Source organism: Chryseobacterium sp. GVT01B, assembly GCF_019970045.1.
In the GTDB taxonomy this organism is placed as follows: domain Bacteria; phylum Bacteroidota; class Bacteroidia; order Flavobacteriales; family Weeksellaceae; genus Chryseobacterium.
Window position 1 is genome coordinate 576714 of the sequence record NZ_JAHXYI010000002.1, and the last position, 115343, is coordinate 692056.

A 115343-nucleotide genomic window follows, 5' to 3' on the forward strand; every position below is an offset into this window, starting at 1 on the left:
AAAAACAAAAACTGCTACCGAAAGCCTAGGCACTGTGGGTGGTAACAATATGCTTACCATTTTACAAAGCAATTTACCCAATATAACGCTTTCAAGCAATACGAGTGGGACAACAACTGCATCGGGAGCTCATGCACATAGTCCTGCTGTAGGAAGTGCTTTCTTGCTTTCAGGAACAAGCTTTGGAAACAATGGGAATGGCTATGGTAATGCCGGAAACGGTGCATGGGGAGGAGTAAACGCCAGAGGCAATACAGCTGCTGCAGGAGCCCATACCCATACATTCAGTGGAACGGTAAGTACTCCTTTAGGCGGAGGAGGTCAACCAATTGATAACAGATCACCTTACTTATCTGTAAATACTTTTATTTATTTAGGTGAATAACTGTTATTATTTTAAATACATTTTCAAACAAAAAATCATGAATACAAAATCATTATTATCAATTATATTGTTGATAATCTTTAATATAGTCTATAGTCAGATCGGAATCAATACAACCACACCTCAGTCGACCCTGGATATTAATGCCAAAAACCCTACCGGTACTGCAACCAATACAGATGGAATGCTCATCCCTAGAATAGATCGCCAGCGTGCACAAAATATGGGAATCGTAGAAATTTCCACAATTATATACATCAGTGATTATACTACAGGCAGCCAGACGGTAAAAGCCCAAAATATTGATGCCAACGGATTCTATTATTACAATGGAAGTGTCTGGGAAAAAATCAACAAATCTCTTTTATCATATCCTGTTGGAACTATTACGCAGTCATTTAAATCAGCAGACTACAATGGATGGTTTTTGTTAAATGGGAGAGCCATTTCAACGCTTCCTGTTAGGGCACAAGTAGCCGCGGCCAGTTTAGGTTTAACCACCACCCTGTATGATGCCACAGACAGAACTCTAAAAACTAAAAATGCAGCGGAAAATATAGGTGATACAGGTGGGAGTAACTCAGTTGTCATCTTACAAAGCAATTTACCTAATATCAATCTGACAACTAGTGTTAGCGGTACTGCTTTGTCTTCAGGATTACATGCACACGGCACAGATACGGGAGGCTCATTTTTATATGGTGGCACAAGTGTTGGTAACAATGGTACCGGGCATGGAGGAAGCGCAAGTCCCGGCTTATTCGGAGGTGTAGGAGTAGGTAACACAGGAGTCTCTGCAAATCATACCCATACATTTACAGGAACAACAGCTACAAATTTAGGTTCCGGTCAATCTTTAAATAACCGATCAGCCTATGTTGTGGTAAACACTTTTATTTATTTAGGACAATAAAGCATTTTAACTAAGGTGACAATATGCTTTAAAGTCCCATTTAATACTAGCATAGCTTTTATACAAAAACAGGTGAAGATTTAATCCAAAAAGGCTCCACTCTAATTTCATAAGAATCTAGTAATAGTACATTATATTATTGTGAAAATAAAATCAACAAAATCAAACAGTATGAATATTGATTTTAAAAATATAAATATCGGGAATCTTATTGAAAAAAGAGTGACTGAATGCCAGATAGAAATGGATCGGATATGTAATTTTTTTAAGTGTGACGAACAGGAAATTACAAGAATATATAAGGAAAAAGAGTTGCCAACGGATCATCTTTTAAAATGGAGTAAGTTATTGGAATATGATTTTTTCAGATTGTATTCGCAGCATTTAATTTTTTATTCTCCCACGAATAGAATTGGTAAAAAAAAATCCCAAAAGCTCCCGTCATTTAGGAAAAACATTTATACAAAAGAATTGATTGCATTTGTTCTGGAGCGAATTAACCAAAAAATAATGAAACCTCAAGAGGTCATTGAGATTTACAAAATTCCTAAAACAACTTTATACAAATGGCTGAGCAAATATAATATGTAATGGTATGATAATGAAAAAAGCAATACGGGATAAACTTATCCTTAACAAGAATTTTTTTGGTTTGTCAAAGGATCAGGTAAACTTTTCATTAAATGAATATTTGAAGGTAGAACTTGATAATGACTGGTATTACTTAATAGGTAAGAGGTTCTATAAAAAGAATATTATTCTTTATTGCAAATTTAATGAAGAGAAAGTAGAAGAAAAATATATTATAACAACAGATGAAAAATCAGCATTGTCCAGACTATTCAAAAATTTATAGTGATATTATTGAAAGTAAATATCCGGAAAAGAAACAACAATGCGTATTCTTTCTGAATAAAGAAAAACTTACTGCAATGGACGTATTAAAATTAAACACTCTTATTTTCGGGAATGAAGCGGATCCGGAAGCGACGGGAGTTAATCAGTTCAGGTCTTATGACCAGGAAACAATAAGGTTGATTCTTGAATACCAGATTAAGAATAATCTAAATAATTTGCAGACTGCAAAACATTTTAGAATAAGCAGAAACTCACTGGCAAAATGGAAAAAAATGAAGAATCAACAGAAAATAGATTAACCGTAAAATTAAAAGAAAGTCTTAAATAAACCCAAGACAAAGAAAATTTCAAAATCTTAGTGAGAAATCGAACTTTTGAAAAACCTCACGGGATAAAACAAAAAGCATTTTTTTAGAAAATTTTGTTCAGGCTTTTAAAGAATATAGCTTAAAAATCCAACTATAAACATTTCAAAATTAATGCATTGAAATACAACAACATGCAGGCACAAAAAAAGGAGACAAACTTTAACAGTTGTCTCCTTAAGTGACCCGGCTGGGATTCGAACCCAGGACCCATACATTAAAAGTGTATTGCTCTACCAGCTGAGCTACCGAGTCGGCCACTTACTTTTTCAAGTAAATCCCTTTGTTTAAGGGACTGCAAAGATAGAAACTTTTTCTTTATTTACAAGACTTTCCAGCGATTTTATGAACCAAATCCTGCTAACCTTTACAATATCAGATACAAAAATTTGATGCTCTATTACGGAGCATATCATTTAAACTTCAAATATTATAAAAAATGGATTGCTCAATTTGAGTAATCCATTTTTAGAAATCTCCTCTAATACAGATTTTAAATACATTTATTTTAATATAAATCTCCTTTTTTATATTCCTGTGGAGATTTTCGGGTATGTCGTTTAAAAAATTTACTGAAAGTAGCCTGATCCGGAAACTTAAGCTGTAAAGCAACCTCAGTAATATTAGAATTTGAATTTTTAAGCAAAAGTCTTGCCTCCAATATCAAAACCTGATCAATAATTTCTTTAGGCGATTTGCGTAGGGTTTTATTAATAATGCTTGTAAGATATTTACGGCTGATATACAGCTGATCTGCATAAAACTGTACATTATGCTGCTCTTTAAAGTGCTTGCGAACTAAAACAAAAAAATCAGTCGTAATTTCATCTTCTCTATCGCTAATACTTTTAATTTTTTCAGTTTTTTTTAAGTGGTTATCAATCTCATAGATAATCAGTGAAAAATAATGCCAGATCATTTCCTTGAAATAATAATTATTCTTTTCAGCATTATTCAGATTTTCAAGTTGTTCAAGATGAAATACAACCTTCCTGAATAAATCGGGTTCATTCTTAATAAATATTGCCGGATCTGAAGTGAATATTTTAAGAACATCAATTGAATTAAATCCTGATTCAGAAATAAAATCGAAAGAAAAGAATATATACTTGGCATTATAATCTGCAGAAAGATGATCCATCCAGAAAGTTTCCCCTTTCGGACAAAAGATCATATCTCCGGCAGCAATTTCATACTGCTGATCCTTCATCGTAAATCCAATACTTCCTTTTTTAACCAGAATCATACAGTAATAATCGGCCCGATAAGGCATATTGAGTTTAATAGTATGATCGTTTTTACTACTGTTCATAACAATAAATCCTTTAACCCTTAAATCAAACCCCACTTGCTGAAGCAGCTCTTCAAAAGTGAAATAAGAAATAAGATCAGACGATGCAGCCCTGGATTTTCTAGACATTGAACATTTAATTTATTAATAACAAATTTAACACTAAATCCCTAATATTCATCGGATTGAACAAAGTAAAAATTAAAGTCAATTCAAAGCTAGTACATCAACAATAATATTATTAAAATTATTGTTTCCTGATGATTTATTTACGTCAGACGTTGTCTGAAAATCTATCTGAAAATAGTAATATAGATAAAAAGCCTGGAAATTCCAGGCTTACACTGCGAATGAAAAGTACATTATCAATAAAAATAATCCTTATAAATGATTTTATATCTTCTAAACTATAAAACAACAGAATTGCATATTTTTAATTTCTTGAATATGTATATGAACTACCCAATATTAAACATCCAGGTATAAATATTCGCATTTGTACTGATATCCAGCTTCTTCCGGATTCTATATTTTTTACTGAATACTGAGCTTGTGGAAACATTCTTATATTTGGCGATTTCCTTGGTATCGAATTTCAATTTTATGAGTGCACAATATTCAAGGTCGGAATGGCTTAGTTGAGAATTTATGGTTAAAAGCTGTTGATTGAATAATGGGAAATGCTCATGAAATTTCAAATGAAAGGATTTGTCATTATTATGAACAAGTTCGATAAGTTCTTTTAAATCCTCAATTTCCAGTTCCTGCCTTTCTTTTTCTTGGGGAGAGATAGCTTCTTCAAAGGAAATATTATATTCTTCAACTGGCAATTCATTTTCAGCATTTCTTATATACTCATTTTCCTCTTCATCCCTACTTTTTCTAAAAAAAATATATGCTGTTCCTCCAACCCCTAATAAACAAGGTAGAATAAATAACCAATAACTATAATTTAAATTCTCTTTCTGACATTTCACCGTATCTCCGTTTGCAACAATAGTATTTAATATTTTTTTCTCAGAAGAAGATATGCTGTCCGTTATTTTCTTTGCCTTTGTTGAATACACAGCTTCATTCTTATAATCCTGCAGCATCCGATAAGCTTCCGCCTGTCCTGAATAAATATCTTCTAAAGCATTTGTATAAATCTTATATTCATTAACAATCTGTCTAGATTGATTAAAGTATTCAAGAGCTGTGTTATAGTTTTTCTTTTTATTTTCTATATTGCCTTTAAGTAAATAATAATAAATAAACTCTGACTTGTCTCTTTCATTTTTCATATAAATTTGAAAATCATTAAGGTATTTTTCAGATTCTGAAATTTTATCAGTCCGAAAATACTCTTTAGCCATGTCCATTGCAAATGAAGCTAAATAAAGGGGTTTGTAAGAGAAATTATAATTCATTTTTTTTGATTCCGAGTACCCTTTATTAAGATATATGAGTATAGAATCATAATGGTTCACATTTCCTTCCTGCCTGATATTTCTAGCCATACTCCTGTAAACAGCCGCCTTCTTTACATGTAAATCCTGACTCGGCAATTTATCAGCAAGTTCTAAACTCTGTTGAAGGGAATAACGGGATTTTTTTGTGTAACCCATTTCACTATAAATCATTCCTTCACCAAGTAGGAAGCTAGATAAAGCAACATTATCATTTTCTTTACCTGATAATACTTTACCTTCTGAAATTTTCTTTAAAGACAGCTCATAATTCCGTTCATTCATATATACTTCAGACATCTTCAAAATAGCCTGAAGCATGCCTTTATTATAATTGATTTCTTTAGACTGGTAATAAATTTCTGTACATAATCTCAGAATTTCCTTGCTTCCTTTATCTGCATATACATTCTTGTCTTTAATTATATTACCGAGACTATCTATACTTCTTCGTCTTGCTTTATCTTGTGAATAAAAGGCAGTACTGAACAGAATAAATAACAATAATAGAACAGTTCTGATATTTATAACAGAACATAATTTATGTGCATCCATAAAATTACAGACGACAAAAATTAATTACCATTTTTAATTGCCTATTTTTAATACAATTTTTTTTTGCTTCCCTCTCTGGAATTATTTCTTTTTTCATCATTTATGTAAATTCAAGGGTACAAAATTCGTTATAATAACAATTACGAAAAATATAAAAAAGACATTTTATCTTATCAAAAAATGTCAAAAAAACCTATTTCAAGCAATCACTCTAATGAAAAGCAAGAACAATTAGCAAACAAATGAACATTTTACATTATGAATTTCACAATGTAAAATGTTTTTTCCATTTAGCAACTGTATTTCTGCTTAGTCTGAAATGATTAGCTAACTGAGTATTTGTCAGATTATTCTTTCTCTGATAATCTAACATATATAAAACTGAATGTTCATCATAAGAACGGAGTTTCTGATTGTAAATCTCCATCTTTTCATCCTGAGTATTGAAGATGGAATTATTGATTCTCAAAACATCAAGCATATATAAGTCTTCTTTTTGCAATATTTCTGAATACCATTCTTTTTTCTCAGGAAATTTTTTATCAATGATATCCTGAAAAATCCGCCTGTAGTCAGGACCTTTTATGCTTATATCTTCTCCTTGTATTTCTCCAGCCATTTATATAATGTTGTTTTAGGAATTCTATAGTCTTCCATAATCTGATTTTTAGTCTTTTCTCCTAACCTCACCTGCTCAAGTATAAACAAAATAATTTCCTGGGTATACAGATTTTTTCTGAAGACAGGAAAATCAGAATTATTTCCTTTTTTTGTCTTACTAATATCTCTACCGCTATAGGTTGGTGGGGAGTAAAGCATCAAATGCTGTGAATAGAGCCTGAAAAAATCATATTCAAGCAGTTTGCTCCATTTCAATAAACATTCAGAATTCATAGTATTCTGCTTGAATACTTTTTGTATCTCAGGTTCGGTAGCTTTAAAAAAATTACAGGTTCTCTCTATGGAAATACCCGTTGATTTCCATTTTATTTCTATTAGCTCTCCTATATGTATATTCTTTAAGTAATCCATAGAATACCCCGTATTACTCTTATAATTTATTCATTAAAGTGGTTTTCTGAAAACCTGAGCAGACATAGTTCCTCGACCCCAATTAAAATTACCCCCAGTAGCAGAGAACATATTAAATATAAAAGTTTCTGCATTTGTACCTTGGCTCTTTTCTATATACCCATTCAGATTGTATGTTACAGTTCCAACAGTGCTTGTATTATTAGTAACAGTTTCGACAAATGTTGCACCAACACTAGTCATTATATAACTACCACTAGTTTGGTTAAAAATCTGGTTTATAGAATATTTTCTGGACCCGCCTTGAGCTTCAACTCCGTTTCTTAAAAAGCGTACTCCCATATAACCACCAAAAGTATCAGAAGCAGGCTTAGAAAACCCTATTGGAGTGGAGTAAGTTACAACTATCTGAACCGTGCTCATTGCAGGAATTGCCACGGTTAATCCTAATGCAAGATCTATATTATTAACGGTAGTACCGGAAGCAGGAAAAACGTATTGTATACTATTTGTTGCAGTTGTTGAATAAGCATTATCCAATACGTAATTGACACTATATGGAAGAAATGTATGCCAGCTAGGAGCCACGGCAGTACCAGAATTCGTATAGAGACCTGTCCCACTTGATAAATTACTATTAGTATTATAAACGAACAATCCATTTGCCGGTGATGGAACTGTAGTCCCATCAGTTAAACTTTGCAAAGATACTCTGGGAATTAATAATCCTTTATTCGCAGAATTAATATCTAAAACTGCAGAAGGATCAGGGTTGTTTGTATTAATTCCTACACTTCCGGTTTGTGCATTTAAGCTGAATCCATAGCACATTAAAATGCTGATAATAATTTTTTTCATATCTGTTATCTTTATGACAGCAAAATTATTATCAATTCATTTATCTGAAAAAAAAACCATTTGTTGATGTTTGCCAAGATTTGTCAAAATTTGTCAAACTGTATTTTCTCATTGCATACAGCCTCTTCATTGCTATATTTTAAACCTTTAAATCATATAAACCCAATTCTAAAGAAAAATCAACTCATAAAAAATTCCAAAAAAAATAAAAGTATGTATCTATTGAATATTAGTTATTTTATCAACACCCAACTCAAACGTCAACAAACAGAAAATTTCAACAAATATTGACATCAGACAAACTAAACATAAGTAAAAATATCCCAATATATTTGCACAGGGAGTTTAAAGTCACCCTCATTAATAAACACATGATTTAATAGTCCGGGAAAAAACACACAACATGGACTAAAATTTTTTAGAAAGAGCAAATATGTATTCTAAAAACTCAAAAATGAAAAAAAATTGGAGTCGTTTTTACAGCTTGTAAAAACGGCTTTTTTCTCACAGGAAAATAGAAAGATTTTAAGGTAAATAAAATCAATAGCACCTGTATCCTGTTAAAACACAATACCTGTATCTGCTTTGAATAATCAGACTTTAATAATTTTACCGGCAATACAAAAATTTTGAAAATGAAAATATATCAAGTAGACGCTTTTACAAGTGAAGTATTTAAAGGAAATCCGGCTGCGGTCTGCCCACTCACCAGTTGGTTAACTGATGAAATATTATTAAAAATTGCTGCAGAAAATAATCTCTCAGAAACTGCTTTCTATGTAATTAAAGAAAACAATGTAGAAATACGCTGGTTTACTCCCAATACAGAAGTAGACCTTTGCGGGCATGCAACTCTTGCAACAGCATTTGTTCTTTATTATTATGAAAATTATCAACGTGATCAGATTGAATTTCATTCTCCCCGAAGCGGACTCTTATCAGTGGGAATAGAAAATGGCCTTTTTACATTGAATTTCCCGGAAGATGAATTCTCCGAAGTTTTCTTAACTCATGAACTTTTATCTACCACAGACAAAACCCCTATTGCTGCATATAAAGGAAAAACTGATTATATGCTGATATTTGAAAATGAAGAAGATATCAGTACAATGAAACCCAATCTCCCAGGAATAGCTGCTCTACATGCAAGGGGAATTATCGTAACAGCAAAAAGCAAGAAATATGATTTTGTTTCACGTTTTTTTGCTCCCGCCGTAGGAGTAAACGAAGATCCTGTATGCGGATCTGCACACACTACATTAACACCTTATTGGGCAGCTCAGCTTAATAAAAATGAACTTTATGCTTTTCAACCGTCTCAACGTAGTGGTGAGCTTTATTGTAAGTTATTGAACAAGAGAATTGAAATTGCTGGAAAAGCAGCATTATATCTGAAAGGTGAAATTTTTATTTAAAACACTATTATCCGGATCGGATAACAAATACTTATAAAAATATGAAAATCTCCATTATTGGAACAGGGGCTGTAGGAAGTTATTACGGAATTATGCTGGCAAACGCAGGACACCATGTTGATTTTCTCCTTCGCAGTGATTACGAATATGTGAAATCCAATGGGTTGAAGCTTTATTCAAATGCACATAAAGATATTATTCTTCCCTCTGTAAACGCTTACAAAAGCACTAAGGAAATGCCAAAATCTGATATCGTAATCGTGGCATTAAAAACTACTCAGAACAATGAAGTACTCCCTAAGATACTCGCTGATATTGTGGATAATGACAGCATTGTAATTCTGGTGCAAAATGGTTTGGGAATGGAGGAAGACTTGTCTGCTCAATTACCTTCTTTACAGCTTGCAGGTGGTGCAGCCCTTATATCCAGTCATAAAACTCAAAAAGGGACGGTGATTCATCAAGATTACGGAAACCTTGACCTAGGAAGTTATAATCTTCAGGAACCTTCTCTATTGGATAATTTTTCTGGACAATTAATAAGTTCAGGTGTCCCATCATCTCATCAGTCTTTAAAAAAACTCCGTTGGAAAAAACTTGTATGGAATATGACTTTTAACGGTTTATCAGTGGTACTGGACAAAACAACAAATCAGATACTTGATGATCCTAAAGACCTGAAGCGGTGTAAAATAATAATGAAAGAAGTTATAGAAGCGGCAAAAGCCTGTGATGTTTTATTACCCGAAAATTTTGATCAGGAAATGATTGCTTTTACACAAAAAATGATCCCTTATGCGCCAAGTATGAAACTGGATTATGATTTTGGACGGCCAATGGAATTACAATACATCTATGAAAAACCTATTTTATTTGCCAGAGAGGCAGGATACAATATGGTTTATACAGAGGAATTATTTAATGAATTGGTACAACTTGAGAAGGTTTAATCCTGTTATTTCATTTAAAAACTGAACAAAAATGTTAAAATTCATTCCGTTATTCTTATTAATAGCAAGCAATTTAATAATCAAAGCACAAAACACTATGGCAAACAAAGTTCCTTATACACCCTCGTTAAAAGTAGGCGAAATGGTTTTTATATCCGGACAGGTTGGAATCAATCCTGCTACATCTCAACTTTCTGATTCAACTTTTGAATCGGAAGTGAAACAGGTGATGGAAAATCTTAAAATTCAGCTTGAAATTTACAATCTGACATTCGACGATCTTATAAGTACCATCATATATTTAAAAGACATGAAAAACTACAGCAGATTAAATGAAGTATATGGTAGTTATTTTAAAACCAGGTTTCCAACCAGAACATGTATTGCTGTTGCAGATCTACCCGCAAATGCTTCTGTAGAAATATCCGGGATTGCACATTTTAAAGAGAAAAAATAAAATTTCATATCATTAACAAATTCATCCTGTTTTTTATTTAGAAGGTGAGAATGGTATATCTTTAAGTATATCATTCTCTTATTTTTATAAAATAGCTGCAATAAAAAAATTTACTCTATTTCTTACTGTTCACATTTATAAAATAGAACAAAACTCTATTATTGATAGAAAATGACAAATTTCAACAAATAATGACAATGATTTTTAATACTAACAAAAGGCATGATTGTTAAGTTTGTACTCATTTTTATAATCCTTCATTTATATTCTTAGGATCACTTTATTTGGTATTCACTGGCATAATAATAAAACTTGTAACTTCTAAAAAAATAAGACTTAGTGATATCTGATTTCAAAAATTGATTCTCAATTAGATTTAATTGAGAAATAATATAATTCCAATTTAAAAATAACATTCAAATCAATAATATTACAGTTCAAACAAATTAGTTATAAAATTTATGAGAAAAAGTATCAATAAAATAATTCTAAGTGGAATAATTTTATCTTCAGTCCTATGCTTTGCGCAAAATACCCAAACAAAAATTGATTGTACTGATATTAAACAAGCACAAAAAAATAAAGAGATTGTATTGAGCTTTTATCAGCAGATGTTTGGAGATAAAGATATATCTGCAGTTGATCGGTATGTGGACAAAAATTATATTCAACACAATCCAAGGGTAGCTGATGGTGCAGATGCGTTTAAAAAAGCGGCAGAAATATGGTTCAAAGGTGCTGAAAAAGTAAAAGTTGACGTTCAACATGTTGCAGCAGAAGGAGATTTTGTTTTCGTTCATATTAAAAATAAAAACAAGGATGGTTCGTTGAAATCTACAATGGATATTTTTAGAATGCATGACGGAAAAATAATGGAGCATTGGGATGTCCATGAAAATGTACCACAAACTTCAGCAAATCCACACCCAATGTTTTAATAAAGCATTTTCCAAGACCAGGTTTCTATCACAGAAGCCTAGTCTTACATAGTTAAATATTACAAATGAATTCAGGTATTCACTAAATTTAACAGAGAAAGTAAGAAATGAATTATATGTCATGTAAGCATCTACTCATACTACTTTTAAAAATTATTGTATGAAAAAAATCATCAACATAAGCTCACGATTATTCCCTAATACAATGGCTTATTTTGCTTATAAAACATTAACAAATCCAAAACTAAAAAAAAGTAATATTCATGAAATAGATATTCTGGATAAAGCATATAAAGAGAAAATACTATTCAGAAAGTTCAATATCCAGTTTTATCAATGGGGAGAACCCAATAATGATCCTATTTTACTTATACACGGATGGGAAGGACATTCCGGTAATTTCGCCGATATTATTGAAAGTCTTGTTGAGCAGAATTATTATGTGTTAGCATTCGACGGACCTTCACATGGTTTTAGCACAAAAAAGCAAACCAACCTTTTAGAGTTCAGTGATCTTATTATTTTTATACTGCAACAATACCGCATTAAAAAAATTATCAGCCACTCGTTTGGATCTATGATCACAACCTATGCGCTCAGCAGGATTCCTCATTTTGAGATTGATAAATATATTCTGATGACTACTCCTGATACATTTCTGGAGCGCATAAATTCCATTTCTTCTCAAGTGGGAATCAATGAAAAAACAAAACAGATCCTTATCCGAAAATTAGAAGCAGAATTACATACAGAAGTCACTAAAATTTGTGTCAGTAAGTTTGTAAAAGAAATCCATGTAAAAGAAGCTTTGATACTGCATGATAAAGAAGATAAAATTATTCCTATACGGCAGGCAAGAATTGTAAATGAAAATTGGATCAACGGCAATCTTGAAGAACTTGAAAATACAGGTCACTTCAGGATATTGAAGGAACCGTTTGTAATGGAACGTATCATTAATTTTTTAAAGTCTAATTAAAATATGAAAACGGAAAGCTTTGAAACAATATGTGAAGACGGTGTAAAACTTAAAGGAATCCTTTTCACCCCGGATACCCCTAAAGCAGTCATTCAATTTAATTGCGGCACCGGAACAAAAAAAGAAATTTATTTATCTTTCCTCACCTATCTCGCAGAAAATGGCTTTCTGTGCTGTCTTTGGGATTACAGAGGAAGTGGAGATTCTTCTTCTGAAAATTTAAAAACATGTGAATTCACATTTTCAGACTATGGAGTAAAAGACATGCCTGCTATCAAAGATTTTCTGAACAAAAAATTCCCTGATCTTCCATTTATGATTGTGGGACACAGTGCCGGAGGACAACAAATCGGATTTATGAAAAATCTGGATAATGTAAAAGGAATGATTAATTTTGCAGTATCAGCCGGCTATTACCACAATATGCCATTTTCTTACAGAATGAAAGCTTACTTTTATTTTTACATTTTTGCTCCAGTCAGTGTTTTAATGACCGGATATGTAAAAGCTAAAGCCTTTGGATTAATGGAAAATCTCCCTAAAAATGTTGTATCTGAATGGCGTAACTGGCTAGAGAAGAAAGATTACTTTTTCGATCCGAAATTCTATGGCAAGACTGTCCCTGTAGGTCATTTCAAGAATTATACATTCCCTATTCATTTATACTGGACGATAGATGATACAATATCAAGCGAGAAAAATACTGAATCTTATTGGCAGCATATTAAAAGTAAGGAAGAAATATCTTTTACAAAACTGGTTCCTTCAGAATTAGGGTTGAAAAAGATTGACCACTTTGGTTTTTTTAAAAGAAATATGAAGGATAAGCTTTGGGAGAATGTTGTCAGTAAATTAAATAGTTTTCTTTAAAATTACTTCAGATAATACCTTTCTTACAACTAAATAGAACTCTGCTTCAGAATGTATAACTATTCCCAAAACAATCATGTATCTTAAAAACAGAAAGAGTAATGATAACCACTACTCTTCTCTTTTTATTCTTTACTTTAATTTGAAATTAGGAGCAATCTTAATCCCTAACCAGGTCCATGTCTGTAAATTTTTAGGATCAGGAACATTTTTAACAAACTTCATACTTTCACCTGTGAACATAAATGAATGTCCAAGATTTGCAGTAATCACTTTTCCGAATGTATGGGTAAAAACCATGTCTAATTCGCTTCCCAAATAGGATGAATATTTTTCTCCTGCGTTATTAAATCCTAATTTTCCGTTTGAAGTAAATACATGGAAATTGGTTTGCAACTGGGAATTGGAACTGATCTTAAAGTTTGATTTTAAATAATAATCATTCAATCCAAAGCTGTTGAAATGACTGTTTCCAAGGTAGAAATAATCCATATAACCATTATACAAATGGTTGGTGCCATACAAAGGACTAAAAGACCTGTTCTTACCGGCTTCAGTATCATAGTCCCCTCCTGAAAGCCATTCTGTTCCGGCAACTAGATTGAACTTCGGATGAATTATAAAATCGGAATTGACAGAAAACTGGTATGCAGATTTACTTTGGGCCTGAGTATTTTTCCCGGTTTGATAATATGCAGAACCAAAAACGCCAAACCTTTCGAAATACTTTTTGGCATTCACCCCAAAAGTTATCATGTCATAATGGGTACCTGAAGGATTCTGAAGCACATTATTCATCGCAATAGCGGAAAATTGAAAATGATCTTTTCCCATGTATTGGTAATGGATAATTTGAAGAGATTTTGTGATTTCACCACTTTCAGCAATGCTGTAGATTTCTTTTTCAGGGAGGTCATTGGTGTCATTATCGTCATTATTATACGTTACAACAGCTTCAATTCTGGCATTCGGATTGATTTTGTAAGCCGCTTTCAAAGCATCAAAGCTTCTTCCCTGCATAGCCCAATCAAGCGCACCTACTAAACGTTCGTTATCATAAGAAAGAATCTGTCTACCAAGTTTCATTGCGAACTTGTCTGAAAACTGATATTTTGCCCAGGCCTCATTCAAGGTAAAATTTTGATTTTTCCCAGCGGTAGTTGTTTTTTCTCCCCATGTTCTTACATCTTGTGCACTGATATAAACTTCCAGTCTTTTGTAATAATAATCGATTCCGAAACGGGCTCGTGAGAGAACTGTAGTTTCAGCAGATTTTCCTCTTGGAATTAAGGTTTTTACCCCATTATCCAGTTCTCCTCTACTTCTCAGATCAAAATTCAATTTTAAACTATCCATTTGTGCATTCGCATGGCTGAAAGCTAGAACTAAAACTCCAGCCGCTATTATTTTTTTTAACATCTTTAAACAATTTATATTGCGCTTTTTTAATTATCTACAGGTCTAGCAAGGTCTTTCACAGCCTTTTCTTGTATAGAAATACCAATTCACAAAAGTGGCCATCACGCAGCCTGCGATAAGAAACCAGAAAAATAAACGGGCATCACCGGAAATAGCTCGGGACTGACTGATCAGCACGTTGAAAACAAACGGACCAAAAGCAGCCACAGCAGCTGTCCATCCTATCACACCAGCTGCTTTTCTGGGAGAATTTGAAAAAATAACCGGATATTGTTTAAAGGTTGCGGCATTTCCAATTCCAGTAAAAAAGAATACACAAAGAATAATTGCTAAAAATCCATTAAAATCATTTTTGCTGGTAGGTGTTAGATATCCACCAAAAATCAAAGCCAGGAAAAGAAGAATTAAGCATAATCCTGTAAGCTGTGTAAGAAATGCACCTCCTATTTTATCAGCCACTTTACCAAAAATAATTCTGGTGGCAGAACCAATAAGGGGACCATAAAATGCATATTGCAAAGGATCCAGATCTTTATCTAAAGGAACATACAGGTTTTTAATCATTAATGGAAAAGAGGCAGATAGACCTGCAAAGATTCCAAAAGTCATAATGTAGGTCATTGTACAGTACAGGGTATGTTTATCCTTGAAAATATCCAATTGTTCTCTGAAAGTAGCCATCACCGGAATACTTTTTAAAGAACACCAAGCCCAGATACCTGTTATAAATAAGGGAACAACATAAATAAATGCAATATTCTCAAGATAAATTTTCTTACCAGTAGCGACAATTGTTTCACCTCCTCCAAGGAACGAGAATATTGTCAAACTCATGATGAGTGGAGAGAGCAACTGTACAAGGCTTACTCCGAAATTTCCAATCCCAGCCTGAATTCCCAATGCGGTTCCTGCTTCTTTTTTGGGAAAGAATAAAGAAGTTGAAGGCATATAAGATGAAAAATCTCCACCGCCAATTCCCATTAAAAAGCCGATAATCATGAAATACTGGAAAGAAGTATCCGGATTCATTACTGCAAACCCAAGCATGAGCAGAGGTATGATTTTAATAAAAGTGGTTATGGAAATTACTTTTTTGGTGCCATAAATAGGAATGAGAAAGGTATTTACAATCCTTAATATACCACCGGCAAGGCCAGGCATTGCTGCAAGCCAGAAAAGCTGATCATCTGAAAATTGATAACCAATCTGTGGAAGTTTAATGACAATAACACTGTATAAAAACCATGTAGCAAAAGAAAAAAGTAATGCTGTAGTAGTAATTGTAAGTGTCTTCCAGGCAATTTTTTTTCCTGTAGAGTTCCAGAACCCTTCGTCTGAAGGATCATAGTTGGATAACCATTCTGAGTTATTCATCTGTAGTGATATTAAATTAGAAATTTTTGTATTATGATCAATGCTCAATTCTATCTTTGATATGAGGAGCCTCCTTGTACGTCATATGTTTGATAACATGATTCATCCAGAAAAGAGAGATGGCTGAAATGATGAATACAAAGATCCACGAGCTGGTCCACAATCCCGAAAAATCAAGGAGATACCCAAAAAGAATAGGTCCGATAAAACCTCCCAGTCCTCCTATAAGTCCGACCATACCGCCAACGACGCCTATTTCATTTGGAAAATATTCAGGGATGTATTTATAAACCGCTGCTTTACCAATCCCCCACATAATTCCAAGGAGAATAACCAGAACAGAAAACACCCAGATGTGAGCTTCAAATTTGATAAGTGTGTGACCTTGTGCCAACAATTGTTTTTTGTTTACCTGCTGGTTTTGCTTCACTAAAACTTCCTGCCATGAAAAGGATTCGGGAAGTACTGATGTATGTTCAGGAATTTCGGGTTTGGATTGGATATTCAGAACTTCCTGTTCTAATACAATTTTATTGGTTGAAACCTCAGTAACTATTCCTGTTTTCTTTGCGGTGATTCCTTTACCCGGTGTCAATATTTCCATTTTAGGAAGCATAAGAAAACCGCTCAGAATAAGAGAAGAATAAAGCACCCAATTCATTACTTTTCTTGCTCCGAATTTATCTGACAAGTAACCTCCAAAAGCTCTTATAACTCCGCTTGGTAAACTAAAAGCTGAGCTTAAAAGCCCTCCAAGAATCAATGACGTTTTATAAACATTGACATAATAAGGAAGCAGCCATTGAGAAAATGCTACAAACAATCCGAAAACAAGAAAATAATACAGTCCGAATCTCCATACTCTAAGCTTGGAAAGCGGAGCCAGAAGATCTGACATTGTTTTATCCTGTACTTCAGCTTTTTTATTTTTAACAAAGAATATAAAGATCAGTCCAATCAGGATGAGTATAATTCCGTAGATGACAGGAAGCATTCTCCAGCCGTTTTCCGGATCAGTTGCAGACAGATAATTCAGTAAAACGGGTGCAAAAAATGTAGTTAAGGCAGCACCGGCATTTCCCATTCCGAAAATCCCCAACGCTCTTCCCTGCCATTCTTTCGGATACCATACAGAAGTAAAGGCGATTCCTATGGCAAATCCGGTTCCTATCATTCCGAATAAAGCACTTAATAAAAAATAAATCCAGTATGAATTCGCAAAATAAAGTAAGAATAAAGGGATGCTGCAAAGTAACAGTAATGTTGCGAATACAGGTTTTCCCCCATACTTATCCGTTAGAATTCCTAAGGGCAGCCTCATGATAGAACCGGTAAGAATGGGTATTCCCAGAAGCCAGCCTGTTTCTACTACCGACCAGTTAAAAATACCATTATCAACCAGATAAGTTACCAATACCCCATTCATTGTCCAGCATGCAAAGCAGATTATGAATGCCAGAGTATTCAGGAAAAGGACTTTGTGGGCAGAGGCTAAAGAATTTTCTATCATCAATCTATATTTTGAATTTCAAAATTACTTTTTAAATAAGACAAAAACATCCTATTTAAAATTATTTTTCTGATTTCTGTCAAAAATCATAATCATGATCTTTAATAAAAATATTTCACATTTGTTAGAAAAAAGGTATTGTGAAATGTGAATATGAGAGAATCACACAATAAAAAAGCTTACAATGAGTAGAATACCTTAAACCTCACTTTATTTTATAGTTACTTTATTTCAGGCAGGATTTTGTATTTTTGTACTTTAGATATTATTCTTAGCTTAAATAATTAGATAAAATAATGCTGATATTTTCATATACATGTCAATACGCCATCAAAGCCTGTATCGTGCTGGCGTCCGAGAGAAAAAAAATAGGAATAATTGATATCTCTGAACAGATTGGTACGCCTACTCATTTCACCTCGAAAATTCTTCAGCAGCTTACCAAGAAACAACTGATTTCTTCCGGAAGAGGAAAAGGGGGCGGATTTTATCTCAATGATGAGCAGTTTGAAAGACTAACCATTCAGGATATATACGAAAGTCTTGAAAGAAAAGGAGTTTTAACTTCATGTCTTTTAGGTCTTAAAATATGCAGCAGCGAAAATCCCTGCCCTATTCATGATATGGCTGTAGTAGTGAAAGAAAAAGTAAAAATAATTTTCGATTATAAAATTAAAGATTTGAAAGATCTCGGAAGTGTAATGAAAATGATGGAGTATCCCGGCTAAACTCATTAGTTTAAAAAATCATCTGATAACCATTTTTTTATGAGCATAATCTTCAAACTCATTTTCGTTATGACTGATGATAAAAAAGGTTGATCCCTGATTGATAGAAGTTTTCACAATCTCCTCTTTCATTATCTTCCTCATTGAAGGATCAACAGCTGAAAAAGGTTCGTCTAAGAGGACAACCCTGGCATTCTGAACCAATGTTCTTGCCAACGCAACTCTTTGCTGCTGACCACCGGAAAGCCTGGAAGGAACTGCGTTTTCCAGATTTTCCAGATTAAATATTTTCAAAAGATGATTAATAATCTCTTCATCCTTCTTTTTCTGCGCAAATTCAATATTTTTCTTTACAGTCATATTGGGAAACAAAGCATAATGCTGAAACATCAATGCAATATCGCGTTTTTGAGGTGGCAGAAAGGTTTTGCCTTTTGTATTAGTTAAAACCGTATTATTTACTGTAAGGAGTCCGGAATCCGGAGTTATTAATCCTGATATAATTTTAAAAAAAGTAGTTTTTCCAATTCCAGAATCTCCGGAAACATGGATGATATTTCCTTTTTCAAATTGCTCATTAATCTCAAGAAACTGATTTCCAGAGGAGGTAAAAATCTGATGTTTTATATTGATCTCAATCATCGGAATGTTGTCATATTAACTTTACGGTTGATACTATAAATCAGCACTAAAGTAAGAAATGAAAGAATAAAAAGTACAAATGCATATCGGTTTGCGGCTTCAAAATTGAGAGCCTGAACCTGGTCATATATTGCAACGGATGCAATTCTGGTTTCTTTAGGAATGTTTCCGCCCACCATAATGACAATACCAAATTCGCCGATACAATGTGCAAACGTAAGAGCAATTCCGGTAATAACGGAAGTTTTTATGTTGGGAAGAAGAACTTTAATCAGCGTAACGATTTTGGATTTACCCATCGTATAGGAAGCCTGCCTCAACTCGTCGGGCAATGACGAGAAACCGTTCTGAAGGGGCTGAATCATAAAAGGTAAGTTGGCGATAATACTTGCAATAACAATTCCGTTAAATGAAAAAGCAAGCCGGACATCAAAATACTGCTCTAAAAATTGTCCAAAAGCATTATCAGGACTGAAGGCTACCAAAAGGTAATACCCCATCACCGTTGGCGGCAAAACCATAGGCATACAAATGAGCGCTTCAACGATAAATTTCAGTTTAAACCGTGAATAGGTAATCCAGTAAGCCACTGGGATTCCAATTATGACCAGAATAGTAGTGGTCACGAGTGCCAATTTTCCGGTGAGAAGTAAGGTATAAACAAAATCCTGATCCAGCATTAGAATTTAATTACAGGTTTATAGCCATATTTTTTCCAGATTTTTATTGCTTTTTCACTCTTAATAAAATCGAAAAAAAGCTGTGCTTCCGTTGTCTTTTTCCCTTTCAGAATAATACCGCTTTGCGGAATTGGTGATGATTCCTGTTCTGAAAGCTCATAAAATTTTCCTTTTCCCGTCATTTCTTTGCCTACCGCATTAGAAAGTGCTACAAAAGCAATATCAGCATTACCGGAAGAGGCAAATTGTGCTGCCTGATTAATGTTTTCAGCCCACACAATTTTATGTTCAATCATCGTATATAAACCGGATTTTTTTAAAGCTTCAACAGCATTTTTTCCGTAAGGAGCCAATTTTGGGTTGGCAATGGCTATTTTTTTAATATTCGGATTTAATACTAATTTCAAACCTCCCGAAACGTCTAAATTTGAGCTCCACAAAGCAATTCTTCCATACGTGTAGACTGAAGAATTACCGAAAGTTTTATTGTTACTTTTAAGCTTTTCAGGAAATGAAGAATCTGCTGAAAGAAACAGATCGAAAGGTGCCCCATTTATTATTTGCTGAACGAGCAATCCTGAAGATGCATAGCTAATTTCAACTTTTCTGCCAGCGTTCTCTTTTATATAGGCGTCTTTAAATTCTTCTAAAATATCTCTGAGATTAGCAGCCGCAGCAACAGAAATTACAGAACTCCCAAGATTATTCTTACTGTCTGATTGTTTTTTTTTGCAACTGAGAATTACAAATGAAATTAAAAATATACTTAATACAAATTTTAACTGAGTCCATTTATTCATAACATTAACTGCATAAAAGAAAGATGTAAAATTATTATCTGATTAAAAAGATAAGGTTTTCTGATCAATCAAAGCATTACAAAACAAAATTACTTTAGTTTTTCCAATGTTTTACATTTTTCTTTATCACCGGTTTTTATCACAGAAATATCAATGTATTTAACAGTTCCGCCACTTGATGACTCAAATTGTTTTGCTTTTTTATCAGCATATTCAAAGGTGTAGCCAATTCCCATAACGACTTTATGTCCGTTACATTCTCCCATGGCTAAAAACAGATATTCTCCTAACGCAGATTGGATATTGATGCTCATTTTTTAAATATTTAGATTATTTTATTGTGTTGATTTTGCTCCGTTTTTAATGTTGGGCTCCGGCCACTATTTTATAGATATGAAGAATTCCGGGAAATATGGCGTCCATTGATTCCTCTGCTCCTTTTGTAGAGCCCGGAAGCGCAATGACAAGGGTATCACCAATCATACCCGCCAGACTTCTGGAAAGCATTGAATAAGGGGTTCGCAGCTGTCCGTAGCTTCTTATAGCTTCTGCAACACCGGGAATTTCCCGCTCCAGGAGAGGGCGAACAGCTTCAGGGGTTACATCCCGTTTTGACAATCCGGTTCCTCCCGTGATCATGATAAGTCTGGTTCCCTGTTCTACATCTGATTTAATTTTTTCCTGAATTTCCTTGATTTCATCAGGAATAACAACATAATCATTAATAGCTACATGATGTTTTTCCAGAGCGGCAACAATTGCTTTTCCTGCTTTATCTTCTTTTTTCCCGGCAAAAATGCTATCAGAACAAACAATTACGGATGCATCAATACCTTCGCCAGAATCTTTACGATCTGATTTTCCTCCTTTTTTCTCCAGCAGCTTAATATTTTTGATTTCAATATTCTTATCAATCGGCTTCAGCATATCATACATTGTGAGTGCAACTACAGAAGCAGAGTGCATGGCCTCCACTTCTACTCCGGTCTTGTAAATGGTATGAATTTCCGAGGTGACATGAATATCGAGATTCCTGATTTCAAACTGAATTGAGGTATATTCTATCGGAAGCGGGTGGCAGTCCGGAATAACATCACTTGTTTTTTTGGCTGCAAATAATCCTGCAGTCTTAGACATTTCAAATACATTTCCTTTCGGAACTTTATGATTTACAATTGCATCGATCGTATCCTGTGAACTTACGCTAACTACTGCTTCGGCAATAGCTTTTCTAAGTGTACTGTATTTGTGAGTGATATTGACCATATTCCTGTAATTAATTTTGTTGTTGAATCCTTATTTTATGCTTATCTGTTTTCTTTCCAGGTATGGGATTGATCTTCTAAAATCTCTTTTCCCCACAAAGGAATTTCTTTCTTAATTCGATCTACCATTTCGTCACAGGCATTGATGGCTTCTTTTCTATGCTCAGCAGAAGTAAAGACAAATAAACAGATCTCGCCAACCTCGATATTTCCTAATGAATGGTAAATATGCGCACATATCAGCTTATATTTTGAGATGATTTCTTCCCGGATATCATGGGCTTTTTCCAATGCCATTTTCTGATACGTAGTAAATTCCATGGATTGAATTTTTTTATCATTAATCACGTCTTCACGAATCTGCCCCAGAAAAATACTGTGTCCGCCAATATTGGTTTTAACGGTATGTTTGGCGATACTTTCTGCGACAAATGAGGTGCTGATAGGACCTTCAATAAATATATTTTTTATTTTTTTCATGATAATATTGATTTTGCTCCGGCTGGAAAATGTTTGATTTCTTTTTCCGGAAAATAGGATTTTGTAAGTTCTAGCGCTTTTCTGCTTCTTTTTCCTGAAGCACAGATAAAGCAGAGATTCTCGTAGTTTTCTAATGTTTTCAAATTTTGTCCGAGAGAAGCTAACGGAATTTCCAAAGCCTGGAATAAGTTTAATCTCGGCAGCTCATCTGTTTCCCGGACATCAATCAGAATACTGCTTTTCTGATTCAGAAATGTCTGTAAATCTGCAGTTGACCGAATGTCATTTTCTTTCCTGATATTACAGAATTCTTCGTAGTTAAAATTTTTAAATTGTTCAATTGTTTCAGGTTCTGATTTTTCTTTGCATGGATTAAAATTAACAATCATTGATTGGTAATTTCTGGTATTGAAAGACAACAGTTTATGAATCAGCAAATCTTCCGAGCCAATTAACAGCTTGATTACTTCATTGGCCTGAAAAGTACCTATCACAGCCGAATGCGCTGGTAAAACTCCTGCTTCGTTACAATCAGGGACTTCATTCTGATTGGGTGGTGTCGGAAAAAGATCGCGATAATTGGTTACCTTATTGTCCTTTTCCACATTGAAAACAGAAATCTGGCCTTCATGTCTGAAAATAGATGCATAGACCAATGGTTTCTTCAGCAGAGCGCAGGCATCATTGAGTAAATACCGGGTTGTAAAATTATCCGTACAGTCTACTATAACATCGAAATTATGAATAATGGAAAATACATTATCTGATGTGAGCATTTCCTGAAATGCTGCAATCTCAGTATCTGTATTCATCTTATTCAAATGTTCAACTGCTGCAATGACTTTTGGTGTTCCCACATCCTGTTCATCGTACAGAAACTGCCTGTGGAGATTATCCGTCTCTACAATATCAAAATCAACGATTCCTATTGCTCCTACTCCGGAAGAAACCAGAATCTGAAGAACGGGACATCCCAAACCTCCTGCACCGACAACCAAAACTGAAGATTCAGCGAGTTTTTGCTGTGCAGTAATTCCGAAGTCCGGGAGTATCATTTGTCGGTTGTATCTTTTTAAATCCATTCTTAAAGAAGTTTTTATTTTCAACATAAGGTTAGCCAACGGCTTACTAAAAGGCTCTCATTACTTCTGATTATCAGATTATTAAAATCAACCACCTGAATAAGGCGGCAGTAAAGCGATTTCTGCATCACCGGAAATGGATTGCTCGTCTTCAGCCTTTACCCCGTTCATGACAATTAAAAATGTAAGTTCTTTTAAAGCCGGAAATTTTTCATACAACAATTTTTTTAAATCAGAAACAGTATTGATGTTTTCCGTGTCTAAATCATATTGAACATTCTTGAAGATGTCTGTAAGTTTTCCAAATATTTTAAGTGTCATTATTTCATTTTTAAAAGTGATAATTTAATGCTGTTATGAATGATCTTCCTTCTTTCGGATAGCCATAAGACAGATAATAATTTCTTTAGAATCAGGATAATTTGAATGATTACCAGAAATATAGACCTCATCAAAAACCTGTGACAGATTATCTATTACATATTCTATTACAGTTTTTTCACCAAGCTTCATCAGGGCCTTGTCCTGACCCATTCTGGAGCTTTGGCCGCCTGCTAAAACAATTGCTTTCATATTATTTTAAATGGTTTCCTTTGAGAATTTCAAAAAAGACTCTTCTGCTGTTTTGAATTTTTCAACGATGAGTTTTCCGTAATCAGTGAGCTGGCTTTGCCCTCCGGATTTTCCTCCCACTTCTTTTGTAACAATTTCACAGGAGGCATTAGAATTAATATCACGTACAATTCCCCAGGCTTTCCGATAGGGTATTTTCAGTGCTTTTGCTGCTTCTGCTATACTTCCCAACTGATGAATATGTTCTAATAGCCTGGCTCTTCCGATACCAATCTTCAGACCGGATCCGGTTTCTATCCATATCCTGCCTTTGATTTTCAGATTTTCCATATTTTCACTTTTTCACCAATATTTATTTCGGTGGCCGTTTCAGAAAACTCTACCAAACAATTGGCCTGAGCTGCCGAATTCATTTTATAGGATTCCTGACCGCTGAGAATACGAACATTTCCTTTGGAATATAATGCCTTCAGAAACTGAGTCTGCTCATTGCTTTTTTTTCTTACGTAAGATTCTGAAATAGCAAAATCCATTTCTTCTTCAAAATTTTGACGACCGAAGCATCCAAGCAGGAATGGCTTCACATACTGATGGTAACAGGAAAAAACAGAAGCCGGATTTCCGGGTAATGCAAAAATAAATTTCTCATTTTGTTTTCCGAAGAACAGCGGTTTTCCAGGTTTTTGCCTGATCTTGTAGAATAATTCTTTAACGTCCAGTTTTTCCAGAGCAGGTTTCACATAGTCATAATCCCCGACCGAAATTCCCCCTGTTATGAGTACAATATCATTATGATGTAAAGCTTCTTTTATCGCATGGAATGTCGCATCTTCTGTATCTTCAGCATGTTTTATACACGAAAACTGATGATTGATTTCTGCTAAAGCCGCCTGCAGAGTATATCTGTTGGAATTGTAAATTTCGCCTTCTGCCAAAGAATTTCCCAGTTCAACCAATTCATTTCCAGTAACAACAAGTCCTATTTTCAGACGCTGATAAACCGTAACTTTTTCAATCCCAAATCCTGCCAGAAATCCGATCAGTGCGTGATTGATGTATGTGTTTTTTTCAACAATCACAGTTCCTGACGGTGTCTGTGAAGCTTTCAGACGAATATTTTCACCCTTTTGAATTTCATTAGTACCAAAATGAATAAGATGTTCATTCTGTTTTACCTTTTCCTGCATCACTACAGTATCAACACCGTCCGGAATTTTAGCACCTGTAAAAATGCGAACGGCTTCTCCTCTGCCTAAAACAAAGTCTTTTTTTGAAATTCCTGCGGGAATGATTTGGGTTACGTTCAATTCTGTAAAATCTTCAAGATCTTCAAAACGGAAACCATATCCATCCATTGCTGAGTTATCGAAAGAGGGAACATCTAAAGTTGCCCGTATTTCTTCCGCAGCATAAAACCCTTGTGCTTCTAAAAGTGAAAGCTCCGTTTTCTCTGTTGTGAAAATTTGATTCTGAATAATTTTTCTGGCTTCGGAAACGGATATAAAATGGTTCATCTTTTTATTTTCTAGTTTTTCAAATTGATTATTTTACTTTCGTCACTTCTATGCTTTTCAGCCATTTTACGTGACGCGGGCCTGTTTTAGTATCGGAAAGGCTTACCACAATCATTTCACCTTTTTTCTTGAGTGGTTCTCCGTTTTGTTCAAAAACTACATATACTTTTTCCCCTGCCGGATTGTTGAATAATTCTGCCCATGAAAATGTAGCCTTATAATCATCTGAGGCACGGGCAACAATGTAAAAATTACGGTCTTTATGGTCCTTTTGGGCAATTTTTGCTTTACCTAAAATATCAGTAAGAAGAACAGCTTTTGTAGATTCTATACTGTCTTTGGTTAAACCACTCTGACAGACAATTTTGAAGTCAGAGAGTTCCTTCACATTCATTTTTTTCAAAGAATCTACGGTTAAAGTAAGTGGATTGACTACATCTCCTTTTACCTGTACTTCCCGGCTTACATATTTGAAATCATCTTTATCATCGTGCTTATGGTTTTCTTTTTCAGAAGTGGCTTGTGAAGTTTCTGCATGTTTTTCAGCCTGGGCCGTTTCCGATTTTGTACATTGCGTCATTGTGAATGTTATCATTACAACAGCAATGCATTTAATTAATTCTCTCATTGTTAATAAATTATTGAGTTTAGTGCAGTTCGTTATGTCTTTTTTGTCCTATCGGTTGATAAAAATTTTATCCACCTATTTTGATCATACTCCGGTTAATCATTGATTGGTTCCTGACACTTTCCATTTCAGAAAATTGTCCGCCTTTTTCTTTGTGTTTTTTGACCATACCGAGTTGTATGAGTTCTGTTATTTCTTCTTTATTTCTTAAAGCTTTAAGCAAATCAAACTCATCGGCACCGAAAAGGCAGTTTTTCATTTTTCCATCGGAAGTTATTCTGATCCGGTTACACCCTGCACAAAATGAATTGCTCATGGTAGAAATCAAACCAAAAACACCTTTACTTTCTTTATTGACTCTATATTTTCTGGAAGTATCATTTTTATGATCTTTTATTTTTTCATACATGAAATGCTGAGAAATCAGACTGAGCATCTCCGCAATGGGAATAACTTTTTTCTTTTCCCAGGAGTTTCCGCTGAAGGGCATAAATTCTATAAACCTCAGCTCAATCGGGTAATGATGTGATAAGGCAATGAATTCAGGAATTTCATCTTCATTGAAACCCCGCATGATGACCACATTCAGCTTAACATTAAATCCTCTTTTGATACTTTCTTTGATATTCTCCCATACTTTTTGAAACAGATCTCTTTTGGTAATATATTTGAACTTATCCCGATCTAAAGAATCAATACTGATATTGAGGTTTTTAACACCACATTCCTGAAATAATTCAAAATATTTGTGAAGCAAAACACCATTGGTTGTTATTCCAATACTTGTCCCTAATGTTGAAATCTGGCGGATAATTGTTTCAAAATCATTTCTTACCAACGGTTCTCCACCTGTAATCCGGATTTTATTGATGTTAAATTCATCAACAAAAATTTTTGCAATTTCAAAGATCTCCTCACTTGTCATCAACTCAATGGATGGTGTACTTTTAAAAGGTTCATCCGGCATACAGTACAGACATCTGAAGTTACAGCTATCGGTAATCGAAAGTCTTAGATAATCATGTTTTCTGCCAAAAGAATCAAGCAGATCAGTAGGCATGGTCATTCTCATCTTCCTGTTTTTTATTTTGACCTGTCGGGATATCGGGTACGTATCTTAAAAAGAAAACTGTACATAGAAATATGATGACTGAAGCAATGGCTGAATAGGTTGAAAAGTCCAGATGCTCTTTGTCTAAAGCTTTATTGATGGTTCCAAACAGAAGCCACATCTGCAGACTTACCAGTAAAATATAAATACTGATAATGGCTACAAGCATTTCATTGACTCTGAAGGTTACTTTTTTTATGGGTTTCTTTCGTACTGACATCTTTATTTATTTTGGGGTGAATCTATCCGTGAGATTCTGCGGTTTGTTTTACGAAATCTGTTACGAATATTTTATCTTCTTTGATGACAACTGTAAGCTGCGGGAGTGGTCTGGGTGGAGGTCCTTGTATAACAGAACCATCCTCTGGATTGAAAAAGCCGTGGTGGCAAGGACATTCTATGACTTTTTCATTATGATTGTATAAAACGGAACAGGAAAGGTGGGTGCATTTCTGCTCGAAGACTTTCCATTTATCTTCTGCCAGACGAATCAGCATATAAGGTGTTCTATGGTCTTCATTGATATAAAATGTCCGCATTCCACCTACATTGAGATCTGTAGTTAATCCAACGAAATATTGCCCTATTTCCTTTTCTTCTTTAAAAAAATTGAATGCAGGAATTGCAACATTGGCCAAAGCTAAAGTCCCTGAGAAAAAGGTAATCAATTTGATGAATTCTTTTCGGGAAACGTAGGCTGCTTCACGCTTTTTAGTCGGAAAATCTGCTTTCCAGGCGGGTATTTTTTTATTATCTTCTGACATTGTAATTAGTTTTAAAAGACTTTTAATTCTTCACTGCCTTTCGGCATCATTATATTTACTTTTGTTTTCACTATTTCTTTTCCGAAAATAAAGCGGTTTACCGGTGTACTGTTGGGTCTTTTTTTAGCTACGTTTTCTCTGGTATCAAAGGTTAATGCTCCACTCGGGCAAACCGTCGCACACATAGGCTTCAGCCCTGTACTGGTTCTGTCGTAGCACATGTTGCATTTCATCATCAGCATTGCGCTCTGATCCGGAATTTGCGGAACTCCGAACGGGCAGCCGATAACACAGTTGGCACAACCGATACATTTGGAAGTATCTGCAGTGTGAACGATTCCGTATTCATCTTTTGTGATGGCATCTGCCGGACAAACATTGGCACATATAGGGTCTTCACAGTGCATACATACCTGAACGGTAGTCTGAATCGTTTCTGCTCTGTCCACATAATGAATATGAATCATTGAGGTTTCTCCATTGGTTTCGCACTCTGCACAAGCCATCTCACACGAGTGACAGCCTATACATCGCTGCATGTCAACGAAAAACTCCATATCATTAAATCTTTCAAATTGCTCTGCCATAATTTCTTTACTTAATATTGAATGTCTCTGCTTTGATTGGCAAATTCTTTTGAATGCTCTCCTTTTTTCCTTCCTGTTTTTTCTATTTTGCAGGCACAGACCTTAAACTCGGGAATTTTTGAAACAGGATCCAAAGCATCAATGGTTAATTGATTGGCTGAGTTTACACCACCCCAATGGTAAGGGATAAATACCGTGTCCTGTCTGATTGTTTCCACCACATTTGCAGGGAACAAAGCACTTCCTCTTCGGGTAGAAACTTTGATCAGATCATTTTCTTCAATACCATATTTAGCTGCAAGATTTGGGTGAATTTCCAATAAAGGTTCCGGATACAGGTCTACCAATTTTCCAATTCTTCTCGTTTGTGAACCACTTAAATATTGGCTTACCACTCTTCCTGTAGTTAAAACAATCGGATACTCTTCATCCGGCTCTTCGGTTGGTTTTTTGTAAGGAGTAGGATTGAAATGTGCTTTTTTATCGTTGGTATTAAACTGTCTGTCTTCCCAAAGTCTTGGTGTTCCCGGATGATCTTCAGTGGGACAAGGCCAGAAAATGCCTAAATTCTTTTCTACTCTTTCGTAGGTAATACCGTAATAATCTGCGGCACTGCCTTTTGATGCTATTCTTAATTCATTAAAAGTTTCCTCGCTATTTTTATAATTGAATTTATCTCCTTCGCCTAATCTTCTTGCCAGTTCCATCAGGATTTCACTATCTTTTTTAGCTTTCCCAGGCGGGTCTACTACAGCCCGGATTCTTATTACCCTACCTTCGGCGGATGTGGTTGTCCCTTCTTCTTCTTCCTGTAATGAGCCTGCAAGAATGATGTTGGCATGACGCAGGGTTTCGGATAAAAAGAAATCAATTCCGGCATAAAATTCCAGTTTTTCTAATGCTGCACGAACATTGTTATTATTGGGTAAGGAAACCAGCGGGTTAAAACAAATTGATAAAAGTCCTTTGATCTCACCGCGGTTGATGGCTTCGATAATCTCGTAAGCACTCAATCCTTTTCGCGGCATATCTTCTTCTTTGATTCCCCATATATCGGCTACAAATTTTCTGTGTTCCGGGTTTTCAATATCTCTGTTTCCGGGAAGCTGATCGCATTTGTGACCATGTTCTCTTCCACCCTGACCGTTTCCCTGTCCGGTAATTGTTCCATAACCGCAATAAGGTTTACCGATTCTGCCTGTTGCCAGCACCAAATTGATGCAGCTTGAAACATTCTGAACTCCTTTGGAATGGTGTTCTATTCCACGGGCATGCATCAGGAAGCTGGTTTTTGCTTTCCCCCACATTTCTGCGGCTTTAAAAATCAATTCTTTTGGAATTCCTGTTACGGCTTCACCCCATTCTAATGTACATTCTTTTACTGCCTCGGCGGTTTCTTCAAATCCTGAAGTATAATTGTTGATGAAATCATTATCCAGCCAATTATTATCAATCAGAACTTTAAGCATCGTATTCGTTAATGCAGAATCAGTTCCCGGTCTAAGGGGCAAATGAATATCAGCAGTTCTTGCAATAGGAATCTGACGTGGATCAATCACAATTAATTTCGCACCATTATCTCGGGCTTCCCAAATCTTGTGTGTAAGAACCGGAAAACATTCACTTACATTGGCTCCGGTAATGAGAATGACTTCTGCATGTGCCAAATCTGCCCAACTGTTAGAAGAACGATCCATCCCGAATGCTTTTTTATTTCCTGCACCTGCACTTACCATACAAAGACGGCCGTTGTAATCAAGATTAGCAGTTTTTAAGGCAACACGGGCGAATTTTCCGACCATATAACTTTTTTCGTTGGTCAGCGAAACACCGGAAAGCATTGCAAAAGCGTTTTTACCATATTGATCCTGTATTCTTCTGATTTCTTTAATGACTGCATCGTATGCCTCATCCCATTCTATAGGTACAAACCCTTTTCCTTCTACTCTTTTATAGGGTGAAAGTAAGCGATCCGGATGGTTGTCCTGCATATACCTCTGAACACCTTTCGGACATAATCTTCCTTCATTAAATGGGAAATCGTTCCAGGGCTCAAAACCTACCACTTTTTTGTCTTTTACTTTTAATTGAATTCCACACTGCAGACCACAAAAACAGCAATGTGTTTTTATTAAGGCATCAGGATTTTGAGGATTAGATCTTACTGTTCCTTTATTCGGATAGTTCTGATGTGGTCCGAATACACTGATGATTTCGTCGGCTGATACGGGTAATTTTGCCATTGTATTTTATTTTAACCAAAATAAGTTCCTGATTCCTGTCTTGCTTTAAGGTGTGCTTTTGCAAGCATTGCTCTTTTCCCTTCCGGGCTATAGTCTAAATAGCTTTTACCGTCTTCACGCTCAAGATCAAATCCCATTTCTTTTGTAATTTCTTTTAAGTCTTCGATGTGCATTTTTGTAGTGTACTCGTCTCCGGTGTGCGGACAAATCTGCATTCCTCTGCGTTTTCCCTCAATTTTATAAATATTGGCTCCTACCTGCGCAGGTCTTTGGAAAATGTGAAAGAACTTCCCAAAAGGAATCCACATCAGAAACAGCGCTACGGTAATGGCATGGGTAATTGCCATAAACTGGCTCATCTTCCCTTCCAGAAATGAATAGTCAAACCAAATTCCCAACCCTGTAACAGAAACAGCTACAAGCAATATCAATGGCAGCCAGTCTCTCTCAAACCATTGGGTAGCAATTTGTCCTTCATCTACAAATCTTCTGTGCATCATGATCAGACATCCGATAATCACCATAATTGCAGTCCAGACCAGAATATGAAATAATATGAGGGCCATTATTGTATTGAGTGGGAAAGTCATCACTGTAAAGCCCATCATATGGGTTTCATACATATCGGTAGTTCCTTCCTTTAGGGTAAAATGCATCCACCCGAATGTTAATCCAAATGTTACTGCAAAAGATATAAGACATCCTGTAGCTAAAAGAAAATGCCCAAACCATCTCGCCTTTCCTCTTGGAAGAATAAACCGTTGAAATAAAATATTACGGACGGATAAACGGATCACTTCTTTGATGTATACGGGATAATCTTTACTGAAAATAAATTCCCATGTGCGTTTCCAATATTTCTGTGTTGCCGGACGCTGCTTCCATACAGAATGGTGATACACCACTCCAAAAGTCATACTGATTGTTCCGAAGAAATAAATAATTAACGCTGCATCAAAGTTTTGAAGATTAACGGACCCTATTACTGTCATAGCGATGACCACTAAGGTTGCAATAATGGCATTTATGAATGCTTTCCTGTTGATATTTGTAAAAATGCTGAACATCTTTTATGTTTTAATAGTCGCTCTTAAATAATCAGAGACAGACTATATTATTCTTCAGCAAAGATACAGCAACAAAATTTTAAATAAGATAATTTTATCTTATTTAAAATTATTCAAAATAAATTATATGAATTATCGAATATAAAATGCTGACAAACAAATTATTAATTCAATTATGATTTACATCATATTATAATTTATGATGTTTTTTAATAATATTTGATACCTAAGCGCTTAAGTATCTATGAGAATATGAGAAGCTGTTTTGGTAACTTTCAATAGCACACTATGAATCAAAAAACAGGAAATAAAGTTGGGCAATTTTTAAGAAGCAGCTACCTCAAATCTATACAGGACAGTTAAAATTTTCAGAATCCGGAGTCATTGTATTAACTTTCATTTTTAACCATAACTATAATACGATCTATCTTTAAACACCAGCACTACATTTAGCAACAAATTGCTCAAATTTCCGATCTTTATTTTGCAAAACCGGTCCGTGGCCAAAGCAGATAATGGCCGGATTCAGTTCAGCCAATTTCTGGAGCGATTTGATATTGCGCTCCTGATCGGAGGTGAAGATATTTGGCGGAAGCCGCAGCCCGGTCGCTGTCGTAAGCAGATTCATATTTGTGGCTGCATCCCCGATAATCAGTACACCATCCCGCTCACGGAACAAAGAAATATGACCCGCCGAATGTCCTGGTGTTTCTATTACCCGAAAGTTTCCGATCATATCGTTTTCAACGATTGTTTGGGCGACTTTATGCCCCTGACCAGCCCAGTATTTTTGTTGAAGCTTTGCTACCCAATGCTGTGGAGCCGGGTAATCGTTGGTTACCATGCCTGTTTCGGTCCTGAAAACTTCATCGGGATGGCAGAGTAATGATATCGCAAACTCTGCACATATCTGATCGCTACACCCCTGATGGTCTGCATGGGCATGGGTCAGTACGTGTTGATAAACAGGGATTTTCCGAAGAGCTTTCTTTATAGTTGTATATGAACCTCGTATTCCGGAATCTATCAATATACCTTCGATAATATAGCAGTTGATACTGTTTCGAGGCATTAGTGAAATCTGGAATACCTCGGGAGCAATTTGACGTAACATAATTTTTTTGTGCAAATCTACATTGCCGGTCAGTACTGCATAAGGACATTTGTCCTATAATATTCCTGGTCTGAGAATCTGTCCCTTCGCCCGTGTAAGAGATCGTTGCGTGATGCCCAGATACGATGCCAGATCTTGCGTAGCTATACGCTGGACAAGCATAGGTTCATTAGATAAGAGATGACAGTATTTATCCAAAGCTGACTTATTATTGTAACTCAGCATATAGCGTTCCTTTTGGTTATACTCCTGCTCCATTACCGATTTAATAACTCCGTTCAAAGCAGCCACCCGATCAATCAGCTGCTGATAATCCGGGTAGTTTATCCTATAGATAACGCTATCTTCTACAGCCCTGATACTCCTTTTGGATTTTTCCTGCGTTACAAACTCTGGAAATGAAGTGACAAATTCATTTTCAAACTTAAAACAGGTTATATTTTCTTTTCCTTCTTTATCGGTAGCATATGCTTTTACAGCGCCACTAACAATAAATCCAATATGACGGCAGATTTCATCTTCACGAATAAAAAAATCACCTTTTTTTAAGTCAATCGGTTGGAAGAACTGCACAGAAAAGTTGATTTCATCAGCTAACAGTCCTCCTGCTGAGGATAGGAAATTTTCAAATACATTAGTCATTTCGCAATCTTTTGCTTTTTATTTTCTTTTTAGCCATCTGTAGATTATACATCAAATCCAACATCCAAAACTAGCAATTATTCTATTATACATTCAAAAAAAGTCAGCTTTTATACTACATATATTCAGCAATAGTTTAGACATTACAGAGAAATTCCGTTGGAAGATTTTATGTCAAAGAAAATTTTGAAAGTAATCCGGGTCTGAAGAAACTGAGTCATATTGGTTTTCATTAAATATCTCAAATATTAATTTTTATTAACCTTACAGTCAATAATTTGTTTTTCTCAAATAAATTCACTATATTGATATATGAAAAAAAATGAACGTCAGGACAATATAACACACGCTGGCAAAATTAACGAGCGAACAAAAGCATTGGAAGTTCTTGAACAAGCAAAAAAAGTACAAGGAAAAATAACATTTCTACGGCAAGGAGCCGGGAGAAACTTTAAACCTAAAAATGAAGAATAAAGAATATTCCTGATTTTAACTGCAATAGAACAAGTAAAGCCAAAAAACTATTTCTAAAGTAAGAAATTTAAGATCAAAAGTATAGAATTTTGAAAATCTGGCTATAATGATCTGTTCAAATGGGTCAGCTAATCAGAATTTACAACTCATCTTTTCCAAAATTTTAGAATGTTTTTGAAACTATAGCACTTGTGCTATAAATAAAGCCCCTACAAAATCAATAATTTTGCAGGGGCTTTATATTTTTTTGATGCTTTTTGAAAATTTTTATTTTCACATCTTAAAGGTAGTGACCCGGCTGGGATTCGAACCCAGGACCCATACATTAAAAGTGTATTGCTCTACCAGCTGAGCTACCGAGTCGGCCACTTACTTTTTCAAGTAAATCCCTTTGTTTAAGGGACTGCAAAGATAGAAAAACAGTCTTAAATTCCAAACTTTTCCGGGATTTTTTATGATAAAATTTACAGCTAAAAAGTCAAACACTTGTTTATAAATTAATTACGTTAATTATTTTTTTTGCTAAAAATTACTGGAATAATGGAAATTGCCAAATGAACCAGTTTTTTGGGCATAAAAAATATTTTGGTGAATCAAAAATATAATATATCTTAGCAACTAAGATAATTAGTAATTAAATTAAATCGATGACTAAAAATAGTATACAGGATTTTCGCGAAGCCAGCAGATCATATTCTGATGCTTCTATTTTCATGCACGAAGCTATTGCCAGAAAAGCAGGTCTTTCCAATGCTGACCATAAGTATCTGGGACTTATTCTGAAGTATGAATCTATAACAGCAGGTGAAATTTCAAAGTTAACAGGTCTTACTACCGGTGCTGTGACAGGATTGATAGACAGGTTGGAGAAAAAGGAGCTTCTTAAGAGACAGTTTATCCGTGAAGACCGGAGAAAAGTAATCATCATTCCAAATCTTGAGAACAGCATGAAACTATTGGGTCCTATTTTCGATGAGTTGCAGCAAAAAACGCTTACACTTATTGCTACTTTTTCTCAAAAGGAAATTGAATCCATTGAACGCTATTTCAGAGAGGCAACTATTCTTATGAAAGAAACAGCAGATTATTTAAACACCCCATAAACCATAATAAAACCATGGAAAGTTTAACCGTCACTTCAATTACCCGCGCAGAAATATGGCTTTGCATTACGACATTGCTTTATTTCCTTATGAATGGTGCACAGATTTTCGAAACTCTTGTATTTGTGCCTAAATGGTCTTCTTCCCCACCCGAAACATTTAAATTCCTTCAGGATGGAAAAGGAGCAAGTCTGAAATTTTTCTGGATCATCCTTCATTCCCTTCACGAGATCGCTTTCATACTTGCTATTATTTTTTGCTGGAAAATTGATCCGGTAAGGAACTGGCTCTTGGCTTTATTCATCGTTCATGCAGCGGTAAGAATCTGGACATTAACCTTTTTTGCGCCTAATATTATACAGTTTCAAAACCTGGCAGCATCCTCTTCCATTTCAGAAGAAATAATATCCAGGATATCACTTTGGAAAACCCTGAATTATGTGCGGGTAGCTATTTATATTGCCGTTTCAATGGGCTTTATTCCTCTTTGTATTAAACTTTTCAGCTTCCGTCATTAATTATTTATTCAAAAAAAAATTTCCGCCAACTGTAAAAGCCGTCGAAAATTTTTAATCAAATTAATTTATTTCTAATGTGAAACATCAGTTTTATTATTCTGATATTCAAAAATCTTAACGACTGTATCAACAGTTTCCTGCCCCAGATGTTTTCCAATAAGATAGAGAGCAGCATCAATTCCGGCTGTAATTCCAGCAGTAGTAATCAGCTGTTCCTGATCAACATAACGTACATTCCGGAGAACATTGGCTTCCGGATTATATTGCTCTAAAGCATCCAACAGCATACTATGAGTTGTGATATCGTGACCAGCAAGTATGCCCGTCCCGGATAACAGCATACTTCCTGTACATACTGTAAACACAACAGTTCCGGCATCATAATGATTTTTAATCCATTTCAGAACAGTTCCCTGAAAATCCTTATCCTGAATATATTTCATAATATGGTCTGGGTTTGCGCCGGGAATGACAATCATATCCGGTTTTGGACAAGTTTGCAAGTCATAAGTCGGAATAACAGCCATCGTATTTGCTTCCGTGTATACAGGTTCTTTTGTTTTTCCGACCGTAAAGCAACAGTAGCTATCGGGCTGTATGGCATTTGCTTTAACAAAAACATCCAAAGGACCATTTAAATCAAGTACTTCTACCTGATCATAGACTAAAAATGCTACATTCATTGTTTTACTGTTTTGTTCGTGTTTCATAATTCTGTTATTTTAAGTTGATTATTTTGGAAATAAAGGCATAGCTCTTCCTTACCGACAATTGATGAACATCAGTTTTATAGTAAAAAAGAAAGAAAAAAAGATTATTCTGTGCGCTTAAATGTTTTCCGGTATTGCGCCGGGGTAAGAGAAATATTTTTAAGGAATAAACGACGCAGCGAAACAACACTGCCAAAGCCGCATTTATCAGCTATTATTTCTATGCTCATATTGGTATATTCAAGCATATTTCTGGCCTGATCCAACCTCATCTTTTCAATGAATCTGCCAGGAGTTATTCCTGATTCTTTTACAAATACCCTCGAAAAATTGCGGACACTCATATTCAGAGATTCAGCAATATATTCTACTGTTACCGTCTCTCCCAGCTTGTCTTTCAACAGATCCCGAACCTGTTTTGTAAAAGGAGACATGGTTTCATATTCCGGCAATGCGTTTCCAAACTGAGACTGCATTCCGGGTCTTTTTAAATGCAGAACGAGGTGACAGGCGACTTCCGCTGCCAAAGCTTTACCAAAATCCTCTTCCAAAAGTGCCAATGCCAGATCCATACCTGAAGAAACACCTCCTGAAGTATAGATGGGTTTGTCACAAATAAAAAATGGATTAACATTAACCTCCAGCTTTGGGTAAGATTTCTGCAGTTCATCAGCAAATTTCCAATGGGTAGTCACTTGCCGACCATCCAGCAGACCCGCTTTGGCAAGAACAAATGCTCCTACACATACCGATCCCATCCGCCTTACTTGTGGTGTTATATTTTGAAGATAGTGATAAACATCGGGACTGATTTCATTCAGTACACTTAAAGCGGTACCAGCCACGAGTAAAGTATCTATAGAAAAATCAATATCATAAATGGTATGATTACACGATAGCGGCATTCCCGAACCGGAATAGATTATTTTCTCTGATGTTCCGGATACCAGATGAACATGATAACCGGAATCCTGTCTTTCGTTATTCAAAAAACGGTTTGCTGACGTAAAAACATCCCACGGTCCGGCAATATCAAGCAGCTGTACCTGTGGCAGTGCCAAAAGCACGATATTTTTCTTCCCGGTATGTTGTACTTCTTTCTTCATATGTCGTTCTGTATGAGTACAAATGTAGAGAGAAAGCGGCTTGTCTGCAATGACAAAAAACATACAGTTCCGGCCAAAATATTTTCATTTTTTCGATCATAACAAAAGAGACTGCCTTATCAGACAGTCTCAGCACTCTACTATAAAATTAGCTTAACAAGCTATACTTTTCAAATATTAAAATTTCACCTAAGCTGGTGATAGTCTTCGGGATTTCAGATAAAGAGCAGTACGGCTCAGATAAGGGAAAAGAAAAATTAATAACAGTGAAGCTGCAAGAAGCCACACCATCATTTCATAATAATCCATAGCAAAACGGACATGATTCTGAACGTTCATTCTTCCCACCAACAATTTATTGGCTGTTTTTACCGCCTTTTCTTCAGGCATTCCTCTGGAAATAAGTTTAGCAGTCTGCTGATGAAGAAAATTTTTGACTGCCGGGTCCACAGCACTTAAATGATCCTGAAAAGCATTATAATGGCTGCTTTTTTCAAACAATTCAAAAAAATTGATCAGCGCTATACTGATACAAAACCCCAGGTATCGGACTGCCAAAGCTGTTGCAGCAGCTGAGGGACCAATAACAGCGGGAACTGACGAAATGATAAAAATAATCGTCGAAACCATAATCAAACCTACTCCCAATCCCTGAAGGAACAAGGGAATATAATAATTAAACTCATCGGCCTGAACGTCAAAAGAATAATACATTAACCCATGAAAGATCAACAGCATTAAAAATCCTGAGCCCCAGATATACCTTATATTTTTCTTTTGCAATACCATGCAACAGGCAATAATTACCCCGGCAACCAACCCTGTAAGATTGAAGATATTTATGTAGGAAATATGAAACGGATCCAAATGCAGCTCCGCAGCAAAATAATTGTTGACAATCCCTGATGCAAACCGGCAGATATACATTACAAAAAGGATCAGCAATCCTACTTTAAAGTTTCTGTATTTAAAAATCCTCAGGTCAATATATGGTCTTTTGATGGCCTGCTGCCGGAAAATGGATATTCCTCCCAAAACAACAATTCCTATGGCACTTCCCAGAATCCGGTTATCCTCCAGCCAATAATATTCCTGTCCAAAAATGGTAATGTATCCCACCAGTACCAGAATAGTACTGAAAAGTCCAAAGCTCTGCCAATCGAGCTTATACAGATGAAATCTTGCATGAGTCCTATAATTGCTCATAACAAGAGTAAGAAAAATAAGTCCCGGCAGATAAGAGAATATCGCTGTTTTATAGACAATATTAAAGTTATAGGAATCAATAAGATCTGCAGTAATCAGATTATTAAACGGCAGCGCACAGATCAGAATTCCGAAGAATACCGAAAAACTGATCTCCCTTCCCCTTTCACTGCTCAGTCTCGTAAAAATAAGAGTAAGTGAAAGGTTCACGTTTCCTGCAAATAACATTCCCTGCATAAAACGTACTGGAAACAGGATGTAAATTTCCTTGGTAAAATAACACGCCAGACAAGCTAAAATCTGCAGCGTGGTAAACAGAAGAAAATATTCCTTTGCTGCCAGAAAGCTGAAAAACCTTCTTTCCAGACTGTAAAATCCTACATATCCTGCATAGAAAAGCGCTACAGAAAACTGAATATCCGCAGGTTCACATCCATAATATCCCGCTGCAGCATTCACATTAGCCAAAGGAAGAAAAAATATAATGATCCCCGGAAGAGTCATCGAAAAGAGAATGATCTTGATCAGCCATTCCGGTGCCCATCTTTTGAAAAAAGGCATTTGTCTTTTAGCCATTAGAATGTTTTTTGTCGGCATATACATTCACGTTCATTCCTACTTTCAGGACCTCAATATCTTTTCTTATTCCATCTACTTTTATTCTCACAGGAATACGCTGAACAATCTTCACATAGTTCCCGGTAGAATTATCCGGAGGCAGCAATGAAAAACTTGATCCGGTTGCCGGAGAAAGTGAAATAATCGTTCCTTTAAATTCCCTGTCAGGATAAGAATCTGCTACAATTTTCACATGATCCCCGATATGCATATCCCTGATCTGTGTTTCTTTATAATTGGCAACCACCCACTTATCTGTTTCATTATTGACAATAAATGCCAGCGTTTCTCCGGCATCAATCATCTGCCCTACTTCCACGGTTCTACGTCCCATTCTTCCGTCATAAGCTGCAGTAACTGCCGTATAGCTTACATCCAGTTTGTGGCGGTCCAATAGTGCTTCCAGTCTTGCAATCTCTGCCAGAACAACTGTCTTTTCTGCCTGAATATCATCTATTTTTGATCGTGAAGCAGCGTAATTATCCTGCGAAGATTTGTAATCGCTTTCATTGACGTCCAACATTGCTTTTACATCTTCAAGCCTTTGTTTTGTGGCAGATTCTTCATCATATAATTTTTTATATCTGTCATAATCAAGCTTCTGCTTCCATACTTTTGCTTTATTGGCATCTATCTGGGCCATTGCTGCAGCAGCTTCTTTTTCTGTGGTACCGGTGTTGCTTTCCAGTACTTTCAGCTGGGCACGGGCTTTCTGGAGCGCTGCCTGCGTCTGTTTCTGCTGAAGAATATATTCGCGGTTATCTATAATCAGAAGCGTATCCCCTTTTTTAACTTCCTGGTTTTCTTCAAATTTCACGGCCACAATGAATCCTCCGGCTCTTGAAATAATAGGGTTCACATATTCCTGAACCTGTGCATCATTGGTCTGTTCGTATGCATAGTAGTCCTTTAGGGTAAAACCACCCCAAACAGCAAGTGCTGCAACAATTAAAACTGAAATCCATCCTGTGATCTTTGTGATCATCCTGTCAGTGGGAGTATATTTTTTTTTCATGGTATTATAAAACGCCTGTAATATTTTGTAGTAAATAATAATTGTTCTGTGCCATAATTTTTGCCGCTTCCAGTTCAAATTTTGTCTGAAGAAGCTGTATATCTGCATCCAGCAATTCTGTAATAAGAGAAGTCTGACTGAAATAGGTATTTTTAATGATACGTGCATTCTCTTTAGCCTGGATGACATTGGCTTCTGCTACCTTTATCTGCTCAAGGGCTTCCTGGTACCTCAGGTAGGCTTCTTTCACCTGTTGCCTTACTTTGTCTTCCGTATCTTTATGTACCTCCTCTTCTTTTTCAAATTCCAGCTGTGCGGCTTTTACCTTATGGGTATTATGGTAAAGGGAAGAAATGGAAAAAGACGCCTTGATACCAACTATTCCCAATGAATACCAATAAGGATTATAGGGATAGAGAAAAATCTGCGGATTGGCATAATAAAATTCACCGTACATCCCGATTTTAGGTCTTACATTGGCTTTTATCTGCTTTAGTTTGATTTTACTCAGCGCTGTCTGCTGTTCAGAAACATGATAATTGAAAGAGTGATCCAGTGCCAGCTTCAAGTAGTCGTTGTAAGAGGTATTTTCATCCCATTGATTAAATGGTGCTTCAGGAATGACAGTCTGCTCATCAGGAATACCCAGAATAATGTTCAGTTTTTGTGTAGCAATGAGAATATCATTTTCTATAGTCACCAATGCCATCTTCCGCTTTGAAAGTTCAAGTTCAATCCTTAAAACATCACTTTTTAAAACAACTCCGTTTTTATAAAGGGCCTGAATTTCTTTAAGCTGTGTTTTCTGATCGGCAATATCCTGCTGAATAAGGTTTCTGAAAATTAAAGTTTTTTGAAGCTCAAGATAAAGCGCTGCCGTTTTGTAATGAATATCAGAAATAGCCTGGTCTTTCTGGATATCCGTAATTTTCTGAAGGGTCTGATTTTCCTTAATCTTAAGATTCAGCTTATTTCCGTTATAAATGTTCAGATAAAAATCTGCTCCGGCCCGGTAAAGAGTATGAATAACTTCATGCTGGGTTGGTTTGGAAAAAATTCCGTTTTCATAGATAGGAATGTTGGATGCTTTTTCTGCAGAACCTTTAACTTCTATTTCAGGAAGCCGTTCTCTTTTCGCATCTTTTACTTCAGCTTCCGCAATGTCTGCATTGATGGTATTGATTCTGATATGGCGGCTGTTTTCTTCAGCTTTTTGCCACGCATCTTTTAAGGAAAGTCGTATAGTATCCTTAGTTGGACTGCCTGTCTGAGCTGATATTGTACAGGAAATTCCCAGCATCAGCAATCCGGCGACATAAATTTTCATTTGAATTTTTGAATTATTGCACTGCAAATTTATCCTCAATCCTGAAATTATATTTATCTAAAATAGTCAACTTTTACATGATTCCGGCCAAATGATTATATTTGCATTTTTACTGGTATTTTATATTTTTTATGGGATTAATTGCTGCACTTCCAGATATTGATAAAGACGACAAAAGTGTATTTGTTATGCACGAAAAATCGGAAAAACTAATTCCTTTCCACAAGCATACAAAAGGACAGCTGAGTTATGTAGAAGGTGGTATTGCCTATATTACGATCAACAATAGAACGTATGTAGTTCCGGCCCGGCATTTCTTCTGGATTCCGCAGGGGATGGAGCATATCTTAGAGATCGGGCACACCGCCACTGTTCTGCGCTCTCTTTATTTCTATGCCCATGATGATCTCTCAGATCCTTTCTACAGCAGACTGGGAATATATCCGGCATCAGAACTGCTGATCCAGATGATCAAGTATACTGAAATATGGGATGAAAAACATGTTACCTCAAAAGACGAAAACTTTGAATTTCTGATAGCTTTAAAAAAGATACTGCCAAAAACCCACCAGCAGCCTTTACCTATTATTCTTCCCGCGACTCACAACAAACAGATGATGAGGATTGTATCTTATCTGGAATGGAATATCGGGGAAAAACTTACTTTGGCAAATGTAAGCAACAGATTCGGGCTGAGTGAACGCTCCATGTCCCGTCTTTTCAAAGCAGACATGGATATTTCTTTTCTTCAATACCTGAAAACGCTAAGAATTATAAAAGCCATTGAATTGCTTTTAAATACGGATAAACCCATCAATGAAATAGCTGATGATGTTGGCTACAGCTCTATCAGCGCTTTTAGTGATACGTTCCGTGAATTTACACAATCCAGACCTTCAGACCTGAGAAAGAGTAATAAAACCACTCAAAATTCCATTGGATAGTCAGCTTTACATATGATGCTCGTCAGCTTTAATAAAAAATAAAAGAGTAATTTATCTTTTATTAGAAATTTCTTTCTATCTTTGTCTCATAAAACTCATAAAAATGTTTTCAAAAACCTGTGAATATGCCTTAAGAGCTTTGATCTACATTGCCCAGCAGTCTAAAAATGACAGCAGGGTCGGGATTAAAGACATTTCAAAAAGCATCCATTCGCCGGAACACTTTATCGCCAAAATTTTGCAGGACCTCAGCAGAAAAGGATTTGTACAATCTGCCAAAGGCCCGAATGGAGGTTTTTATATGGATCAGAAAAACCTGAAAACTTCCATTGCTGATATTGTAAGGGAAATTGATGGTGATAAACTTTTTTCCGGTTGCGGACTTGGTTTGGATCAATGTTCAGAAACGCACCCCTGCCCTTTACATGAGCAGTTTAAAAGTATAAGACAAGATCTCCGTATCATGCTTGAAACCTCAAAAATTCAAAATTTCGTTGATAATCTGGATTTAAAACTAACCCATTTGAAGGTGTAAAAAAAATTTAAATAAATAAAAGATAAAAAGGTATTTATATATTAATAAATCCAAAAAATTACTTATCTCATAAACCTATTAATCTAATGCATACAGAAAATATTGAAAAAATGTCCGGACACTGGTTACTGGCTAAAATCGGTAAAAAAGTGCTACGCCCAGGAGGTCTTGCCCTTACCCAAAAGATGTTATCAATGCTGGACATCAACTCTACTGCTGCTATGGTGGAATTTGCTCCCGGTCTTGGTTTTACCGCACACATGACATTGGAAAAAAAGCCTGGTTCTTACATAGGAATTGATGCTGAACAAAATGCCGTAGAGTATCTTAACAAAAAATTTCGGGGAACATCAGCCTTATTTAAACTGGGAAATGCTGCGGAAAGTTTTTTACCGGAACAATCAGCCAGTAAAGTATATGGTGAAGCTATGCTGAGTATGCATGCAGATCACCGGAAAGCAGAAATTATTCAGGAAGCCTACAGAATATTGAAACCTCAGGGATATTATGCAATTCATGAACTGGCTTTAAGACCTGATAATCTCGACAGTAATGTAAAACTGCATATTCAGAAGGAACTGGCTTTGGCTATCAAGGTCAATGCACGCCCGTTAACCGTTTCTGAGTGGACTGGATTATTGGAAAAAGAAGGATTTAAAGTCTTAAAAGTAGAAACCGCACCGATGCATCTTCTGGAACCTCAAAGAGTTATTGATGATGAAGGGATTTCCGGGGCCGTTAAAATCGCTAAAAACATATTACTCAATCCTTCCATCAGAAAGAGAGTTTTTCAAATGAAAAAAATCTTTAAAAAACATGAAAAAAATATGTGTGCTGTAGTGATTATCGCCAAAAAAGAATAGTAGAAATAAGGTGATAAAAGTCAGAATAAATAAAGGATAAGTTACTCTTTTGTATTGAAAATAGATTTTATATTTGTATAAGAAAAGAAGAAGAAAGTACCTTTCAAAAACCGCTAAGATCCCCGAATCATTTGCAGTTCAGGATGAATAAATCCCTGTTTATGCTATGTAAATCAATCTAAATTGTAAAATTCAAAAACCTGAATATTTATTGATAGTTTAAAGAAACTCATTCAAAAAATTATTTAATAAAAGACAAAAAGGTGTTAATATCTAAATAAAGATGAAACTGAATGCTAAAAATCCTCTTGTATTAATGATGCTTTGCCTGATGGTGGGTGTTTTTATCACGGTCAGTTTTCTGGAAACGCCAATGAAGTTTCAGGTTCCGGGAATGACGCTTCCTGTAGCGCTTGAACTGGGAATGATGATGTTTGGAATATCCACTAAAATACAGTGTGTTTTTCTGATCCTTATTATAGCAGGAATGCTTATAAGCAGAAAAAAGTATACGAAAACAGACTTTATATTAATAGCTTTTTTATTAGCAATCCTCCTGTTAGAGAAGTTCTGGATGCTCCCAGTTCTTGATATCCGGGCCCAACTGCTATCAGCCGGAAAACCTGTTCGATCCTCAGAAATGCATAACTATTTCATCTATGCCGAATCTGCCAAAGCAATCATCCTGTGTATAGCCATAGGCTTACAATTTACCAAACAAAAAATGAATACTGAAGCAATTCTATACAATGCTTACTCCAGCAGAAAAATTTAAATTCTTAATTCCCTTATTATGAAAAAAACGATCGTACTCACCACAGCATTATGCACAGTGATGATATTGGATGCCTGCAAACAAAGCACTTCGTCAGATACAATGAATGGTGCCAATACAGAGAATATCAAAACGGATGGCACAAGCGAAGAATTAAAAATGCCAGCTCCACCCAATGTTCCGGCTCCAGTGGGAAACCGTGCTGCTAAAAAAATTATTGTAAAACTGGAAACGATAGAGAAAACAGGAGAACTGGCAGATGGAACACAGTATAATTTCTGGACTTTCAACGGAACGGTTCCCGGAAGCTTTATACGGGCAAGAGTTGGAGATGATATTGAACTTCATCTTAAAAACCATGAAAATAATACCTTTCCGCATAATATTGACCTTCATGCAGTAAACGGACCTGGCGGCGGTGCTGAAGCTACTTTTGTGGCTCCTGGTAAAGAAGCAACTTTTACTTTCAAAGCACTCAACCCCGGATTATATGTCTACCATTGTGCAACAGCACCTGTAGGAATGCATATTGCCAACGGAATGTACGGTCTTATCCTTATAGAGCCTGAAGGCGGTCTTCCAAAAGTAGACAAAGAATTCTACATCATGCAGGGAGACTTTTATACTAAAGGAAAATTCGGAGACAAAGGATTGCAGGAGTTTGACATGGACAAAGCGATTGCCGAACATCCCGAATATGTAGTCTTCAACGGAAATACAGCATCTCTTTTAGGGGATAAAGAACTTCAGGTAAAAACAGGGGAAACAGTAAGATTCTTTGTTGGGAATGGCGGTCCGAACCTGACCTCTTCTTTCCATATTATTGGTGAAATCTTTGATAAAGTATACATCGAAGGAGGCAGCAAAATAAATGACAATGTACAGACAACGGTAGTTCCTCCCGGAGGAGCGTCTATCGTAGAGTTTAAAGCAACAGTTCCCGGAGAATATGTGATTGTAGATCACGCGATTTTCAGGGCATTCAACAAAGGTGCTTTAGGTAAGATTAAAGTAACAGGACCAGAAAATCCGGCAGTATATAAAAAGAATCAGTAATGAATTAAGGTTCATTGGGATTTCAAAAGAGAAACAATGAGAGCTTTTGTAGTTATAGTAGGTCTGGCAGTATGTTCACTAATGACATGCTGTTCTGAACAGACGAAAAGTCCGAAGATAAAAATTCCAGCTCAACATCATTTAAACCTGGTTGTAAGTCAGAAAAAAATGATTGAAATACCGGGAGGAATGTATAAGGCATTCATCGGAAAAGATTCGGGAAGGATTGTACGGGTACAGACTTTTTATCTGGATGACAGCCCTGTTACGAATCGGGAATATCTTGAATTTCTTAAAGCAAATCCTCAATGGACAAGAAGTAAAGTACTAAAACTTTATGCAGACAGTAATTATCTGAAACATTGGAAAAGTGACTACGAAATCCCGGCAGGAATAAGTCCGGAAGCACCCGTTACCAATATTTCATGGTTTGCAGCTGAAGCGTATGCAAAAAGTACAGGAAAAAGACTTCCGGCAATCAACGAATGGGAATATGCAGCACTGGCAGATCAACAATCTCCGGATGCCTCCAAAGATCCCACTTTTACGGATTATATTCTTAAAGCGTATCAAAAAAAGGATAAAAACAAACAACCTATAAAACAAGAACTACCCAATTATTACGGAATCTATAACATGTATGGAATGGTTTGGGAATGGACTTATGATTTCAATTCAGTGATGATGAGCGGTGAATCCAGAAAAGATAATACCGTGAATAACAACCTCTTCTGTGCCGGAGCAGCAGTAACCTCTTCTGACTTAAGAAATTACGCAGCTTTTATCCGGTACGCATTAAGAGGAAGTATAAAAGCAGATTACTGTCTTAATAATCTCGGATTCAGATGTGCTAAAAACAAAAATTGACCCTTATGAAAAATATAACCCTGATATTACTGGCTTTGATCATGATATCCTGCGGCAAGAAAAATGAAGAGATAAGCCCAGAATCCATCTACAACGTACAGACAAACTGGGAAAAACAGGATGGCAAAAACATTACATTCTCAGATCTGAAAGGAAAAGTACTGGTAACCGCAATGATTTTCACTTCCTGTAAAACGGCCTGTCCAAAACTGACCGCAGAAATGCGAACCATTGCTCAGAAAGTAGGAAAAGTAGACCCAAAGGATATTCAATATGTATTAATCTCCATTGATCCGGAAAATGATACTCCAAAAGTAATGAAGAGATACCTGTATGTTAACCGATTCGATGAAAAAGAATGGAGTTTCATCCGGGGTAATGAAGAAGATATCCGGGAACTGGCTAATATAATGGCTGTAAAATATAAACAGATCTCTCCTATTGAATTCTCCCACTCCAACATCATTACAGTGTATTCAAAAAAGGGAACTCTGGCTTTTCAAAAAGAAGGGCTCGATAGCGATTATGAAGCTATTGTGAACGAAATAAAAAAACAAATACAACTTTAAATGGATAAGATTATGAAAAAATTACTTGTAACAGCTGTGCTGTTTTCACTCGCTGTAACTTCATGTTCAGATAAAAAAGGTACAGATCCTATTCCTCAACCGAAGGAAACCAATACAATGCTGGAAGAGCCCAAACCTCAGGAAGCAGCACCAGCCGCCACTCCTCTTTCAGGAGTTGATGCAGATATTGCGGAAGGAAAATCTCTTGTAGAAGGAACAGATTGTTTATCATGTCATAAAATCGATTCAAAACTTGTAGGCCCCGCATATCAGGAAGTTGCAGCAAAATACAAAGAAGCAGATCTTGATATGCTTGCACAGAAAATTATTGACGGCGGTAAAGGCAACTGGGGAGAAATTCCCATGACTCCTCACGCAGGATTGAGTAAAGATAATGCCAAGTTGATGGTAAAATATATTCTGTCACTTAAGAAGTAGTAAAAAAATTTAAAATAATAAAAGATAAAAAAGTATTATATTATGAATACAAGAACAGACTTTATAGGAAATATGGTTGCTGAAGATTTCAGAACGGCAGCAATTTTTAAAAGACACGGAATTGATTTCTGCTGTAAAGGCGGAAGAACCATAGAAGAAGCCTGCAGCAATAAAAAACTGGCTCCGGAAAAAATCTATGAAGAACTCGAAGCTCTTCCGAAAAATGAAGGATCTGCAATAGATTTCAATAGCTGGCCTTTGGATTTACTGGCAGATTATATTGAGAAAACCCATCACCGTTATGTAGAAGAAAAGACACCTGTTCTGCAAGCTTTCCTTGATAAATTATGCAAAGTTCACGGAGACAGACATCCGGAGCTGTTTGAAATTAATGCAATATTCAATGAATCGGCACATGATCTGGCAGCTCATATGAAAAAAGAAGAACTGATCCTGTTTCCTTTCGTAAGAAATATGGTGAAAGCCAGAATATCAGGCGAAGTACTCCTCCAACCTGCTTTCGGAACAGTAGAAAACCCTGTTAATATGATGCAGCATGAACATACAATAGAAGGAGAACGTTTCAGAAAGATTGCTGAAATCACGGATGAATATCTTCCTCCCGCAGATGCCTGCAATACGTACAAGGTAGCATTTGCCATGCTTCAGGATTTTGAAAATGACTTACATAAACACATTCATCTTGAAAATAATATCCTTTTCCTAAAAGCAGTCCGACTAGAGAAAGAATTTGCCGTTGAATCATAAAAAATAATACAGAATGACACCTAAAAAACTTTGGATATGGCTTGCTGTAGTAATGGTTACTTCGTTTGCTGTTCTTATCTTTTATGGAACTGAAATTTACAGAAAAATCCCTCCAATTCCTGAGAAAGTAGTAACTACAGATGGAACTGTGATCGCTACCGAACAGGATATAAAAGACGGGCAGAATGTCTGGCAGTCTATTGGAGGACAAACAGTGGGAAGTATCTGGGGACATGGTGCTTATATTGCTCCGGACTGGACTGCGGATTACCTTCACAGGGAATCTGTGCTGCTGCTTGATGAATTGGCCAAAAAAGACGGTAAAGTATATAAAGACCTTCCGGATGATGAACAGGCCAAATATCAGGTATTGCTGAAGAAAGAACTTCGTACTAACACCTTTAATGAAAACAGTAATGAAATTATTTTCTCTCCTGAACGGGCTGAAGTACAGAAACAATTAGCCAAGTATTATTCAAATTTATTTATGAATGATGCTTCTATGGCAAAACTCCGGGATCAGTATGCCATCCCGGAGAATACCATCAAAGATACCGGAAGAATGGCTCAGATGAATGCTTTCTTTGCCTGGAGCACATGGGTTTGTATTACGGAAAGACCCGGAGATGATGTGACGTATACCAATAACTGGCCGCATGATGAATCGGTAGGAAATGTTCCTCCGCCTTCACTGCATTTATGGTCTGGTTTCAGCGTACTGCTCCTGTTGGGATGTGTAGGTCTTCTGGTATTTTACCATGCCAGAAATAAAGAGGAAGAAGTCAGTGAAATCCTTCCACTCGAAGATCCGCTGCGAAATATGAAGCCTACTCCTTCTATGAAAGCTACTTTAAAATATATATGGGTAGTTGCTTTACTGATTCTGGTTCAAATGCTGGCCGGAGTCGTTACCGCTCACTATGGTGTGGAAGGAAGCGGATTTTACGGTATTCCTCTGGATCAGTTTTTACCTCAGTCGGTCTCCAGAAGCTGGCATGTACAGCTGGCGATTTTCTGGATTGCTACCTCATGGCTGGCAACAGGACTTTATATTGCCCCGGCCGTTTCCGGGCATGAGCCGAAGTACCAGAAGCTGGGAGTAAATATTTTATTCGGAGCTCTACTGATCGTTGTTTTGGGTTCTCTTACCGGACAGTGGCTTGGTGTAATGCAAAAGCTTGGTCTTGTTGATAATTTCCTTTGGGGACACCAGGGTTATGAATATGTGGAACTTGGAAGAGTCTGGCAAATTTTGCTGCTGGTTGGCCTTATTCTATGGTTGATTTTAATGGTAAGAGCTCTTCTTCCGGCATTAAGACGTAAAGATGGAGACCGTCATTTATTGACACTGTTTACTCTTTCAGCTGTAGCCATTGCGTTATTTTATGGAGCAGGATTAATGTATGGAAGACAAACCCATATGGCCATTGCAGAATATTGGAGATGGTGGGTAGTTCACCTTTGGGTAGAAGGTTTTTTTGAAGTATTCGCAACAGTAGTCGCAGCATTTTTATTTACAAGACTGGGATTATTGAGATTGAAATCTGCCACGAATTCAGTATTGTTTTCTACGATTATATTTCTTGCCGGGGGGATTCTGGGAACATTCCACCACCTTTATTTCAGTGCTACTCCTACAGCAGTATTAGCATTAGGAGCTACTTTCAGTGCGTTGGAAATTGTACCGCTTGTCCTGATTGGCTATGAAGCATACCAAAATTACCAGCTGAGTAAATCAACCAAGTGGATTCAGGCTTATAAATGGCCGATCTACTGTTTCATTGCAATGTGTTTCTGGAATTTTCTGGGTGCCGGAATCTTTGGATTTGCTATCAATCCGCCTATTGCGCTTTATTATATTCAAGGACTGAATACTACCGCTGTTCACGGCCATGCTGCTTTGTTCGGAGTATACGGAATTTTAGGAATCGGATTAATGTTGTTTGTATTACGGGGACTTTATCCTGACAGACAATGGAATGATAAATTAATAGGCTGGGCTTTTTGGCTGACTAATATCGGCTTGCTGGTAATGGTAACCATCAGTCTTCTTCCTATAGGCATTATGCAGTCGGTAGCTTCTATAAAAGAAGGTTACTGGTATGCACGTTCTGCAGAATTTATGCAGACGGATATCATGCACTTCCTGAGATGGATGCGTGTTCCGGGAGATATTTTACTGGCTGCAGGTGAGCTGCTTCTGGTAATTTTCATCATCGGACTTAAATTGGGTTGGTCGTTGAAAGAAAAACGTTAGCATTCTTTATTCAAGCCTCATGAGTTATCCAGCTTGTGAGGTTTGATTACCTTTAATCAAAAAAAATCATGAAACGCAATGAAAATATTATCCCGCTTTCCAAAGATCACCATTTCGGGCTTCTATGCAGTTGGAAAATAAGACAGGGACTGAGAAAAGAAATTGAGGTTTCCCGGATCAAAGATTATATTCTGTATTTCTGGAATCATCATCTGAAAAAGCATTTCAGAGAAGAAGAAGAAATTCTGTTTCTTTATCTTGAAGATGAATATACGCTCCGTATACAGAAAGAGCACAGACAGATTCAGAATATTGTTTCTCAAATTTCATCCTCAGAAAACATTGATCTTTTCTCAGATTTTGCAGACCTTCTGGAACAGCATATCCGTTTTGAAGAGCGCGAATGGTTTCCTCATCTTGAAGAAAAACTGGAAGTACATGTTCTAGAAAAAATCGGAACAGCGCTGAATAATATTCATACAGAAGAAAAGGATGATTATCAAGATGAATTCTGGAAATAAGTTTGACTTTATTTTATTGATGCTAGTTAAACTTCAGAAAAAACCACAAAAGTCACAAAAGCTTTTATTTTAAAAAACTTTAGTCCAAATAAGTTTAAAATAATGTCGGATAAAAGTTCACATAAGATGAAAATCAAAGATTTTCACAAAACTTAGGCACTTATTATGTATAAAGTTTGGCTCTAGAAAAAATTGCATATTTAAAACTTTTGTGACTTTTGTGGTTAAGAATCTTCACTGTAAGTTTAGATAGCTTCTATAATTAAAAAGAGGCTGTTTCAAAAGTCAAATTGTTGACTTTTGTCATTCTGACGAAGGAAGAATCTTATTGATAATCATATACATGAGATTCTTCATTACATTACATTTCATTCAGAATGACACTTCTGAAACAGACTCTTTTCCATTTATAATCTATTGTGTCGCTTTCATCATAGCATTGGTAATTTCAATTTCCTTTTTTCTGGAATATGCAGAATCAAAAGGCTCCATGACATTGAATAAATATTGGTAAAAAGGTGCAATCTGCCGTACATTTTCAGATTCTTTAATCGCTTTTTCTTTGCCCATTTGCTGTAATCCTTTTATAAAAACACTGAATTTTCTATCAATCGGTTCCATTGACTTTAAAAGATAAGCATGTGCTTTTTCATTCTGCCCTAATGTTTTGTAAGCTTCTGTAACTGCTGAAACAACTAATGCATATTCCATTGGTTTTGACCTCATCTGTTTTCTGGCAGCCGCTTTAAATGCCGGAGAAAGATTCTGATAGTAGTCATATTCTTCAAATATTCCTTTCTTAAGGGTTTCCGCCAGCTGAAGACCTTTCTGCTCCTGTCCTGCAACAATATATCCGGTTACCATTGAACTTAATGACCTTGGATCATTGTATTTTTCAACCGGAATTTCTTTCGCTGCAAGGTCCAGCAGTTCTAATGCCTTCGCTTTCTGTCCGCTGACTACAAGTGCAGATACAGCCCTGCTTACGGACATTCTGTAACCTAAAATATTGGAAGTTGCCGTTTCATTATAATAAACACTGAGGTCTTTAAAATTCCCCCATCTGAAGTTTTTCACCACCTGATAAAGTGAGTTGGCATCTACTCTTCCTTTATCCCCATCCGGACTCTGAGGCGTGTGAATAGGAACCAATCTGTAGCTGAAACCGTCAAACTGTAAATATTCGTCAAGATAAAAGATATTCTCACTTTCATACATTCCCCCAGATGAGAAATTAATGGGACGTTTCCAGTCGAAATTAGCCAGCATATCCAGCATCATCAGATTGCTTTTGTAAAGGGTATTTGCTTCATAATTGATCATAATCTGATCTACTGCCTTAGAAAGATCAGCCTGATTGATAATCCCCGATTTTACAGCATTTTCCTTATTTACCGGAAGAATAAATTTACTTACCGGAAGAATATTATATTTTTCATATTGCTTTTCCCCGAAATACATCTTCAGCAATTCATCTTTTTCGGAAGATTTAAGTTTAAGGAACCTGATAGCATCTTTCACCGTCAGAGAATCCTGGGTAAGATATTTTCTGAACTCCTGGAAAGCTGTGTCCGGTGCTCCCTGTTCTTTCAACATTTGGAAAAGTCCTTCCCAATCTTCTTTTTTCATCAGATAAACCTGATCGTTGACACCGTCTCTGTACTCTTCGTGAGTGAGTTCTCCCGGAATTCCCTTGGCATTGTATGTTTTTCTTTTTACCTGATCTATATTCCAGGGCGTGGCTAAAAGAGTAAAATTGACCGTTTTCACATCATCCCTGAATCTTTCCGTTTCCTGAATTGCCCAAACCGGAAAGGTATCATTATCACCATAAATGAAAATAATATCATCCTTAGGCAGCGAACGTAAAAATGAATAGGCATAATCACGGGCTGCAGTCTTTTTACTGCGGTCATGTGACGTATAATTCTGGAACCCCATCATAAAAGGAATCCCCAGCAACACAACTCCCAGCATAATATTAGCTGTATTAGATTTAAGTTTAGACTGAATCAGCCAAAGAACAGCTCCTGCTCCCAGACCAATCCAGATAGCAAAAGCATAGAACGAGCCTACCATCGCATAATCTCTTTCCCTTACTTCAAATGGTTTTACCCCGGTGTAGAAGACAATTCCCATACTTGTAAGAACAAACAGTGAAAGAACAGCATAAAATCTCCCGAAATCCCTGTTCAGCTGAAAAAAGAAACCTATAAGCCCTAAAATCAATGGCAGAAAGAAAAACTTGACGGTACTTTCATTTTTAAATTTAGCCGGCATATGATCCTGATCACCCAACAACGCATTATCAATGAAAGAAAACCCTGAGATCCAGTTACCATTGGTATTTTCCATATGTCCCTCAAGATCATTCTGTCTTCCTACGAAATTCCACATCAGATACCGGACAAAGTAGTATCCGTTCTGGAATGAGATGAAATAATCCATATTCTGGGCAAAAGAAGGGCGTTTTACCTTAATAAGATCGTAAGGTTTTACTTTCAGATAATCTTCTGCGGTAATGGAATCTCCTTCATATTTTGCTCTCAGGTCTTCAAAAATCCTTTTAGCCTCCGGATTGTCTGCTACTTCTTCATTATCATAATTGAAAGTAAAATCAGGAGCGCCATACAAGGCAATATAATTGGCGGTAACCTCTTTATCCTCATTGAACATCCTCGGCATGAAACTGATATGCGATTTATTAAACACATAATTGAATCGTTCCCCGGTTTTTCTGTAGGTTCCGGTTTTTTCATCTTTTTCGTAAATATCTCCGGTCACATCTCTTTTGTAGCTTCCGTCTTCATCTTTTTCCAAGCCGTTTCTGTCGAGAAATGCCGTGTAGTTCTGTCCATAAATTGTGGGCCAGTCACCATATTGTACCCTGTTGTAATAATCTCTCATTCCTATTGCGGTATCCGGATCATTAAGGTTCATCGGCGGATTGGCATTTGCCCTGATGGGAATTACCAGCCAGCAAGAGAAACCAATCATCATATAAACCAGTGACAAAACGATGGTCTGATAAACTTTTCTTTTTGTTTTCCTCGCATATTTAATCAGGAAATAACTCATAGCAATCATAAGAACAAATGCTACAATCGTCCCTGAATGAAAAGGAAGTCCCAGCCCGTTTACAAAGAAAATCTCAAGTTTTCCAAATATCGTCATCACCAAAGGGAAAATAATCTTGAATACAAAAGCAAGAATTCCCAACGTTACCAGATTAGCTACCAGAAAGCTTTTCCAGGAAAAAGTATAGTTTCGGGCGTAATATACCAGACATATGGCAGGAATAGCCAGCATACACATCATATGTACCCCCACAGAAAGTCCTATTGCAAAGAAAATAAGAATGATCCATCTCTCGCTGTCAGCTACTTTAGATTCGTTCTCCCATTTGGTGATCAGCCAGACCAGCAACGCGATAAACATAGAAGCCATTGCATAGACCTCTCCTTCTACTGCTGAAAACCAGAAGGTATCTGAAAAAGTAAAGCATAAAGCTCCGATGCCTCCAGCAAACAGGATTGAAATCTCCTGAGATCTGGTAACACCTTCAAAATCTTTATTCAAAAGCCGTCTTAAAAAATGGGTAATCGTCCAGAACAGAAACAAAATAGTAAATGCACTGAACAATGCTGACATGGCATTGATCACAATGGAATAATTTTCTCCATTTCCCAAGGCAAAAATACTCGCCACCGCTCCTACAATCTGGAATAAAGCAGCTCCCGGAGCATGGGTCACCTCAAGTTTTACTGCAGAAGAAATATACTCTCCACAGTCCCAAAAACTCAGGGAATGCTCCATGGTTGAAAGATAAGTGATAAGTGCAACAGCGAAAAGGAACCATCCCAGTACGGTGTTCCATTTTTTAAAAGACCAGTTTTTCATATAATATTTTCAATATGTATATGACAACCGGGAGGAAGGGTTTATTACATGAAAGAAAATTTATTTACATATTTTTATTTCTAACCACAAAAGTCATAAAAGTGTTAATTTCAATTCAATTAGTTTAAAATGAACCTGTATAAAAAAGTTCATATAAGAAGAAAATAAAGATTTAAAAAAACTTAAATATACTTTATTAATTATAAGTTTTTAAGGTGACTATAATAGCCTTACACCATTGTCATTCTGACGAAGGAAGAATCTCATATACTGCTTAGATTCTTCACTTCACTTCGTTACATTCAGAATGACAGAGGCATAAAATAACAGGATTAGTGTAAAATTGTATGGAATTACCATTTTTTAATATGTATTATTCAATCCTCCATCCAAAGGAATGCTTGTTCCGGTAAGATAATTTGAATATTCTGAGGCCAGAAAAGCTACCAGGTGGCCATATTCTTCCGGCTGCCCGAATCTTTTCATGGGAATCTTATTTTCTCTTGCTTTTTTTATTTCTTCCGCCGAATCACCACTTTGCTGAGCTTCATGAGTAACCAGTTTTTGAATCCGTTCAGTATCAAAATATCCTGTAAGAACATTATTTACGGTGATATTATGTTGTGCAATTTCATTAGAAAGAGTTTTTGCCCACGCAATGACCGCAGAACGGATAGAATTTGACAATGCCAGACTTCCAATTGGTTCTTTAACAGACAGAGAAGAAACGTTGATAATACGGCCGTTTTTCTGTTGGATCATATGAGGCAGAGCCAATAGTGTTGTTTCGCAAACCGTTTTAAATAGAAGATCAAATGCTTTCTGATAATCATCCGGGGTTTTATCGAGTGCTAAACCTGGTTCCGGACCGTTTGTATTGTTCACCAGAATATCAACAGAATGGTCATTAAAATATCCTGTTATAATTTTTTTATAATTTTCAAAGTCCGAGAAATCAGCCACCAGATATTCATGTTTCTGTTCCGGATTGATGACCGGCAGTGAAGAAACGAAATCTTTAAGTTTTGTTTCATTGCGGGCCATAACGGTAACATTCGCTCCGCATTTTGCCAATTCCAGAGCAATTCCTGCTCCTATTCCCTGAGTTGCCCCACCTACTAAAACGTTTTTTGAAAAAAGTTGAATATTCATAATGTCTCGATCAATGTTAATTGGTATAAGATAAATGTAAGAAAAAACCTCCAAATTACATTTTGAAGGTCTGTATTTTAACTCATATTTATCACTTATTTCACTACCGTTGCTTCAAGCTCAACCTTTAATGTTTCAAACAACCCTTTTACTTCAAGCATCGTTACGGCCTGCTGTATTTTATGTTGGGCAATCCACTCCTGAAGAATGGGAAAATATGGCCAGAGTTCTGCAGTAGAAGTTGTATAGATATTTAATCTTACTATACCACTACATTCATATCCCGCTGTGTGGATCACTTCTTCCAGGTTGGCAATAGCCTGTTCCAGCTGTGATTTCATATCTTTATCACTGGATGTTCCATCAGGGTCAATAGCCGCCTGCCCTGAGCAGTATAAAGTACTTTCAACATTTTTTACCTCTACAGCCTGAGAATAGCTTCTCTCATCCTGCCATTTCCATGGGTTAACCGTTCTTTTTTCCATTGTATGAATTTGTTATATGTTACGGTACAAAATTGCAGAACAACTACAGCAAATCTGTGTGATTCGGATCACGATTATGAGGTGAGTCCGATCACTTTTTTACAATGGCAGACGGCTTAAAGTTTCCCTGGAAACGCCTAAATAAGCGGCTAAAAGAGATTTTGGGACACGTTGGACAAGAGAAGGATACTTTTTCAAAAGCTGATCATATCGTTCTTTTATTCCGGTTGTCATCATGGAAATGGTTCGCTGCTGAGCAGTAATAAATCCCATATATGCTTTTTCCAGAAAAAAATGTTCCAGTTTTGGCAGATGGGCACACAGCTTTTTGTAATCTTCTAACTGAAGACACAATACTTCTGTATCTTCAAGACATTCCAAGGACATCGTTGCCAGAGTTTGCTGATAGTAAGCCGGAAAATCTGTTTCCCACCAGTCTTCCATCGCAAATCCAATAATGTGTTCTTTTCCGGTTTCATCGGTATAAACAAGTTTCAGAAGACCTTTCAGAACAAAATAATTATAAGGCACCATTTCTCCCTCCTGTACCAAAAACTGATGTTTCTTATATTTTTTATACGTAAAGCAGGATGATATGAATTCAAATTCATCATCATTAAGCGGAATAATTTTTTCAATGTGAGACCTTAGCAAATGCAGCATGTTCTATTTCTTGTAATATAAAAGTACTCTTTTTTCATCAAGACATTTAAATTCATTGTCTTGATGATATAAACAGTGTTAAAATGCAAACGGATAAACATCACTTAATGTTGGATGAAGCCGATTCAGGGTTTTATAAAACTCTTGTTGAACAGGTTCCGGGATGTTGTCGTATTCATCGAAATAAACATCCAACTGCCGGATAACAAAAGCCATTTGCAACCATTCTTCAAAATTAATATTCATAGGTTCCATCTTTTCATCATAATCATGATTATAGAAAAAAACCTGATCATTAATATTCAGGAACCATCGATCACCCTGCCCGTTACCTGCAAAACACCAATAATCAGTAAGCTCAAATTCTTTATTCTCATTGACAGCCTCCACCGAATTATACAGGATCGTTTCAGAAGAAATTTCTGCTGTTGGTATTTGAGTGACCCAGTTCCTGTATCGTTCAGAGAAAGGAAATAGTATTGTTTTGGAAAAATTCTGCAAAGGACTTTTCACTTTCAATATTTCAGATTCTATTTCTACTAGAGTTAATATGACAAAAGAAATCATAGCTGTAAAAATTAAGGCTTTTGTTTCAACAGCTCATTAATCTGCTGGTAAAAAGTATCTTTACTATAATCTGCTAATCCTTTATGATGCAGACGGATTTCGCCTTTTTTATCCAGCACAATGGTTGTAGGTAATGATCCACTGTAAAGTACTCCGGGAATATTGCCAGCCGGTACCAGAAAAGGAACTGTAAAGCCTTTTTCTTTTAAATATGATTTTCCAAGAGCAGTGTTGTCATCCAGATTTACGGTAAGAAATACCATATCCGGATTGTTTTTATAATGATCGTACAGCTTTTGAACTGAGGGAAACTCTGCTCTGCAGGGAGGGCACCATGAGGCCCAAAAGTTAATGAAAACTACTTTATTTTGTAAATCAGAAATATTAATGACGGTTCCGTCTTCATTTTTCAGCATAAACCCGGCGTAGGAAACTCGTGTTGAAGCATTCTGATCCTCTTTTGTTTCTGATATACTGGAATTAAGGATTCCTGTGGAAGCAACCTGTCTCATCAGCCATGCTTTTGCATCTTTATTCACCAATACAATAATGAATAATATTGTCAGTATTGCTGTTGAACCATTTTTCCTGATCCACATTTTTACATTTTCCATATTCTTTCCTCTTAATTCTTAGCCAAGATAAGACTAAAATTCTGATCAAAAGCTCCGAAAGAACCTTTTAAATTAAAAAGGTCTTTATGTCACAGGATATAAAAGCCCTTTAAGTGTTCAGGGGTATAATTTTTATAACAAACAGCAATAAAGTTCACACAACAACCGTTAATAATTTATTTTTTAACATAATTAACTAAAAAACAATTAATAAATCAATATACAATGCATAATATTATTTTTTATGTAACAGTCTCACCTTATTCTTGCTTTTACCATTTTCAACAGCACCCATTTTCAATGGATTTATTTCATAATTAATTTGTTACGTGTAACAAATCCCCTATTCATCTAACTAATCGTACATCAACAAAACATTAATTCCTATACAAGAGATCTACTACTTTAAAATAAACTAATGCAAACATCCTTTTTAAAAATTACCGCTGCCACCGCAGCGCTCTGTTTCAGTACCCTGGCAATAGCCCAGCAAACCTATTCTGTAAGCGGAACTGTGAAAGACAAAAAAAACGGTGAGCTGCTCATAGGAGTATCAGTAAAAGTAAGTGAAGATCCTAGCATCAACGTTACAGCCAATGAGTATGGATTTTACTCTCTTTCACTTCCTGCTGGTACTTATACCGTCATTATTTCCAATCCGGGATATAAAGATTTTGAACAGCAGATCAAAGTAGATCAGAATATGAAACTTGATCTTCCTCTTCTGCCTCAGGAAGAGACCACAAAGGCCATTGATGAAGTAGTGGTAACCGCTGTTAAAAAGGATAAAAATTTAACCTCCGCTCAAATGGGAGCTGAAACGTTAAATATCAAAAGTATAGAAAAACTTCCTGTTCTTTTTGGGGAGAAGGATGTGATGAAAACCATACAGCTTCTGCCGGGTATCAAAAGTAACGGTGAAGGAAGCAGCGGATTCAGTGTAAGAGGCGGTGCTACTGACCAGAACCTGATATTACTGGATGAAGCACCTGTTTATAACGCGTCTCACCTTCTTGGGTTTTTCAGCACCTTCAACAGTGATGCTCTGAAAGATGCCAGTATCATCAAAGGAAACAGTCGTGCACAGTACGGAGGCCGGCTTTCGTCTGTACTGGATGTCAAAATGAAAGATGGAAATAATAAGGACTACAACCTGAATGGTGGAATCGGTCTTATCAGCAGCAGACTGAGTGTGGAAGGGCCTATTCAGAAGGAAAAATCATCATTCATTGTTTCGGGAAGAAGAACGTATGCGGATTTGTTTCTTAAAACCAACAAAGATTATAAGGATAACAAGTTATACTTTTATGACCTTAACCTGAAAGCTAATTATCAGATCAACGAAAACAACCGTATTTATCTTTCGGGATACTTCGGAAGAGATGTTCTGGGACTGGGAGACACGTTCAATACAGACTGGGGAAATACTACGGCCACTTTGAGATGGAACAGCATTATCAGCAGTAAACTATTCTCCAATACTTCATTCATCTACAGTAATTATGATTATAAAATCAGTCTGAAAAATGATGATACGGTATTTGATTTAAATTCAAAAATACGTGACTGGAACCTTAAGCAGGATTTTACCTGGTTTGCCGGGAATAAGCATTCTGTACGTTTCGGTCTTCAGTCTATTTATCATACCCTTACTCCAAGCAGCGCTTCCGGTACTACAGTGAGCAGTTTCCCAAGAAATCCGAGATACTCATGGGAAAACGCAGTGTACATCAATGATGATTTTAAAGCAACAGAAAAATTAACCATCAATTACGGAGTAAGACTTGCGATATTCAGTGTATTGGGAGGAGATACTTTCAATACGTATGAAAACGGGGTACTTACCGACAGTAAATTCTTAGAGAAAGGAAAATTCGGGAAAACGTATGTGAATCCTGAACCAAGAATTAGCGCAAACTACCGAATCAATGAAGTAAGCAGTGTAAAAGGAGGTTATTCCCGAAACACACAGAATCTTCACCTTCTAAGCAACAGCAACAGCGGAAATCCTACTGACCAGTGGATAGGAAGCAGTTATACAGTAAAACCTGAAATTGCAGACCAGATCAGTGTGGGCTACAGCAGAAATTTCAACAACAATAATTATGAATTGAATGCTGAAGTTTACTATAAATCCATGAAAAATCAAATCGATTTCAAAAATGGGGCTCAGATCGGATTTGATGCCGGATCTGATGTAGAAAGTGAACTGTTGTTCGGTAAAGGAAGAGCTTACGGGCTGGAACTTATTGCCAAAAAGAAAAGCGGAAAACTTACAGGATGGATTTCCTATACCCTTTCTAAAACGGAAAGAAAAATCAACGGGATTAATAATAATGAATGGTACAACGCCAGAATGGATAAAACCCACGACCTGTCTATCGTTGCCACTTATCAGCTTAATCCGAAATGGAGCTTTTCAGGATTATTCGTTTACAGCACAGGAAATGCCGTTACCTTCCCTACCGGAAAATATGAGCTGAACGGACAAACCATATTCCAGTACAGCAACAGAAATGCTGACAGGATGCCTGCCTATCACAGAATGGATCTGAGTGCGACTTATGAGCCAACATCCAATAAGCGATTCCGTGGTTCATGGACCTTTGGTATTTATAATCTTTACGGTAGAGAAAATGCCTACACAATCAATTTTGAAGACAATCCAGATCGTCCCGGAACAACACGTGCAATGCAGACTTCTCTGTTCCGATGGGTACCCAATATCACTTATAACTTCAAATTCTAAATCATGAAAAATACTTTTTATATCATATTATCTCTCTTCGCATTAACCTCTTGTGAAAAAGAGATCGATCTGGACCTGAATAATCAGGGCGGAAATATTGTCATCGAAGGAAATGTAACCAATGAACCAGGGCCTTATACTGTACGAATTACAAAATCAGTAGGTTTCTCAGAACCTAATCAATATCCGGCTGTAACGGGCGCTCAGGTTATTTTAAGTGATAATACGGGCCAAACCGAAACACTGCAGTACACAGGAAACGGTATGTATCAGACAACCACTTTTGTGGGTCAGCCCGGAAGAACTTATACTTTGAAGATACAGGCGGAAGGAAAGCAGTATACCGCTCAGAGCAGCATGCCTGAAATTGTTCATTTTGACGGACTTGAACAGAGTTCGTTCAAATTTGGCACCAAAACTACTTATACCCTTTTACCGATTTTTACCGATCCGATGCCGCTTGGCAACCGTTATCTTTTTAGTTTTACGATCAATGATCTTCCTAAAAAATACATGAATACATTTTCCGACAATGTAAATAACGGAATGCCTAACCAACAGCCACTGATTCTGCCTAATGATGATAACGACGGCAGAGACCATGAAGTGATAGTAGGCGACAAAATCCATGTAGAAATGCAGTCTATTGATAACAATATATTCACTTATTATAGTGCGCTGCTTCAAATTTCCGGAGGCAATGGCGGTGGTGCTACTCCAGCCAATCCCCCAAGTAATATCAACAATGGAGCTTTGGGTTATTTTTCCGCCCATACAACAGATACGGAGACTTTTGTGATCCAGCCTGTAACTCCATAAGTTTAAAAGGATATTCCAATCACCGGAATATCCTTTTTTATTTTGTTTTATCTCAACTTCCTTTTTAAGGAATAATACCTGTACAGCAGTTTATCGTACCGGATTACACAGAACAATAACCCTGCAGTCATAATCAGTGTTTTTAACTGAATCATGCTGTAACCAAAACCACCAATGATACATCCTGAAAAAAAACAGGCAATAATCACCAGTTTCAGCGTAATATTCTTTTTAAGCTGCCGCTGTTCATTTTTTCTTTCTTTAAAAAACAGTTTTGAAAGTTCTATGCCCAGATCAGTAAATAATCCCGTAAGATGAGTAGTTCTCACTACAGACTGAGATACTCTTGTCACCAATGAATTCTGAACTCCCATTGCAAACAGCAAAAGTCCTGCAATTGCATGAGGAGATACCGAAATTTTTAATTCCTCATAACCTGACATTCCTACAAATCCTAATATTAAGATTTCGGTTATTAAAGGGATGAGATGCGGACGAACTGTCCTGTGTCCTGATGAAAATTCAACCAGAAAGCTGGAACAAAAGGCTCCACCGAGAAAACAGATAATAAACAGAAAATAAGTAAGCGCTTCGCTGTAATGATCCAGAAGAATCTCTTCAGAAAAGAAAGCAAAGTGTCCTGTTATATTGGTTGTAAGCACTTTAACAGACAAAACACCTACAATATTCACTATTCCGGCAACGAATGAAAGTGCTGATGCCAGCTTAAGATTGTGAAAATAAGTTCTGTTTTTCCCTCTGTGTCTGAACATCTTAAATCTCTATAGAATCTGGATACTTTTGCCAAAAAGAACAGCTGGATAAGATAAATAAGTAAAAAAAAATAATTTAGAAATGTCAGCGTCAAACTGTGAAAAACATGTCCGCTTAAATATTTATCCAGTGTTCTTTATAGATTTACATATCCCTTTTGTGTATTCTCAGTAATAAATTACAGACCGTACAGAAAACAAAAACAGCTTCTCTGCAGTGTTCTGAAATGTTCTGTTTCTTAATTCAAAATCAATTTTATTACTTTTGTAAAAGTAATTCGTTTAGGAAAAAAACCTGGTGATCTGCATCAGTTTAAAATGTGATTTAAGTTAAAAACCGAGCGTTTATTCAATATCCTGTATAGAAAAATTATGATCTCAAAATTTATTTTTAATAATCAGTATCTTTTTGATGAGCTTCCTGAATATGATAAGAATCTTCTCACAGGAGCAATGAAAACCAGAAACTACCGTAAAAATGAGCCTATATTTACTGACGGGACAAAACCTAATGGCGTTTACTATCTCAATGAAGGAAAAATAAAGAAATACAAGGTTGATAATGATGGAAGGGAACAGATTATTTACATTTACAGTTCAGGTGAATTTTTCGGATATTCTGCCATTCTGAGTAATGAATCCTACGGAGACACTACCTCAACATTGGAAAACTCTGTCATCTCATTCATTTCAAAAGACAGTTTTCTGGATATCCTCAGCCAGTCATCAGTACTTTCAGGGCTGCTGCTGAAATCTTTAAGTCATGAATTCAGCGTCATGGCCAATCTTATTGCTGTTTTATCTCATCGTACAGTCAGAGAACGAGCTGCTTTGAGTTTGCTTATTCTCCATGACAAGTACAAATCAAATGATGACCCTGACGAGGAAGTATTCATTTCCCTTTCCCGTATAGATCTGGCAAATATGGTAGGGACAGCCAGAGAAACATTAGCGCGCATCATCAATGATTTTAAACAGGAAAAACTCATAAAATCTGAAGGGCGGAAAATACAGATCATCGACTTTAAGCGGTTAATTCATATTGCTAATTTTTATTAGTAAAATAATTTAGTCTAAAAGCTTCAATTTTCTACTGACAAACTGTTGTCATAACTACCTGTTACCTTTGTTTAAAATTAGTTTAAACAAAAAATATCTTATGAAACTTACCTCATTAAGGCTCATCAGCAAAGACATCAAAGCCGCAGTAGAATTTTACGAACAAATCATGGGAGCAACTGCCGGATGGTACACTGAAGATTTTGCAGAACTCTCTGCAGGTTCCATAACCATTGCCATCGGAAGTACCCGGACGATGCAGATGTTTTCGGAAGGTCTTACAGAGTTCGCAGGAACAAAATCAACCATTATTGAATTTATGGTTAAAAATGTAGATGATGAATATGAAAGAATAAAAAGTATAGCGTCCGAAATTATCCAGGAACCTACAACAATGCCATGGGGAAACAGATCACTTCTGTTCTGCGATCCGGATGGAAACATGATTAATTTCTTTACTCCGGTGAGCGTGGAAGCTGTGAAAAAATTCAGCTAAGTCTTTCATCAATAAAAAAACAACTCACTGTGTGTGCAGCGAGTTGTTTTTTTTATGAATTTTAAAAATAAAATCTATTTCCCAAGAAACTCAATTGCTTTCGCTACAAAGGTATCATGGTATTGATAAAAAGAGGCGTGCCCTGAATCCGGAAAAATCACCAATTCTGCCTGATCTAAATTCTGAGCCATATTTTTGGCATTCTGAACAGACACAGGAAGATCATTTTCACCATGAACAATCAATACCGGGTTTTTGATCTTTTTTATTTCTGTAAGAGCATCAGCATTAGGTTGAGCCCAGGTCAATACAGCCGTAAATTGAGAATTTGAAGCAGCGTCATTTAACGGAAGATCCCTGTCTGTTGTACGAAGCTGAATTCTTGCATAAGATGCTTTTCCTTCCATAGTACTCTGAGCCGACTCTGTAAATCCGAATTTCAAAAATGAGGCTTCAGGACTTAATCCCGCTGTTCCTGCAATAATATTAGGTAAGTTTGATAATCCGATTGCTCCCTGAGGCCCTGTTCCGGTTAAAATTACTTTATTAATCAATGAAGGATGCGTCAGTACAATTCTCTGAGCAATAAACCCACCCATGGAAAATCCCATGATATTCACTTTGTTCAAATTCAATGCATTGATAAAGTCGACAGCATCATCGGCCATCGCCTGAACAGTATTGGGAGTTGTTCCTTTTGATGAACCTACTCCTTTGTTATCAAAGATAATTACTTTGTATTTTTTTGCCAGTCCGTCTGTCACTGCAGGATCCCAGTCATCCATAGACCCACCTAATCCCGGCAGAAGCACCAATGGGATCCCATCTTCTTTTCCTAAAACGCGGTATGCAATAGTATTTCCTTTAACGTTTATGAATTGGGTTTTGGCGGCTTGATGGTTTCTGTTTTGTACCTCCTGTACCGTGGGAGGTTCATTTTCTTCAGTGCAGGAAACTGTCACTACGGTAAAAAGAGTTAAGCATAAAAGGCTAACGGCTGAAATTTTTCTGATTGTTTTCATTGTAGTTTATTTTTGTTTGATTATGGTGCAAACATAAAACACAAAAACAGGCAGAACACGCAAAAGCTTTATCAACAGGACATTTTGGGAATTTAATCAGACATTTTTGAAGGTGAAAATTACAAGTGGAAAATATGAAGATGATTTTTTGAAATTTCTTAAGCCTTTTTCAATGCGTTGAGGGTTTTCATGGCTTTTTCAGCATCTTCTTTTGCAATAAAAATATGATCGTGAAAATAAGCGGCAACTACATTACAGCTAATATTTTCCTGTTTCAGGGCATTTGCAAAAGCTGCAGTGAGCCCTACAGCTTCCAGAGAAGAATGAATATTCAGAGTAATCCATGAAGCAATATAACTGTAAGTCATACTCCATTCATCTGCCATCTCTTTTTTTAAAACAATAGTAACCGCTTCAGTTTCCCGAAAGAAAAACAAAACCTTTTCTATATCCGGTATCTCAATGAGGTTTTCAACAGTACAAAATACATATTCCCCGGCATTCAATACCGGTTCCATGTTCTGAAGCAGAACGGCCAAATCTTTTTCTCCTGTCATCTTTTTGAGTACAAAACTAAGATATAGATTACAGCATCTGTTTATCAAATGATAAAAAACAAAAAGGAGGCTGTCTGCCTCCTTTTTTGTTTTGTAATTGTAACCTGTCAACTGAACCTCTCTATATATATTTGTGTTTTTTTCATCTGGCTTTTTAAGAAGCCCGTTTAAGGTTATTCATCACCACGTTTAATTTCATCAGTGTGTTATTAATTTCATCATTTGTGTTTCTATAACTATTGTTTATTAATTGTATAGTTATAATCATTTGTTGTTTTGTGTATGAAATTTAAAACCTGAATAAGTATTTTAATTTACTTTTTTCATTACTTAAATTTCACAGTACAAAGGAACAACATTACAAAATAAAATCCTCTACAAACCCCATCGATACATCTCGATTCGTTTATAGATATTTATCGATAAAATTGAATTATCTGACAAAAAGAAGTGAAAAATATCCTACAGACTGCTATAGTTTATGGTGTGTTTTAATGAGGTCCACCAGTTCAACCATGTTCTCTATCTTTAGTTTATCAAAAATATTTTTTTTGATTGTGCTTACTGTATTCTGTTTGATATTCAAGCTGTTTGAAATTTCCAGGTTTCCATAGCCTTCGGCATAGAGTTCTGCAATCTGCAATTCCCGTTTGGTCAGACTGTTGAGGGGGCTTATAAGATCCGGATTGTAGACCAGCTGCACCAATAAATTCCTCAAAAGATCAGAAAAATATTCTCCCTTCTCTATAAAAGTGGTGATTGCTTCTCTTACCTCTTCCTCTTCACTCAGTTTGCTCAGGTAGCCGTTAGCCCCTGCTTTGATAAATTTAAGGCCATGCAGATCCTCTTCAAGCCCTGTAAAAATCAAGACTTTAAGATCAGGATTTACACTTTTCATCTGGGGCAGAATATGCAGACTGTTTCCGTCCGGGAAATGTGCATCAATGATAGCCATCTCAACTCCTTTTGATTCTATCAGCTCCAATACCTGGTGTAAGGATGAAGTCTGATAGACTTTAGCGTTGGGAACAATATCACTGATCACAATTTCCATCCCTTGACGTACAATGCTGTGATCGTCTGCCAGCAGGAAAATAATCTCTTTATTTTGAATTGGTGTTTCCATTATTATTACGATTTAAATTGATCCTGAATGTCACTTTTGTTCCTTTGTGTAATTTACTTTCCACCGATATATCACCGTCGAAAAGCTCTACAATTTCTTTTACCAGGTTAAGACCAAGCCCAGCCCCCAGGTTATCTACCTCATCAGAAACCATTCCCTGATAGTATGGATCAAAAATTTTACCAAGATCAGATTCTGATATCCCGACTCCGGTATCTCCTACCGTTGTAATCAGTGAAATTTTGTTTTCTCCTATAGGTTCTATAGCCATAACGAGATCAATCTGCCCGTTTTCTGTAAACTTATTGGCATTCCCAAGAATATTCATAAAAATCTGGTTGATTCTTATATTATCCGAATAAACCTCTACCTCTTCAGGAATTCTGTCTGTTACCACAAATCTGTTGTTTCTGGTTTCCAGATAAGGGGTAATGACCTTCACAATAGAACTGATCTCATCTTTAAGATTGAAAACCGATTTTATAAGTTCTTTTTCAGCATTCTCATTTTTAGTGTATTCCAGAATCTGGTTAGATTGCAGAAGCAGAGTACTGTTGGTAAACTTGATGGATTTAAGATAATCTTTTATCGTTTCGTCCTCTGTAGTTCTGTGGATCTTATCTATAAAAATATTGATAATTTTTAACGGAGATCTCAGATCGTGGCTCAGCATTCCCAGAATTCTGTTTTTAAAATTAAGGTTCTTTTTAATCTCTTTATTGGCAGCATCCAGTTTTTGTTCATAAATAAACGCCAGTCTTGTAAAATACATAATCAGAATAGATACAATAAACATAAGAATCATCAATCCCAATACCAGATACGTCCTAATCCTGTTATTATTAGAGCTCTGCTCATTATATTCTTTTTCCAGTTCTGTTTTAAAATCTTTGATGGCATTTTCATAGACTTCAATCAATCCGTTGCTGTAAACAAGCAATTTACTAAAGTTACTGTAAAATTGCAGGTTATTTTTCTGACTTTGGGCAGCAAGCATCTGTACCTTTTTTACTTCAGCGGCATAATGCTTATCCATAGACTTTATCGTGTTATCCATCTTGGATTTTACCTGAGAAAGATCTATGGTTTTATTGTTGGTCATCGTAATTACCGTACTTTCCTTCTGAACATCCACTTTCCCTGTTACAGCATCTTTTATACGACCGAAAAAGCCTTTCTTTTTAACAGTATCGGCATATGTACGGGTCTGAATTTTCAGGTCTTCAAAGTCATTTTTATACTTTGTCGGTTCATATTGCTTCTCTTCTATGTTTGCTGGCGGATTCAGAGATGTCTGATATACTGAATCAATCAATGTTTTCAGTTTTGCCGTCTTCAGGGTATCCTGACGGTGAGCAGCCAGGTTCTTTTTCAGCCTTGGGCTTGTATTTTCATATTCACCAATCTTATCAAAATTGATTTTAAGTTTTCTCAACGACTGAAAATATAGCTGCAGCTCTTTATTATCCTGAGTAGCCATATATTTCTGAAGATGTTCCTGAGCATCCAGAAAATCTTTTCTGGAATTATCTGTCAATCCTCCCAATGCACGGCTTTCCTCCAGCTGGTCTTTAATAAATTTCAGCTTCTTCCCGTTGACAAATTCGTTATAAAAAAATATGGCGATAATGACCTGTATCAGTAAAATACAAAGGATCAATGAGTAATGAACAAGTTTTCTCAATTTAAAATTTAAGAATTTATATTTCATATTTGTTTATCAGTTAAATTAATTTCCTGACCACATAAGTCCATTAGATATTAGCCTTCAACAATATACTATTATTTTCAACAATTTCATAATAGCAGTATATCATCTTATTCGCAAAGTTAAAGTAATTTTTGTCTTCTTATAATAATGAATATTTGATTAAACTCACAGAATTTATTTTTTTTTACTATTAAAATGCTTTGTAAACATTTAGTTTTATTTACGTAAATCTATTTTTTTAGATCAATTGCAAAAGTTGATGCTCTGTAAAATATTCTGCATCTGCTTATTTTATTATATCTACCGAATAATATTTGATCATCAAAGCATGAAAAAATCAGCCTTACACTCCTGTATTTAGTCATTTTAAAGAATCATTATTCCCCTGCCCAACAAACTTTCTGGCCATTAAGTATTTCTACTCAATACCACAATTGGTAATTTACACTCTAAGAACATATATCCTCTTCTTTGTTACTTTGAAATGCTTATTAATAGTGGCAATATTCCTTGGGAAACCATAATATTCACATGTACCGGCAGATTCGTCTCTACACATCATCCATCGTATGAATGAGATTCGGAGATTATTGAAGACCAGCAATGGTGTGCATTTCTACTGATTGCCGTCTTTACTTTTCTATATCCTTCAATACGATTATAAAAAATAAAACAAAATAACCTATGATTACAGAAAACTACGACGTAATTGTCATCGGCGGAGGAGCAATAGGCCTGGCAACGGCCTACCATCTTGGTCAGCGCCAGGCTAAGACTTTGGTATTGGAACAATATACCTTTGTGAATCAGCTTGGCAGTTCAGCAGGAGTATCCCGCCAGTTCCGGATCCCTTATCCGGATGAATATATGGTACAAATGGCTTTGGATTCCCAACCTTATTGGGATGAACTTCAAAAAAAGACAGATACCCAATTGCTTGATAAAGTAGGTACACTCTGGTTTGGAGATCCTGAAGTACACTCTACTGAAGGAAATATTGCTGAAGCAGAGAAAGCTCTGGAAGCCCTAGGTGTTCCCTATACGAACTTAACTTCAAAGGAAATTGAAGAGCAGTATCATTTCAAAAACCTGCCTGACAATTACGTAGGACTGTTTCAGCCTGATGGAGCCAGCATTAATTTTAAAGGAACTATTGAAACGCTTCTAAGCCTTTGCCAGAAAGAAGAAACCGTAGAACTTAGAGAAGATTCTCCTGTACTTGAAATCAAACAAAACGGTGAACTTTTTGAGCTTACTACTCCCAATGGAATTTATATTGCCAAAAAACTGGCCATTATCCCGGGCCCTTACATCAACAGTGTTATCAACCTGCTTGATTTTAAAATAGAAGCCACTTACTGGAATATGTCTTCTGCTTATTTCAAAAAGACCAATCCTTCGATACAGTATCCGACCTGGTTTGTGTTCCAGAATGCAACGGGAGATAATGGCAATCAGTTTTACGGCTTCCCTTCGGTTGAATGGGATCATCCGGAATACATCCGTGTGGCACCGGATTTTGTCATCAATCCTTTGGAAGAGCCAAGTGACAGAACATTGATTCCAAACCCGCAGGAACTGGCCTATACGTCTCAGTGGATAGACAATCATATGACTGGTCTCAGCATAGTTCCGGAATATACCTCAACTTGTCTTATTGCTTTGAGCACAATTCCCAATAAAGAATTACTGATTGATTTTGCTCCTCCTTATGTACCCAACCATAAAAATATTGTGGTCTATGCTACAGGATGGGCCGCAAAATTCACCCCTTTCTTAGGTAAAATCATGTCTGATCTTGCCTTAGACGGACATACTGATTTTGACATTACTCCATTCCGATTAGGATATAAATATTTCTTAGCACTTTAAAAAATTATAAAACCATGAATCAAAAAAACGTAAATAAAGAAACACCGCTGTATCCGGGAATGCAGACCGATCTGAAAGTAGAAGTAGCCATTATTGGTGCCGGAACTTCCGGATTATACACTGCTTTCCGTTTGGTGACCGATAATAAGTACAAGGCTCATGAAGTACAGGTCTTCGATATGAGTGACAACTTGGGCGGAAGACTGGAATCCGTAGTCATGCCCGGAATGAATTTCTGGGGAGAGCTTGGAGGAATGCGTTATCTGACTTCTCAGGAAATTGTAACTACTTTAATTGAAGGTTATCCATTGAAAGAGCAAGACCTAAGCAAAAGAACTCCTGTTCTGAAAGATAAGATGACTCCTATCCCATTCCATATGGGAGAACCTGAAAAACTTCTGATGTACATCAGAAAAGAACGTTTCAAACAGAATGCCTGGACAGAAGAACAGAAACATGATAACAAACTGATTACCCGTTATTATCTGAATGAAGGAGATGAAGGTTTCAGTTCTGATCAGTTATTCAATAAAATCATTTACAATGTTTTAATGGCAGATGCATGGGTAGCTGAAAATTATAAAGAACTGATCATTGCAGATCCTAACGGCTATGATTATACATTCAAACTGACCAGCCGGGACTGGGATGTTATAAAACCAAGACTGATGTACAATTTCCCCGGTTCTCCTTACGACAAACGTCTGGTAAATGATATCGGTTTCTGGAATTTAATCAAAGACCAGGTTTCTCAGGAAGGCTATGAGTTTCTGGCCAACGCCGGAGGATATTATTCCAATACCATCAACTGGAATTCTGCTGAGGCATTTCCGTATATGGTAGGAGATTTTTCTGCCAATACAACCTATAAAACCATTGAAGAAGGTTATGACAGCATTGCTTATGCAATAGCCAACACTTACATGGAATATGAAGGTGCACGCATCTGGTCTGAAAATAAACTGATTACCTTTACCAAAGATCATCATTTAATTGCAACTCATAAATACGAACTTACTTTCCTGAATATACAGAGTAACACGACATGGAAAGTATATGCCAATTCTATAGTGTTGGGTATGCCGAGAAAATCTCTAGAACTTCTGGATCAGAATAACTTCTTTTTTGACGCGAACAGGCATCAGGAACTGAATAAAAATATCCGCTCTATCATTATGGAGCCTGCATTTAAAATCCTAATGGGATTTGAAGGTCCGTGGTGGAGAGATCTTGATATTTATTCCGGACACTCCATTACAGACTTGCCTATGAGACAATGTTATTATTTTGGTACTGATGAAGAAACTAAAAATTCTATGCTGCTGGGAAGCTACGGAGATATGGAAACGGAAACATTCTGGAAAGCACTTTCTGATGACAAAGTTTTGTTTAAAGTAAGAGCTGCCAGATCTGCATCACTGGAAGAATTGCATAAGTTTGATGATGTTCAGGCTACAGAATTCATGGTGAATGAATTGATGAACCAGCTGAAAGAATTACACGGCATAGATATTCCACAGCCCTATATAACTTATTTCAGAGACTGGACAGATGATCCTTACGGTGCAGGATATCATGCATGGAAGGCAGGTTTCTCAGTGAAAGATGTCATGCCTTATATGAGAAAACCTTTACCAGATGAACATATTCATATCATCGGGGAAGCCTACTCTGATCAGCAAGGTTGGGTGGAAGGAGCCTTCTGTGAAGCTGAAAAAATGCTTCAGACTCATTTTAAATTAGACTGGCCGTACTGGCTGGATCGTGAATATTATTTGGGATGGTAATCTTAAATACATAATAGTAAGATGATGTGTATAAATAAAGCTCCGGATTATTTCGGAGCTTTATTGCTTTTATCACCCACATTCACGACTTTAAAACACATAATAAACTAATTTTAAAGTCATTAAATTCAATTTTTAATTTTTCAATCAAAATATTTATTGCAGTATTCATTAATTTATTACATTTGCATAACTAGTTATATAATTAATTATATTTATGGATTTATTTGAGAAAACAGGAAAAATTGCATTGGGGAGCAGGTTGCGATTTATGGCTTCAAATATTACAGAAGAAGCAGCAAAGATTTATGAACTTTATGGTGCTGACTTTTCACCAAAATGGTTTCCGGTATTCTTTGTTCTCTCCGAAGGTGGCTCAAAAACCATTACCGAAATCGCTGAAGAAATAGGACATTCTCAACCATCAGTAACCAAAATCATTAAAGAAATGACCACCGCAGGATTGGTTAAGGACAATCAGCAGTCAAATGATAAGAGGAGAAATATTGCCGGACTTACAGAAAAAGGAAAAGAACTTTCTGAAAATATAAAAATCCAGTGCATAGATATTGATCATGCCATAGATGAAATGATTGACGAAGCAACTCATAATCTCTGGGAAGCACTTGCAGAATGGGAGCACCTTTTTGAACAGAAATCTTTGCTTTCAAGAGTAAAAGAACAGAAAAAGGCCCGCGAAAGTAAAAATGTAAAGATCGTTGATTATGATCCGAAATACCAATCAGCATTCAAAGCACTTAATGAAGAATGGATCTCTGCCTATTTTAAAATGGAAGATGCAGACTATAAAGCATTGGATAACCCTGAAGAATATATTTTAAATAAAGGAGGAAAGATTCTTGTTGCTTTATACAATGAAGAACCGCTCGGGGTCTGCGCCCTTATCAAAATGGATGACCCTGATTATGATTTTGAACTTGCAAAAATGGCTGTATCTCCCAAAGCACAGGGAAAGAATATAGGCTGGCTGCTGGGCCAGGCTATCATCAGCAAAGCAAAAGAATCCGGAGCATCAAAAATATATCTTGAAAGCAATACCACCCTGAAGCCCGCCATTAATCTGTATTACAAACTGGGCTTCCAGAAAGTATCCGGACGTTCAACCCCTTATCAGCGTTGTAATATTCAGATGGAATTAGATCTAAAAAATTAAAATATGTACGATAAAAAAGTAGCTATCGTTATCAAAGGCGACCTTTTGCCATGGCAAAAACTTAATGTTGTTTCTTTTTTGGCAGGAAGTATCGCAATTGAATTTCCCGAAACTCATGGTGAGAAGTTCATCACTGCAGATCACGAGGAATATTTAGCTTTTATCAAACACCCTACCCTTATCTATAAAGCAGATAATGCAGAAAAGCTTCAGAGAGCATTCCGCCGGGCAAAAGACCGTGAACTGGCAATAGGAATCTATACCCAACAACTCTTTGATACCAGATCAGGTGAAGAAAATGTTCTTGAAATAGCAAAACATACTGCAGATAATCTGGATCTGATCGGTATGATTGTATATGGCGAAAATAAAAAGGTTGACAAAGCTTTAGACGGGTTAAAATATCATGAATAAAAGCCAATTTCTTATAATACTAAAAATGCACAACCCTTATATTGTGCATTTTTTATATCATATACTATTCAATACCTGCAAAACATAAGGTCTTATATTCTAATTCCATATCACAATCATTAGTATTTTCTATTTTTCTAAGGGGATCTTGAGATGATATTTTCCTAACTTTTCAGTTTGAAACGAATTAAAGAATGCTTCAGATAATTCATTATATTCTCTGAAATATTCAAAAGACAATAACAGCAAAACAGATTTATCATCTTATGACAGATAAAAATTTTAATCCTCATAAAGGCTTTGTATTCAGTAAGCATGTACCGGAGGAATTATCACATTTTGACCGGGTCTTTGATGTTTTCAAAGATTTGCTCACCCATACTTCCGGAGACCTTGAAGAAGCCTTTGAATGGCTTGATATGCTTGATAAGGAATATGACATTTTCGATGATGAATATACTCTTCAGGATTTTGAAGAAGACTTGAAAAAAAGAGGTTATATCAAAGAAGAAGACCCTGAAGAAGGTAATACCGGAAGTGGAAAAGGCAAAAATATATTAACCCCAAAACTGGAAGCAGCCCTTCGCGAGTATGCTCTAGATCAGATATTCGGAAAACTGAAGAAAAACGGAGCGGGAAATCACCGCACCAGCAAAACTGGAATTGGAGACGAACGCGATGGCGAAAACCGTTCATTTCAATATGGAGACGACTTAGCGGCCGTAAACATGACTGAAAGTTTAAAAAATGCACAAATCAACAACGGAATCTCAGACTTACGCCTTACGGAAGACGACCTTATCGTAGAAGAAACCAAGCATAAAGCACAGATGAGTACCGTCCTTATGATCGACATCAGCCACTCCATGATCTTATACGGTGAAGACCGTATTACTCCGGCGAAAAAGGTTGCCATGGCACTTGTGGAGCTCATTAAACGGAAATACCCCAAAGATTCCATTGATATTATTGTTTTTGGAAATGAAGCGTGGCCCATCAAAATCAAAGACCTTCCCTATTTAAAAGTAGGGCCTTATCATACCAATACTGTAGCCGGCCTGGAGCTGGCCATGGACATTCTTCGCAGAAAAAGAAATACCAACAAGCAGATTTTCATGATCACCGATGGAAAACCAAGCTGTATTCAGCTGCCTAGCGGTGAATTTTATATGAACAGCTTTGGTCTGGATGAAAAGATTGTGAACCAATGTCTCAACAGGGCAGCACAAGCGAGAAAGCTGAAAATTCCTATCACCACTTTTATGATTGCCCAAGATCCTTACCTGCGTCAGTTCGTAGAAGAATTTACAGCTCAGAACAAAGGAAAAGCGTTTCTGACAGGACTTTCAGGTTTAGGGCAAATGATCTTCGAGGATTACGAAAAAAACAGAATAAGAAGAATATAAATATCAGATTTTAAATCATTTATGATGAGAATCTGATCAGATAAATAGTATTACAAGACAATGAAAAACGATATTACATTCAAAGAATTAAAAGACTCCGGTTTTACCCATAAAACGATTAATGAAGAAATTCAGGCGAATTTAATTGCCAGGATTAAAGCTAAAGAACCTGTATTTGAAGGACTTTGGGGCTATGAAGACACCGTGGTTCCCCAATTGAAAAAAGCTATTCTTGCCGGTCACCACATCAATTTACTGGGTTTACGTGGTCAAGCAAAAACAAGAATTGCAAGAAGTATGGTCAACCTGCTTGATGAGTATATGCCCATCGTAAAAGGATCAGAAATCAATGACAGTCCATTCCAGCCAATTTCAAAATATGCCAAAGATCTGATTGAAGAATTGGGTGACGAAACTCCAATTTCATGGGTACACCGTTCTCACCGTTTCTATGAAAAACTGGCTACTCCGGACGTAAATGTTGCGGATTTAATCGGTGATATAGACCCCATCAAAGCAGCTACTTTAAAACTTCCTTATTCTGATGAACGTGTTTTGCATTACGGAATGATTCCGCGCGCTAACCGTTCTATTTTTGTTTTAAATGAATTACCTGATTTACAGGCCCGCATCCAGGTTTCCCTGTTTAATATTTTGCAGGAAGGAGACATTCAGATCCGTGGTTTCCAGCTGAGAATGCCACTTGATATTCAGTTTGTTTTCACGGCCAATCCGGAAGATTATACCAACAGAGGTAGTATTGTAACTCCACTGAAAGACAGAATCGGGTCCCAGATTTTCACCCATTATCCCAAAACAATTGCTCTTGCCAGACAGATCACAGAACAGGAAGCATTAATTTCTGCTGAAGATAAAGCACAGATACAGATTCCTGACCTGGCGAAAGATCTTTTGGAGGAAGTAGCTTTTGCAGCACGTATCAGTGAATATGTAGATGCAAAAAGCGGTGTCAGTGCCCGTTTGACCATCAGTGCCATGGAGAATTTAATTGCAGCAGCCAAATTACGCTTGATTGAATCCGGAACTGAACGAACTACTGTCCGCTTACTTGATTTCATGTCCATTATTCCTTCCATCACAGGAAAAATTGAACTGGTATATGAAGGAGAACAGGAAGGCGCTGATTATGTTGCCAAAATACTGATTGACAAAGCGGTTATGACTCAATTTGAAAGCCTGTTTCCACGCATCTCAAAACTTGAAAAAGAAGGCATCAAAACTCCTTATACCGACCTGATCAGATGGTTCAATAAAAATCATCTGGAACTTAATTATAATGATACAGATGAAGAATTTTATGCTAAACTCGATGGGATAGCTCCTCTCGCTGCTGTAGTGGAAGAAAATACGTCTGAACTGTGTCCGGAAGATCAGAATTTCTGTAAAGAATTAGTATTATGGGCACTGACTATCAGTAATAAAATTGATAAGTCTGAAAATCAAAATGTCTTTACTTTTGATTCACCTGGAATTGGGCAGTTTCTGCGTAATTAAAATCAATATCCGACAGATTAAATATAAAAACCTTCAGAACTGATCTGAAGGTTTTTTATTTTGTTTCTGATAAACTTTGTTGACCCTTGTCAAGGTTTAAAACCTTGACAAGGGTCAGGAATCAAAAAGTCTCATAAATTTGATTCTCAATAAGATTATTGTAAATTTTATACCATATTGTCATTTTTAAGTATAGCAGCGCCAAAAGGATTATCAACCAGCCACAGCCATTCCCCATTTTCATTCCTTTTCATAATGCACGAAGTATGACCAGTCATATGTATAGCATGTCCATCCGGAGCAATTCCCGTCATTTCCCACTGATCAAGCCACATCGCAAGATCATTCACAACGGTCACATGGGGAACTTCTCCTTGAATATCCAGCTTTAATCTGCAGATCTCATTCATTGCCAGGTTTATTTGTTCAAGTCCTCTCAACTCTCTCCCATCTCTGTCAATGTAAACTGCTTCAGGATGAAAACAGCTTAATGCTCCTGCAGCATCTCCGTTTTTTATACAGTGACGGAAATAGGCTACTGCTCCTACTTCCGTTTGTCTGTTAAAGTCCTCCATTTTATTTCAGATTTCTGGAGTTCAATTCTTCTTCTAACTGTTTCTTATTTTTATTCCAGCGGCTGGCAATAAAACCAGCAAAAAATAATGGCAAAACGGTCAGAAATCCGAAACCGCCAGTTATGGTGCTATAAATCGAAATACCTACCATTACTCCCAGAAGTACAGCATTGAGAATGTTATTGGATTTGATTTCTTTTTTCTTTTCTAATAATTCATGGTCGGTTAATTGTGATAATTCTTTTTCCATGGTTTATTTCAAGTTTTTGGGTTGCTTTTTGTTTTTAAAGAGGTAAAAATTTGGGTTTCTAATTTATTTTTACCGAAAGCTAAAATACAATTTTGCTGAGATATTTTTTTATTTCTTTTATTTGTAATGTATTTCAGACTGTATATTTCTAAAAAAATAAAGCTTATGGAAGACAACCTGAATTGTATTTACAGAGTCATCAATTTCATGGAAAAAAATTATGATCAGCCCGTCTCTGTAAAGGAACTGGAAGAAATCTCCAACTATTCTTACCGGAATATCCAGCGTATTTTTAAGTACAGCTGCGGAGAAACCATAGGCGCTTTCCAGCAAAGACTGAAGGTAGAAAATGCTTATAAGAGAATTCTTTATACCCAGGAAAATCTCACCACAATTGCTATTGAAGTTGGATTTGCCAATATTGCTTCTTTTTCCAAGGCTTTTAAACAGCATTTCGGAATTTCTCCAAAAGCGGCAAGATTAGGTAAGGAACAGCTTCTTTGTGAAGATGAGATTATTCCGGTAACATCTGATGTATTACTGGAACCAGAAATTGTCTTTCTTAAACCAATGCAGGTATATTATCAAAGCATTAAAACCTATTATAACAATGAAGAAATTGAAGTATTGTGGGAAAACTTCATGCAAAACGGTTTTCCTGATTCCGGAACAGAATATTTTGGAGTTATAGCAGACGAACCATTGATTAAAACAGAAATCAATTGCCGGTATGATGCATGTTCTTCTACACAGTCCATCAACAAAAAATTGCCTTCAAAATCAATATTCGGTGGTAAATATGCCCGCTTTACCCATACAGGCAGCTATGAAACGATAGATGAAACCTACACCAAAATCTACTCCCGCTGGATCTTTAATTCTGGTCTTGAATTTTCACACTTTCCTATCATAGAAAAATACGAAAGACATATTGAACAGGAAGATAATCAGGAAGAACAGCTGACCTATATTTTATTGCCTTTAAAATAAATTGTCAATTTGGGACAAGTTTTCACATTTTTATCGATCTAATTTTGCCCTGTTAAAAATAGATCAATTATGCAAAAAAAGAAAATCATGTTCCTGTTATTACCCGCTCTTTTACTGTCCTGTTCTCAGTCAGATCCGGTAGAAACTCCGGATGCAGCAAATACCGGAACTGTAGTTTACAAAATGCCGGAAGAATCGGCACCACACGAAGGAACCTGGCTTCAATGGCCCCATCAGTATCAGTATGGAACAACTTACCGCAACCGATTGGATGCAACCTGGGTAGCCATGACCAGAGAACTGGTACAGAGCGAAAAAGTTCATATCATTGCTTATGACGGTATAGAAAAAGCTCGTATTACAGGGTTATTAAACAGTGCCGGAGTTCCCCTTACCAACATCAATTTCAAACTTTATCAGACAGATGATTTCTGGGTTAGAGATAACGGCCCTATTTATGTAAAGGATCAGAATGGCCAGTTATTCATTCAGGACTGGGGATTTAACGGCTGGGGTAACAAAGCCGATTACAGCAGATGTAATGCAATTCCTTCTAAAATAGCTGCAGACACCAATATACCTAAGATCAACCTCAATTCAGTGATGGTCAATGAAGGTGGAAGTGTGGAAATTGACGGAAACGGAGTATTGATGGCTTGTAAAAGTTCCATCCTTAATAACAACAGAAATCCGGGGATGACACAGCAGCAGGCAGAAGCTATATTTACCAAAAATTTAGGAGTAACAAAATTTATCTGGCTGAATGGAAAAGCAGGCCTTGATATCACCGATATGCACATTGACGGTTTTGCCCGATTCGCAAATTCTTCTACTATTATCACCATGAATCCTGATGATCTTTACTACTGGCAGGTTCCAGACGGTGACATTGATAAATTATATGATGCTACTACAAAAAATGGATCTCCTTACCAATTCGTAAAAGTTCCATTAACCAGAAATGACGTAATAACCACCTACGGAAAAAATGTAGGACGTGCTTCTTACATCAATTATTATATTGCTAACAACCGTGTATTGGTACCTAATTATAATGATCCGAATGATGCCGTTGCCAATAATATTATCCAACAGCTTTATCCCGGTAAGCAGGTTGTTGGAATAGACTGCCGTAACTTATTTGCCAATGGCGGAATGGTACACTGTGTAACGCAGCAGCAGCCACAGTAAAACGATATTCCCAACACATAAAGTCTGCCGATTATTTCTGTGGGCTTTATGCATTTAAAATACAAAGTATTGTTTAGTCAGATTTTTAAATACTTAATCTGATTCAATCCTATTTGTTACTGTTCTTGAAAGGCTGTCGAAAAAAAATAGCGTAAATTTGCCCTGTCCATCTTGTAAAGGATGATTTCCAGTTTAAATATTATGAAAAAAACCGCAGTTTCTTTATTGGCACTTCTTCTGAATATTGTTTGCCACGCACAGAATTTTGATGTTATTCCCTTAGGGATCTATGGTGGAGAGCAGGAAGACAATTTATCTGCCTATCTGGTAGGTGCTCCGAAAGACAATGCATTTCTTTGCCTTGATGCAGGTACTGTAAATGCAGGAATACGAAAAGCCATTCAACTGAAAAGCCTTGACGGATCCGCAGAAACGGTTCTGAAAGATCAGATAAAAGGATATTTTGTATCTCATGGGCATTTGGATCATTTATCAGGGTTGATCATCAACTCTCCGGCAGATTCCAAAAAGGATATTTTTGCTATTGCTCCGGTAATTCAGATTTTGCAAAATCATTATTTTATCACGGATACCTGGATTAATTTTGCCGATCAGGGCCAAAAACCAATCCTTGGAAAATACCATTATAACGAACTTCAGGAAGGAACTGAAACCCCGGCACCCAAAACACCATTTTTCATAACCGGATATGAACTGAGCCATGTAAATCCATATAAAAGCAGCGCCGCATTGGTAAGAAGAGATAGTCACTATCTGCTTTATCTGGGTGATACAGGTGCTGACCGTATAGAAAAATCTGACCGTCTTGATAACCTTTGGAACACTATAACTCCACTTGTTAAAAAAAGGCAGTTAAACACTATATTAATTGAGGTTTCTTTTCCAAACAGCCAGCCTGAACATCTGCTGTTCGGACACCTTACTCCTAATCTTCTGATTGAAGAGCTAAGCAAGCTGAAAGAAAAGACCGGACAAAGCAGCCTTGAGGGACTTAACATTGTAGTTACTCATAGAAAACCTACAGGTGATAATCCCGAATTGATTAAAAAAGAGCTGTTGAAAGACAATCCTCTGAAAGTAAATTATATTTTCCCGGAACAAGGTAAAAAGATCAGTTTACCATAAAAATAAATCAAAAGATGAAGCGTATTTCTGCTTCATCTTTTTTATTTTCGACATTACCAATCATTAAATAAATTTAAATATCTAAAAATCAATTATTTAAAATAAAATCATTGAAATTAATTAAATTTTTTATGTTTATATCAGTTTAACATCGTAATATTGCGATATAAAAATAAAACAATGGGAGTTACTAAAACCGAAATCTATACTGAAGAACAAAATAAACTGGCTTCTCTTCTTAAAGTTTTGGGACATCCGGCAAGAATAGCCATTTTACAGTATATCATCAATCAAAAAGCATGCATCTGCAATGATCTTGTTGAAGAACTGGGATTGGCTCAGGCTACCATTTCGCAGCATTTAAAAGAACTTAAGAATATTGGAATCATCAAAGGTTCAATTGAAGGAAAATCTGTATGCTACTGTATTAATGAAAGCACCTGGAAACAATTTCAAAACGAGTTTAACCTGTTTTTTAATCAGGATGTCACAATAAAACAATGCTGTTAAGGCATTTTTTTTGAAAACAAACATCGTAATATTGCAATATAACATTAAATAAATTTAGTCTAATGAAACTAACAGAAATCAAAGAAATTCTTCCGACACTAGAAAATGTAGAATTTCAATTGGAAAACGGCACTTTTGTTCCTGAACATTTCCATGTAACAGAAGTGGGACAAATTGTAAAAAAATTCATTGATTGCGGTGGCGTAATCCGACATGAGAAAGCAGTGAACTTCCAGCTATGGAATGCTGATGATTATGAACACCGCCTGAAACCGGGGAAACTGCTTCACATTATTCAACTTTCTGAAGAGAAACTTGGAATAGAAGATTCAGAAATTGAAGTAGAATATCAGGGAGAGACCATCGGTAAATATGATCTTGAATTTAACGGTAGAAATTTCGTCCTGAAAAATAAGACAACGGCCTGTCTTGCCCAGGAAGCCTGTGGAATTCCTTCCGAAAAACAAAAGAAAAATCTTTCTGAATTATCTGTAAAACCAGCATCAGCCTGCACTCCGGGATCAGGATGCTGCTAATTAATTTTATTAAAATCTCATGTATCAAGAATTATTAAATACGGTTCAATCTCTGAAATGGGAAAATATAGATACCGATAGAAAAGAGGTTCTGACATCATTAATCAGTTTCATCCAGCAAAAAGTAAATGATGGAGAAGAAATCAATCTGAATTTTATCTGCACCCACAATTCACGCCGCAGTCATCTGGCTCAGATTTGGGCACAGGCAGCCGCTACCTTCTTTACGATTCCGGGGGTTCATTGCTATTCAGGTGGCACGGAAACAACAGCATTATTCCCCAAGATAGCAGAAACTTTAACTGAACAGGGTTTTACAGTCTTTCATATTGCAGAAACAGAAAATCCGGTATATGCTATCAAATATAATGATAATGGCCTGCCTGTTATGGGCTTTTCCAAAAAATATGACAGTCCGTTCAACCCTGTTTCAGGTTTTGCAGCAATTATGACCTGTTCGCAGGCAGATGGCGGATGCCCGTTTATCCCAGGTGCGGAAAAAAGAATTCCGATTACGTTTGAAGATCCTAAAATTTCAGACAATACTCCGGAACAAACAGCAGTATATAGAGAAAGAAGCTTACAAATTGCAGAAGAAATGTTCTATGTTTTTTCTAAAATCAAACGATAATCATGCAGCCCAGATTAAAATTTCTTGACCGCTATCTTACTTTATGGATCTTCCTGGCCATGGGTATAGGTATTGCTTTGGGACACTTTTTCCCGGCTATTCCTACCCTTATCAATTCGCAGTCTATAGGGACTACTAATATTCCATTGGCAATTGGACTCATCCTTATGATGTATCCTCCATTGGCAAAGGTTGATTACTTTCTTTTACCATTGGTATTTAAAGATAAAAAAGCCATCGGTGTTTCTTTATTTCTCAACTGGATCATCGGTCCGCTCCTGATGTTCGGTCTCGCAATCCTCTTTTTAAGGAATGAACCTGATTATATGGCAGGTCTGATTCTTATCGGACTGGCAAGATGTATTGCTATGGTCATCGTATGGAATGATCTGGCCAAAGGAAACCGGGAATATGCAGCCCTGCTGGTTGCTTTAAACAGTATTTTTCAGGTGTTTACTTATAGTTTCATGGTTTGGCTGTTTATCAATGTACTTCCCAATCAACTGGGGCTGGCCAGTTTTAATGTAAATGTTTCTATGAAAGATATTACAGAAAGTGTACTGATTTATCTGGGAATTCCTTTCCTGGCAGGTTTTCTCAGCCGTTATTTTCTGATACAATCTAAAGGTAAAGAATGGTACAACAGAAAATTTGTACCCCAAATATCACCTGTTACACTATATGCCTTATTATTCACAATTGTACTGATGTTTAGCTTAAAAGGCTCCCAAATAGTGGAATTACCCATGGATGTCGTTAAGGTAGCAATACCACTGATCATCTATTTTATTCTTATGTTTTTCGTGAGCTTCATGATCAATAAAGCATTAAAAATTCCATATGATAAAAATGCTTCTATAGCCTTTACAGCTACCGGAAACAATTTTGAACTGGCAATTGCAGTGGCTATTTCAGTATTTGGAATTCATTCACCACAAGCATTTGTAGGCGTGATTGGACCATTGGTAGAAGTTCCGGTATTAATACTTCTTGTGAAGGCAGGGTTATTATTGAAAAGGAAATGGTATCATGAATAATCCAATAAACTGGAAAAAAAATATCACAGGAATAATACTTTTTCTTCTAAAATCAGCACAATTTAATATTAAAATTTATCTTGTGAGATATACCACAATAAACAGCCTTGAATCATGTGATTCAAGGCTGTTTGCGGAGATTGAGGACTTATGTAATTAAACACTTAATATCATTTTAAACGTTTACAGATTAAATGTTTAGGTTTAAAAATTTCAATTCTCTTTATTCCAATTCAATAGGATTATATCCTTTTTTTCCTGTTTCATTTATTTTTGGCCTGTTGTGGCCATCTGAAAATACAGTGCCCATTTTTTCTAATTCATATTTAATATTCTCTCTGAAATTTGCTGTTGCCTGGACCAGTTCTTTTTTTGTAACTAACTTAGCATTCTGATAATGCCTTTTATTTATTGTTATTATTTTTCCTTTCAACCTGGAGCTTGGTACAGCTTTTACCAATTCAAAATCATAATCACCAGTTTTATCTGTTACTTTAACAATTAACCCCGGCAGACCACTAAATTTGTATGGTCCATATGGAAAAGGAATCTCAGTTGAGTACCAGGCGGTCCAGTCTCTTCCCTTATAATGAACCTCTGCTTTTTTACAATTAATCGAATTAATTACTTTTGTTTCATCAATGAGCCTCCAATCATGAATTACAGGGCTATTATATGATAGAAGAGCAGTTCCTACTGACTCGTAATATTGTGAATTATCATTTGTTTGGATAATTAAAAATTTAAATTTTGATGATGGTAACCCTCTCATATCAATATTGAAATTACTCCTATTCTTATTATACTGCTCCATGAAAAGAGAGTCAAATTTTATTCTGTTTTCACTAATAAAAAAAGCACGTTTATCACTTATTTGCATGGTAAAAATTTCCTTATAAATATTATCTGGATTTAGAATATTAGGTTTGTACTGAAGTAAATAAGTAAACTCTCCTCGTAACGAATCACTGGCAGCTGTTTGTGAAAATGAAATAGAGAAAAAACATAAAAATAAAATTGTTAAAATTTGTTTTTTTGTGAAATTCATTATTGTTTTTTTATAAAATAACAAATCGTTCAAACAAAAAATATTATTTGAACGATTTTTTTGTTGATTAATATAATAGCCACAACTTCTTTCTTGTTGAATCTGAAGCAATAATTAAGTTATGATACTCTTAAGTTTATAGTTGACAATAATTATCTTGAATTTTTTCTGCCCATTCTATCCATTGGCCAGCACTCCAATCCTGGCAAGTATACGCAGATGTACAACTTGCCTGAAAAGTTCCACATTGCATTTGGGTCTTTTTCTTAGCTTTTTTAATAGTTTTAGTTTCTTTTGCTTTAGAGTTTACTTTCTCCACATTTTCTTTTGCACTTGCAAAACCTGCCATGCCAACCATAGCAACAAATAATAGCTTTTCCGTGATTGTAATAAATTAAATTAATAGTGTTTTTATTATCGATACAAAGTCAAAATTATAAATAAATTGAATAATATTAAAATAAATAGCAAAATAAATGCAAATATGTCTTTTTTAACAAATTTAATATTTTCATAAAATAACTAACTTTTATATTCTTAATTCTAAAAATGTAAAATTTAGGTTTCTTTGTTTATCATTTTTCAGACTAATTATTAAAATATTTTTTTTGATATTTTTAAAACTTGATTTAAAAATTTGATTTAGAAAGAACTTTAAAGTCCTTCAAGACAATTAATATCACTTTGTAAATTTTAAATACCATTTATAAATCCAAATTTTAGTTTCAATATTCAGGATTGGATTCATTAAAAACATTATAGTTACATTTGCACTACTTATCGCAAAACCATGAAAATCTTTACCCTTTTTGTTCTACTATTATCCAATCTGCTTCTATCACAGCAACCAATCAATAGAGATACCAAAAACATTATCACAACAGGAACCGATGATGTCAAAAACGTAGTTGACGGTACCTTACATAAAATGATTACAAAACCACTGATTCATTCCGCTTCGATTGGTATTGTTTTCAATGGAAAGGAATATATAGGACATTATGGTGAGTTAGAAGCCGGGAAGAAGAATATTCCAAACAACGAAACAATTTATGAGATTGGTTCATTAAGCAAAACACTTACGGGAATATTGACAGCAAAGGCCGTACAAGATAAGAAACTGGATATTGATGATGACGTACAAAAGTATTTAGCAGAAAGTTATCCAAATTTAAAATTTAAGAATCGTCCTATTAAAATCAAGGATCTTCTGTCACACACCAGCGGTATTCCCGGCATGCTTCCCTTTGAAGCAAATACAATCCTACAGAATTTTACAGATCATGACACTCCAGCCAAGCTCAATACATTATATCGGAATTACAAAAAAAAGAATTTCTTGGCGGATCTACATCAGGTAAGAATAGACACAATCTCAGGTTATAAATACTCTTATTCCAGTGCTGGTACTCAACTTATGGCTTCTATTTTAGAGAAAGTTTACAAAACTGATTTTGAAAAACTTCTGACAGATTATTTATCTGAAAATGTGGGGGCAGAAAATACTAAGATAACCCTTTCCAATCGGGAACTGGAGAGACTTGCCCCTGGTTATCATAGTGATAATCCTGTAATTACATCCCCAATGCCAATACTACCCTGGGGTGCATCAGGTAATGTAAAATCTACTTTACCTGATATGGTAAAATACATACGGTTTCTTTTACAAAAAAACGAGATTACTCAAGAATCATATCGACCTATTGTAAAGTTTGATCCTGAGTTTAGTATTGGATATTTTTGGAATATTATTACAGACAGTAAAAAATTAGGAACCTATTATTTACATCATGGCGGTGTACCACGTTCGCAATGCTACATTTATATCATCCCAAAATATGAACTGGGTATTTTTATTATCACAAATCAAAGTGGCAATAATACCGCTTCAATAATGGAAGAAGCATTAACCGAAATATTTGACAAGATCATTCCATCTAATGACAAAGACTAATACCATACTACTCTATTTTTTTGAAAATGTAAGATAATAGCTTAGGTTATATTCCTAAACCCATGTATACTGTTCTATATCATTTTCAGGTTTTTAACGTAAAAAATAATTCTTGTAATTTCTTCAAGGTACATATAAGTAATGCCAACCTATATTATTAAATCGAATCTATCAGACACCTTCCATGATAGACATACCGTCACGTAATCACTTAAAAATGAAAGATAGAATTTGCATATATACAAAAAAGATGGTCTTCGTAATGAAGACCATCTTTGCGGAGAGTGAGGGATTCGAACTTAGCAATAAAAACTACCTGAATATGAAATAATTAAAATAAAATTCAGACAATTGCCACGAATTTGACACAACTCTATATATTTTTATAATCTGCAAAATCTTAAATTCTTGACCAAAGAATTCTTTAGTTTGAATACACAAATATAAAACATTTTACCTTAAAGGATCAATTCACTATAATTTATTTAAATATTGTCTAAAATTTGGTCAACATTAGGAGACCGATTAAATCCAGTGATAAGGTTTATCCTTGCGATTTAAATCCTATCGCTCTGTCAATTGCATAGTTGGGTAAAAAACATGTCTCGTTTCTAATGGTATCAATTACTTTCTTTTATCCGTAGAAATGAATGATCTCATTAATTTCATCTTGCCCTCCTCTTTCTATTATACGAGAAATAATCGGTAGATAAGCTTTCACCCAATCAAGCTAATCTACATCAGTATCCAAAAAAAATTTGGCATGAATTTTTGGACCGATTTTCTGCCTAAGGATATGAAACATTATACATTTGAATAGTTGTATTTCCAATAGACTCTGCTGAGAAAATATCTTCTTTTCACCTGGAATCAATAAATATTATTCAATATCCTTAGGGAGAATTTACAATGTGAATGCTCGATATGCAATGAGATCAGATAACTGTTATACTAAATTAAATGTGTTTTACAGCTTTTTGAATCTGTTCATTTTGTGGCAATTTTTAAGTGAGTTAGAAATTGCTATAGAGCACCACAAACTTTTGGAGTGTTTTTGAAAATTTCAGCAATTCTTATAACAACAAAATCCTGCAAATTATTGATTTTGCAGGATTATTATTTTTTTAATACCCTATGAAAACTTCCGTTTTCACATCTTGCGGAGAGTAAGATAAAACCACCTTCTCTTTAAATCTCTTTATTAATTGACATTTTCTGAAATTAAGATTCAGTTACTCACTAAATTACGCATTTCAAAATATAGGTTCTTGATTCGTTTGAGTAATAATCTCCATTACCCCAATGTCCAGAATCTGAAACATCCTTAGTCATTTTCTTTATCACCGGAGTTTTGGGTAGTAGCATGACTTAGAAATTTTAACGTCAATATAACTACAGCTTTAAACATCTTAACGCGCCCAAAGAACTGCTTTGTAGAAGCCTGCTCCATTCAGTCCTACTTTTGGAATAGCACAAAATGATAACGTATCTAACATACTGTTTGCATTACCAGATCCTATATTAGAAGCTGAATTAAAACTTATAACACCAATTCCTAATGCACTATCAGCTGTGTTAAAAATTTCACTCTGTTCATTATTTGTTAATACTCCAAATCTTGCTCTGGTCTGGTAACTATTTGCACCTATATTTACACCATTGGCAAGCGCTCCTCCATACCAACTATATGCGTTTCCAGGAGTATAGTATGTAGAAGGGACCCCACTATCTGTACATGGCTGATTCAAATACTGATTAGCAATGTTAGTATTTAATGTAGCATTCGCTAAAGCTTTAGGTGTTCCAGCTGTAGGAATAGTAAAAGAAGTTAAATCGGGAGTTGTTACAAAATCTACCCAAAATTCTTTACTTTGTAGATAATTATATGGAGCATATAAAGCATTTTCTGTACTCGTATCTGTAATATCAAAGTCAGAATCATTAAAAGGTGTTCCTGATGCCCATTTTGCTGATGAATACCTAAAATCAGTATTATTATTCATAGACTTTAAAATAAGAGTCCATCCTCCACCATTATCGGTCATATTACAATATACTTGTTCCGCGCAGTAAGCATTAGCACTTCCATCCGGATCTATCCAATATAATCCATTACCTGTTGATAAACCTGATGATAAGATTTCTTTACATGATCTCTTTAACGGTCCTATATTCACCCCTGAAGGAAGTACTTTAACAGAAGTTGTAAAAGATTTATTGCCACATGAACTACTAACTGTAGCAGTAACAATATACATTCCAGCGGCCATTCCTGCTGGAACAATAAGGCTTGTATCAGCCGTATTAGTACTGGTAAAAGATAATGCAGGATCATTAGCTACCCAGGATATAAATGTAGATCCTGTATCTAATCCTATGGATAAAGATATATTACTTCCTGCACTAACCGCACAAGGGAAAGCTGTAATTCCTGAAGTTACTCCATCAATAGCAACAACTAATTCATTAGAATATGCCGATCCACAAGCATTAACTACGGCCCTACGGAATCTTGTAGCTACGGGAAGTACTGGTGGATTATAATTTTGAGTATTACTTGATGGTATTGTTGTCCATATAGCCCCTCCATCGGTACTTTGTTGCCATGTATAGGTTACATTTCCTCCAATTCCGGGATCTGCAGCAGAAGAAGAAAAAGATCCAGGGGAATTGTTGATATTTGGATTGTAACATCCATAAGGTTTACTATGAGAAATAACTCCTGCTGTTAAGGTTGGATTACAGGCTGTAGGAGTTACAGCCCCTCCCCCTATGGAAGATACACTTTTCATACGAAATACTCCTGTAGCGGCATCTACCATCACAATTGAATCTGTTTTAAGACCACTAACCAAACCCTCTGCTCTCAAAGGATTAACAACTGCCTTTACATGAAGTTGATGGGTTGGAACTATGGTTCCAATTCCCGTTTTACCATGAGACAGAACAACAAAGTCATCACTTTGTTGACCCGTGGCAGGAACTCCTGTAGTAGGATTGTTTTTATCTCCATCCACATGGAATACCCCTTGTGGATTTGTGGTATTTATCCCCACTTGACCGTAAGACAAAATGCCCAAAAGAACAGTTGTCAGTAAATAAATTGTTCTCATCTGTAAAATAAATTTTAGTTCATATTATTAGTTTAAGAACTCTGTATCAGTCCTTTTGTTTTTCATTATCTGGAAACTTCCAAATAATAGTACTTCTCTCTAATTGCTCTATTTATAATATCATGATAAACAAACATCAGATTACAGGGAAGACTTAACAAAATTAAAAGAATATTCGTTCGTATTTACTTGACAACCAGTCATATTATCACTAATCCAGTGTAGTTTATTTACTAGTATTAGGGTACCTAACTCTACACAAAACAGCGGTAGCTATTCCTGTTTTTAGATGAGTATTGGTATTACTGGTGAAACAAAAAGACCATTTAATTATATTAATTAGAATTATTTAGCTTTGAAAATAAAAAATCCCCAGAAATTCCAGGGATAAACTAATTACGTGATAACTCAAATTTAACGTGAGAATCAGCAGCAAAATTAATCAAATTAGGCTTATTTTCAAACTGCAAACATCAATCCTCACTCTTAGTCACGATTGCGTGTTTTGCACATTCAATAAGTTCCGAGGAATGTTAATCATCATCTTTCATTTGTTTATTGATCCAGTTCTACTAACATAATTCAATATTTTAAATGTTATAAATCTCAAACTAAAAGTTCCACGAATCAAAATATTGAGACCCACACACGTTCATTACAGATCAAATAAACGCATTTTTACAGCTTTTTGAATCTGTTATTGTGGCTATTTTAATCGATTTAAAAATTGCCACATAATTGCCACAAGCTTTTGGAGTATTTATGAAAATCCCAGCAATTATTGCAAATAAATAAATCCTGCAAATCATTAATTTTACAGGATTTATTATTTTTTAATCTTTTTGAAAACTTCCATTTTCGCATCTTGCGCCCCATTGGTACAAAACTCGAACCTTTTGTTAGAAGAGTTACAAAAACTACATGCTCTCGATCATAACGACCATCTTAATAAATCAGCTCTGAACAGTTTCCAATTCCGGATGGTCTCATAATAAAAGTAACCGGTAAAAAGATAGCTAATGTACTGTGGACAGCCTCTTCTACGTCTGTCAAAAGACTACCGCATAACGGATCACTTCCCAAGGGCCCCTTCCATTATTCAGTTTCCTTTTGACCACACTTCCTTTTGACCACATTTCCTGGCAGCTTTCTTTTTTTCGGTTTTTCTTTTGAAAAATAAGAAAGTAACCTGAAGTGAGAAAAAATCAAACAAATGTTTAGCAAAAGTACGGGAAATAAAAAGGCTCTGCCATACTCAGAGCATCAACGATGAAATATAGCATAGTAAACGAAATCAAATTAACCTATTCCAGAAAGGGAAATAGTGAAAAAAATGTATTGATTCCCCAAGATGTCATAGACGTTTTCAGGGAACATTTTGACACTGATCAGATCGATTACAAAGAGTCATTTTATGCCATGTATATGAATCAGGCCAATAAAGTTTTAGAAATACAAAAAATATCAGAGTCCGGAATTAATTCTTCTTTGGTTGACATTAGAATTATTATGCAGGGCGCTTAATTATGTAATGCAGTATCTCTTATTATAGCCGATAACCATCCTTCTGGAAATCTAAAACCTTCCACTGAAGATATTAGTATCACCCGGAAAATAAAAGAAGCTGGCCAATTACTTAATATCAATCTTCTTGATCATTGTATACTGACCCCAACAGACTTTATCTCGTTTTCAGATGAAGGAATACTATAAGTAATATCATTTGTGAAAGAGTAAGAATCCAGGTCAATAATTGGCTCTGGATTCTTGTGACGTCGCGAAAAGATGACCGGTTTTAAAGGCTGGTCATCTTTTCGCAAACATTAAAAAAGATTAAAAGTAGTCAGGATCTGCACTAAACAAATATTTAGAAAGCTAAAGAACTGACTTCTCTATTCCCATTTTTGCTGTTAAACTGAAAGTCAATTTTCTTCTCATTTCCAAAACTGTCATAAATCCACACCGTAAATGACTGTGAAACTTCAGAAGTTGAAGTATAATATAGTCTGAATTCTCTTTCAAAAAGCCTATAGGAATCATTGGGGAAATACGGTTGAGTATTGTAGTATTGTAATTTCCCTGTTCCCTCAAACTGAAAATACCGGAGATGATATTGAGTATCTGCAAAATTACCTTCAGGAAGAATTTTAATACGAATTTCAACATACTCATCTTTGGCAATATCCTTAGGAACAGGCATAACTGAAATCTCAAAAGGGAAATTCTGCCGGATTTCAAGGTCCTGTGCACATGAAGAAAGGCCGAGCTCACTTACCAGTAAAACAAGCAGTATAAATAAAGTAGAAAGGATAGATCTTCTTATTTTTATTATAGTATTCATATTATTATTGTTTTATAAATTAAATCTTATACTTATTCCCAGAGATGGGTTTAGTAGTTTTCCAGATGTATTCCAGAGCACTTTCGCTCTTCCGGAAATAATCAGTACCCACCGATCTGACAGGTAGGTTTCAAGGCTTAATCCTCCGCCAGCACCATACATAAAAGAAGATTCACTAATTAATTGAGCACCATCATATAACGCCGTATTTCCACTGTTAATTTTTTCGTATCCAGCTATGGCATATAATGAAACATTTATCACAAAATTTCTGCTTCTATCGGATATAAGATTGAAACTATATCCACCCAGTCCCATGTAAGTTTCTACGGCAATAGCTGTTTCCTTGTAATCAATTATCCGCCTATCGTACTCAAATGAGTAGGTACTGTAATGCCCCTTCCCAGAATGAACAACCATTCCTACCCCTGCATAATAATTTTTGGATATTTCCTGCTGCAGTAATCCGGCATTAAATTCTACTCCTATTTGATTGGGAAACATACGCTGAGCTGTCAGGCTGCTGCTGAAAATAAGCAACAGATATATAATAGTTAATATCTTTTTCATCTTACTTCATTTGTATGGGTAAATCTTTTAAAATTCTGGCTTGAATAAGATCATCATTTTCTATCTGAAGTTTCTGATGACGATTTCCGTTCTTTTCGAACATCTCGATTCTCAATACCTTCCCATCCAGCAGGCTCACCTGATCCAGCAGAAAAATCATCCTGTTTTCAGATTGATGAGAGACATTATCAATCTGCGGATATGCACGAATCGGTTTAAGCAATTTATCCTGTACAATAGCCCTCTTCAGGTTTCTCTTATCAGCTACTTTAAATTGAATAAAATCAATTTCGTAATCCATTGGACTGCTGTTTTTAATCTCAATAACAAAGTAAATTTTTCCTTCATCAACATATAGGGATCTCAACGAAAACTGAATTCCATAACTTTTCGTACTGATATGTTTAAAGATCCTTTTAGGATAATGGTATAGGTTTTCAAGAAACCTTTGCACAACCGTTCCTGATCCCAAATCTTCAAAGAAAACTTCCGTAAAATTTTCCTTTTCTTTCATTCGCTGCAAGTTCAAAAGGTCATAGCTCAACGTATTAGGATGCGAATTGTAGACAACCTCAAAGCTGTAAAATTTTCCATCTTCAGTAATTACCGAGAAATTAGTCTCCTCCTCAAAATCACGTACTGACGATTTAAGCCTTAGAACGTTCCCAATATCTTCAGCCTTACCAGCAATAAGAAAATCACTCCCAAGGTCAACATAGCGGATCAATGAAGGAAACAGGAGATGGGTAGTTTTCTGGTAGGTAACTTCAATTCGGTATGACTCTACTTTAGCCTCGTGCGGTAAACTATCTATTACTGTAGAATCCTGGGCATATATCTTACTTATGAGCAATATAAAAATGAAGATGAAAGTTTGATGACGTATTTTTGAATTCATAATGTAGTGGTTTGTGATTAATTATTTTTTGAAACAAGAAATACCTGATGCCCGGCCTTTGCCAAGACTTTAGACTGCCTCACTCTCTTTTGAAAATACCCTGATAATCCTTGAACGACTCCCCTGCTCAAATCAGCACTAACCTGCTGTCCGGCTGACTGTGTCATCATAATACTAGTTCCTGAGCTTTGACTCATATTGGCAACAATATCATTAACCGCATTTTGTTCTGGTGAATAAGAAATGTAAACACCAGGCTGACCATCATTATCATGAATATTAATCTCAACCGGATAAATATTTTCCTTATATTCTATAGACGATATTTTAAGCCGTAGTCTTCCACCTTGAAATTTTACAGAAGCAGTAAGCAGTGTTCCAACCGGTATTTCTGTTTGCCCGAGAATCATAGCTTCTGAAAGTCTGATTAATATTGTACTTTCATTGGTCAAGACTTTTGTTTCATGAATAATGCCTTTGATCACATTTTTGGAATGGAACTGCCTGTCTGAACCATTATGAATACCTTCAAACCTATTATGATAAAGTTCTGTCACAAAAGAACTGTCAGAGAGTGCCCTGTATAATGATGAAACAATATTTCTTCTGACAGGTTTTGCAGATGTTATAAAAATCTGCTTCTCTTCAGGTTTTTTATCTTCCGGAACTTTTCCTGGATGCTCTTCCACTTTAGAAGATGCAGGGAGATACTTCGCAGCCATTTGATAGGATTTTTCCATCAATGCGAGCTGATCATTGATCCCGAATGCTGCAGGTGGCTGATTATTTTGTAAAGTTTCATTTTTTAATCTTGAGATTTCTTTCTTAAGATGATTGACCTGCTGATCATCTTTTTGATAGAAAGAATGTAAGGTACTCTGGGCATCCCTATAACTATTAAGAGCATTCCGATCAGAATAGGAATGTCCATCTGTATTACCTGGCACTCTGCCTGGCTCTACATTAGAATGTACCTTATTCTGATCAGTCCAATAATCAGATAATGTTGCCATCGCATTCTTTTTTTCCTCACTTTTCTTCTCTAAAAGCTCCTGCTCATAAGCTTTCTGTTTATCAGACTGAAGCTGGTCTCCTTTTGCCTGCGGGATGCCCGTGTTAAAACCAGAATCTTCGATGATTTTACTTTCTTTGGGTTTAAAGATCAGATAGAAACAGAAAGCGCATACTATGATCATTAAAAAATAAATGACAGGCTTTTTAGCTCCCTCCCACTTTAATTTTTTAACGCTGTCGGATCCATTTTCTGACCCAGGTGACTCACCTTCCGTTATTTGAATTTTATTTGAATTTCTCATTATAAATCTTTTGTTTAATCTGACTAACAGAATCTTTATTTTCACTAATTTTCTTAAAAGCAGCATGACCTGAAATCGAACTAATATGACCGATAAACATTGTATTGGTCTTATTTCCTGTCGATGTGCATATACTGACAATCATCAGAATTGTCAGAACAGTGTACCCTGCGAAAAAAAGTCTGGTAAGTACTCTCTGCCGCTTCACGGGCAGATCCTTCCATTTTCTGTCTGCCCATAAGGCATAGCATTGTATTGTGTGGCTTATTGTTTTCATTATTTTGTTTTTTAACGTTCAACAGTTTCTACATCTTTGTTTTCAACAACAGTAAATTTTTCTATGGTAAATCCCTGAGGATTGCTGTCGGAACGGACAGAATTAACAAGAGAACACTCGGTAAACAGACTTCTGGTTGTAAGATTACTTGATCTTATAATAAACTGTTTTGCAAATGTTTTTACTTGATAAGGGTAATTATTAAAGTCGGCAATGACACTGTCAATCTCAATCCGCTGCTGTATATTACCGGAAATCATTCTGTTGTAATATCCCTTCTCAGAAAGATCCTTATAATAGTTATATGCAGACTGGTCAGCCAGATTAAATGCTCTTTTGACATTACTCTCAATAGCATTCTTATCCGGTGCTATAGTAAAGAAAAGCTCGTGAAAACGCCTTATATGCTCTCTGGCTTCTACAGGCCGGTTAATTGACATATCCTGGGATAATGCAAGCATTAAAGACTTACCGTTATCAAGTACATAAATTTTCTCACGCTGTTTTTCAGCGAACTGGTAGGATTTAAACACTACTACACCCACTACACCAAAACATAAAACAGCAAAAACAAAAGTGAACAAACGAATCTGTTTGAAACTGCTTTCAATATTTCTTAAAGTTTTAAATTCCATAGGATACTATTTTTATTTTAATAATCTGCCTGAAATATTACCGGTAGCAGAACCTGCTGCCGCTCCTGCAATATTGCTTGATTTTGTGGCAGTCTGGTTGACATTGCGCATAAAGTTTCCTCCACCTCCCGCCTGAATCACCCATCCGGTGACAGTTGGAACGGTAAAGTAGCCTATAATACCGATCACCATATAAATGATGTACACTGTATTGGAAGTATCAGGGATAAAGTCAGGATCTGCCAGCATTTCTATGTCTCTTTCTATAATGAGCGACTGAATCTTGGCAAGAATAGAACTGAATATATCTGCAACAGGCAGCCATAAATACACGCTGATGTAGCGGGTGAGCCACTGCGTTAATGTTGTCTGAAATCCATCCCAAACCGATATTGCAAATGCAATAGGTCCTAATATAGAAAGTACTATCAGAAAAAAAGTTCGTATGGTATCAATAGCCAAAGCAGCTGCCTGAAAAAGAATTTCCAGAAATTCACGGAAACCGTCTCTTATGTTTTTTTTTATCTCAAACATTTCTCTTTCAATATACATACCCGACATTGTAATCAGATCAGAAGGTGACCAGCCCATTTCTTCCAGTTTTTTATCAAACTCTTCATTGGAAATCAGATAAGCCATTTCAGGGTTCCTTAACATAGCTTCCCTCTCTAAAAGGTCTTTTTTCTGCTGCAGCTCATTGAGGTTCAACACTTGATTTTCAAGCATCGCATGGCTTCCTTGAACAATCGGGCTGAGAACACCATTAATACTGCCTAAGACCAAAGTGCTGAAAAACATAATGCAGATCCCAATAGCAAAAGGCCTGAGCATTGGAAACAGATCTATAGGTTCAGCACGGCTCAGCGACTGCCATACCTTGATGGCAACATAAAATAATGCTCCCAATCCTGCAACTCCTTTGGCAACAACGGCCATATCCGCACACAATGGCATCATCTCTTCATAAACTGAGCGCAGCACTTCATGTAAATTAGTAGGCTCCATCTTACCAGTATTTTTGGTTAGAAGTTCCATAGAGATTGAGCACCCTCTGCGTATTATTCTGCTTTTTTGCTCTGAGATAGCTTACCGAAATATTCTTATTGGTATAGTAGCGTACCAGATTATGATACTCTTTCACTTCTTTATATACTCTGTCGATAATATCCATTCTTTCTTTGTCATTTAAAGAAAGACCATTAGAGGTAATTATTTGTTTCAATTCTTTTAAAAGCTCGGTACTCTCAGTAAGCAGAGCTGAATAGCCGTTGGCAATAGCTGTCAGTTCCTGGGCATTGAAATTCGGATCATTAAGCATTTTTCCGAAGTTATTGACGTACATTTCTGAAACATCACCCACGAGCAGAACCGTCTGCTGCACCTTTCTTGCGTCTTTCACCAGATTATTGATGGCTTTCAGCTGGTCATAATACTCTTTTCCCTGTTCATAAACTTTCTTGACTTCATTAAAGTTTTTAACCACATTGGAAACTGTTGAAGAAGTTTGCACAATTTCATTAGCGGAATTAAGAATACCCGATGCTAGGTTTGCAGGATCTGTAACTACAAATTGTGCTTTCGCAAATGATGTAAAGGATATAGCAACTGCTATAACCATAGTAATAATTAGATTTTTCATTGTTCTAAATAGTAATTGGTTAATTTTCTTTGGTAGGTTTAATTCTCTTAAGAGATATTCTCCTGATGGCGTGTTGCATATTTCCATCAAGCTTATCAGCCTCATTCATGACTTCCATCTTTTCGGTTTCCTCTGTAGTATAAGCCAGATATTCCTCATTGGAAACTTCTGTGGCGTATACCGCTGAGTGAGTACCTCCCAGTCCGATCCATACCTCTTTATACAGTCTTTTGGGATCATTGTTCATATTAATGGAAAGAACCTGTGCTTTTTCTTTATCCGTCAATCCTAACATAGTCTGGATATCATCAAACTTGTTCATATATTTTCGTTGGTCAAGTAAGATCTTGCAGTCTGAATTATTAATAATACTCTCTTTAACAATAGGTGAATGAATGATATCATCCACTTCCTGAGTAACCACAATAGCTTCCCCGAAAAACTTTCTGACCGTCTTAAAAAGGTACTTGATGTATTCTGCCATACCTTCTTTAGCAATTGCCTTCCATGCTTCTTCGATGAGAATCAGTTTTCGGATCCCCTTCAGCCTTCTCATTTTATTGATAAAAACTTCCATGATGATAATGGTGACAATCGGAAATAAGATTTTGTGATCCTTAATAGCATCAATTTCAAAGACAATAAAACGTTTGGAAAGAAGATCGAGCTGCTTTTCGGAATTCAGCAGGTAGTCATATTCACCACCTTTATAATAAGGTTCTAAAACATTTAAAAAATTAGCAATATCAAAATCCTTTTCTCTTACTTTTTTCTGCTCTAGCACTTTCTGGTAATCATTGCTGACATACTCATAAAAACCATTGAAAGAAGGATGCTCTTCCCTGCTTTTAATCTTTTCAATATATCCGCTAACCGCATTGGACAGCGCCACCTCCTCGGAACGTGAGGGTGGTTCATCATCTCTTTTCCACAAGGTTAAAATCAGCGTTTTAATGCTTTCTCTTTTTTCAATGTCAAATACTCCATCATCTGTATAAAAAGGATTAAAAGCAATAGGATTGTCTTCTGTGTACGTAAAGTATACTCCATCCCCTCCTTTTGTCTTTCCCTTGATAAGTTCACACAATCCCTGATAGGAATTCCCGGTATCAACCAGTAAGACATGAGCACCCTGCTCATAATATTGTCTTACCATGTGGTTGGTAAAAAATGATTTGCCGCTCCCTGACGGTCCCAGAATAAATTTATTACGATTGGTAATAATGCCCTGTTTCATCGGAAGATCCGAAATATCCAGATGGATAGGTTTACCCGTGAGCCGGTCAGCCATCTTAATTCCAAAAGGTGATGGGGAATCCTGGTAGTTTGTTTCCTCAGTAAAAAAGCAAAGTGCAGGCGCTATGAATGTATAAAAGCTTTCTTCGCTTGGAAAATCCCCCGCATTTCCCGGAATTCCTGCCCAATACAAAGTTGCTGTATCTGTCGTATTATGTCTTGGTTTACATTCCATCAGGGCTAACGCGCTCCCGGTATCATTTTTCAGCTGCTTTAACTCCGAAGGATTATCAGACCATGACATGACATTAAAATGAGCACGAACAGACTGCAAACCAAAAGAATGAGCTTCATTAAGGTATTTTTCAATCCATTCTTTATTAATCTGATTGGCCCTGCTGTATCTAGCCAGAGAATGCATATTCCTTGCGGACTTTTCAAATTGTCTCAGATTTTCATCACTGTTATCAATGAAAATATATTGGTTGTATATATGATTACAGCTGAGTAACAATCCTACAGGAGAAGCAAATGAAAGCAGGCAGTCACTCCGGTCGGTACTGAGTTTTTCATAACGGCTGTGTGAGGACACCGTTCCCGGTAAATCATCAGTATCCGACAATGTATGCATGCTAATCCGATTGTTTCCAATACGCATTTCTTCTGATCCCAGCTTAATATCCTGTAAAGAAGGATAAGCCTCTCTCGACAAGGTTAGATATTGTTCGAGAATACCTGACTGGTAAGGTGTACCCGCTATTTCATCTTCAGTCATTCTTTCCAGATGAATATAACCACTATCATTTATAATTCTTTCAAACTGGTCTACCGCCTCCATAAACCGTATCATGACTTCTTTGCCTTCAATTTCTCTGGGAATCAATTGTCCTTTGCACAAGGATGAAAAATTACTCTGCGTACGCAGCCTCTCTTTACTTGTTTTGCTGATAAACAGATAACAGTAATGATTTAAAAAGGGTCTGTCATTGAAATGCCTTTCAAAAGATGCTGAAAGAAAGCTTTGATCTTCCTTTGACGGATCCGGACCATAGTTTTCTTTAATATACCAGTCTTGTTTATGAACAATACTGTAATCAGGAAGCGTTTTAATCGCCTTGAACCATGAGCCGTGGATGGCATCATACTCTGCAGAGGCAACTGTAAAAAGCTCAGGTAACCTTACTTTAAAACAAACCGTTACGTCTGCTTCTTTTGAAATAATGCAATTGTTTTCTATGGCAAGCAGTGGAAATTTACTCTCCAGAGTTGCTGTTTTGGAGGTATTTCTCATGAGATTTCTTTTTGATTATTTTTTCTCAGATACCGGAAAATACATTTGCGGCTAATGATATACCGGGGATGTTTTCTTTGCCCCCTTATCTTCATGAGCCCATGCTCCCCATATTTACTGTTGAGGGAGAAAGTCTGCCAGATCAGGATCCCGCTGCTGCCGCTGCCAAATATCAAACAGACGTAAGGGTTTATATCTGTTATATACATGATTATAACCAGTATCAATACTGCTAAAAGACCGCCCGCGAAAATAAAAAGATATTGCGCCTTTAACCCTTTAAACTCTACCACTCTTCCGATTCCTTTGTTGATATGATACGTATTCATAATCAATATTTTAAAGAAAGAATGAACGCAGAATGGTTGCTGCTACAATGAGGAAGATACAGGCACCAAACCAACTTGCTGCAGTCTTACTCGTGTCAGGATCGCCACTGCTGAACTTGTTGTAGACCTTAACACCTCCTATCAACCCGACAACAGCTCCAATGGCATAGATTAGTTGAGTGGCCGGCTCAAAGTATGAGGTCACCATTTGGGTAGCCTCATTGATTCCCGCACTACCATTTCCCTGTGCATACACCCCTGTTGTAAACAATAATGCTAAGCTTACATACAGCCGTTTTTTTCTTTGTTTTTCCATTTTTTACCTTTTTAGTTATATACCTGCACCCTGCAGGATTCTGAAACAAAAATGATGGAGAAAAACCGTCTGATTTTTAATTGTCTTTGAAGAGTAATATTTGGCTTCATAAGTCTCAACAGAAGCTTAAAAAGCTAAATATCAGCAATATAAAAAAGTGTAGTGAAAAATCTACAGAAGAATCATTAGACAAAATTAGGTTGATTGAAATGTAAGATCATACATTTGCAGTGTACTATAAAACCAGTACACTAAAACACATGATTACATTTAAAAATTTATCCTTCGCTTATGCGAAAAAAAAAGTACTGAATGATATTAACCTTCAGTACGAGCCTGGTAAAATATATTATTTACTTGGACCAAATGGGTTCGGAAAATCAACTCTTTTGCGATGCATTGCGGGTTTGCATCATCCACAAAATGGGAGTGTTGAGGTTAATAATTCTCCCGCCTTCGAGCGGAATTTAAAACAGCTCCAGGATATTTGCTTTATCTCAGATGGAATGTATTGCCCAGACATGCTTGTAACAAAGTTTGTGACTCTATATGGTCGTTTATACCCACGGTTCAATACAGAGTTTTTTTTCAAATATCTTCATATGTTTGAAGTAAAAGAAGATTCTCATATTTCTGAGCTGAGCTTTGGACAAAGAAAAAAACTTTTTCTGGCCTTTGCTTTTGCTACTAACGCCAGGATCATTTTGTTGGACGAACCAATCAATGGTCTTGATATTAAGAGTAAAAAGGAATTTAGGAAAATTCTTGCCGAAACGGCCAATGATGATAAAATGGTCATTATTGGGACCCACGATATTTCAGATATGGATGTATTGGCAGATGGTATTACCGTTCTGGGGCAACAAAAAGTTATATTTCATCAAAGTACCTCCGATATCCTTAACAAATTAGACTTTGATATTGTGAAAGATCCTACAGAAGCAGAACAAGCTTTATACAGTGAACAAACCTATAAGGGATTTATGACCATTAGTCCTAATCTTACACAAAAGGAAACAAATTTAAATATTGAATTGTTGTATCATGCTTTACTTAATCAACAAGAAAAAATAACGTTACTATTTAAATAAAATAAATTATGAAAGAATTTTTTTCAATCTCCCGGTTTAACAAGTTTTTAGCTATCGAATGGCAAACAAATCGTAAAAAATACATGTTTATCATCATGGCGATGTTTGCTTTTTGGCTTCTATACAGTTTAACAGCCCTCTGGCTTATTACTCAAAAAAAAGATATATTTACTAACCTTACCAGCATTAAATTAGCATTTTTTCTTCAGATGTTTGGTTTTATAAGCTTTTTGGCTTCCGGAAGTTTTGCAGATCTTGGTACCGATAATAACAAATCGATCTACATCCTGATGCTTCCTAACACAACTGCAGAAAAATATATTGCAAAGTTTATGATAACCGCAATTTTGTTTTGGATTGTATTTTTTATCAGTGCTTTTATTGGTTTATATTTTCTTTGGAATATTTTCTATCCCATGGCCTTACAGCATATTTCTGCTGATTTTGTGGCAATAAAAAAAATTGATGTCTGGACGAATATTAAAGTCATGACTGACATTAAATGTATTACCTTTGCTTTCTTCTTTCATTCAGCTTTCACTTTGGGATCCATCATTCTAGGTAAATTTAAATACATCAAAACTTTATTAGTCATTACTTTATTCTATTTTGCATTAGCTTTAGTAAATTTGCAAGTAAAAGCAGATACGCTTTATCTTTTTATTTATGGATTCTTTACCTTTAGTTTTTGGCTTATAGCGTATCGAAAACTAAAAAATTATAGTTTGTAAAAATGCAGTTCAGAGATCAAATACCAATTTATCTACAAATAGCAGATATCATTTGCGAAAATATTCTTTTAAAACAGTGGCTACCGGAACAACGTATTCCTTCTATAAGGGATTTTGCCACACAGCTCATTGTAAACCCTAACACGATTGTGCGCACCTATGAATTTCTTGAGCAAAAAAGGATCATTATGAATCAACGCGGTATTGGTTTCTCTATAACTAAGGAAGGATACGAGCTGGTACTTGCCTATAAAAAGGAAGATTTTATTAAAAAGGATCTTCCTCATTTTTTCAAACAATTATACCTGCTCAATCTAGATATACATAATCTTGAAGAAGATTTTAACAAGTTTTGCGAAAATTATAAAAAATAATTACTGTTGAAAAGCTTATATAAACTCTTCAATATCAAAATCATTGACAGTACTAAAAGGATCGGTTTCAGCTTCAGAAGGATATGTATTGTCCAATAGCCTTGCTATTTTGAGTGAGGAATTTTCTATGGAATTTTCCAACAGACTTAAGAGCTCGGTTCCATGAACTTTTTGAATAATATGTATCACATCTTTTTCCAAAGCAGGTTCTAATATCTTTTGTTGAAGTAACTTTCCTACTGTGGTCAATTCTTCAAAAGTGACCCCTGAGGCAAAGCCACTTTCGGTACCATTATTCGCTTGATAAAGCCAATCTTCCTCCTCTTTTTCCAAATCTTTCATTGTAATAAGAATTTCATTTAAATCGTTCCTCTGATCGATATTGTCAATAATTTCGTCAAAAGTTTCTGAATTTAAATTTTCTGAGAATTTTTCATTGTAGTGAATAGGTCTTTCAACAGCGCTGAATAAGTTTATATCTTTAGTGTCCTTTTTTGTATTGCCCATTATCGATGGAAAATCACGCGTACTTTTATCCTTTGATTTCTCTATATAGGTTTTGGGCTTTTTATCCAAAACAATCAATACAATGACTATAATTAAGCCTATTATAATAATGTGTTCCATAAGTTGATATATTAAAAGATAGGACGGTATTTATTGTTAAAGTCCTCTGTAATTTCTTTCTCAAACATCTCAAAATGATGCGCTAGAATATTATCAAGATATGCATACAAAGGAATTTGGTCATCCGCTATAATTTGTATTATTCTTGTTAAACGTTCGTGATATTCAGGTCGTATATAAATACTTTTATCACCGCGTTTGCTCATCGTATGATACTTCAGAAACTTCTCATCATATGTCAATTCATAGTTCTTCTTGGTCTTAACTTTATGGCTTACTGTCTCTGAAGCTTTTCCCGTTATATTTTTATGAGCATCTAATTCTTTTTTTGTTTCACCTGCCATAATAGACATCAGATACTGTTCATCAATACGATTCTCTTCATTTTTATTATTATGGTCTTCCATACTTTATAATTTGACAATCTCTAAAAATTCATTCATAAACTGATCAAATCTACATATTGCCATCAATTTTGGATCAGCTGGTAATAAGGTCGATTTGAAGACAGTTTTGGCAATCTCTCCTTCCTTACGAAATCTTTTACTGTCTGTAACCCTTGTATTCATTAACTGAAGACCTAAATCATCGATAATTTTTTCATAATTTTCATATAATAAGGTTTTTTCTCTACCGTCAACCTGATTCCAGAAAAGCTGAATACTTCTAATCTCAGTATATTTTTCCTTCATAAGCACATTGGTCAATACATCTGTAAAGCTGAGCGCACTTTCTAGTACCAGGCGATCTGCTGTGATAGGAGAAAATATATGATTAATACTTGCAAGCGCTCTTAAAACACCTGCTGTATTAACTGTTCCTGGTAAATCTAAAAATATAATATCAGGTCTTATTTCCTGATGATCTAAATATTTTTCAATTTCCTCCAAAACCGTGTCTGCTCTAGTCTGGAAAATTGGATAAGCCTTTTTATTTATGGTAGTAAACTGTTTATGAGCCATTTTTTTTAATACTTCATTTTGCATTACCGTTTTTAAGTCCCTTTCCCTCATTTGTATTAAACTGTACTGGGGAAAGTCACAGTCAAATACTGCAACATTATATCCCAGACGATAATGAAGAATACTGGCAGTAAGAGTTGTAAATGTGCTTTTTCCTACCCCACCCTTTTGAGTGGAGAATGTAATAATGGATGGTCGTTTTTTTGTCTGCATTTTATTTGATATTTAATTGTTAATATTTGATCTGTAGAGGGTCCATTTAGGTGTGATATACAGCTGATAGCCGGAAGCCCTGAGTTCTGGATAGCTTCTTAACGCAATTTCAATCAATCAATCAATCAATCAATCAATCAATCAATCAATCCTGAATGAAAGGATCCAATATATTCTGCTGCATTGAAGTCCTTAATGAATCCCTTTTATCCTGCCTGAGTTTCTTGAAACGATCCTGAACGCTTGCATGCAGGGGCTCAGGATATCAAACAAGATAATTTGACAGCAATCTTGCTGAGAGTCTTGCGCAAATAAAAAGTATATAACTGCCACCTATTCTTCTACTGTTGTCTTTGGCTTGCAGTGTCTATGTTTGGCGCTTTTATTATTATCTATATTCTTTACTATTCAGAGTTACTTTGTAACAGTAAAAAACATTGGTTATTAAGGGGTTATTCTTTCACCCGAAAGGGGCAAGTTGTGTTTTGAGCATCTCGAAATGATTTCCGATGCTAAAAACAACTTGCCCTTGCAGGGGGCAGAAAAACAACCTCCGAAGTCGGTGTTTATATATTAAAGTAGAAGATTATGAATGATAAAAACAATGAACAAAAGAAAAAGGGAGGACGACATCCTAAAGTTGATCCTGCCAAGATTAGATATACTATCTCTTTGAATGAAGCTGAACATGCCCGTTTCCTTAGTTTATTCGAACAGTCCGGAATGAATGTAAAAGCCCATTTTATTACCTCCTGTATTTTTGATAAAAAGATACAAACCATCAGAATTGATAAAGGAACCATTGATTTTTACATGAGATTGACTTCATTTTACAGTCAGTTTCGCTCAGTGGGTATCAATTACAATCAGATTGTGAAGATCCTTTACAGCAACTTTTCTGAAAAAAAAGCTGCATTATTTCTGTATAAACTGGAAAAACAAACATTAGAAATGATAGAAATTTTAAAAAAAGTTATTCAGATTACCGGGGACTTTGAGCAGAAACATTTACAAAATAAATAATAAAATGATCGCAAAAATCGGAAGAAGCAGTAATCTCTTTGGAGCTTTATCATATAACAATATAAAAGTGCAGCAAGAAAAAGGTAAAATTCTTTTTACCCATAAGATAGTGGAAACAAGCTGTGGAGAGTTTACAATCCCAGAATTAATGCGTTCTTTTGAGCCCTACCTTCTCTCTAACCGAAAAACAGAAAAGCATACATTACATATTTCCATTAATCCCGACCCAAAAGATAAGGTTTCCAACGAACAATTTAAGCAAATTGCTGAGCAATACATGCAGGAAATGGGTTATGGAGACCAGCCTTTTATAGTCTTCAAACATACAGATATTGAAAGAAGTCACATTCATATTGTATCTGTCTGTATAGATGATACAGGTAAAAAGATTTCTGATTCATTCGAGAAAATAAGATCAATGAAAGCCTGCCGGAAGTTGGAAAAAAAATTTGGTTTGCTCTGTGCAGTTGATAAAGTACCCCGGAAAAATGATAAGATTTTCCAGCCAGTGGATTATGTAAAAGGTAATATAAAAAGTCAGATCTCTTCAGTTATCCGCCACCTGCCCCAATACTATCAGTTTCAGAGTTTGGGTGAATACAATGCTCTTCTCTCTCTTTTTAATATTACCACTGAAAAAGTGGAAGGTAAGCTGCATGGAAAACTAAAAAAAGGTTTGTTGTACTTTCCCTTAAATGAGTCGGGTAAAAAAACAGGAAGTCCATTGAAAGCTTCCTTAATTGGAAAAAACACCGGTATTGATTTTCTTGAAAAACATTTTGAGTATAATAGGACAAATATGAAAAATCATTGGGTCAAATCCATCCTAAAATCAAAAATCGGGGATGCTTTACACTATTCAAAAGGTGAACAAGACTTAAAAAAACAATTGGCTGACAAAGGCATTGATATGGTTGTGAGAAGAAATGAACAAGGAAGGATATATGGTATGACATTTATTGATCATCACTCTAAAACAATTTGGAACGGATCAAGGTTAGGCAAAGAGTTTTCTGCGAGTTCATTTAATGATTGCTGGAATAATACAAATGAAGATAATAAAGACCTTTCTGAAAAACAATTCTCAATTTTAAAGCTGGGAAATCTGTTCAATTTTGATGAAACAGGTGTGCACCATTTATTTGATTTTTCCAACACTCTTTCAAAACAGGATGATAATATTCTTAATGTATTAAGTGGCCTGCTTCCAGAAATACAGGAAGATGATTATGAAGAAATTGATTTTATGAAGAAAATGAAAAGAAAAAAGAATAGGTTCCGGGAAAAATGATAGATATCTGTTGGGGCAGTCTTATTGGACAATGATAGCCAAAGAGGACCAGAAAATACTTCTGGCTGCTGATAAAGCATTTGTATGAATATATTGTTTGGCAAATAATTCATATATGCAAGGGGAAGACGACTTGAGAGGCTTAGCCAAAATAATGGCTTTCATGAGAGCCGTGAGTATCATACTAATATTAATGCACCTTTATTGGTTTTGTTACCCTTTCTTTTTAGGGCGTGGTTGGACTTTAGGTATCATTAACAAAATATTAGTCAATTTCAACACAACTGCAGCTTTATTTTCACATACTATTTTCTCTAAACTTTTTGGCTTCGTATTGCTTGCAGTAAGCTGCTTAGGTACCAAGGGCGTTAAAAATGAAAAGATAAACAGGTCGAAAATCAACGGAGCATTAAGCATAGGATTCGTTTTGTTCTTTCTGAATACACCTATACTGAAGTTTTCATCACCTATTGCTTCACAACTTTATATCCTTACTACTGGCTTAGGGTATATCTCTCTTATGGCAGCAGGAATCTGGATGGGTCGTCTTTTGAAAAGTAATCTGATGAATGATGTATTCAATAGTGAAAATGAAAGTTTTCAACAGGAAACAAAATTACTATACAATGAATATTCTGTTAATATCCCAACAAAATTTTATTATCGTGGCCATTGGAACAACGGGTGGATTAATGTGGTGAATCCATTTAGGGCAACGATTGTACTAGGTACTCCAGGTTCGGGTAAATCATTTGCCATCATCAACAGTTATATCAGGCAACACATTGAAAAAGGATTTTCAATGTATATCTATGACTTTAAATTTGACGACTTGTCTACCATCGCCTATAATCATCTTCTTCTCCATTCTAATGCTTATAAAATAAAACCGAAGTTCTACATCATCAACTTTGATAATCCCCGAAAAAGCCATAGGTGTAATCCTTTACATCCGGATTTCATGACTGATATATCCGATGCCTATGAAGCTGCTTATACCATCATGCTCAACCTTAACAGAAGCTGGATACAGAAGCAAGGTGACTTTTTTGTGGAAAGCCCAATTATTCTTTTAGCAGCAGTTATTTGGTTTTTGAAAATTTATGAAAATGGTCAATACTGTACTTTCCCACATGCAATTGAACTTTTGAATAAAAAATATGAAGATATATTTACAATTTTAACCTCATATTCCGAATTAGAAAACTATCTCTCTCCTTTTATGGATGCATGGAAGGGAGGTGCGCAGGACCAGCTGCAGGGACAAATCGCTTCGGCAAAAATTCCATTATCAAGAATGATCTCCCCACAACTTTATTGGGTGATGACCGGTGATGATTTTTCGCTGGATATTAATAATCCTGAGGAACCCAAGATACTATGTATAGGTAATAATCCCGACCGCCAGAATATTTACTCCGCTGCATTAGGTCTCTACAATTCAAGAATTGTTAAATTGATCAATAAAAAAGACCGCTTGAAAAGTTCAGTAATCATTGATGAACTACCCACTATCTATTTCAGGGGTCTTGATAACCTGATTGCAACAGCGAGAAGCAATAAAGTTTCGGTTTGTTTAGGATTTCAGGATTTCTCACAATTAACAAGAGACTATGGCGACAAAGAAAGCAGAGTGATTCAGAATACTGTCGGAAATATTTTCAGCGGTCAGGTGGTAGGAGAAACAGCTAAAACGTTGTCAGAACGTTTTGGGAAGATACTGCAAAAAAGACAGAGTATATCCATTAACAGAAATGATACCTCCACCTCTATTTCAACACAATTGGACAGTCTGATCCCTGCTTCTAAAATTTCAACGTTAACACAGGGATTTTTTGTGGGCGCGGTTTCAGATAATTATGATGAAAGAATAGAACAGAAAATATTTCACTCGGAGATTGTCGTAGATCACGTTAAGCTTTCTGCAGAATTAAAAAAATATCAAAGAATACCACAGATTCGGTCTTTTGTTAGTGAGGAAGGAAATGATACTATGCAGAAAGAAATTAATAATAACTATAACCGTATTAAAGCTGATATTCTTTCCGTTATTACAAGTGAGATAGAAAGAATCAATAGTGATCCTAATCTAAAACATCTGATTCAGTAAGATAAAAAAGCCTCAGTAAGATTAGTCGTTATTGAGGCTTTACCAATTCCTAAGTCATTCTCCTTCTGCATTCATAAAATGCTGATTTAGATTATCACTGATTAACTGTAAAAATTTAGTAGGTCCTTGTTTGCGGTTCCTGATTTCAAATACGGTTTTATGAAAATTTCCAAGGTCAGTATTTAAAGATTTCTCTACAAATTTGATGACCTCGCTTAATTCAATATTTCCACCATTAAAACAACGCATATGATAAAGTGCATAAACCAGTTCAATCAAACTGACTTTTGAAGCAGACCATGTTAACGGGGATAAAGTATTCCTACTACTATGGCCCCATAGATTTTCAATCTGTTTTTTTAAATATTGACCCAATTGTTGATTGGCGATAATCCTTGAAACCACTTGATCATGTGATGTGGTAAAGCTGTTGTCAAAATTGTAAAAACCAAATGATAATTTCATTTTCAAATCATAAGAATTCCGGACAAAAATCTTATGATCAAGGTAAGTAGCATCACGCCTGTAATAGCTATAAAATTCTGATTGTGTAGAATAAAATACCTTCAGTTTTTCCTGCTCAGCTTCATAATACTTTTTTAAAACCTTATTACCTGTATTCGGTTTGTGTGACTCAATATCCAAAATAGTGGAATAATAAATAAATTTTGAAATAAACAGAGGCTTGAGATTTTTAAAAAAGTAAACTTCTTCAGCGATATTCTCGAAATGATGTTTTGAAATGATATCCTTTAAGGTCCTGATTGATGCATCAATCAGGAGTAAAGACTTTTCAGAAACCTTTACCATATCTTTGTCATCATCATATATTTCATTAATTTTTAACTCCAGATCTTCATGCAATGCGATAATTTTTCTAAAAATTGTTTTTGTTACCATGTCCTTTTTTTAGAAATTTACAAAATTTTGCGGATCACATACCTAATCAGCTGATTTCCAAATCTTGTTTACGTTTTTTTATATAATCTGCAGGACGAATCCCGTTAATTTCAAAAAAAAGATTGGAAAAATTTTGTCTGGCCGCAATTCCGCACTCATCAGCTAATGCATCAATCTTATATTGAAGATATTTAGTGTCAGTATTGAGGAGATTGGTGATATAGTTGATTCTTAGCTCAGCCATATATTTATTGAAATTCATACCTTTATTCTCATTTATATATATTGATAAATAATGGGCATTCGTTCCTAATTTACTCGCAATATTTTGCTGGGTAAGACCTTTTTTTCTAAATTGCTGTTCCTGTTCAAATTTTTCAAGTTTCTCCTTGATTTCAGACGTTAATTCTGGAGTAAGAAATGTTTTCCTTACTGAGTATTCACCAGCATGTTCTTTTATAAGATGGTTGAGCATATAAGTGCCGTCTGATATTCGTTTTTGCAGAAGATCATATTGCTTTTTAATTTTCTGATCTTTTCTGTATCTTACTATAAAAAATATCAGAATTACAGTTCCCATGAAAATGAGAACTGCCGCAAATATCATTTTATTTCTGCCGGCTTTTTGTATAGCTTCCTTTTCTTCTATCAATGTCCTGCGGTCATAATCTTTATGAAGTTTTGACGAGAGAAAAGCATAATCTTTACTGATCACACTGTCAGCTTTAAGAAGCTGATTGGTATAATAAAGCTGCTGATTAATATCCTTATTTTTATAATAATGAATCAGGAAATTATACCCTTTATAAACTTCAGGCAGGATAAACGCATGCTTTACAAAAATAGAATCTATCTTATTGTAATACTCAATTGAACTATATACATTACTTTGAGCTTCCGAAGTTTTTCCTAAATAATAATATACGACAGAAGCCCAGGCAAAATCATTTCGTTTTAGAATTGTTGGCAATGATTTTTTTAGATCTGATTCAGCCTTTGCATACTCTTTCTTCTGATATTTTGAAATTCCAATACATTTCAGAAAGTAACTGTTTTCCAAAGCAAAATCATTATCGTTTAAGGTTAGCTTATACCCTAATTCACTTAGGCTGTCACTCTTTACAAAACTTTTAAGATATCTGTTGATAACCGTCATTTGATGTAGACAATTAAAATATGCTTTACTATAATTAAATCTTTCATTCTCATGTTGCTTTTCATTCATCTTCGAACTGTAAAATGAAATACAATCATTAAAGTGCTTCAGAGCTTCATCATAATAACCAAGATGCCCTTTAACAATTCCCAGATGATAAATCACTTTATAGTGGTGGTACTCATCATTTGATCCTTTTAAGAATTGATATGCTTTAAGATATTCGTTTAAAGCCAGTTTATATTTCTTATGGTAGAAGTAATAAATAATGCCTTTGCTGAGATAATCTTTACTGATATCACCCGTTGAACCATGAACTAAACTCATACTTATGGCACTGTCAGCATATTTAATTTTGTTATGAAAGTCGAACTGCCTGCCATCCCTGTAGCCTTGAATCAGTTTGTCAGTATTATTTTCTTTCTTAGCTTTTTCAATATATAATTTGACAGCCGGCATTGCATTAATGTCGTCAATAGTCATTTTTTCATAAGTTTTTCTTATTTCATGGAATGTTCTTCCATTTTTATTGTTTGAAAATAATAACTGAGAAAAGGTAGAAAATAGGAAAATAAAATACTTTAACGTTTTCATATACTGATTATTAGAACCTCACCATCTCAAAAATAAACATTTTGTTTTGAAATAAATCATATTTCAGGGAAATGTACTAAAACCAAAGACACTGTTTTCAAAACACTGAATATTAATCAATTATAAGCATTTTAGTAAATGTCTCAATTTTTAAATTGAGACGTATCAATTTAAAAATTGCCCCGAATAACGGTTTTTTTTCACCAATCAGCCCAATAACTTTGACCTTAGAATTCTAATTCAATCCGGCCGGGATAACCCAATTAAAATTATTACCATGAAAAAGTTTATCCCAATTTTAAGTCTTATGATAGGATCAGTTTGTTTGCAAAACTGCATCCATCGCGAGGAAGATATTGATACTCATAGTACACCAAATTATGAGATTAAAGTAAAACTGATGAGGCGGGATTCTGCTAAAATACCAGAGCAGGTAAATAACCCCGAAAAGGATCCTCCTGTACGGGATGGAGACAACTGGCGTCCTTATCAAAATAATTAAACCTTACAAATAATCCATGATTCCTCATACCACCATACCAGTTTTCACCGGCTTACCATGTCCTGCAAGTGGCATCTGGGAAAGTATGGGGAATTTCAAAACTACTGTGACCTTGTTAAAAGGAGATATAATGCCTGAATATTGCGGCCTGAAAACCTATTGGAAATTATTGATTCCTGGTTAAAACTCATAAAAAATAAACCATGAGAAAATTACAAATTATCGCAGCTGAAGTAATATCATATTTCTTTATACTCCTCTTCTGTTACGCAGCCATCAGCAAAATAGCGGATTTCGAAAAATTCACGCTACAAATCTCACAATCTCCTATACTAAATGCTTTTACAAATTCTGTTTCTTATGGGATCCTTGCGATTGAACTTGTCGTCAGTATACTGTTGATTTTTGAACGGACAAGACTCATTGGCCTCTACGGCTCTTTCATACTGATGGTTTTATTCAGCATATACATTTATATTATCCTTCATTACAGCGAATCCATTCCTTGCTCTTGTGGTGGTATTCTTGAAAAAATGGATTGGCATACACATTTCATTTTTAACATTATTGCGACATGCGTAGCAGCCATAGCTATTATTTGGATCACAAGACCAAGCAGAAAATATATATTGATGACAATATTCCTGCTGTTCATTTTTTCACTGCTGAGTGCACTTGTACTTTTTTTACTCTATGAAAAGTCTGAATATATGATCCAGAAAGAAAATAATTTTACCCGTCGGTTTTGGCAGCATCCGGTTGATATGGATAAACACTTCACGCTGACATCTGATTCTTATTATTTTGCAGGAAAAACAAAAGATTCGCTTTATCTGGGAAATATAGAGCAGCCATTTGATTTATATAGCTTAGATACATCCTTTAAGAAAATAAAAGAATACCAGATCATTCCTGACCAGTATGATTTTCTGTTCAGGAGTTCAAAACTGCAGATACATACACCTTACTATTATCTTTATGATGGCACAGTTCCCATAATCTATAAAGGAGAGATAGGAAAACATTCCGCAAAAACCTTAAGTTACAAACAGACCTTCTTTACCCAGCTTCAGGCTACGGATAACAATGAATTCGTGGTGCTCACCTATTCGAAACAAAAAGATATTCAATCTTTAGCATTATTACTTCCTCATTATAACGAGTATGCTATTGTTAAACCTGAACTCCTTGAAAAAATACAAGATGGGATTTTTGATACTGATGGTAAACTATTGTATGATCCGGACTATAAGACAGTTATTTATGTCTATACTTACAAAAATCAGTTTATTGTTCTTGATACTAGCTTGGGATCTAAGAAAACCTATAAAACTATTGATGACATAAGTGCTCCGGATATTGAAGTCATAAAGCTTCCTGATGGAAGTAAAAAGATGAAAAATCCTTCCATTATCGTTAATAAAAATGCATTTGTGTATAAAGGTATTCTGTTTATAGAATCTCCACGCAAAGGAAAATTTGAAAACAAAGCCTCTCAAAATAGCTCATTAATCATTGATATGTATGCTACTGCACGGCAACAGTACTTGGGAAGCTTTTACATTCCCAAAAAAACAGGGAACCCAAAAACAGAATTCTTAATTACGGACAATACACTTTTTGCAATTATAGGAAATGAACTGATAAGATACCGTTTTGCGCAAAACATCATTCAACATTTCATTTCAGGGGAAGCCGAAAACCTGAACAAAGAGTAGGCAAAAAACAATTTTAACGTCATGAAAAGAATGAGAAAAATCGCACTGCCTTTTGCAGTATTTGTCTTAGGCATTGGAAGTGCGTACGCTACAACAGCGGAAAAAGAAACAGCAAAAACCATTGAATTCGGATACCGCTTTAATCCATTAGCGCCACCAGGTATGAAGTGTAATGTGACCACAACCCCCTGCAGTACCATACCATCTGGTGACATATGTACTTACATGGAAGGTTCACAAGAACATAACCTTTTTAAAGAAGGTTGTTTAAGTGTATTATTTAGAGTTCCATAACTAGAAGATGAAGGATGCTAAAAAGCATCCTTCATTTGTTTAATAGAATAATGTTGTCATCTTTAAAAGGATTCCCACACATCTAAAGTCATATTATCACTAACCCCATGTCACCTCTTTTTTTACTAAGGCAATAGTTAACAAAAAATAAAATAAGGAGTATACAATTGACAGTTGTTCCGTTAACGAATTTTAAATCGCAGCAGTAAAGTAGCTTTTTATAATATTAAAAGGTTGAAAATTGTTTTTCAAATGTTCAACATTTACTTATTTAATAATGAACATAGGCAAGTGAGTTAGCCAATTGACTAATCTTTGTTCTTTTTATCATCAATAGAATCATCAATAATTTCAGCTTCCACTGCACTGATTTTTACAGACTGGATCCCGTGTTCCATAGAGGACGAGGAACTGTACAGCTGACTTTGTCCGATCACCTTCCCATTGGCAGACTTTAAACAAAAATAGTTTTTGCCATTGGATGCTATTCTACGCTCATACATCTTGTCAACTTTAGAATGAATCTTGACCGATTCTATTCCCTTACGGCAAGAGGATTTTTGCAGATACCCTTCACTGGTCAGGATAATCTCTCCATTAACTGTCTTAAGATTGAACTGGTATTCTTTGTTGACTCTTCGGGTAATAATAAATTTTGCCATAATTTCAATATTTTATGTGTTTAGAAATGATCTGCATAGATCTTGGTATACAGCAGTATTATAACCAGAAAAAATCCGTATCCATTCACTTAGTGTTTATGGTGTAATTACTTTAGTAAGAAGTACTGCAAATTTCTCTACTGCACGGAATTCTAATAACCTGATTATAGTTATTAAAAAATGTGTTATAATACATTA

121 protein-coding genes, 2 tRNA genes and 2 pseudogenes (1 of these 125 only partly in view) are annotated in these 115343 nt (G+C 35.8%); 55 read left to right on the top strand and 70 right to left on the bottom strand.

Annotated elements, in window-relative coordinates:
* The 5 genes from LC457_RS06010 to LC457_RS06030 form a co-directional block, all read left to right on the top strand.
* Window positions 1-385, top strand: partial view of a hypothetical protein gene (locus LC457_RS06010; protein ID WP_223599059.1) — the final stretch only. The gene continues 452 nt to the left of window position 1, outside the view; the window shows 385 of its 837 coding nt (coding positions 453-837); the start codon falls outside the window, past its left edge; it ends in the stop codon at window positions 383-385.
* 37 nt (window positions 386-422) lie between these two features.
* On the top strand, window positions 423-1298 hold the full coding sequence (locus tag LC457_RS06015) for a hypothetical protein (protein WP_223599060.1): 876 nt from the start codon (window positions 423-425) through the stop codon (window positions 1296-1298).
* Between the two features lie 171 nt (window positions 1299-1469).
* Window positions 1470-1889 carry a transposase gene (locus tag LC457_RS06020; RefSeq protein WP_262904049.1) on the top strand — a complete coding sequence of 140 codons (420 nt, stop codon included), beginning with the start codon at window positions 1470-1472 and terminating at the stop codon, window positions 1887-1889.
* Between the two features lie 10 nt (window positions 1890-1899).
* On the top strand, window positions 1900-2154 hold the full coding sequence (locus LC457_RS06025; RefSeq protein ID WP_223599061.1) for a hypothetical protein: 255 nt from the start codon (window positions 1900-1902) through the stop codon (window positions 2152-2154).
* The gene (locus tag LC457_RS06030; RefSeq protein WP_223599062.1) at window positions 2114-2455 is read left to right on the top strand and encodes a helix-turn-helix domain-containing protein; all 342 of its coding nucleotides are present in this window, start codon (window positions 2114-2116) and stop codon (window positions 2453-2455) included. The genes LC457_RS06025 and LC457_RS06030 overlap by 41 nt, the downstream gene beginning before the upstream one ends.
* A gap of 248 nt (window positions 2456-2703) precedes the next feature.
* Here the strand turns inward: LC457_RS06030 and LC457_RS06035 are convergent.
* From LC457_RS06035 to LC457_RS06060, 6 genes are all read right to left on the bottom strand, one after another.
* Window positions 2704-2776: transfer RNA gene (locus LC457_RS06035), tRNA-Lys, on the bottom strand.
* 253 nt (window positions 2777-3029) lie between these two features.
* Entirely contained in the window at window positions 3030-3941 is a 912-nt protein-coding gene (locus LC457_RS06040; RefSeq protein WP_223599063.1) for an AraC family transcriptional regulator, read from the bottom strand.
* A gap of 329 nt (window positions 3942-4270) precedes the next feature.
* The gene (locus tag LC457_RS06045; protein WP_223599064.1) at window positions 4271-5815 is read right to left on the bottom strand and encodes a hypothetical protein; all 1545 of its coding nucleotides are present in this window, start codon (window positions 5813-5815) and stop codon (window positions 4271-4273) included.
* A 265-nt stretch (window positions 5816-6080) separates the two neighbouring features.
* Window positions 6081-6434 carry a helix-turn-helix domain-containing protein gene (locus LC457_RS06050; protein ID WP_223599065.1) on the bottom strand — a complete coding sequence of 118 codons (354 nt, stop codon included), beginning with the start codon at window positions 6432-6434 and terminating at the stop codon, window positions 6081-6083.
* The gene (locus tag LC457_RS06055) at window positions 6404-6709 is read right to left on the bottom strand and encodes a hypothetical protein (protein WP_308116397.1); all 306 of its coding nucleotides are present in this window, start codon (window positions 6707-6709) and stop codon (window positions 6404-6406) included. The genes LC457_RS06050 and LC457_RS06055 overlap by 31 nt, the downstream gene beginning before the upstream one ends.
* Window positions 6710-6880: 171 nt before the next feature.
* Entirely contained in the window at window positions 6881-7705 is an 825-nt protein-coding gene (locus LC457_RS06060) for a hypothetical protein (protein WP_223599067.1), read from the bottom strand.
* Window positions 7706-8340: 635 nt separating this feature from the next.
* Here LC457_RS06060 and LC457_RS06065 point away from each other — a divergent pair.
* The 6 genes from LC457_RS06065 to LC457_RS06090 all read left to right on the top strand — a co-directional run bounded on the left by LC457_RS06065 (window position 8341) and on the right by LC457_RS06090 (window position 13314).
* A complete protein-coding gene (locus tag LC457_RS06065; RefSeq protein ID WP_223599068.1) occupies window positions 8341-9120 on the top strand; it encodes a PhzF family phenazine biosynthesis protein in 780 nt (259 codons plus the stop codon).
* A 41-nt stretch (window positions 9121-9161) separates the two neighbouring features.
* On the top strand, window positions 9162-10070 hold the full coding sequence (locus tag LC457_RS06070) for a 2-dehydropantoate 2-reductase (RefSeq protein WP_223599069.1): 909 nt from the start codon (window positions 9162-9164) through the stop codon (window positions 10068-10070).
* Window positions 10071-10101: 31 nt separating this feature from the next.
* Entirely contained in the window at window positions 10102-10527 is a 426-nt protein-coding gene (locus tag LC457_RS06075) for a Rid family detoxifying hydrolase (RefSeq protein ID WP_223599070.1), read from the top strand.
* A gap of 461 nt (window positions 10528-10988) precedes the next feature.
* Window positions 10989-11465 (top strand): ester cyclase, encoded by a 477-nt coding sequence (locus tag LC457_RS06080; protein WP_223599071.1) that lies wholly within the window; start codon window positions 10989-10991, stop codon window positions 11463-11465.
* Window positions 11466-11625: 160 nt separating this feature from the next.
* Window positions 11626-12444, top strand: coding sequence for an alpha/beta hydrolase (locus LC457_RS06085; RefSeq protein WP_223599072.1), 819 nt, complete (start codon window positions 11626-11628; stop codon window positions 12442-12444).
* Window positions 12445-12447: 3 nt separating this feature from the next.
* A complete protein-coding gene (locus tag LC457_RS06090) occupies window positions 12448-13314 on the top strand; it encodes an alpha/beta fold hydrolase (RefSeq protein WP_223599073.1) in 867 nt (288 codons plus the stop codon).
* Between the two features lie 132 nt (window positions 13315-13446).
* On the opposite strand, the gene LC457_RS06095 is transcribed toward LC457_RS06090, so the two are convergent.
* The 3 genes from LC457_RS06095 to LC457_RS06105 are packed head-to-tail and all read right to left on the bottom strand — an operon-like array spanning window position 13447 to window position 17617.
* Window positions 13447-14733, bottom strand: a complete 1287-nt coding sequence (locus LC457_RS06095; RefSeq protein ID WP_223599074.1) for an alginate export family protein — start codon at window positions 14731-14733, stop codon at window positions 13447-13449.
* Window positions 14734-14775: 42 nt separating this feature from the next.
* A complete protein-coding gene (locus LC457_RS06100; RefSeq protein WP_223599075.1) occupies window positions 14776-16107 on the bottom strand; it encodes an MFS transporter in 1332 nt (443 codons plus the stop codon).
* A 37-nt stretch (window positions 16108-16144) separates the two neighbouring features.
* Window positions 16145-17617 (bottom strand): nitrate/nitrite transporter, encoded by a 1473-nt coding sequence (locus tag LC457_RS06105; protein WP_223599076.1) that lies wholly within the window; start codon window positions 17615-17617, stop codon window positions 16145-16147.
* A gap of 296 nt (window positions 17618-17913) precedes the next feature.
* On the opposite strand from LC457_RS06105, the gene LC457_RS06110 reads away from it, so the two are divergent.
* Window positions 17914-18345, top strand: coding sequence for an Rrf2 family transcriptional regulator (locus LC457_RS06110; protein WP_223599077.1), 432 nt, complete (start codon window positions 17914-17916; stop codon window positions 18343-18345).
* Window positions 18346-18363: 18 nt separating this feature from the next.
* Here LC457_RS06110 and LC457_RS06115 read toward each other — a convergent pair whose 3' ends face one another.
* The 20 genes from LC457_RS06115 to LC457_RS06210 form a co-directional block, all read right to left on the bottom strand.
* Window positions 18364-18987, bottom strand: coding sequence for an ATP-binding cassette domain-containing protein (locus LC457_RS06115; RefSeq protein WP_223599078.1), 624 nt, complete (start codon window positions 18985-18987; stop codon window positions 18364-18366).
* A complete protein-coding gene (gene modB, locus LC457_RS06120; RefSeq protein ID WP_223599079.1) occupies window positions 18984-19667 on the bottom strand; it encodes a molybdate ABC transporter permease subunit in 684 nt (227 codons plus the stop codon). Before modB ends, LC457_RS06115 begins: the two co-directional genes overlap by 4 nt.
* Window positions 19667-20467, bottom strand: a complete 801-nt coding sequence (modA, locus tag LC457_RS06125; RefSeq protein ID WP_223599080.1) for a molybdate ABC transporter substrate-binding protein — start codon at window positions 20465-20467, stop codon at window positions 19667-19669. Before modA ends, modB begins: the two co-directional genes overlap by 1 nt.
* A gap of 89 nt (window positions 20468-20556) precedes the next feature.
* Complete coding sequence (locus LC457_RS06130) at window positions 20557-20781, bottom strand: hypothetical protein (RefSeq protein ID WP_223599081.1); 225 nt, start codon at window positions 20779-20781, stop codon at window positions 20557-20559.
* A gap of 46 nt (window positions 20782-20827) precedes the next feature.
* Window positions 20828-21733, bottom strand: a complete 906-nt coding sequence (gene moaCB, locus LC457_RS06135; protein ID WP_223599082.1) for a bifunctional molybdenum cofactor biosynthesis protein MoaC/MoaB — start codon at window positions 21731-21733, stop codon at window positions 20828-20830.
* A gap of 41 nt (window positions 21734-21774) precedes the next feature.
* Window positions 21775-22212 (bottom strand): molybdenum cofactor biosynthesis protein MoaE, encoded by a 438-nt coding sequence (locus LC457_RS06140; RefSeq protein ID WP_223599083.1) that lies wholly within the window; start codon window positions 22210-22212, stop codon window positions 21775-21777.
* Window positions 22209-23294: a HesA/MoeB/ThiF family protein gene (locus tag LC457_RS06145; protein ID WP_223599084.1), complete on the bottom strand. Its 1086-nt coding sequence runs from the start codon at window positions 23292-23294 to the stop codon at window positions 22209-22211. The genes LC457_RS06140 and LC457_RS06145 overlap by 4 nt, the downstream gene beginning before the upstream one ends.
* Before the next feature lie 87 nt (window positions 23295-23381).
* A complete protein-coding gene (locus LC457_RS06150) occupies window positions 23382-23615 on the bottom strand; it encodes a MoaD/ThiS family protein (protein WP_223599085.1) in 234 nt (77 codons plus the stop codon).
* 33 nt (window positions 23616-23648) lie between these two features.
* A complete protein-coding gene (locus LC457_RS06155; RefSeq protein ID WP_223599086.1) occupies window positions 23649-23867 on the bottom strand; it encodes an NTP transferase domain-containing protein in 219 nt (72 codons plus the stop codon).
* A gap of 6 nt (window positions 23868-23873) precedes the next feature.
* Window positions 23874-24197 carry a winged helix-turn-helix domain-containing protein gene (locus LC457_RS06160; RefSeq protein WP_223599087.1) on the bottom strand — a complete coding sequence of 108 codons (324 nt, stop codon included), beginning with the start codon at window positions 24195-24197 and terminating at the stop codon, window positions 23874-23876.
* Window positions 24185-25381, bottom strand: a complete 1197-nt coding sequence (locus tag LC457_RS06165) for a molybdopterin molybdotransferase MoeA (RefSeq protein WP_223599088.1) — start codon at window positions 25379-25381, stop codon at window positions 24185-24187. Before LC457_RS06165 ends, LC457_RS06160 begins: the two co-directional genes overlap by 13 nt.
* Window positions 25382-25409: 28 nt before the next feature.
* Window positions 25410-26009, bottom strand: a complete 600-nt coding sequence (locus LC457_RS06170) for a molybdopterin-dependent oxidoreductase (RefSeq protein WP_223599089.1) — start codon at window positions 26007-26009, stop codon at window positions 25410-25412.
* 67 nt (window positions 26010-26076) lie between these two features.
* Complete coding sequence (gene moaA, locus LC457_RS06175; RefSeq protein ID WP_223599090.1) at window positions 26077-27081, bottom strand: GTP 3',8-cyclase MoaA; 1005 nt, start codon at window positions 27079-27081, stop codon at window positions 26077-26079.
* The gene (locus LC457_RS06180) at window positions 27059-27340 is read right to left on the bottom strand and encodes a DUF6755 family protein (protein WP_223599091.1); all 282 of its coding nucleotides are present in this window, start codon (window positions 27338-27340) and stop codon (window positions 27059-27061) included. Before LC457_RS06180 ends, moaA begins: the two co-directional genes overlap by 23 nt.
* Window positions 27341-27362: 22 nt before the next feature.
* The gene (locus tag LC457_RS06185) at window positions 27363-27884 is read right to left on the bottom strand and encodes a ubiquinol-cytochrome c reductase iron-sulfur subunit (protein ID WP_223599092.1); all 522 of its coding nucleotides are present in this window, start codon (window positions 27882-27884) and stop codon (window positions 27363-27365) included.
* 11 nt (window positions 27885-27895) lie between these two features.
* Window positions 27896-28471 carry a 4Fe-4S dicluster domain-containing protein gene (locus LC457_RS06190; protein ID WP_223599093.1) on the bottom strand — a complete coding sequence of 192 codons (576 nt, stop codon included), beginning with the start codon at window positions 28469-28471 and terminating at the stop codon, window positions 27896-27898.
* An 11-nt stretch (window positions 28472-28482) separates the two neighbouring features.
* Window positions 28483-30714 (bottom strand): molybdopterin oxidoreductase family protein, encoded by a 2232-nt coding sequence (locus tag LC457_RS06195; RefSeq protein ID WP_223599094.1) that lies wholly within the window; start codon window positions 30712-30714, stop codon window positions 28483-28485.
* 11 nt (window positions 30715-30725) lie between these two features.
* Entirely contained in the window at window positions 30726-31781 is a 1056-nt protein-coding gene (locus LC457_RS06200; RefSeq protein ID WP_223599095.1) for an MFS transporter, read from the bottom strand.
* A 430-nt stretch (window positions 31782-32211) separates the two neighbouring features.
* Complete coding sequence (locus tag LC457_RS06205) at window positions 32212-32895, bottom strand: MBL fold metallo-hydrolase (RefSeq protein ID WP_223599096.1); 684 nt, start codon at window positions 32893-32895, stop codon at window positions 32212-32214.
* A gap of 54 nt (window positions 32896-32949) precedes the next feature.
* On the bottom strand, window positions 32950-33537 hold the full coding sequence (locus LC457_RS06210; protein WP_223599097.1) for a Crp/Fnr family transcriptional regulator: 588 nt from the start codon (window positions 33535-33537) through the stop codon (window positions 32950-32952).
* Between the two features lie 312 nt (window positions 33538-33849).
* Here LC457_RS06210 and LC457_RS06215 point away from each other — a divergent pair, with 312 nt between their 5' ends.
* On the top strand, window positions 33850-34011 hold the full coding sequence (locus LC457_RS06215) for a hypothetical protein (RefSeq protein ID WP_223599098.1): 162 nt from the start codon (window positions 33850-33852) through the stop codon (window positions 34009-34011).
* 290 nt (window positions 34012-34301) lie between these two features.
* On the opposite strand, the gene LC457_RS06220 is transcribed toward LC457_RS06215, so the two are convergent.
* Window positions 34302-34374 (bottom strand) — tRNA-Lys (locus LC457_RS06220).
* 284 nt (window positions 34375-34658) lie between these two features.
* On the opposite strand from LC457_RS06220, the gene LC457_RS06225 reads away from it, so the two are divergent.
* The gene (locus LC457_RS06225) at window positions 34659-35114 is read left to right on the top strand and encodes a MarR family winged helix-turn-helix transcriptional regulator (protein WP_223599099.1); all 456 of its coding nucleotides are present in this window, start codon (window positions 34659-34661) and stop codon (window positions 35112-35114) included.
* A 14-nt stretch (window positions 35115-35128) separates the two neighbouring features.
* The gene (locus tag LC457_RS06230; protein WP_223599100.1) at window positions 35129-35632 is read left to right on the top strand and encodes a transposase; all 504 of its coding nucleotides are present in this window, start codon (window positions 35129-35131) and stop codon (window positions 35630-35632) included.
* A 71-nt stretch (window positions 35633-35703) separates the two neighbouring features.
* On the opposite strand, the gene LC457_RS06235 is transcribed toward LC457_RS06230, so the two are convergent.
* The 5 genes from LC457_RS06235 to LC457_RS06255 all read right to left on the bottom strand — a co-directional run bounded on the left by LC457_RS06235 (window position 35704) and on the right by LC457_RS06255 (window position 41614).
* On the bottom strand, window positions 35704-36342 hold the full coding sequence (locus tag LC457_RS06235; RefSeq protein WP_223599101.1) for a DJ-1/PfpI family protein: 639 nt from the start codon (window positions 36340-36342) through the stop codon (window positions 35704-35706).
* A 104-nt stretch (window positions 36343-36446) separates the two neighbouring features.
* The gene (locus LC457_RS06240) at window positions 36447-37448 is read right to left on the bottom strand and encodes a GlxA family transcriptional regulator (RefSeq protein WP_223599102.1); all 1002 of its coding nucleotides are present in this window, start codon (window positions 37446-37448) and stop codon (window positions 36447-36449) included.
* 189 nt (window positions 37449-37637) lie between these two features.
* A complete protein-coding gene (locus LC457_RS06245; protein WP_223599103.1) occupies window positions 37638-39230 on the bottom strand; it encodes a beta-carotene 15,15'-monooxygenase in 1593 nt (530 codons plus the stop codon).
* Window positions 39223-40287: an HlyD family secretion protein gene (locus tag LC457_RS06250; RefSeq protein WP_223599104.1), complete on the bottom strand. Its 1065-nt coding sequence runs from the start codon at window positions 40285-40287 to the stop codon at window positions 39223-39225. Before LC457_RS06250 ends, LC457_RS06245 begins: the two co-directional genes overlap by 8 nt.
* 4 nt (window positions 40288-40291) lie before the next feature.
* Window positions 40292-41614, bottom strand: coding sequence for a TolC family protein (locus LC457_RS06255; RefSeq protein ID WP_223599105.1), 1323 nt, complete (start codon window positions 41612-41614; stop codon window positions 40292-40294).
* Window positions 41615-41745: 131 nt separating this feature from the next.
* On the opposite strand from LC457_RS06255, the gene LC457_RS06260 reads away from it, so the two are divergent.
* The 11 genes and pseudogenes from LC457_RS06260 to LC457_RS06310 all read left to right on the top strand — a co-directional run bounded on the left by LC457_RS06260 (window position 41746) and on the right by LC457_RS06310 (window position 51207).
* A complete protein-coding gene (locus tag LC457_RS06260; RefSeq protein ID WP_223599106.1) occupies window positions 41746-42558 on the top strand; it encodes an AraC family transcriptional regulator in 813 nt (270 codons plus the stop codon).
* Window positions 42559-42661: 103 nt separating this feature from the next.
* Window positions 42662-43093, top strand: coding sequence for an Rrf2 family transcriptional regulator (locus LC457_RS06265; RefSeq protein ID WP_223599107.1), 432 nt, complete (start codon window positions 42662-42664; stop codon window positions 43091-43093).
* Between the two features lie 86 nt (window positions 43094-43179).
* Window positions 43180-43956 carry a methyltransferase domain-containing protein gene (locus LC457_RS06270; protein WP_223599108.1) on the top strand — a complete coding sequence of 259 codons (777 nt, stop codon included), beginning with the start codon at window positions 43180-43182 and terminating at the stop codon, window positions 43954-43956.
* Between the two features lie 283 nt (window positions 43957-44239).
* The gene (locus tag LC457_RS06275; RefSeq protein ID WP_223599109.1) at window positions 44240-44731 is read left to right on the top strand and encodes a hypothetical protein; all 492 of its coding nucleotides are present in this window, start codon (window positions 44240-44242) and stop codon (window positions 44729-44731) included.
* 18 nt (window positions 44732-44749) lie between these two features.
* Window positions 44750-45784 (top strand): annotated as a pseudogene (gene nirK, locus LC457_RS06280) (copper-containing nitrite reductase); the annotation flags it as partial.
* Window positions 45785-45823: 39 nt separating this feature from the next.
* Window positions 45824-46654, top strand: coding sequence for a formylglycine-generating enzyme family protein (locus tag LC457_RS06285; RefSeq protein ID WP_223599110.1), 831 nt, complete (start codon window positions 45824-45826; stop codon window positions 46652-46654).
* Window positions 46655-46659: 5 nt separating this feature from the next.
* Window positions 46660-47223, top strand: a complete 564-nt coding sequence (locus LC457_RS06290; RefSeq protein WP_223599111.1) for an SCO family protein — start codon at window positions 46660-46662, stop codon at window positions 47221-47223.
* A gap of 12 nt (window positions 47224-47235) precedes the next feature.
* The gene (locus tag LC457_RS06295) at window positions 47236-47661 is read left to right on the top strand and encodes a c-type cytochrome (protein WP_223599112.1); all 426 of its coding nucleotides are present in this window, start codon (window positions 47236-47238) and stop codon (window positions 47659-47661) included.
* 42 nt (window positions 47662-47703) lie between these two features.
* Window positions 47704-48429 (top strand): iron-sulfur cluster repair di-iron protein, encoded by a 726-nt coding sequence (gene ric / locus LC457_RS06300; protein WP_223599113.1) that lies wholly within the window; start codon window positions 47704-47706, stop codon window positions 48427-48429.
* Between the two features lie 13 nt (window positions 48430-48442).
* Window positions 48443-50686 carry a nitric-oxide reductase large subunit gene (locus tag LC457_RS06305; RefSeq protein ID WP_223599114.1) on the top strand — a complete coding sequence of 748 codons (2244 nt, stop codon included), beginning with the start codon at window positions 48443-48445 and terminating at the stop codon, window positions 50684-50686.
* 68 nt (window positions 50687-50754) lie between these two features.
* Window positions 50755-51207 carry a hemerythrin domain-containing protein gene (locus tag LC457_RS06310; RefSeq protein ID WP_223599115.1) on the top strand — a complete coding sequence of 151 codons (453 nt, stop codon included), beginning with the start codon at window positions 50755-50757 and terminating at the stop codon, window positions 51205-51207.
* 414 nt (window positions 51208-51621) lie between these two features.
* On the opposite strand, the gene LC457_RS06315 is transcribed toward LC457_RS06310, so the two are convergent.
* From LC457_RS06315 to LC457_RS06340, 6 genes are all read right to left on the bottom strand, one after another.
* Complete coding sequence (locus LC457_RS06315; RefSeq protein ID WP_223599116.1) at window positions 51622-55107, bottom strand: DUF2723 domain-containing protein; 3486 nt, start codon at window positions 55105-55107, stop codon at window positions 51622-51624.
* A gap of 363 nt (window positions 55108-55470) precedes the next feature.
* Window positions 55471-56259, bottom strand: a complete 789-nt coding sequence (locus LC457_RS06320; RefSeq protein ID WP_213278791.1) for an SDR family oxidoreductase — start codon at window positions 56257-56259, stop codon at window positions 55471-55473.
* Between the two features lie 95 nt (window positions 56260-56354).
* The gene (locus LC457_RS06325; RefSeq protein WP_223599117.1) at window positions 56355-56744 is read right to left on the bottom strand and encodes a RidA family protein; all 390 of its coding nucleotides are present in this window, start codon (window positions 56742-56744) and stop codon (window positions 56355-56357) included.
* Between the two features lie 99 nt (window positions 56745-56843).
* A complete protein-coding gene (locus tag LC457_RS06330; RefSeq protein WP_223599118.1) occupies window positions 56844-57407 on the bottom strand; it encodes a Crp/Fnr family transcriptional regulator in 564 nt (187 codons plus the stop codon).
* Window positions 57408-57485: 78 nt separating this feature from the next.
* The gene (locus LC457_RS06335; RefSeq protein ID WP_223599119.1) at window positions 57486-57974 is read right to left on the bottom strand and encodes a hypothetical protein; all 489 of its coding nucleotides are present in this window, start codon (window positions 57972-57974) and stop codon (window positions 57486-57488) included.
* Window positions 57975-57985: 11 nt separating this feature from the next.
* Entirely contained in the window at window positions 57986-58588 is a 603-nt protein-coding gene (locus LC457_RS06340; RefSeq protein ID WP_223599120.1) for a TlpA disulfide reductase family protein, read from the bottom strand.
* 418 nt (window positions 58589-59006) lie between these two features.
* On the opposite strand from LC457_RS06340, the gene LC457_RS06345 reads away from it, so the two are divergent.
* On the top strand, window positions 59007-61337 hold the full coding sequence (locus tag LC457_RS06345; protein ID WP_223599121.1) for a TonB-dependent receptor: 2331 nt from the start codon (window positions 59007-59009) through the stop codon (window positions 61335-61337).
* A gap of 3 nt (window positions 61338-61340) precedes the next feature.
* Window positions 61341-62156, top strand: a complete 816-nt coding sequence (locus tag LC457_RS06350) for a DUF4249 domain-containing protein (protein WP_223599122.1) — start codon at window positions 61341-61343, stop codon at window positions 62154-62156.
* 47 nt (window positions 62157-62203) lie between these two features.
* On the opposite strand, the gene LC457_RS06355 is transcribed toward LC457_RS06350, so the two are convergent.
* Window positions 62204-62929 carry a YoaK family protein gene (locus tag LC457_RS06355; RefSeq protein WP_223599123.1) on the bottom strand — a complete coding sequence of 242 codons (726 nt, stop codon included), beginning with the start codon at window positions 62927-62929 and terminating at the stop codon, window positions 62204-62206.
* Between the two features lie 372 nt (window positions 62930-63301).
* Between LC457_RS06355 and LC457_RS06360 the strand changes: the two genes are divergently transcribed.
* Together LC457_RS06360 and LC457_RS06365 are read left to right on the top strand one after the other, a co-directional pair.
* Entirely contained in the window at window positions 63302-63988 is a 687-nt protein-coding gene (locus tag LC457_RS06360; protein ID WP_223599124.1) for a Crp/Fnr family transcriptional regulator, read from the top strand.
* Between the two features lie 100 nt (window positions 63989-64088).
* Window positions 64089-64484, top strand: coding sequence for a VOC family protein (locus LC457_RS06365; protein ID WP_223599125.1), 396 nt, complete (start codon window positions 64089-64091; stop codon window positions 64482-64484).
* 74 nt (window positions 64485-64558) lie between these two features.
* Here LC457_RS06365 and LC457_RS06370 read toward each other — a convergent pair whose 3' ends face one another.
* The 4 genes from LC457_RS06370 to LC457_RS06385 all read right to left on the bottom strand — a co-directional run bounded on the left by LC457_RS06370 (window position 64559) and on the right by LC457_RS06385 (window position 68873).
* Window positions 64559-65506, bottom strand: a complete 948-nt coding sequence (locus LC457_RS06370) for an alpha/beta fold hydrolase (RefSeq protein ID WP_223599126.1) — start codon at window positions 65504-65506, stop codon at window positions 64559-64561.
* Window positions 65507-65664: 158 nt separating this feature from the next.
* Window positions 65665-66063, bottom strand: a complete 399-nt coding sequence (locus LC457_RS06375) for an ACT domain-containing protein (protein WP_223599127.1) — start codon at window positions 66061-66063, stop codon at window positions 65665-65667.
* A 472-nt stretch (window positions 66064-66535) separates the two neighbouring features.
* A complete protein-coding gene (locus LC457_RS06380; RefSeq protein WP_223599128.1) occupies window positions 66536-67189 on the bottom strand; it encodes a response regulator transcription factor in 654 nt (217 codons plus the stop codon).
* Complete coding sequence (locus tag LC457_RS06385) at window positions 67167-68873, bottom strand: HAMP domain-containing sensor histidine kinase (protein ID WP_223599129.1); 1707 nt, start codon at window positions 68871-68873, stop codon at window positions 67167-67169. The genes LC457_RS06380 and LC457_RS06385 overlap by 23 nt, the downstream gene beginning before the upstream one ends.
* A 711-nt stretch (window positions 68874-69584) precedes the next feature.
* Here LC457_RS06385 and LC457_RS06390 point away from each other — a divergent pair.
* The 6 genes from LC457_RS06390 (at window position 69585) to LC457_RS06415 (ending at window position 77068) form a co-directional block, all read left to right on the top strand.
* Window positions 69585-70772, top strand: coding sequence for an FAD-dependent oxidoreductase (locus LC457_RS06390; protein WP_223599130.1), 1188 nt, complete (start codon window positions 69585-69587; stop codon window positions 70770-70772).
* Between the two features lie 14 nt (window positions 70773-70786).
* Window positions 70787-72559, top strand: coding sequence for an FAD-dependent oxidoreductase (locus tag LC457_RS06395; RefSeq protein ID WP_223599131.1), 1773 nt, complete (start codon window positions 70787-70789; stop codon window positions 72557-72559).
* Between the two features lie 217 nt (window positions 72560-72776).
* Entirely contained in the window at window positions 72777-73733 is a 957-nt protein-coding gene (locus LC457_RS06400) for a helix-turn-helix domain-containing GNAT family N-acetyltransferase (protein WP_223599132.1), read from the top strand.
* Between the two features lie 3 nt (window positions 73734-73736).
* A complete protein-coding gene (locus LC457_RS06405; RefSeq protein WP_223599133.1) occupies window positions 73737-74147 on the top strand; it encodes a DUF2000 domain-containing protein in 411 nt (136 codons plus the stop codon).
* A 266-nt stretch (window positions 74148-74413) separates the two neighbouring features.
* Window positions 74414-75553: a VWA domain-containing protein gene (locus tag LC457_RS06410; protein WP_223599134.1), complete on the top strand. Its 1140-nt coding sequence runs from the start codon at window positions 74414-74416 to the stop codon at window positions 75551-75553.
* A gap of 60 nt (window positions 75554-75613) precedes the next feature.
* A complete protein-coding gene (locus LC457_RS06415; RefSeq protein WP_223599135.1) occupies window positions 75614-77068 on the top strand; it encodes a sigma 54-interacting transcriptional regulator in 1455 nt (484 codons plus the stop codon).
* Window positions 77069-77235: 167 nt separating this feature from the next.
* Here the strand turns inward: LC457_RS06415 and LC457_RS06420 are convergent, their stop codons facing one another.
* Both LC457_RS06420 and LC457_RS06425 read right to left on the bottom strand, forming a co-directional pair.
* Window positions 77236-77643 (bottom strand): nuclear transport factor 2 family protein, encoded by a 408-nt coding sequence (locus LC457_RS06420; protein WP_223599136.1) that lies wholly within the window; start codon window positions 77641-77643, stop codon window positions 77236-77238.
* A 1-nt stretch (window position 77644) separates the two neighbouring features.
* Complete coding sequence (locus LC457_RS06425; RefSeq protein ID WP_223599137.1) at window positions 77645-77893, bottom strand: FUSC family protein; 249 nt, start codon at window positions 77891-77893, stop codon at window positions 77645-77647.
* Between the two features lie 165 nt (window positions 77894-78058).
* On the opposite strand from LC457_RS06425, the gene LC457_RS06430 reads away from it, so the two are divergent.
* The 7 genes from LC457_RS06430 to arsB all read left to right on the top strand — a co-directional run bounded on the left by LC457_RS06430 (window position 78059) and on the right by arsB (window position 83934).
* Entirely contained in the window at window positions 78059-78883 is an 825-nt protein-coding gene (locus tag LC457_RS06430; protein WP_223599138.1) for a GyrI-like domain-containing protein, read from the top strand.
* Window positions 78884-78952: 69 nt separating this feature from the next.
* The gene (locus tag LC457_RS06435) at window positions 78953-80074 is read left to right on the top strand and encodes an agmatine/peptidylarginine deiminase (protein WP_223599139.1); all 1122 of its coding nucleotides are present in this window, start codon (window positions 78953-78955) and stop codon (window positions 80072-80074) included.
* A 201-nt stretch (window positions 80075-80275) separates the two neighbouring features.
* Complete coding sequence (locus LC457_RS06440) at window positions 80276-81220, top strand: 3',5'-cyclic-nucleotide phosphodiesterase (RefSeq protein ID WP_223599140.1); 945 nt, start codon at window positions 80276-80278, stop codon at window positions 81218-81220.
* A 180-nt stretch (window positions 81221-81400) separates the two neighbouring features.
* The gene (locus tag LC457_RS06445) at window positions 81401-81730 is read left to right on the top strand and encodes a helix-turn-helix transcriptional regulator (RefSeq protein WP_047375646.1); all 330 of its coding nucleotides are present in this window, start codon (window positions 81401-81403) and stop codon (window positions 81728-81730) included.
* A gap of 62 nt (window positions 81731-81792) precedes the next feature.
* Window positions 81793-82266 carry a DUF6428 family protein gene (locus LC457_RS06450; RefSeq protein ID WP_223599141.1) on the top strand — a complete coding sequence of 158 codons (474 nt, stop codon included), beginning with the start codon at window positions 81793-81795 and terminating at the stop codon, window positions 82264-82266.
* A gap of 19 nt (window positions 82267-82285) precedes the next feature.
* Window positions 82286-82897, top strand: a complete 612-nt coding sequence (locus tag LC457_RS06455) for a low molecular weight phosphatase family protein (protein WP_223599142.1) — start codon at window positions 82286-82288, stop codon at window positions 82895-82897.
* Window positions 82898-82899: 2 nt separating this feature from the next.
* Complete coding sequence (gene arsB / locus LC457_RS06460; RefSeq protein ID WP_223599143.1) at window positions 82900-83934, top strand: ACR3 family arsenite efflux transporter; 1035 nt, start codon at window positions 82900-82902, stop codon at window positions 83932-83934.
* Window positions 83935-84157: 223 nt separating this feature from the next.
* Here arsB and LC457_RS06465 read toward each other — a convergent pair whose 3' ends face one another.
* Both LC457_RS06465 and LC457_RS06470 read right to left on the bottom strand, forming a co-directional pair.
* Window positions 84158-84982, bottom strand: a complete 825-nt coding sequence (locus LC457_RS06465) for a GLPGLI family protein (RefSeq protein WP_223599144.1) — start codon at window positions 84980-84982, stop codon at window positions 84158-84160.
* A gap of 136 nt (window positions 84983-85118) precedes the next feature.
* Window positions 85119-85331 carry a hypothetical protein gene (locus LC457_RS06470; protein WP_223599145.1) on the bottom strand — a complete coding sequence of 71 codons (213 nt, stop codon included), beginning with the start codon at window positions 85329-85331 and terminating at the stop codon, window positions 85119-85121.
* 441 nt (window positions 85332-85772) lie between these two features.
* Between LC457_RS06470 and LC457_RS06475 the strand changes: the two genes are divergently transcribed.
* Window positions 85773-86936 carry a serine hydrolase gene (locus tag LC457_RS06475; protein WP_223599146.1) on the top strand — a complete coding sequence of 388 codons (1164 nt, stop codon included), beginning with the start codon at window positions 85773-85775 and terminating at the stop codon, window positions 86934-86936.
* A gap of 634 nt (window positions 86937-87570) precedes the next feature.
* On the opposite strand, the gene LC457_RS23485 is transcribed toward LC457_RS06475, so the two are convergent.
* The 3 genes from LC457_RS23485 to LC457_RS06480 form a co-directional block, all read right to left on the bottom strand.
* A complete protein-coding gene (locus LC457_RS23485; protein WP_374200535.1) occupies window positions 87571-87657 on the bottom strand; it encodes a hypothetical protein in 87 nt (28 codons plus the stop codon).
* A 518-nt stretch (window positions 87658-88175) separates the two neighbouring features.
* A complete protein-coding gene (locus tag LC457_RS23350; protein ID WP_262904050.1) occupies window positions 88176-88301 on the bottom strand; it encodes a hypothetical protein in 126 nt (41 codons plus the stop codon).
* Window positions 88302-88345: 44 nt separating this feature from the next.
* Window positions 88346-90049 (bottom strand): fibrinogen-like YCDxxxxGGGW domain-containing protein, encoded by a 1704-nt coding sequence (locus tag LC457_RS06480; protein WP_223599147.1) that lies wholly within the window; start codon window positions 90047-90049, stop codon window positions 88346-88348.
* A 1269-nt stretch (window positions 90050-91318) separates the two neighbouring features.
* Here LC457_RS06480 and LC457_RS06485 point away from each other — a divergent pair.
* Window positions 91319-91762 (top strand): annotated as a pseudogene (locus tag LC457_RS06485) (JAB domain-containing protein).
* A 154-nt stretch (window positions 91763-91916) separates the two neighbouring features.
* Here LC457_RS06485 and LC457_RS06490 read toward each other — a convergent pair.
* The 11 genes from LC457_RS06490 to LC457_RS06540 are packed head-to-tail and all read right to left on the bottom strand — an operon-like array spanning window position 91917 to window position 100897.
* Window positions 91917-92390 carry a DUF3872 domain-containing protein gene (locus LC457_RS06490; RefSeq protein WP_209784954.1) on the bottom strand — a complete coding sequence of 158 codons (474 nt, stop codon included), beginning with the start codon at window positions 92388-92390 and terminating at the stop codon, window positions 91917-91919.
* A 12-nt stretch (window positions 92391-92402) separates the two neighbouring features.
* Entirely contained in the window at window positions 92403-92960 is a 558-nt protein-coding gene (locus LC457_RS06495) for a conjugal transfer protein TraO (protein WP_223599148.1), read from the bottom strand.
* A 1-nt stretch (window position 92961) separates the two neighbouring features.
* Window positions 92962-93858: a conjugative transposon protein TraN gene (gene traN / locus LC457_RS06500; protein ID WP_223599149.1), complete on the bottom strand. Its 897-nt coding sequence runs from the start codon at window positions 93856-93858 to the stop codon at window positions 92962-92964.
* Between the two features lie 17 nt (window positions 93859-93875).
* Window positions 93876-95174 (bottom strand): conjugative transposon protein TraM, encoded by a 1299-nt coding sequence (gene traM, locus LC457_RS06505; protein WP_209784957.1) that lies wholly within the window; start codon window positions 95172-95174, stop codon window positions 93876-93878.
* Window positions 95158-95451, bottom strand: a complete 294-nt coding sequence (locus LC457_RS06510; RefSeq protein WP_209784958.1) for a hypothetical protein — start codon at window positions 95449-95451, stop codon at window positions 95158-95160. Before LC457_RS06510 ends, traM begins: the two co-directional genes overlap by 17 nt.
* Window positions 95452-95462: 11 nt before the next feature.
* Window positions 95463-96086, bottom strand: a complete 624-nt coding sequence (gene traK, locus LC457_RS06515; RefSeq protein ID WP_209784959.1) for a conjugative transposon protein TraK — start codon at window positions 96084-96086, stop codon at window positions 95463-95465.
* Between the two features lie 12 nt (window positions 96087-96098).
* The gene (gene traJ, locus LC457_RS06520; protein WP_209784960.1) at window positions 96099-97091 is read right to left on the bottom strand and encodes a conjugative transposon protein TraJ; all 993 of its coding nucleotides are present in this window, start codon (window positions 97089-97091) and stop codon (window positions 96099-96101) included.
* A gap of 1 nt (window position 97092) precedes the next feature.
* Window positions 97093-97704: a DUF4141 domain-containing protein gene (locus LC457_RS06525; protein ID WP_374200536.1), complete on the bottom strand. Its 612-nt coding sequence runs from the start codon at window positions 97702-97704 to the stop codon at window positions 97093-97095.
* Window positions 97705-97744: 40 nt separating this feature from the next.
* Window positions 97745-100252 (bottom strand): TraG family conjugative transposon ATPase, encoded by a 2508-nt coding sequence (locus LC457_RS06530; protein ID WP_209784962.1) that lies wholly within the window; start codon window positions 100250-100252, stop codon window positions 97745-97747.
* Entirely contained in the window at window positions 100249-100581 is a 333-nt protein-coding gene (locus tag LC457_RS06535; protein WP_209784963.1) for a DUF4133 domain-containing protein, read from the bottom strand. Before LC457_RS06535 ends, LC457_RS06530 begins: the two co-directional genes overlap by 4 nt.
* A 10-nt stretch (window positions 100582-100591) precedes the next feature.
* The gene (locus LC457_RS06540) at window positions 100592-100897 is read right to left on the bottom strand and encodes a DUF4134 domain-containing protein (protein WP_209784964.1); all 306 of its coding nucleotides are present in this window, start codon (window positions 100895-100897) and stop codon (window positions 100592-100594) included.
* Between the two features lie 260 nt (window positions 100898-101157).
* Here LC457_RS06540 and LC457_RS06545 point away from each other — a divergent pair, with 260 nt between their 5' ends.
* From LC457_RS06545 to LC457_RS06555, 3 genes are read left to right on the top strand one after another with little or no spacing between them, the layout of a single operon-like run.
* The gene (locus LC457_RS06545; protein WP_209784965.1) at window positions 101158-101988 is read left to right on the top strand and encodes an ATP-binding cassette domain-containing protein; all 831 of its coding nucleotides are present in this window, start codon (window positions 101158-101160) and stop codon (window positions 101986-101988) included.
* An 8-nt stretch (window positions 101989-101996) separates the two neighbouring features.
* Window positions 101997-102719 carry a hypothetical protein gene (locus LC457_RS06550; RefSeq protein ID WP_209784966.1) on the top strand — a complete coding sequence of 241 codons (723 nt, stop codon included), beginning with the start codon at window positions 101997-101999 and terminating at the stop codon, window positions 102717-102719.
* A gap of 2 nt (window positions 102720-102721) precedes the next feature.
* On the top strand, window positions 102722-103093 hold the full coding sequence (locus tag LC457_RS06555) for a GntR family transcriptional regulator (RefSeq protein ID WP_209784967.1): 372 nt from the start codon (window positions 102722-102724) through the stop codon (window positions 103091-103093).
* Between the two features lie 15 nt (window positions 103094-103108).
* Here LC457_RS06555 and LC457_RS06560 read toward each other — a convergent pair whose 3' ends face one another.
* Genes LC457_RS06560 through LC457_RS06570 form a run of 3 tightly spaced genes read right to left on the bottom strand, consistent with a single transcriptional unit; the run spans window position 103109 to window position 104895 of the window.
* Window positions 103109-103720: a hypothetical protein gene (locus LC457_RS06560; protein WP_209784968.1), complete on the bottom strand. Its 612-nt coding sequence runs from the start codon at window positions 103718-103720 to the stop codon at window positions 103109-103111.
* Window positions 103721-103731: 11 nt separating this feature from the next.
* Window positions 103732-104127 carry a DUF3408 domain-containing protein gene (locus LC457_RS06565; protein ID WP_209784969.1) on the bottom strand — a complete coding sequence of 132 codons (396 nt, stop codon included), beginning with the start codon at window positions 104125-104127 and terminating at the stop codon, window positions 103732-103734.
* 3 nt (window positions 104128-104130) lie between these two features.
* Entirely contained in the window at window positions 104131-104895 is a 765-nt protein-coding gene (locus tag LC457_RS06570; protein ID WP_209784970.1) for a ParA family protein, read from the bottom strand.
* Between the two features lie 588 nt (window positions 104896-105483).
* Here LC457_RS06570 and mobA point away from each other — a divergent pair.
* From mobA to mobC, 3 genes are all read left to right on the top strand, one after another.
* Window positions 105484-105918, top strand: coding sequence for a conjugal transfer protein MobA (gene mobA / locus LC457_RS06575; RefSeq protein WP_209784971.1), 435 nt, complete (start codon window positions 105484-105486; stop codon window positions 105916-105918).
* Between the two features lie 4 nt (window positions 105919-105922).
* On the top strand, window positions 105923-107209 hold the full coding sequence (gene mobB, locus LC457_RS06580) for a conjugal transfer protein MobB (RefSeq protein WP_209784972.1): 1287 nt from the start codon (window positions 105923-105925) through the stop codon (window positions 107207-107209).
* Between the two features lie 115 nt (window positions 107210-107324).
* The gene (mobC, locus tag LC457_RS06585) at window positions 107325-109319 is read left to right on the top strand and encodes a conjugal transfer protein MobC (protein WP_209784973.1); all 1995 of its coding nucleotides are present in this window, start codon (window positions 107325-107327) and stop codon (window positions 109317-109319) included.
* Between the two features lie 54 nt (window positions 109320-109373).
* Here mobC and LC457_RS06590 read toward each other — a convergent pair whose 3' ends face one another.
* Together LC457_RS06590 and LC457_RS06595 are read right to left on the bottom strand one after the other, a co-directional pair.
* A complete protein-coding gene (locus LC457_RS06590) occupies window positions 109374-110219 on the bottom strand; it encodes an RteC domain-containing protein (RefSeq protein WP_209784974.1) in 846 nt (281 codons plus the stop codon).
* Between the two features lie 46 nt (window positions 110220-110265).
* Window positions 110266-111969: an AraC family transcriptional regulator gene (locus LC457_RS06595; protein ID WP_209784975.1), complete on the bottom strand. Its 1704-nt coding sequence runs from the start codon at window positions 111967-111969 to the stop codon at window positions 110266-110268.
* A 277-nt stretch (window positions 111970-112246) separates the two neighbouring features.
* On the opposite strand from LC457_RS06595, the gene LC457_RS06600 reads away from it, so the two are divergent.
* From LC457_RS06600 to LC457_RS06615, 4 genes are read left to right on the top strand one after another with little or no spacing between them, the layout of a single operon-like run.
* Window positions 112247-112471 (top strand): hypothetical protein, encoded by a 225-nt coding sequence (locus LC457_RS06600; protein ID WP_209784976.1) that lies wholly within the window; start codon window positions 112247-112249, stop codon window positions 112469-112471.
* 16 nt (window positions 112472-112487) lie between these two features.
* A complete protein-coding gene (locus tag LC457_RS06605; protein WP_209784977.1) occupies window positions 112488-112655 on the top strand; it encodes a hypothetical protein in 168 nt (55 codons plus the stop codon).
* A gap of 19 nt (window positions 112656-112674) precedes the next feature.
* Window positions 112675-114189, top strand: coding sequence for a MauE/DoxX family redox-associated membrane protein (locus LC457_RS06610; protein ID WP_209784978.1), 1515 nt, complete (start codon window positions 112675-112677; stop codon window positions 114187-114189).
* A gap of 21 nt (window positions 114190-114210) precedes the next feature.
* Entirely contained in the window at window positions 114211-114483 is a 273-nt protein-coding gene (locus tag LC457_RS06615; protein ID WP_209784979.1) for a DUF6520 family protein, read from the top strand.
* Between the two features lie 308 nt (window positions 114484-114791).
* Here the strand turns inward: LC457_RS06615 and LC457_RS06620 are convergent, their stop codons facing one another.
* Window positions 114792-115145 carry a YegP family protein gene (locus LC457_RS06620; RefSeq protein WP_209784980.1) on the bottom strand — a complete coding sequence of 118 codons (354 nt, stop codon included), beginning with the start codon at window positions 115143-115145 and terminating at the stop codon, window positions 114792-114794.
* Window positions 115146-115343 lie beyond the last annotated feature (198 nt).

Excerpts from the sequence above, each read along its gene's own strand:
- LC457_RS06015 (WP_223599060.1), top strand. The coding sequence starts at position 423 with ATGAATACAAAATCATTATTATCAATTATATTGTTGATAATCTTTAAT.
- LC457_RS06020 (WP_262904049.1), top strand. The coding sequence starts at position 1,470 with ATGAATATTGATTTTAAAAATATAAATATCGGGAATCTTATTGAAAAA.
- LC457_RS06025 (WP_223599061.1), top strand. The coding sequence starts at position 1,900 with ATGAAAAAAGCAATACGGGATAAACTTATCCTTAACAAGAATTTTTTT.
- LC457_RS06030 (WP_223599062.1), top strand. The coding sequence starts at position 2,114 with ATGAAAAATCAGCATTGTCCAGACTATTCAAAAATTTATAGTGATATT.
- LC457_RS06040 (WP_223599063.1), bottom strand. The coding sequence starts at position 3,941 with ATGTCTAGAAAATCCAGGGCTGCATCGTCTGATCTTATTTCTTATTTC.
- LC457_RS06045 (WP_223599064.1), bottom strand. The coding sequence starts at position 5,815 with ATGGATGCACATAAATTATGTTCTGTTATAAATATCAGAACTGTTCTA.
- LC457_RS06050 (WP_223599065.1), bottom strand. The coding sequence starts at position 6,434 with ATGGCTGGAGAAATACAAGGAGAAGATATAAGCATAAAAGGTCCTGAC.
- LC457_RS06055 (WP_308116397.1), bottom strand. The coding sequence starts at position 6,709 with ATGAATTCTGAATGTTTATTGAAATGGAGCAAACTGCTTGAATATGAT.
- LC457_RS06060 (WP_223599067.1), bottom strand. The coding sequence starts at position 7,705 with ATGAAAAAAATTATTATCAGCATTTTAATGTGCTATGGATTCAGCTTA.
- LC457_RS06065 (WP_223599068.1), top strand. The coding sequence starts at position 8,341 with ATGAAAATATATCAAGTAGACGCTTTTACAAGTGAAGTATTTAAAGGA.
- LC457_RS06070 (WP_223599069.1), top strand. The coding sequence starts at position 9,162 with ATGAAAATCTCCATTATTGGAACAGGGGCTGTAGGAAGTTATTACGGA.
- LC457_RS06075 (WP_223599070.1), top strand. The coding sequence starts at position 10,102 with ATGTTAAAATTCATTCCGTTATTCTTATTAATAGCAAGCAATTTAATA.
- LC457_RS06080 (WP_223599071.1), top strand. The coding sequence starts at position 10,989 with ATGAGAAAAAGTATCAATAAAATAATTCTAAGTGGAATAATTTTATCT.
- LC457_RS06085 (WP_223599072.1), top strand. The coding sequence starts at position 11,626 with ATGAAAAAAATCATCAACATAAGCTCACGATTATTCCCTAATACAATG.
- LC457_RS06090 (WP_223599073.1), top strand. The coding sequence starts at position 12,448 with ATGAAAACGGAAAGCTTTGAAACAATATGTGAAGACGGTGTAAAACTT.
- LC457_RS06095 (WP_223599074.1), bottom strand. The coding sequence starts at position 14,733 with ATGTTAAAAAAAATAATAGCGGCTGGAGTTTTAGTTCTAGCTTTCAGC.
- LC457_RS06100 (WP_223599075.1), bottom strand. The coding sequence starts at position 16,107 with ATGAATAACTCAGAATGGTTATCCAACTATGATCCTTCAGACGAAGGG.
- LC457_RS06105 (WP_223599076.1), bottom strand. The coding sequence starts at position 17,617 with ATGATAGAAAATTCTTTAGCCTCTGCCCACAAAGTCCTTTTCCTGAAT.
- LC457_RS06110 (WP_223599077.1), top strand. The coding sequence starts at position 17,914 with ATGCTGATATTTTCATATACATGTCAATACGCCATCAAAGCCTGTATC.
- LC457_RS06115 (WP_223599078.1), bottom strand. The coding sequence starts at position 18,987 with ATGATTGAGATCAATATAAAACATCAGATTTTTACCTCCTCTGGAAAT.
- modB (WP_223599079.1), bottom strand. The coding sequence starts at position 19,667 with ATGCTGGATCAGGATTTTGTTTATACCTTACTTCTCACCGGAAAATTG.
- modA (WP_223599080.1), bottom strand. The coding sequence starts at position 20,467 with ATGAATAAATGGACTCAGTTAAAATTTGTATTAAGTATATTTTTAATT.
- LC457_RS06130 (WP_223599081.1), bottom strand. The coding sequence starts at position 20,781 with ATGAGCATCAATATCCAATCTGCGTTAGGAGAATATCTGTTTTTAGCC.
- moaCB (WP_223599082.1), bottom strand. The coding sequence starts at position 21,733 with ATGGTCAATATCACTCACAAATACAGTACACTTAGAAAAGCTATTGCC.
- LC457_RS06140 (WP_223599083.1), bottom strand. The coding sequence starts at position 22,212 with ATGAAAAAAATAAAAAATATATTTATTGAAGGTCCTATCAGCACCTCA.
- LC457_RS06145 (WP_223599084.1), bottom strand. The coding sequence starts at position 23,294 with ATGGATTTAAAAAGATACAACCGACAAATGATACTCCCGGACTTCGGA.
- LC457_RS06150 (WP_223599085.1), bottom strand. The coding sequence starts at position 23,615 with ATGACACTTAAAATATTTGGAAAACTTACAGACATCTTCAAGAATGTT.
- LC457_RS06155 (WP_223599086.1), bottom strand. The coding sequence starts at position 23,867 with ATGAAAGCAATTGTTTTAGCAGGCGGCCAAAGCTCCAGAATGGGTCAG.
- LC457_RS06160 (WP_223599087.1), bottom strand. The coding sequence starts at position 24,197 with ATGGAAAATCTGAAAATCAAAGGCAGGATATGGATAGAAACCGGATCC.
- LC457_RS06165 (WP_223599088.1), bottom strand. The coding sequence starts at position 25,381 with ATGAACCATTTTATATCCGTTTCCGAAGCCAGAAAAATTATTCAGAAT.
- LC457_RS06170 (WP_223599089.1), bottom strand. The coding sequence starts at position 26,009 with ATGAGAGAATTAATTAAATGCATTGCTGTTGTAATGATAACATTCACA.
- moaA (WP_223599090.1), bottom strand. The coding sequence starts at position 27,081 with ATGAGAATGACCATGCCTACTGATCTGCTTGATTCTTTTGGCAGAAAA.
- LC457_RS06180 (WP_223599091.1), bottom strand. The coding sequence starts at position 27,340 with ATGTCAGTACGAAAGAAACCCATAAAAAAAGTAACCTTCAGAGTCAAT.
- LC457_RS06185 (WP_223599092.1), bottom strand. The coding sequence starts at position 27,884 with ATGTCAGAAGATAATAAAAAAATACCCGCCTGGAAAGCAGATTTTCCG.
- LC457_RS06190 (WP_223599093.1), bottom strand. The coding sequence starts at position 28,471 with ATGGCAGAGCAATTTGAAAGATTTAATGATATGGAGTTTTTCGTTGAC.
- LC457_RS06195 (WP_223599094.1), bottom strand. The coding sequence starts at position 30,714 with ATGGCAAAATTACCCGTATCAGCCGACGAAATCATCAGTGTATTCGGA.
- LC457_RS06200 (WP_223599095.1), bottom strand. The coding sequence starts at position 31,781 with ATGTTCAGCATTTTTACAAATATCAACAGGAAAGCATTCATAAATGCC.
- LC457_RS06205 (WP_223599096.1), bottom strand. The coding sequence starts at position 32,895 with ATGTTACGTCAAATTGCTCCCGAGGTATTCCAGATTTCACTAATGCCT.
- LC457_RS06210 (WP_223599097.1), bottom strand. The coding sequence starts at position 33,537 with ATGACTAATGTATTTGAAAATTTCCTATCCTCAGCAGGAGGACTGTTA.
- LC457_RS06215 (WP_223599098.1), top strand. The coding sequence starts at position 33,850 with ATGAAAAAAAATGAACGTCAGGACAATATAACACACGCTGGCAAAATT.
- LC457_RS06225 (WP_223599099.1), top strand. The coding sequence starts at position 34,659 with ATGACTAAAAATAGTATACAGGATTTTCGCGAAGCCAGCAGATCATAT.
- LC457_RS06230 (WP_223599100.1), top strand. The coding sequence starts at position 35,129 with ATGGAAAGTTTAACCGTCACTTCAATTACCCGCGCAGAAATATGGCTT.
- LC457_RS06235 (WP_223599101.1), bottom strand. The coding sequence starts at position 36,342 with ATGAAACACGAACAAAACAGTAAAACAATGAATGTAGCATTTTTAGTC.
- LC457_RS06240 (WP_223599102.1), bottom strand. The coding sequence starts at position 37,448 with ATGAAGAAAGAAGTACAACATACCGGGAAGAAAAATATCGTGCTTTTG.
- LC457_RS06245 (WP_223599103.1), bottom strand. The coding sequence starts at position 39,230 with ATGGCTAAAAGACAAATGCCTTTTTTCAAAAGATGGGCACCGGAATGG.
- LC457_RS06250 (WP_223599104.1), bottom strand. The coding sequence starts at position 40,287 with ATGAAAAAAAAATATACTCCCACTGACAGGATGATCACAAAGATCACA.
- LC457_RS06255 (WP_223599105.1), bottom strand. The coding sequence starts at position 41,614 with ATGAAAATTTATGTCGCCGGATTGCTGATGCTGGGAATTTCCTGTACA.
- LC457_RS06260 (WP_223599106.1), top strand. The coding sequence starts at position 41,746 with ATGGGATTAATTGCTGCACTTCCAGATATTGATAAAGACGACAAAAGT.
- LC457_RS06265 (WP_223599107.1), top strand. The coding sequence starts at position 42,662 with ATGTTTTCAAAAACCTGTGAATATGCCTTAAGAGCTTTGATCTACATT.
- LC457_RS06270 (WP_223599108.1), top strand. The coding sequence starts at position 43,180 with ATGCATACAGAAAATATTGAAAAAATGTCCGGACACTGGTTACTGGCT.
- LC457_RS06275 (WP_223599109.1), top strand. The coding sequence starts at position 44,240 with ATGAAACTGAATGCTAAAAATCCTCTTGTATTAATGATGCTTTGCCTG.
- LC457_RS06285 (WP_223599110.1), top strand. The coding sequence starts at position 45,824 with ATGAGAGCTTTTGTAGTTATAGTAGGTCTGGCAGTATGTTCACTAATG.
- LC457_RS06290 (WP_223599111.1), top strand. The coding sequence starts at position 46,660 with ATGAAAAATATAACCCTGATATTACTGGCTTTGATCATGATATCCTGC.
- LC457_RS06295 (WP_223599112.1), top strand. The coding sequence starts at position 47,236 with ATGAAAAAATTACTTGTAACAGCTGTGCTGTTTTCACTCGCTGTAACT.
- ric (WP_223599113.1), top strand. The coding sequence starts at position 47,704 with ATGAATACAAGAACAGACTTTATAGGAAATATGGTTGCTGAAGATTTC.
- LC457_RS06305 (WP_223599114.1), top strand. The coding sequence starts at position 48,443 with ATGACACCTAAAAAACTTTGGATATGGCTTGCTGTAGTAATGGTTACT.
- LC457_RS06310 (WP_223599115.1), top strand. The coding sequence starts at position 50,755 with ATGAAACGCAATGAAAATATTATCCCGCTTTCCAAAGATCACCATTTC.
- LC457_RS06315 (WP_223599116.1), bottom strand. The coding sequence starts at position 55,107 with ATGAAAAACTGGTCTTTTAAAAAATGGAACACCGTACTGGGATGGTTC.
- LC457_RS06320 (WP_213278791.1), bottom strand. The coding sequence starts at position 56,259 with ATGAATATTCAACTTTTTTCAAAAAACGTTTTAGTAGGTGGGGCAACT.
- LC457_RS06325 (WP_223599117.1), bottom strand. The coding sequence starts at position 56,744 with ATGGAAAAAAGAACGGTTAACCCATGGAAATGGCAGGATGAGAGAAGC.
- LC457_RS06330 (WP_223599118.1), bottom strand. The coding sequence starts at position 57,407 with ATGCTGCATTTGCTAAGGTCTCACATTGAAAAAATTATTCCGCTTAAT.
- LC457_RS06335 (WP_223599119.1), bottom strand. The coding sequence starts at position 57,974 with ATGATTTCTTTTGTCATATTAACTCTAGTAGAAATAGAATCTGAAATA.
- LC457_RS06340 (WP_223599120.1), bottom strand. The coding sequence starts at position 58,588 with ATGGAAAATGTAAAAATGTGGATCAGGAAAAATGGTTCAACAGCAATA.
- LC457_RS06345 (WP_223599121.1), top strand. The coding sequence starts at position 59,007 with ATGCAAACATCCTTTTTAAAAATTACCGCTGCCACCGCAGCGCTCTGT.
- LC457_RS06350 (WP_223599122.1), top strand. The coding sequence starts at position 61,341 with ATGAAAAATACTTTTTATATCATATTATCTCTCTTCGCATTAACCTCT.
- LC457_RS06355 (WP_223599123.1), bottom strand. The coding sequence starts at position 62,929 with ATGTTCAGACACAGAGGGAAAAACAGAACTTATTTTCACAATCTTAAG.
- LC457_RS06360 (WP_223599124.1), top strand. The coding sequence starts at position 63,302 with ATGATCTCAAAATTTATTTTTAATAATCAGTATCTTTTTGATGAGCTT.
- LC457_RS06365 (WP_223599125.1), top strand. The coding sequence starts at position 64,089 with ATGAAACTTACCTCATTAAGGCTCATCAGCAAAGACATCAAAGCCGCA.
- LC457_RS06370 (WP_223599126.1), bottom strand. The coding sequence starts at position 65,506 with ATGAAAACAATCAGAAAAATTTCAGCCGTTAGCCTTTTATGCTTAACT.
- LC457_RS06375 (WP_223599127.1), bottom strand. The coding sequence starts at position 66,063 with ATGACAGGAGAAAAAGATTTGGCCGTTCTGCTTCAGAACATGGAACCG.
- LC457_RS06380 (WP_223599128.1), bottom strand. The coding sequence starts at position 67,189 with ATGGAAACACCAATTCAAAATAAAGAGATTATTTTCCTGCTGGCAGAC.
- LC457_RS06390 (WP_223599130.1), top strand. The coding sequence starts at position 69,585 with ATGATTACAGAAAACTACGACGTAATTGTCATCGGCGGAGGAGCAATA.
- LC457_RS06395 (WP_223599131.1), top strand. The coding sequence starts at position 70,787 with ATGAATCAAAAAAACGTAAATAAAGAAACACCGCTGTATCCGGGAATG.
- LC457_RS06400 (WP_223599132.1), top strand. The coding sequence starts at position 72,777 with ATGGATTTATTTGAGAAAACAGGAAAAATTGCATTGGGGAGCAGGTTG.
- LC457_RS06405 (WP_223599133.1), top strand. The coding sequence starts at position 73,737 with ATGTACGATAAAAAAGTAGCTATCGTTATCAAAGGCGACCTTTTGCCA.
- LC457_RS06410 (WP_223599134.1), top strand. The coding sequence starts at position 74,414 with ATGACAGATAAAAATTTTAATCCTCATAAAGGCTTTGTATTCAGTAAG.
- LC457_RS06415 (WP_223599135.1), top strand. The coding sequence starts at position 75,614 with ATGAAAAACGATATTACATTCAAAGAATTAAAAGACTCCGGTTTTACC.
- LC457_RS06420 (WP_223599136.1), bottom strand. The coding sequence starts at position 77,643 with ATGGAGGACTTTAACAGACAAACGGAAGTAGGAGCAGTAGCCTATTTC.
- LC457_RS06425 (WP_223599137.1), bottom strand. The coding sequence starts at position 77,893 with ATGGAAAAAGAATTATCACAATTAACCGACCATGAATTATTAGAAAAG.
- LC457_RS06430 (WP_223599138.1), top strand. The coding sequence starts at position 78,059 with ATGGAAGACAACCTGAATTGTATTTACAGAGTCATCAATTTCATGGAA.
- LC457_RS06435 (WP_223599139.1), top strand. The coding sequence starts at position 78,953 with ATGCAAAAAAAGAAAATCATGTTCCTGTTATTACCCGCTCTTTTACTG.
- LC457_RS06440 (WP_223599140.1), top strand. The coding sequence starts at position 80,276 with ATGAAAAAAACCGCAGTTTCTTTATTGGCACTTCTTCTGAATATTGTT.
- LC457_RS06445 (WP_047375646.1), top strand. The coding sequence starts at position 81,401 with ATGGGAGTTACTAAAACCGAAATCTATACTGAAGAACAAAATAAACTG.
- LC457_RS06450 (WP_223599141.1), top strand. The coding sequence starts at position 81,793 with ATGAAACTAACAGAAATCAAAGAAATTCTTCCGACACTAGAAAATGTA.
- LC457_RS06455 (WP_223599142.1), top strand. The coding sequence starts at position 82,286 with ATGTATCAAGAATTATTAAATACGGTTCAATCTCTGAAATGGGAAAAT.
- arsB (WP_223599143.1), top strand. The coding sequence starts at position 82,900 with ATGCAGCCCAGATTAAAATTTCTTGACCGCTATCTTACTTTATGGATC.
- LC457_RS06465 (WP_223599144.1), bottom strand. The coding sequence starts at position 84,982 with ATGAATTTCACAAAAAAACAAATTTTAACAATTTTATTTTTATGTTTT.
- LC457_RS06470 (WP_223599145.1), bottom strand. The coding sequence starts at position 85,331 with ATGGCAGGTTTTGCAAGTGCAAAAGAAAATGTGGAGAAAGTAAACTCT.
- LC457_RS06475 (WP_223599146.1), top strand. The coding sequence starts at position 85,773 with ATGAAAATCTTTACCCTTTTTGTTCTACTATTATCCAATCTGCTTCTA.
- LC457_RS23350 (WP_262904050.1), bottom strand. The coding sequence starts at position 88,301 with ATGCTACTACCCAAAACTCCGGTGATAAAGAAAATGACTAAGGATGTT.
- LC457_RS06480 (WP_223599147.1), bottom strand. The coding sequence starts at position 90,049 with ATGAGAACAATTTATTTACTGACAACTGTTCTTTTGGGCATTTTGTCT.
- LC457_RS06490 (WP_209784954.1), bottom strand. The coding sequence starts at position 92,390 with ATGAATACTATAATAAAAATAAGAAGATCTATCCTTTCTACTTTATTT.
- LC457_RS06495 (WP_223599148.1), bottom strand. The coding sequence starts at position 92,960 with ATGAAAAAGATATTAACTATTATATATCTGTTGCTTATTTTCAGCAGC.
- traN (WP_223599149.1), bottom strand. The coding sequence starts at position 93,858 with ATGAATTCAAAAATACGTCATCAAACTTTCATCTTCATTTTTATATTG.
- traM (WP_209784957.1), bottom strand. The coding sequence starts at position 95,174 with ATGAGAAATTCAAATAAAATTCAAATAACGGAAGGTGAGTCACCTGGG.
- LC457_RS06510 (WP_209784958.1), bottom strand. The coding sequence starts at position 95,451 with ATGAAAACAATAAGCCACACAATACAATGCTATGCCTTATGGGCAGAC.
- traK (WP_209784959.1), bottom strand. The coding sequence starts at position 96,086 with ATGGAATTTAAAACTTTAAGAAATATTGAAAGCAGTTTCAAACAGATT.
- traJ (WP_209784960.1), bottom strand. The coding sequence starts at position 97,091 with ATGGAGCCTACTAATTTACATGAAGTGCTGCGCTCAGTTTATGAAGAG.
- LC457_RS06525 (WP_374200536.1), bottom strand. The coding sequence starts at position 97,704 with ATGGTTATAGCAGTTGCTATATCCTTTACATCATTTGCGAAAGCACAA.
- LC457_RS06530 (WP_209784962.1), bottom strand. The coding sequence starts at position 100,252 with ATGAGAAATACCTCCAAAACAGCAACTCTGGAGAGTAAATTTCCACTG.
- LC457_RS06535 (WP_209784963.1), bottom strand. The coding sequence starts at position 100,581 with ATGAATACGTATCATATCAACAAAGGAATCGGAAGAGTGGTAGAGTTT.
- LC457_RS06540 (WP_209784964.1), bottom strand. The coding sequence starts at position 100,897 with ATGGAAAAACAAAGAAAAAAACGGCTGTATGTAAGCTTAGCATTATTG.
- LC457_RS06545 (WP_209784965.1), top strand. The coding sequence starts at position 101,158 with ATGATTACATTTAAAAATTTATCCTTCGCTTATGCGAAAAAAAAAGTA.
- LC457_RS06550 (WP_209784966.1), top strand. The coding sequence starts at position 101,997 with ATGAAAGAATTTTTTTCAATCTCCCGGTTTAACAAGTTTTTAGCTATC.
- LC457_RS06555 (WP_209784967.1), top strand. The coding sequence starts at position 102,722 with ATGCAGTTCAGAGATCAAATACCAATTTATCTACAAATAGCAGATATC.
- LC457_RS06560 (WP_209784968.1), bottom strand. The coding sequence starts at position 103,720 with ATGGAACACATTATTATAATAGGCTTAATTATAGTCATTGTATTGATT.
- LC457_RS06565 (WP_209784969.1), bottom strand. The coding sequence starts at position 104,127 with ATGGAAGACCATAATAATAAAAATGAAGAGAATCGTATTGATGAACAG.
- LC457_RS06570 (WP_209784970.1), bottom strand. The coding sequence starts at position 104,895 with ATGCAGACAAAAAAACGACCATCCATTATTACATTCTCCACTCAAAAG.
- mobA (WP_209784971.1), top strand. The coding sequence starts at position 105,484 with ATGAATGATAAAAACAATGAACAAAAGAAAAAGGGAGGACGACATCCT.
- mobB (WP_209784972.1), top strand. The coding sequence starts at position 105,923 with ATGATCGCAAAAATCGGAAGAAGCAGTAATCTCTTTGGAGCTTTATCA.
- mobC (WP_209784973.1), top strand. The coding sequence starts at position 107,325 with ATGCAAGGGGAAGACGACTTGAGAGGCTTAGCCAAAATAATGGCTTTC.
- LC457_RS06590 (WP_209784974.1), bottom strand. The coding sequence starts at position 110,219 with ATGGTAACAAAAACAATTTTTAGAAAAATTATCGCATTGCATGAAGAT.
- LC457_RS06595 (WP_209784975.1), bottom strand. The coding sequence starts at position 111,969 with ATGAAAACGTTAAAGTATTTTATTTTCCTATTTTCTACCTTTTCTCAG.
- LC457_RS06600 (WP_209784976.1), top strand. The coding sequence starts at position 112,247 with ATGAAAAAGTTTATCCCAATTTTAAGTCTTATGATAGGATCAGTTTGT.
- LC457_RS06605 (WP_209784977.1), top strand. The coding sequence starts at position 112,488 with ATGATTCCTCATACCACCATACCAGTTTTCACCGGCTTACCATGTCCT.
- LC457_RS06610 (WP_209784978.1), top strand. The coding sequence starts at position 112,675 with ATGAGAAAATTACAAATTATCGCAGCTGAAGTAATATCATATTTCTTT.
- LC457_RS06615 (WP_209784979.1), top strand. The coding sequence starts at position 114,211 with ATGAAAAGAATGAGAAAAATCGCACTGCCTTTTGCAGTATTTGTCTTA.
- LC457_RS06620 (WP_209784980.1), bottom strand. The coding sequence starts at position 115,145 with ATGGCAAAATTTATTATTACCCGAAGAGTCAACAAAGAATACCAGTTC.